General features: G+C 54.8%; 102 protein-coding genes and 4 tRNA genes (2 of these 106 only partly in view). 71 read left to right on the forward strand and 35 right to left on the reverse strand.

The annotated features are described in order from the left end of the window. Positions 1-852: the 5' portion of a pca operon transcription factor PcaQ gene (pcaQ, locus tag AUQ43_RS03160; RefSeq protein WP_062954370.1), read on the reverse strand. It extends 90 nt beyond the left edge of the window; only the first 852 of its 942 coding nucleotides appear in the window; it begins with the start codon at positions 850-852; the stop codon falls past the left edge of the window. Positions 853-996: 144 nt separating this feature from the next. Between pcaQ and pcaD the strand changes: the two genes are divergently transcribed. From pcaD to pcaB, 8 genes are all read left to right on the forward strand, one after another. Then, on the forward strand, positions 997-1,797 hold the full coding sequence (pcaD, locus tag AUQ43_RS03165) for a 3-oxoadipate enol-lactonase (RefSeq protein WP_084271973.1): 801 nt from the start codon (positions 997-999) through the stop codon (positions 1,795-1,797). Next, the gene (gene pcaC, locus AUQ43_RS03170) at positions 1,790-2,182 is read left to right on the forward strand and encodes a 4-carboxymuconolactone decarboxylase (RefSeq protein WP_198157139.1); all 393 of its coding nucleotides are present in this window, start codon (positions 1,790-1,792) and stop codon (positions 2,180-2,182) included. Before pcaD ends, pcaC begins: the two co-directional genes overlap by 8 nt. 5 nt (positions 2,183-2,187) lie before the next feature. After that, positions 2,188-2,889: a protocatechuate 3,4-dioxygenase subunit beta gene (gene pcaH, locus AUQ43_RS03175; protein ID WP_062954372.1), complete on the forward strand. Its 702-nt coding sequence runs from the start codon at positions 2,188-2,190 to the stop codon at positions 2,887-2,889. Positions 2,890-2,892: 3 nt separating this feature from the next. Continuing rightward, positions 2,893-3,480 carry a protocatechuate 3,4-dioxygenase subunit alpha gene (pcaG, locus tag AUQ43_RS03180; RefSeq protein ID WP_062954373.1) on the forward strand — a complete coding sequence of 196 codons (588 nt, stop codon included), beginning with the start codon at positions 2,893-2,895 and terminating at the stop codon, positions 3,478-3,480. Between the two features lie 131 nt (positions 3,481-3,611). After that, a complete protein-coding gene (locus AUQ43_RS03185; protein ID WP_062954374.1) occupies positions 3,612-4,466 on the forward strand; it encodes a CoA transferase subunit A in 855 nt (284 codons plus the stop codon). 14 nt (positions 4,467-4,480) lie between these two features. Further along, on the forward strand, positions 4,481-5,254 hold the full coding sequence (locus AUQ43_RS03190) for a CoA-transferase subunit beta (RefSeq protein ID WP_062954375.1): 774 nt from the start codon (positions 4,481-4,483) through the stop codon (positions 5,252-5,254). 23 nt (positions 5,255-5,277) lie between these two features. Beyond that, the gene (gene pcaF / locus AUQ43_RS03195; protein ID WP_062954376.1) at positions 5,278-6,483 is read left to right on the forward strand and encodes a 3-oxoadipyl-CoA thiolase; all 1,206 of its coding nucleotides are present in this window, start codon (positions 5,278-5,280) and stop codon (positions 6,481-6,483) included. 151 nt (positions 6,484-6,634) lie between these two features. Continuing rightward, on the forward strand, positions 6,635-7,972 hold the full coding sequence (gene pcaB / locus AUQ43_RS03200; protein ID WP_062954377.1) for a 3-carboxy-cis,cis-muconate cycloisomerase: 1,338 nt from the start codon (positions 6,635-6,637) through the stop codon (positions 7,970-7,972). A 53-nt stretch (positions 7,973-8,025) separates the two neighbouring features. Here pcaB and AUQ43_RS03205 read toward each other — a convergent pair whose 3' ends face one another. Both AUQ43_RS03205 and AUQ43_RS03210 read right to left on the reverse strand, forming a co-directional pair. After that, positions 8,026-8,508, reverse strand: a complete 483-nt coding sequence (locus tag AUQ43_RS03205) for a GNAT family N-acetyltransferase (protein WP_062954378.1) — start codon at positions 8,506-8,508, stop codon at positions 8,026-8,028. After that, a complete protein-coding gene (locus AUQ43_RS03210; RefSeq protein WP_062954379.1) occupies positions 8,505-9,227 on the reverse strand; it encodes a TenA family protein in 723 nt (240 codons plus the stop codon). Before AUQ43_RS03210 ends, AUQ43_RS03205 begins: the two co-directional genes overlap by 4 nt. 199 nt (positions 9,228-9,426) lie before the next feature. Here AUQ43_RS03210 and AUQ43_RS03215 point away from each other — a divergent pair, with 199 nt between their 5' ends. The 3 genes from AUQ43_RS03215 (at position 9,427) to AUQ43_RS03225 (ending at position 11,520) form a co-directional block, all read left to right on the forward strand. Beyond that, the gene (locus tag AUQ43_RS03215; RefSeq protein ID WP_062954380.1) at positions 9,427-9,651 is read left to right on the forward strand and encodes a DUF2892 domain-containing protein; all 225 of its coding nucleotides are present in this window, start codon (positions 9,427-9,429) and stop codon (positions 9,649-9,651) included. A gap of 170 nt (positions 9,652-9,821) precedes the next feature. Next, positions 9,822-10,235: a TIGR01244 family sulfur transferase gene (locus AUQ43_RS03220; protein WP_062954381.1), complete on the forward strand. Its 414-nt coding sequence runs from the start codon at positions 9,822-9,824 to the stop codon at positions 10,233-10,235. 145 nt (positions 10,236-10,380) lie between these two features. Further along, entirely contained in the window at positions 10,381-11,520 is a 1,140-nt protein-coding gene (locus AUQ43_RS03225; RefSeq protein ID WP_062955230.1) for a GNAT family N-acetyltransferase/peptidase C39 family protein, read from the forward strand. 41 nt (positions 11,521-11,561) lie between these two features. Here the strand turns inward: AUQ43_RS03225 and AUQ43_RS03230 are convergent, their stop codons facing one another. Beyond that, positions 11,562-13,532, reverse strand: coding sequence for a GNAT family N-acetyltransferase (locus tag AUQ43_RS03230; protein WP_062954382.1), 1,971 nt, complete (start codon positions 13,530-13,532; stop codon positions 11,562-11,564). 290 nt (positions 13,533-13,822) lie between these two features. Here AUQ43_RS03230 and AUQ43_RS03235 point away from each other — a divergent pair, with 290 nt between their 5' ends. Both AUQ43_RS03235 and AUQ43_RS03240 read left to right on the forward strand, forming a co-directional pair. After that, complete coding sequence (locus AUQ43_RS03235) at positions 13,823-15,832, forward strand: autotransporter assembly complex family protein (protein WP_232310570.1); 2,010 nt, start codon at positions 13,823-13,825, stop codon at positions 15,830-15,832. Positions 15,833-15,846: 14 nt separating this feature from the next. After that, positions 15,847-20,265 (forward strand): translocation/assembly module TamB domain-containing protein, encoded by a 4,419-nt coding sequence (locus AUQ43_RS03240; RefSeq protein WP_232310571.1) that lies wholly within the window; start codon positions 15,847-15,849, stop codon positions 20,263-20,265. A 13-nt stretch (positions 20,266-20,278) separates the two neighbouring features. Here AUQ43_RS03240 and AUQ43_RS03245 read toward each other — a convergent pair whose 3' ends face one another. After that, a complete protein-coding gene (locus AUQ43_RS03245) occupies positions 20,279-21,163 on the reverse strand; it encodes a MurR/RpiR family transcriptional regulator (protein ID WP_062954384.1) in 885 nt (294 codons plus the stop codon). A 481-nt stretch (positions 21,164-21,644) separates the two neighbouring features. Here AUQ43_RS03245 and AUQ43_RS03250 point away from each other — a divergent pair, with 481 nt between their 5' ends. From AUQ43_RS03250 to AUQ43_RS03280, 7 genes are all read left to right on the forward strand, one after another. Then, positions 21,645-22,166 (forward strand): TRAP transporter small permease, encoded by a 522-nt coding sequence (locus AUQ43_RS03250; protein ID WP_062954385.1) that lies wholly within the window; start codon positions 21,645-21,647, stop codon positions 22,164-22,166. Then, positions 22,163-23,443 (forward strand): TRAP transporter large permease, encoded by a 1,281-nt coding sequence (locus AUQ43_RS03255; RefSeq protein WP_062954386.1) that lies wholly within the window; start codon positions 22,163-22,165, stop codon positions 23,441-23,443. Before AUQ43_RS03250 ends, AUQ43_RS03255 begins: the two co-directional genes overlap by 4 nt. Before the next feature lie 100 nt (positions 23,444-23,543). Next, complete coding sequence (locus AUQ43_RS03260) at positions 23,544-24,599, forward strand: DctP family TRAP transporter solute-binding subunit (RefSeq protein ID WP_062954387.1); 1,056 nt, start codon at positions 23,544-23,546, stop codon at positions 24,597-24,599. A gap of 86 nt (positions 24,600-24,685) precedes the next feature. Further along, positions 24,686-26,155, forward strand: a complete 1,470-nt coding sequence (locus AUQ43_RS03265) for a M81 family metallopeptidase (RefSeq protein ID WP_062954388.1) — start codon at positions 24,686-24,688, stop codon at positions 26,153-26,155. Between the two features lie 287 nt (positions 26,156-26,442). Further along, the gene (locus AUQ43_RS03270) at positions 26,443-27,294 is read left to right on the forward strand and encodes an alpha/beta hydrolase (RefSeq protein ID WP_062954389.1); all 852 of its coding nucleotides are present in this window, start codon (positions 26,443-26,445) and stop codon (positions 27,292-27,294) included. Between the two features lie 127 nt (positions 27,295-27,421). Beyond that, positions 27,422-28,363 carry an ornithine cyclodeaminase family protein gene (locus AUQ43_RS03275; protein WP_062954401.1) on the forward strand — a complete coding sequence of 314 codons (942 nt, stop codon included), beginning with the start codon at positions 27,422-27,424 and terminating at the stop codon, positions 28,361-28,363. Further along, on the forward strand, positions 28,360-28,857 hold the full coding sequence (locus AUQ43_RS03280) for a thioesterase family protein (protein WP_062954419.1): 498 nt from the start codon (positions 28,360-28,362) through the stop codon (positions 28,855-28,857). Before AUQ43_RS03275 ends, AUQ43_RS03280 begins: the two co-directional genes overlap by 4 nt. A 38-nt stretch (positions 28,858-28,895) precedes the next feature. On the opposite strand, the gene AUQ43_RS03285 is transcribed toward AUQ43_RS03280, so the two are convergent. Further along, on the reverse strand, positions 28,896-29,411 hold the full coding sequence (locus AUQ43_RS03285; protein WP_062954424.1) for a GNAT family N-acetyltransferase: 516 nt from the start codon (positions 29,409-29,411) through the stop codon (positions 28,896-28,898). A gap of 102 nt (positions 29,412-29,513) precedes the next feature. Between AUQ43_RS03285 and AUQ43_RS03290 the strand changes: the two genes are divergently transcribed. Beyond that, the gene (locus AUQ43_RS03290; RefSeq protein WP_062954426.1) at positions 29,514-30,752 is read left to right on the forward strand and encodes a bifunctional alpha/beta hydrolase/OsmC family protein; all 1,239 of its coding nucleotides are present in this window, start codon (positions 29,514-29,516) and stop codon (positions 30,750-30,752) included. Positions 30,753-30,834: 82 nt separating this feature from the next. On the opposite strand, the gene AUQ43_RS03295 is transcribed toward AUQ43_RS03290, so the two are convergent. The 10 genes from AUQ43_RS03295 to AUQ43_RS03340 form a co-directional block, all read right to left on the reverse strand. Further along, positions 30,835-31,182: a RidA family protein gene (locus tag AUQ43_RS03295; RefSeq protein WP_062954429.1), complete on the reverse strand. Its 348-nt coding sequence runs from the start codon at positions 31,180-31,182 to the stop codon at positions 30,835-30,837. Between the two features lie 53 nt (positions 31,183-31,235). Beyond that, complete coding sequence (locus tag AUQ43_RS03300) at positions 31,236-32,540, reverse strand: ArgE/DapE family deacylase (RefSeq protein ID WP_062954438.1); 1,305 nt, start codon at positions 32,538-32,540, stop codon at positions 31,236-31,238. Between the two features lie 32 nt (positions 32,541-32,572). Further along, positions 32,573-33,718, reverse strand: a complete 1,146-nt coding sequence (locus AUQ43_RS03305; protein WP_062954440.1) for an FAD-binding oxidoreductase — start codon at positions 33,716-33,718, stop codon at positions 32,573-32,575. A gap of 11 nt (positions 33,719-33,729) precedes the next feature. Beyond that, positions 33,730-34,773: a histone deacetylase family protein gene (locus AUQ43_RS03310; RefSeq protein WP_114129925.1), complete on the reverse strand. Its 1,044-nt coding sequence runs from the start codon at positions 34,771-34,773 to the stop codon at positions 33,730-33,732. 68 nt (positions 34,774-34,841) lie between these two features. Next, a complete protein-coding gene (locus AUQ43_RS03315) occupies positions 34,842-35,771 on the reverse strand; it encodes a 3-keto-5-aminohexanoate cleavage protein (RefSeq protein WP_062954446.1) in 930 nt (309 codons plus the stop codon). Beyond that, positions 35,768-37,144 carry an aspartate aminotransferase family protein gene (locus AUQ43_RS03320; RefSeq protein WP_062954448.1) on the reverse strand — a complete coding sequence of 459 codons (1,377 nt, stop codon included), beginning with the start codon at positions 37,142-37,144 and terminating at the stop codon, positions 35,768-35,770. The genes AUQ43_RS03315 and AUQ43_RS03320 overlap by 4 nt, the downstream gene beginning before the upstream one ends. Before the next feature lie 36 nt (positions 37,145-37,180). Continuing rightward, positions 37,181-38,278 (reverse strand): ABC transporter ATP-binding protein, encoded by a 1,098-nt coding sequence (locus AUQ43_RS03325; RefSeq protein ID WP_062954451.1) that lies wholly within the window; start codon positions 38,276-38,278, stop codon positions 37,181-37,183. Between the two features lie 105 nt (positions 38,279-38,383). Beyond that, positions 38,384-39,538 (reverse strand): extracellular solute-binding protein, encoded by a 1,155-nt coding sequence (locus tag AUQ43_RS03330; protein WP_062954453.1) that lies wholly within the window; start codon positions 39,536-39,538, stop codon positions 38,384-38,386. A gap of 107 nt (positions 39,539-39,645) precedes the next feature. Then, positions 39,646-40,446: an ABC transporter permease gene (locus tag AUQ43_RS03335; RefSeq protein WP_084271974.1), complete on the reverse strand. Its 801-nt coding sequence runs from the start codon at positions 40,444-40,446 to the stop codon at positions 39,646-39,648. 11 nt (positions 40,447-40,457) lie between these two features. Next, entirely contained in the window at positions 40,458-41,330 is an 873-nt protein-coding gene (locus AUQ43_RS03340) for an ABC transporter permease (protein ID WP_062954456.1), read from the reverse strand. 172 nt (positions 41,331-41,502) lie between these two features. Here AUQ43_RS03340 and AUQ43_RS03345 point away from each other — a divergent pair, with 172 nt between their 5' ends. Beyond that, positions 41,503-42,447, forward strand: a complete 945-nt coding sequence (locus AUQ43_RS03345) for a LysR family transcriptional regulator (RefSeq protein WP_232310572.1) — start codon at positions 41,503-41,505, stop codon at positions 42,445-42,447. Positions 42,448-42,542: 95 nt separating this feature from the next. Then, positions 42,543-42,794 carry a molybdopterin converting factor subunit 1 gene (moaD, locus tag AUQ43_RS03350; RefSeq protein WP_062954458.1) on the forward strand — a complete coding sequence of 84 codons (252 nt, stop codon included), beginning with the start codon at positions 42,543-42,545 and terminating at the stop codon, positions 42,792-42,794. A gap of 23 nt (positions 42,795-42,817) precedes the next feature. Here the strand turns inward: moaD and AUQ43_RS03355 are convergent, their stop codons facing one another. The 4 genes from AUQ43_RS03355 to AUQ43_RS03370 form a co-directional block, all read right to left on the reverse strand. Beyond that, positions 42,818-43,660, reverse strand: a complete 843-nt coding sequence (locus tag AUQ43_RS03355; protein ID WP_062954461.1) for a hypothetical protein — start codon at positions 43,658-43,660, stop codon at positions 42,818-42,820. A 118-nt stretch (positions 43,661-43,778) separates the two neighbouring features. After that, positions 43,779-44,975 carry a choline ABC transporter ATP-binding protein gene (gene choV, locus AUQ43_RS03360; protein ID WP_062954464.1) on the reverse strand — a complete coding sequence of 399 codons (1,197 nt, stop codon included), beginning with the start codon at positions 44,973-44,975 and terminating at the stop codon, positions 43,779-43,781. A gap of 2 nt (positions 44,976-44,977) precedes the next feature. Beyond that, positions 44,978-45,826 (reverse strand): choline ABC transporter permease subunit, encoded by an 849-nt coding sequence (choW, locus tag AUQ43_RS03365; RefSeq protein ID WP_062954467.1) that lies wholly within the window; start codon positions 45,824-45,826, stop codon positions 44,978-44,980. Between the two features lie 101 nt (positions 45,827-45,927). Further along, positions 45,928-46,887: a choline ABC transporter substrate-binding protein gene (locus tag AUQ43_RS03370; RefSeq protein ID WP_062954469.1), complete on the reverse strand. Its 960-nt coding sequence runs from the start codon at positions 46,885-46,887 to the stop codon at positions 45,928-45,930. 377 nt (positions 46,888-47,264) lie between these two features. Between AUQ43_RS03370 and betI the strand changes: the two genes are divergently transcribed. The 4 genes from betI (at position 47,265) to AUQ43_RS03390 (ending at position 52,796) form a co-directional block, all read left to right on the forward strand. Continuing rightward, a complete protein-coding gene (betI, locus tag AUQ43_RS03375; RefSeq protein ID WP_062954472.1) occupies positions 47,265-47,855 on the forward strand; it encodes a transcriptional regulator BetI in 591 nt (196 codons plus the stop codon). Between the two features lie 65 nt (positions 47,856-47,920). Beyond that, a complete protein-coding gene (gene betB / locus AUQ43_RS03380) occupies positions 47,921-49,378 on the forward strand; it encodes a betaine-aldehyde dehydrogenase (protein ID WP_062954474.1) in 1,458 nt (485 codons plus the stop codon). A 73-nt stretch (positions 49,379-49,451) separates the two neighbouring features. Next, the gene (gene betA, locus AUQ43_RS03385) at positions 49,452-51,137 is read left to right on the forward strand and encodes a choline dehydrogenase (protein ID WP_062954476.1); all 1,686 of its coding nucleotides are present in this window, start codon (positions 49,452-49,454) and stop codon (positions 51,135-51,137) included. A gap of 342 nt (positions 51,138-51,479) precedes the next feature. Continuing rightward, the gene (locus AUQ43_RS03390; protein ID WP_062954478.1) at positions 51,480-52,796 is read left to right on the forward strand and encodes an FAD-binding oxidoreductase; all 1,317 of its coding nucleotides are present in this window, start codon (positions 51,480-51,482) and stop codon (positions 52,794-52,796) included. 45 nt (positions 52,797-52,841) lie between these two features. On the opposite strand, the gene AUQ43_RS03395 is transcribed toward AUQ43_RS03390, so the two are convergent. The 4 genes from AUQ43_RS03395 to AUQ43_RS03410 all read right to left on the reverse strand — a co-directional run bounded on the left by AUQ43_RS03395 (position 52,842) and on the right by AUQ43_RS03410 (position 57,375). Beyond that, positions 52,842-53,564 (reverse strand): cysteine hydrolase, encoded by a 723-nt coding sequence (locus AUQ43_RS03395; RefSeq protein WP_084271975.1) that lies wholly within the window; start codon positions 53,562-53,564, stop codon positions 52,842-52,844. Between the two features lie 337 nt (positions 53,565-53,901). Further along, the gene (locus tag AUQ43_RS03400) at positions 53,902-54,387 is read right to left on the reverse strand and encodes a group III truncated hemoglobin (protein WP_062954480.1); all 486 of its coding nucleotides are present in this window, start codon (positions 54,385-54,387) and stop codon (positions 53,902-53,904) included. 119 nt (positions 54,388-54,506) lie between these two features. Next, complete coding sequence (locus tag AUQ43_RS03405; RefSeq protein WP_062954482.1) at positions 54,507-55,856, reverse strand: FAD-binding oxidoreductase; 1,350 nt, start codon at positions 55,854-55,856, stop codon at positions 54,507-54,509. 148 nt (positions 55,857-56,004) lie between these two features. Further along, positions 56,005-57,375, reverse strand: coding sequence for an aspartate aminotransferase family protein (locus tag AUQ43_RS03410; RefSeq protein ID WP_062954484.1), 1,371 nt, complete (start codon positions 57,373-57,375; stop codon positions 56,005-56,007). Between the two features lie 304 nt (positions 57,376-57,679). On the opposite strand from AUQ43_RS03410, the gene AUQ43_RS03415 reads away from it, so the two are divergent. The 7 genes from AUQ43_RS03415 to pgi all read left to right on the forward strand — a co-directional run bounded on the left by AUQ43_RS03415 (position 57,680) and on the right by pgi (position 65,886). Then, positions 57,680-59,062: a glutamine synthetase family protein gene (locus AUQ43_RS03415; RefSeq protein WP_062954486.1), complete on the forward strand. Its 1,383-nt coding sequence runs from the start codon at positions 57,680-57,682 to the stop codon at positions 59,060-59,062. Between the two features lie 42 nt (positions 59,063-59,104). Then, positions 59,105-59,653, forward strand: a complete 549-nt coding sequence (locus tag AUQ43_RS03420) for a cupin domain-containing protein (RefSeq protein WP_062954488.1) — start codon at positions 59,105-59,107, stop codon at positions 59,651-59,653. Positions 59,654-59,737: 84 nt separating this feature from the next. Continuing rightward, positions 59,738-61,243, forward strand: a complete 1,506-nt coding sequence (locus AUQ43_RS03425) for an aldehyde dehydrogenase (RefSeq protein ID WP_062954490.1) — start codon at positions 59,738-59,740, stop codon at positions 61,241-61,243. 71 nt (positions 61,244-61,314) lie between these two features. After that, on the forward strand, positions 61,315-62,286 hold the full coding sequence (gene speB / locus AUQ43_RS03430; RefSeq protein ID WP_062954493.1) for an agmatinase: 972 nt from the start codon (positions 61,315-61,317) through the stop codon (positions 62,284-62,286). 123 nt (positions 62,287-62,409) lie between these two features. Further along, positions 62,410-63,009 carry a tyrosine phosphatase family protein gene (locus tag AUQ43_RS03435; RefSeq protein ID WP_062954496.1) on the forward strand — a complete coding sequence of 200 codons (600 nt, stop codon included), beginning with the start codon at positions 62,410-62,412 and terminating at the stop codon, positions 63,007-63,009. 132 nt (positions 63,010-63,141) lie between these two features. Further along, entirely contained in the window at positions 63,142-64,101 is a 960-nt protein-coding gene (locus AUQ43_RS03440; RefSeq protein WP_062954498.1) for a PfkB family carbohydrate kinase, read from the forward strand. Between the two features lie 138 nt (positions 64,102-64,239). Further along, positions 64,240-65,886, forward strand: coding sequence for a glucose-6-phosphate isomerase (gene pgi / locus AUQ43_RS03445; RefSeq protein ID WP_062955235.1), 1,647 nt, complete (start codon positions 64,240-64,242; stop codon positions 65,884-65,886). A 6-nt stretch (positions 65,887-65,892) separates the two neighbouring features. On the opposite strand, the gene AUQ43_RS03450 is transcribed toward pgi, so the two are convergent. From AUQ43_RS03450 to AUQ43_RS03455, 3 genes are read right to left on the reverse strand one after another with little or no spacing between them, the layout of a single operon-like run. Further along, positions 65,893-66,264 (reverse strand): DUF3253 domain-containing protein, encoded by a 372-nt coding sequence (locus tag AUQ43_RS03450; protein WP_232310593.1) that lies wholly within the window; start codon positions 66,262-66,264, stop codon positions 65,893-65,895. Further along, positions 66,174-66,368, reverse strand: a complete 195-nt coding sequence (locus AUQ43_RS20045; protein ID WP_084271978.1) for a DUF2256 domain-containing protein — start codon at positions 66,366-66,368, stop codon at positions 66,174-66,176. Before AUQ43_RS20045 ends, AUQ43_RS03450 begins: the two co-directional genes overlap by 91 nt. Positions 66,369-66,391: 23 nt before the next feature. Next, entirely contained in the window at positions 66,392-67,450 is a 1,059-nt protein-coding gene (locus AUQ43_RS03455; RefSeq protein ID WP_062954502.1) for an NAD(P)/FAD-dependent oxidoreductase, read from the reverse strand. Between the two features lie 226 nt (positions 67,451-67,676). On the opposite strand from AUQ43_RS03455, the gene AUQ43_RS03460 reads away from it, so the two are divergent. Then, positions 67,677-68,411, forward strand: coding sequence for a response regulator (locus tag AUQ43_RS03460; protein WP_062954505.1), 735 nt, complete (start codon positions 67,677-67,679; stop codon positions 68,409-68,411). Positions 68,412-68,426: 15 nt separating this feature from the next. Next, positions 68,427-69,926, forward strand: coding sequence for an ATP-binding protein (locus tag AUQ43_RS03465; RefSeq protein ID WP_062954507.1), 1,500 nt, complete (start codon positions 68,427-68,429; stop codon positions 69,924-69,926). 81 nt (positions 69,927-70,007) lie between these two features. Here AUQ43_RS03465 and AUQ43_RS03470 read toward each other — a convergent pair whose 3' ends face one another. The 4 genes from AUQ43_RS03470 to AUQ43_RS03485 form a co-directional block, all read right to left on the reverse strand. Next, complete coding sequence (locus tag AUQ43_RS03470) at positions 70,008-71,120, reverse strand: ABC transporter ATP-binding protein (protein ID WP_062954510.1); 1,113 nt, start codon at positions 71,118-71,120, stop codon at positions 70,008-70,010. Between the two features lie 4 nt (positions 71,121-71,124). Then, positions 71,125-72,012, reverse strand: coding sequence for a carbohydrate ABC transporter permease (locus AUQ43_RS03475; RefSeq protein ID WP_062954512.1), 888 nt, complete (start codon positions 72,010-72,012; stop codon positions 71,125-71,127). Further along, a complete protein-coding gene (locus AUQ43_RS03480) occupies positions 72,005-72,913 on the reverse strand; it encodes a carbohydrate ABC transporter permease (RefSeq protein ID WP_062954514.1) in 909 nt (302 codons plus the stop codon). The genes AUQ43_RS03475 and AUQ43_RS03480 overlap by 8 nt, the downstream gene beginning before the upstream one ends. 97 nt (positions 72,914-73,010) lie before the next feature. Further along, a complete protein-coding gene (locus AUQ43_RS03485) occupies positions 73,011-74,273 on the reverse strand; it encodes an ABC transporter substrate-binding protein (protein ID WP_062954516.1) in 1,263 nt (420 codons plus the stop codon). A 266-nt stretch (positions 74,274-74,539) separates the two neighbouring features. Here AUQ43_RS03485 and AUQ43_RS03490 point away from each other — a divergent pair, with 266 nt between their 5' ends. The 3 genes from AUQ43_RS03490 (at position 74,540) to AUQ43_RS03495 (ending at position 77,997) form a co-directional block, all read left to right on the forward strand. After that, on the forward strand, positions 74,540-75,742 hold the full coding sequence (locus AUQ43_RS03490) for an adenylate/guanylate cyclase domain-containing protein (RefSeq protein ID WP_062954518.1): 1,203 nt from the start codon (positions 74,540-74,542) through the stop codon (positions 75,740-75,742). Between the two features lie 306 nt (positions 75,743-76,048). Next, entirely contained in the window at positions 76,049-76,213 is a 165-nt protein-coding gene (locus tag AUQ43_RS20050; protein WP_008891829.1) for a DUF1127 domain-containing protein, read from the forward strand. 236 nt (positions 76,214-76,449) lie between these two features. Then, entirely contained in the window at positions 76,450-77,997 is a 1,548-nt protein-coding gene (locus AUQ43_RS03495; RefSeq protein ID WP_062954520.1) for a deoxyribodipyrimidine photo-lyase, read from the forward strand. A 3-nt stretch (positions 77,998-78,000) separates the two neighbouring features. Here the strand turns inward: AUQ43_RS03495 and AUQ43_RS03500 are convergent, their stop codons facing one another. Further along, the gene (locus AUQ43_RS03500) at positions 78,001-79,578 is read right to left on the reverse strand and encodes a cryptochrome/photolyase family protein (protein WP_062954522.1); all 1,578 of its coding nucleotides are present in this window, start codon (positions 79,576-79,578) and stop codon (positions 78,001-78,003) included. A 263-nt stretch (positions 79,579-79,841) separates the two neighbouring features. Between AUQ43_RS03500 and bfr (AUQ43_RS03505) the strand changes: the two genes are divergently transcribed. The 5 genes from bfr (AUQ43_RS03505) (at position 79,842) to AUQ43_RS03525 (ending at position 84,373) form a co-directional block, all read left to right on the forward strand. Then, positions 79,842-80,318 carry a bacterioferritin gene (bfr, locus tag AUQ43_RS03505; RefSeq protein WP_062954524.1) on the forward strand — a complete coding sequence of 159 codons (477 nt, stop codon included), beginning with the start codon at positions 79,842-79,844 and terminating at the stop codon, positions 80,316-80,318. A gap of 21 nt (positions 80,319-80,339) precedes the next feature. After that, positions 80,340-80,831, forward strand: a complete 492-nt coding sequence (gene bfr, locus AUQ43_RS03510) for a bacterioferritin (protein WP_062954526.1) — start codon at positions 80,340-80,342, stop codon at positions 80,829-80,831. Positions 80,832-81,006: 175 nt separating this feature from the next. Beyond that, the gene (locus tag AUQ43_RS03515; RefSeq protein WP_084271979.1) at positions 81,007-83,490 is read left to right on the forward strand and encodes a heavy metal translocating P-type ATPase; all 2,484 of its coding nucleotides are present in this window, start codon (positions 81,007-81,009) and stop codon (positions 83,488-83,490) included. Beyond that, positions 83,487-83,870 (forward strand): Cu(I)-responsive transcriptional regulator, encoded by a 384-nt coding sequence (gene cueR / locus AUQ43_RS03520; RefSeq protein WP_062954529.1) that lies wholly within the window; start codon positions 83,487-83,489, stop codon positions 83,868-83,870. Before AUQ43_RS03515 ends, cueR begins: the two co-directional genes overlap by 4 nt. A 26-nt stretch (positions 83,871-83,896) precedes the next feature. Continuing rightward, on the forward strand, positions 83,897-84,373 hold the full coding sequence (locus AUQ43_RS03525) for a cytochrome c (RefSeq protein WP_062954531.1): 477 nt from the start codon (positions 83,897-83,899) through the stop codon (positions 84,371-84,373). Positions 84,374-84,442: 69 nt separating this feature from the next. Here AUQ43_RS03525 and AUQ43_RS03530 read toward each other — a convergent pair whose 3' ends face one another. Together AUQ43_RS03530 and AUQ43_RS03535 are read right to left on the reverse strand one after the other, a co-directional pair. Continuing rightward, the gene (locus tag AUQ43_RS03530) at positions 84,443-85,555 is read right to left on the reverse strand and encodes a PAS domain-containing sensor histidine kinase (RefSeq protein WP_062955237.1); all 1,113 of its coding nucleotides are present in this window, start codon (positions 85,553-85,555) and stop codon (positions 84,443-84,445) included. Between the two features lie 34 nt (positions 85,556-85,589). Beyond that, the gene (locus AUQ43_RS03535) at positions 85,590-86,840 is read right to left on the reverse strand and encodes a D-amino acid dehydrogenase (RefSeq protein WP_062954533.1); all 1,251 of its coding nucleotides are present in this window, start codon (positions 86,838-86,840) and stop codon (positions 85,590-85,592) included. 195 nt (positions 86,841-87,035) lie between these two features. Between AUQ43_RS03535 and AUQ43_RS03540 the strand changes: the two genes are divergently transcribed. From AUQ43_RS03540 to AUQ43_RS03590, 11 genes are all read left to right on the forward strand, one after another. Continuing rightward, positions 87,036-88,499, forward strand: a complete 1,464-nt coding sequence (locus AUQ43_RS03540) for a bifunctional ADP-dependent NAD(P)H-hydrate dehydratase/NAD(P)H-hydrate epimerase (protein ID WP_062954535.1) — start codon at positions 87,036-87,038, stop codon at positions 88,497-88,499. 143 nt (positions 88,500-88,642) lie between these two features. Next, on the forward strand, positions 88,643-90,037 hold the full coding sequence (locus AUQ43_RS03545; protein WP_062954537.1) for a malonyl-CoA decarboxylase: 1,395 nt from the start codon (positions 88,643-88,645) through the stop codon (positions 90,035-90,037). Between the two features lie 168 nt (positions 90,038-90,205). Further along, positions 90,206-90,290: transfer RNA gene (locus AUQ43_RS03550), tRNA-Leu, on the forward strand. Positions 90,291-90,418: 128 nt separating this feature from the next. Beyond that, positions 90,419-91,891 (forward strand): trigger factor, encoded by a 1,473-nt coding sequence (gene tig, locus AUQ43_RS03555; RefSeq protein ID WP_062954539.1) that lies wholly within the window; start codon positions 90,419-90,421, stop codon positions 91,889-91,891. A 44-nt stretch (positions 91,892-91,935) separates the two neighbouring features. Continuing rightward, positions 91,936-92,565 (forward strand): ATP-dependent Clp endopeptidase proteolytic subunit ClpP, encoded by a 630-nt coding sequence (gene clpP / locus AUQ43_RS03560; RefSeq protein WP_044826796.1) that lies wholly within the window; start codon positions 91,936-91,938, stop codon positions 92,563-92,565. Between the two features lie 301 nt (positions 92,566-92,866). Then, positions 92,867-94,132, forward strand: a complete 1,266-nt coding sequence (gene clpX / locus AUQ43_RS03565) for an ATP-dependent Clp protease ATP-binding subunit ClpX (protein ID WP_062954542.1) — start codon at positions 92,867-92,869, stop codon at positions 94,130-94,132. Positions 94,133-94,272: 140 nt separating this feature from the next. After that, complete coding sequence (gene lon, locus AUQ43_RS03570) at positions 94,273-96,684, forward strand: endopeptidase La (RefSeq protein ID WP_062954544.1); 2,412 nt, start codon at positions 94,273-94,275, stop codon at positions 96,682-96,684. 263 nt (positions 96,685-96,947) lie between these two features. After that, entirely contained in the window at positions 96,948-97,220 is a 273-nt protein-coding gene (locus AUQ43_RS03575) for an HU family DNA-binding protein (protein ID WP_008891813.1), read from the forward strand. Positions 97,221-97,332: 112 nt separating this feature from the next. Further along, positions 97,333-97,409 (forward strand) — tRNA-Val (locus tag AUQ43_RS03580). A gap of 272 nt (positions 97,410-97,681) precedes the next feature. After that, positions 97,682-97,758 (forward strand) — tRNA-Val (locus tag AUQ43_RS03585). A 178-nt stretch (positions 97,759-97,936) separates the two neighbouring features. Continuing rightward, complete coding sequence (locus AUQ43_RS03590) at positions 97,937-98,614, forward strand: hypothetical protein (protein ID WP_157088429.1); 678 nt, start codon at positions 97,937-97,939, stop codon at positions 98,612-98,614. A 115-nt stretch (positions 98,615-98,729) separates the two neighbouring features. Here the strand turns inward: AUQ43_RS03590 and fliG are convergent, their stop codons facing one another. Further along, positions 98,730-99,749: a flagellar motor switch protein FliG gene (fliG, locus tag AUQ43_RS03595; RefSeq protein ID WP_062954550.1), complete on the reverse strand. Its 1,020-nt coding sequence runs from the start codon at positions 99,747-99,749 to the stop codon at positions 98,730-98,732. Positions 99,750-100,061: 312 nt separating this feature from the next. On the opposite strand from fliG, the gene AUQ43_RS03600 reads away from it, so the two are divergent. The 16 genes from AUQ43_RS03600 to AUQ43_RS03675 all read left to right on the forward strand — a co-directional run. Then, positions 100,062-100,138 (forward strand) — tRNA-Asp (locus AUQ43_RS03600). 285 nt (positions 100,139-100,423) lie between these two features. Next, complete coding sequence (locus AUQ43_RS03605) at positions 100,424-100,789, forward strand: NADH-quinone oxidoreductase subunit A (protein WP_008891231.1); 366 nt, start codon at positions 100,424-100,426, stop codon at positions 100,787-100,789. Further along, positions 100,780-101,322, forward strand: a complete 543-nt coding sequence (locus AUQ43_RS03610; protein ID WP_062954553.1) for an NADH-quinone oxidoreductase subunit B family protein — start codon at positions 100,780-100,782, stop codon at positions 101,320-101,322. The genes AUQ43_RS03605 and AUQ43_RS03610 overlap by 10 nt, the downstream gene beginning before the upstream one ends. A 19-nt stretch (positions 101,323-101,341) precedes the next feature. Next, on the forward strand, positions 101,342-101,971 hold the full coding sequence (locus AUQ43_RS03615; protein WP_062954557.1) for an NADH-quinone oxidoreductase subunit C: 630 nt from the start codon (positions 101,342-101,344) through the stop codon (positions 101,969-101,971). Next, the gene (locus AUQ43_RS03620) at positions 101,971-103,149 is read left to right on the forward strand and encodes an NADH-quinone oxidoreductase subunit D (protein ID WP_062954560.1); all 1,179 of its coding nucleotides are present in this window, start codon (positions 101,971-101,973) and stop codon (positions 103,147-103,149) included. The genes AUQ43_RS03615 and AUQ43_RS03620 overlap by 1 nt, the downstream gene beginning before the upstream one ends. Beyond that, positions 103,146-103,808 (forward strand): NADH-quinone oxidoreductase subunit NuoE, encoded by a 663-nt coding sequence (gene nuoE / locus AUQ43_RS03625; RefSeq protein WP_062954563.1) that lies wholly within the window; start codon positions 103,146-103,148, stop codon positions 103,806-103,808. The genes AUQ43_RS03620 and nuoE overlap by 4 nt, the downstream gene beginning before the upstream one ends. Before the next feature lies 1 nt (position 103,809). After that, entirely contained in the window at positions 103,810-105,090 is a 1,281-nt protein-coding gene (nuoF, locus tag AUQ43_RS03630) for an NADH-quinone oxidoreductase subunit NuoF (protein WP_062955238.1), read from the forward strand. Between the two features lie 27 nt (positions 105,091-105,117). Continuing rightward, the gene (gene nuoG, locus AUQ43_RS03635) at positions 105,118-107,178 is read left to right on the forward strand and encodes an NADH-quinone oxidoreductase subunit NuoG (RefSeq protein WP_062954566.1); all 2,061 of its coding nucleotides are present in this window, start codon (positions 105,118-105,120) and stop codon (positions 107,176-107,178) included. 87 nt (positions 107,179-107,265) lie between these two features. Beyond that, a complete protein-coding gene (gene nuoH / locus AUQ43_RS03640; RefSeq protein ID WP_062954568.1) occupies positions 107,266-108,279 on the forward strand; it encodes an NADH-quinone oxidoreductase subunit NuoH in 1,014 nt (337 codons plus the stop codon). Positions 108,280-108,310: 31 nt separating this feature from the next. Beyond that, complete coding sequence (gene nuoI / locus AUQ43_RS03645; RefSeq protein WP_044826786.1) at positions 108,311-108,799, forward strand: NADH-quinone oxidoreductase subunit NuoI; 489 nt, start codon at positions 108,311-108,313, stop codon at positions 108,797-108,799. An 83-nt stretch (positions 108,800-108,882) separates the two neighbouring features. Then, the gene (locus tag AUQ43_RS03650; RefSeq protein ID WP_062954571.1) at positions 108,883-109,491 is read left to right on the forward strand and encodes an NADH-quinone oxidoreductase subunit J; all 609 of its coding nucleotides are present in this window, start codon (positions 108,883-108,885) and stop codon (positions 109,489-109,491) included. Next, positions 109,491-109,799 (forward strand): NADH-quinone oxidoreductase subunit NuoK, encoded by a 309-nt coding sequence (gene nuoK, locus AUQ43_RS03655; RefSeq protein WP_007089416.1) that lies wholly within the window; start codon positions 109,491-109,493, stop codon positions 109,797-109,799. The genes AUQ43_RS03650 and nuoK overlap by 1 nt, the downstream gene beginning before the upstream one ends. 7 nt (positions 109,800-109,806) lie before the next feature. Then, positions 109,807-111,810 carry an NADH-quinone oxidoreductase subunit L gene (gene nuoL / locus AUQ43_RS03660; protein WP_062954575.1) on the forward strand — a complete coding sequence of 668 codons (2,004 nt, stop codon included), beginning with the start codon at positions 109,807-109,809 and terminating at the stop codon, positions 111,808-111,810. Positions 111,811-111,816: 6 nt separating this feature from the next. Beyond that, a complete protein-coding gene (locus AUQ43_RS03665) occupies positions 111,817-113,334 on the forward strand; it encodes an NADH-quinone oxidoreductase subunit M (RefSeq protein ID WP_062954577.1) in 1,518 nt (505 codons plus the stop codon). A gap of 23 nt (positions 113,335-113,357) precedes the next feature. Next, positions 113,358-114,785: an NADH-quinone oxidoreductase subunit NuoN gene (gene nuoN / locus AUQ43_RS03670; RefSeq protein WP_062954579.1), complete on the forward strand. Its 1,428-nt coding sequence runs from the start codon at positions 113,358-113,360 to the stop codon at positions 114,783-114,785. 2 nt (positions 114,786-114,787) lie between these two features. Then, positions 114,788-115,343: the 5' portion of a biotin--[acetyl-CoA-carboxylase] ligase gene (locus AUQ43_RS03675; protein WP_062954581.1), read on the forward strand. It continues 203 nt past the right edge of the window; only the first 556 of its 759 coding nucleotides appear in the window; it begins with the start codon at positions 114,788-114,790; the stop codon falls past the right edge of the window.

The following is a 115,343-nucleotide window of genomic DNA, read 5'->3' on the forward strand; positions in this document are numbered from 1 at the left end:
CGAGTCAATTCGGGTCGTCAGGCCAACGGGACCAAAGGTGTCGCTGGTGTCAATCGGCAGTTCGACAAGATGACCTTCGGCAATATCGGATGCAACAGCCCCGTTCGAGATGATCCAGATCGCATCTGTTTCACGAGTAAAGGCGCGTCCGAAAGATGTCGAAACGGTTTCGATACGGTCGGGCAGGGCACCAATACCATGTGCAATCAGCATCTTGTCGACAGTGGGGTGAATAATCGCCTGTTTGGGCGGCACCAGTACGGTGAATTCGCGGATGCGCGTAATGTCCGGGTTCTTGTCCGCCATCAGGGGATGGCCCGGCCGTGCGACCAGTGAAATATGTTCTGAATACAGATGTATAAACGACAGGCCCGACATCTGATCGGGTTCGGCCAGTCGTCCAACGACCAGATCAAGCTCACCCACACGCAACTGTCCCATCAACATCACGTTCGGTCCCGCCACAACCTTGACCGTGGTATCGGGGCTAAGTGTCTTGAAGTGGCGAATGGCGTTGGGCATGACACTTGCGGCAACCGTGGGCAGAACCCCCAGATTGATTGAAAGCCCGCCCTGCATGCGCACCTGACTGATGCTGTCCACACCCTGTCGCAGGGCCGTGACGCTGGCCCCGGCATAGCGCAAAAAGACCTTGCCGAAATCGGTCAGGGTAACGCCGCGTTTTGATCGATCAAACAATCGCGCGTCCAGATGTTCTTCAAGTTCACGGATTGTTTTGGAAACGGCGGGCTGCGTGATGGACAGCGTATCAGCCGCCTTCACGACACTGCGTTGGCGCGCGACCTCCAGAAAGCAGGTCAAATGGCGGAATTTAATACGTTGATCTAGCATGCGGCCCTACATATCAGCAGTTTAGAATGCGCTTATGGGTGACTTATGCATAATTATATAGTTATGCAAATTACGCAATTCCTCATTTTACATAACCAAAACCATCTGCGAATGTCGGGTTAAACAAGCAGGGTGGAAATGATAATGAGTCTGCAAGTCGCCCCGGTTAACGGGACACATATTCATTATAGCCAGTCGGGCCCGAAAAACGGCCCTGTGCTGGTCTTTGCAAATTCTCTGGGGACGGATCTTCGCATCTGGGATGATGTCGTTGATGCGCTTTCCTCCACGTTCAACATCGTGACCTACGACAAACGCGGGCATGGCCTGTCGGGGATTGGTGATGCGCCCTATGACGTCGCGCTGCATGCCAATGATCTGATCGGGTTGCTTGATTACCTTGGCATTGATCAGGTGATCATTTGCGGCCTGTCGGTCGGGGGACTGATTGCCCAGAAAGTCACCGAACTTGTGCCCGGCCGTGTGCGTGGCCTGATCCTGTGCGATACGGCGTCCAAGCTTGGCGATTATGACAGCTGGAACACCCGGATCGAGGCCATCAAGGCTGACGGGATTGCGTCCATGGGCGATGCGATCATGGAACGCTGGCTGTCGCCGACTTTCCGCACGGAACGTGCTCTGGAAACCGCGATGTATCGCGACATGCTGGTGCGCACCACGGTCGAAGGTTACGTCGGTACCTGCGTTGCACTGCGCGATGGTGACCTGCGAGAGGCAGCGGCGAAAATTGCTGTGCCGACCTTGTGTATCTGTGGATCGGAAGATCTGGCGACGCCGCCCGATGTCGTGCGCGCCATGGCAGCCGCGATCCCCGGTGCCGAATTTGAATTGATTGACGGGGTTGGGCATCTGCCATGCATCGAAACCCCGGAATTGCTGACCCGGTTGATCGACCGATTTACCAAGGAGAAGAATCTTGTCTGAGAGCCGGTATGACGTTGGCATGAAAACCCGCCGTTCCGTTCTGGGCGATGCACATGTGGATCGCGCCTCCAAGAATATCACGGAAATTGACGAGGGTTTTCAGCGCTATATCACCGAAAATGTCTGGAACGGTGTCTGGACAAGCGACGCCTTCACCAAGCGTGAACGTTCCATCGTGACCATCGCACTGCTTGCGGGGCTGGGCCACGAAGAAGAACTCGCCATGCATATCCGGGCGACCTTGAATACCGGGGCAACACGCGATGATATCCGTGAAACCCTGATGCATGTTGCGGTTTATGCCGGCGTTCCCGCCGCCAACACGGCCTTTCGCATTGCCAAGCAAACCTATGCCGAGATCGACGCGGCATCCAAGGGAGAGTAAGCCAAATGTCCACCTTCAAACCGCGTGACTGGGGATCGCATGCCCCCTATATCGCCCCCGGTTACAAATCGACCCTGTTGCGTGGTCCGACCCAGGCACCGCTTGCCATCAAGTCGGGGCTGACAGAGGGTACTGGTCCGCGCTTTGCGCCTGCCTCTGTGCGTGAGCTTGATTTCGATCTGACCAAAAACGGCGTTGTAAATGGCGAGCCGCTTGGCGAACGCATTGTCGTGCATGGTCGGGTGATGGATACCGATGGTCGCCCGCAGCCCAACACGCTTGTTGAAATCTGGCAGGCGAATGCCGCTGGTCGCTATGTGCACAAGGTTGATCAGCATGATGCGCCGCTGGACCCGAACTTCCGCGGGTCAGGTCGTTGCTTTACCGACGATCAGGGCAATTACAAATTCTATACCATCAAGCCGGGTGCCTATCCGTGGGGCAACCACTTCAATGCCTGGCGTCCGAACCATATCCACATTTCGCTGTTTGGGCCGGGCTTTGCCACCCGTCTTGTCACCCAGATGTATTTCCCGGGTGATCCGCTGCTTGATCTTGATCCGATTTTCCTTGGCACCGAGGACGCGCAAGCCCGTGAACGCCTGATTGCCAAATTCTCGATCGACAAGACCGAGGAGGGCTTCGCACTGGGTTACCAGTTCGACATTGTCCTGCGTGGACGCAACGGCACCCCGATGGAGAATTAAGTCATGGCTTATGGTGAAACCCCCTCACAGACGGTTGGCCCGTATTTCGCCTATGGCTTGACCGCAGGCCAGTACGCATACGACTTCACCGACATCGCCGATCCGACCATTGCCGGTCCGGATGCGGCCGGTGAGCATATCCGTATTATCGGTACCGTCTTTGATGGCGACGGCAACCCGGTTAACGATGCCATGATCGAAATCTGGCAGGCCGATGCCGATGGTAACTACAATGAAAACCCGATTGATGTGTCCGAGACCGGCTTCCGGGGGCTCGGCCGTTGCGGCACGGGCACGGATGCCAAGCTGCGCTTCTGGTTTGATACGGTAAAGCCCGGTGTTGTCAAAGATGCCGAGGCGCCGTTTGTCAACGTGACCGTCTTTATGCGCGGCATGCTGGTTCATGCCTTTACCCGTTTCTATTTCGACGATGAAGCTGAACGGAATGCAAAAGACCCTGTCTTGCAGTCAGTACCGGCGGACCGTCGCGACACCTTGATTGCCAAGCGTGTCGATACCCCGACGGGGATTGAATACCGGATCGATATTCACATGCAGGGGGACGCGGAAACCGTGTTCTTCGACGTGTAAGTCGATCTGGCCCGATGGCTGCGTCCGCTGCTTTGGGGAAAGCCGGCGGTCGCAGCCATCGACCTGAATTTCCTTTGGGGTGAATACCCCGCATCTGTAATGTTCTGGATTGATACCACAGGAGTTTTGCCGTGGTTGCACGTTTCATGTCGCTTAAAGAGGCGGTCGCATCCTGCGTCAAGGATGGCGACACCATTTCGATGGAAGGCTTCACCCATCTGATCCCGCATGCTGCCGGACACGAAATCATTCGTCAGGGCATCAAGGATCTGACCCTGATCCGTATGACCCCCGACATGATCTATGATCAGCTGATCGGTGCGGGTTGTGCCAAAAAACTGATCTTTTCATGGGGTGGTAACCCCGGTGTCGGCTCGTTGCACCGTCTGCGCGACGCCTATGAAAAGAGCTGGCCGACCAAGCTTGAGATCGAAGAACACAGCCACGCCGCCATGGCCAACGCCTATGACGCCGGTGCGGCTGGCCTGCCTTGTGCGGTGTTCAAGGGCTATCGCGGGGCGGAACTGCCGCGCGTGAACCCGAACATCAAGTTCATTGAATGCCCGTTCACCGGTGAAAGCCTGGCAGCCGTTCCGGCAATCCGCCCGGACGTCACAGTGGTGCATGCCCAGAAAGCCAACAAAAAGGGCGATATCCTGTTTGAAGGTATTGTCGGCGTTCAGAAAGAAGCCGTTCTGGCCGCAAAAAAATCCATCATCACGGTTGAAGAGATCGTTGATGATTTCGGCGATATCTCGCCCAATGCCGTCATGCTGCCGAACTGGGCGGTGACCGCGATTGTTGAAGTTCCGGGCGGGGCGCATCCGTCCTATGCCCAAGGGTACTACAAGCGCGACAACGCGTTCTACAAGGCTTGGGATCCGATTGCGCGTGATCGCGAAGCGTTCCAGGCCTGGCTTGAAGAGCATGTCATTAATGGCGGTCCCGAAGATTTCGCGGCCAAGCGTGAAGCAAACAAAGGCTAAGCGGAGGAAAAATCATGGTTGAATATACCCCGACTGAAATGATGACGGTGTCCGCTGCACGCGCGCTTAAAAACGACGATGTGTGCTTTGTTGGTATCGGGATGCCTTCGGCTGCGTGCAACCTTGCGCGCCTGACCCACGCGCCGGACATTACCCTTATTTATGAAAGCGGCACGATTGGCACCAAACCGGACGTCCTGCCGCTGTCGATCGGTGACGGCGAGCTGTGCGAAACCGCTGTGAACACGGTCGCCGTCCCGGAAATGTTCCGCTACTGGCTTCAGGGCGGCAAGATTTCGGTTGGCTTCCTTGGTGCGGCCCAGCTTGACAAGTATGGCAACATCAACACCACCGTGATCGGTGATTACGACAACCCCAAAGTCCGTCTGCCGGGCGGCGGTGGTGCACCGGAAATCGCGACCAGTTGTGGTGAAGTCTTTTTGGTGATGAAGCAAAGCAAACGTGGTTTTGTTGAAAAAATCGATTTCGTAACTTCCCTTGGTCATGGCAAGGGCGGTGATGATCGCGCATCTTATGGTGTTGATACCAAAGGCCCGTCGCGCCTGATCACGGATCTTTGCATCATGGAACCGCATCCGGTGGGCAAGCAATTCGTTGTGACGTCGATCCATCCGGGCGTAACCCGTGAAGAAATCATCGAAAATACCGGTTGGGATGTTGAGTTCGCAGACGAAGTCGCCGAAACTGCGATCCCGTCCGAGAAAGAATTGCAGGTTCTGCGTGAACTGCATGCTCGTACCGCCAAGGCCCATGGGGACCAGCAGTAAGAGCAATAAAAAGGATCTTAGAAATGGCTGACGCATATATTTGCGATTACATCCGTACCCCGATTGGCCGCTTTGGCGGCAGCCTGTCGCAGGTGCGTGCGGATGATCTGGGCGCTGTGCCGCTCAAGGCGCTGATGGATCGCAATCCTGATCTTGATTTCGCTGCTGTTGACGACATCGTCTTTGGCTGTGCCAACCAGGCTGGTGAAGACAACCGCAACGTTGCGCGCATGTCGTCGCTTCTGGCCGGTTTGCCGGAAACAGTGACCGGAACCACGGTCAACCGTCTGTGCGGTTCGGGCATGGATGCGATCATTATGGCCGCGCGCGCGATCAAATCGGGTGAAGCCGATCTGATGATTGCCGGCGGCGTTGAAAGCATGTCGCGTGCCCCGTTTGTCATGCCAAAGGCGACGTCGGCGTTTTCGCGCAATGCGGAAATCTATGACACCACCATTGGCTGGCGCTTCGTGAACCCGGTGATGAAGAAACAGTACGGTGTGGATTCCATGCCCGAAACCGGTGAAAACGTTGCCGAGGATTTCAACATCTCGCGCGAAGATCAGGATGCCTTTGCGGCCCGTTCGCAGGACAAGGCGGTTGCCGCACAGGAAAATGGCAATCTGGCCGCGGAAATCACACCTGTGACCATTCCGCAGCGTAAAGGCGATGCCATTATTGTGGACAAGGATGAACATCCGCGTCCGGGCACCACGGCCGAAAAGCTTGCCAAATTGCCGACCCCGTTCCGCGAAGGCGGTTCGGTTACGGCCGGTAACGCATCGGGTGTCAATGACGGGGCTGCAGCGCTCATCGTTGCATCGGAAGCCGCTGTTAAAAAATACGGCCTGACCCCGATTGCACGGGTTGTTGGTGGTGCGACCGCCGGTGTTGCACCGCGTATCATGGGCTTTGGCCCGGCCCCGGCGTCGAAAAAACTTCTCGCACGCCTTGGCTGGTCGACAGAGCAGCTTGACGTGATCGAACTGAACGAAGCCTTTGCATCCCAGGGGCTGGCGACGCTTCGTGACCTTGGTATCGCCGATGACGATGCACGCGTAAACCCGAATGGTGGCGCGATTGCCCTTGGCCATCCGCTTGGTATGTCGGGTGCACGCATTGCCGGCACTGCAGCCCTGCAGATGAAACGCACAGGTGGCAAGCGAGCGCTGGCGACCATGTGCATTGGTGTTGGTCAGGGCATCGCGATTGCGCTTGAAGCTGTTTAAGGCCGATAGCTGATTGATCTTGAAAAAGGTGCCCCTGTGCCGGTTGTCGGGCAGGGGCTTCTTTTTGCGTTATTGACCAATATAGTTGCTGGCGCGACACTAGTGTCTATCGACTTGATTTCACACCTGTTTGAATGGTGGATGATACCTGATGAGCGTTTCGCCCTTTGACTCTGCCTTGCTGGGGGATCTGTTTTCCGATCCGGAAATTGCCGCACTGTTTGACGACTGTGCGCAGATTGCATCCATGCTGCTATTTGAATCGGCCCTTGCCGCGGCCGAGGCGCGGGCAGGTCTGATCCCCCAACAAAGTGCGGTTCGCATTGCTGATGTGTGCCGCGACTTCGAACCAGATCCGGCAACGCTTGCGGGACCAACGGCGCGCGCCGGTGTGCCGGTCCCGGCATTGATCAAGGCGTTGAAGGCGGAAATTGGCGGCGAAGACGCACGATACGTTCATTTCGGTGCCACCAGCCAGGACGTGGTTGATACGGCACTTGTTTTGCAGCTGCGCGATGCGATTGCGATTATTCGCCGCCGTATTCGCAAACTGGCCAAGGCGCTTTCAGCGCATGCCGATACCCACCGCAAAACGGTGATGATTGGCCGAACACGATCCCAACAGGCTGTGCCCACCACGTTTGGCTTGAAGGCTGCCGGATGGTTGGCACCACTTGTGCGGATTGATCACCGGATTGAAAGCCTGTCATCGGACTTGTTGCGCATTTCGTTTGGCGGGGCTGCAGGCACGTTGGCCTCCATCGGGGTCAAGGCTGCAGACGTCGAAAGCAACCTTTCCGAAGAACTTGATCTTCCGCTTGCAGATATGCCCTGGCATGCCCAGCGTGACGTTCTTGTTGATTTCGCAAGTCAGTTAACGGCGTTAACCGGCGCGCTAGGCAAGATGGGGCAGGACTTGGTTCTGCTGGCACAGTCCGAAATTGCTGAAGTGCAGCCAGGCAAGGGCGGCGGGTCATCGACCATGCCGCATAAATCCAACCCCGTGCAGGCGGAAATGCTGGTGACATTTGCGCGGTTCAATGCCGGGCAGCTTGGCACTTTTGCCCAGTCGCAAATCCACGAACATGAACGAAGCGGGGCAAGCTGGCTTCTGGAATGGTTGACCTTGCCGCAGATCATTACCGCTACCGGGGCGGCCCTTGCACAGGCGGTGGATATGGTGCCTGACCTTAGAATCAATACGGATCGGATGGCGCAAAATCTTGAACTGTCGCGCGGTGCGATGCTGGCTGAGGCCGCAACATTTGCGCTTGCTGATCACCTTGGCCGCGATGCCGCAGATAAGTTGGTGAAAGATGCCATTGCCAAGTCAGCAGAAAATGCATCGAACCTGTTTGATGAATTGCCAAAACTGACCGACGCCCCGGTGGATTGGGCACATATCCGCAATCCGGTGAACTATGTCGGACAGGCGGATGTGTTTATCGATCGCGTTTTGGGGGGCACCAAGCGCGGCTTGCGCGAATAGGAAAAAGGCTGCCCCAACGGCAGCCTTTTTAATGTGCGGTGCTATGGTGTGGTTTAACGCGGTGCGCGCAGGCGCTTTTCAACCGCGTAATTGTGGATGGGCACACCAGAAACTTCAAAGTCGCGGCGCTCGACAACGCTAAAGTCCTGTTTGAGCAGGAAGGATTTTGCAAGTTCGCTCGCCTCTGAATACAGCTTGCCGATATCCTGTTCGCGTGCCTTCGATTCAAGGACGTCATACAGGGTCTTGGCGACACCTGTGCCGGCAACATCTGGCAGCGCATAGAGAAAGCCGATATGACCATCTGCCTCGACATCGCCGAAGGCAACGACGCGGTTATTGGCATCCACTGCCACAAGGGCAACACGCCCGTCATTCATGATTTCGGCAAAGCGTTCGGCACTGGGCAGAAGTTTTGCCCAGACGGCGACCTGTTCGGGGTTATAGGCCCGTGGCCCAATCTCTGTGACCGCACGTCTGTATATCTCGACCAGTGCGTCGGCGTCGCTGTCCGTGAAGGAACGGATGGTGGTCATTTCTGTGCGCCCCACGCAGTGTCAAAGAACTGATATTCAAGATCGGTCGCACGCGCGAAATAGGACAGACATTCCGAACGTTCCTGTTCGGATAGTGCCGGTCCTGCTTTATCAAGCTGCGTATTGAGATAGGCCACCACACTTTCGAAATAATCGCCGATATGCAGATCAATCCATTCTGCGTACCAGAAATCATCCGGCCGTCTGGCAATGGCCTTATTGACCCGATCTGCCCAGCCAAGATAGGTGCCTTCGGCAACCGCCAGTACGGCCAGCATATTGGCGTAACGATTGCTGTCGGTGGCATCTTTCATAAGCTGTTTGAAGGACGTCGTTGCCGGCCAGTCGGGTGTGTTTTCACGTGCATCATCAGATACACCAAGCTCGGCAAAGGATCGCTCGAAATAGGTGTTTTCTTCGCCCGTGACCAATGCAAGGAACTGACAGCCGGGGATGCGGTCCTTTAAGTTGGGCGCGCGTGAAACAGCCGCCGCCAACAAGGCGACAAACCGATCAATAAACCGGTGATCCTGAATAAGGTAGTTTTCAAGATTGGCCTTGGGCAGGGCACCGTTGCCCCAAGCATCGGTAAAGGGATGATGAGTTACCGCGTGCCATTGATCTGCACATGATGCCTTGAGCCAGTCGGAAAACGCACCATTCGGGTTGGATTGGCGCCATGACGGAAAATCCGGGATAGCCGTTGAGGGTTCACTCATGTCGGTACGTTTCCTGAGGGACTTGATAACGTTTGGATTTTGAACTTTTGGCACGGTCGCAAACGTTGGGCAAGGCTGGAAATACGGCATCAACCAAAGTACCGATCTTTGTTTGGATGTGATTGATAAGGGTCAAAGTTATCTATTGAATTATAATGTTATAAACCAACTCATCAGAGCTTTCCCCAAGGAGGAAATTATGGCGAATGTAGGTTTGGTTGATCGTATCTTGCGCGCATGCATTGGCGTCGTTTTGCTGGCTTTGCCGTTTGTCATGGCCAACCCCGAAGAGGGCAGCATCGCATTTGGGCCATATGCGTGGGTGATCCTGGCAGCAGGTGTTGTGATGCTTGTGACAGCGGCCTTGCGTTTTTGCCCGCTTTACAAGTTGTTTGGGTTGCGGACCTGCCCGCTTTCAAAATAACGCCATAGACGGCGTTTGGAACCCGGAATATTCCGTTCGATCTGTTGTTGCGTGAACGTTATGCTGGCATCCGCAAATCTCTGCGGTATGCTTAGGCCGTGAACCTAAGAACGTGCTGTAAAAGCCCGATCAACCAGGCGCGGCGACCAGCAACGACGAACGGAATTGAAATGAAACGCCTGAGTGATGAACTGACTGTATCCCCGCAAATGCCGCTTGAGGCGATTGACGAAATTGCCAAGGCCGGGTTCAAGACCATCATCTGCAACCGACCGGACGGTGAAGATCCGGGACAACCGTCATTCTCTGAAATTGCCGCCAAGGCCGAAGCCGCCGGTATCAAGGCGATCTTCCAGCCGGTTGCAAGTGGCAATGTGTCGGATGCGGATGCCGATGCCTTTGCTGCCAATCTGGCGTCGGCCCCGAAGCCGATCTTTGCCTACTGCCGAAGTGGCACACGTTGCACCATCCTTTGGTCGCTGGCCAACGCCGGGCAAATGCCGGCAGATGATATCATCAAGGCCGCGGCAGAGGCCGGGTACGACATGGCACCGCTTGCGCCGCGGATTGCAGCGCGCGGCTAATGCGCCCGGACTTGCAAGCTATGCGGTGCCTTGCTGTGCAAAAAACGCAGTCAGCACCGCATAAATTGCACTATTCCTTTTGTGCGTTTCGTGACGATATATCCGCGTATGCTGTTTTGGCATGCTCAAATCAAGTGATTGCGCGATGACGTCAAACGCCTCCCAACTTCATGACTTCCAATTGCGCCCCGCCCGGAACGGTGATCTGGATGCGCTGTGCGATATTGAAAACCGGTCTTTTGCGATTGACCGTCTGAACAGGCGTGCCTTCAAGCGTTTTGTTGGCAGTGAAACCGCACGGTTGATCGTGGCGGAAAATGCCAATGATGCGGGCATTTCTGGCTATGTGCTGGTGATTTTTCGTCGCAATGTGGCGCTTGCGCGCCTGTATTCCATGGCGGTGTCACCCGATCTGCGGGGGCAGGGAATTGGTCGTTCACTGATCGCGCAGGCCGAAGAGATCAGCCTTGATTTCGGCGCCCCGATCCTGCGCCTTGAGGTCAGCCAGAAAAATCCGGATGCGATCCGGTTGTTTACGGCAAATGGTTATCGCGAATTTGACCTTTATCCGGACTATTATCCCGATCACAGCAATGCGCTTCGTATGGAAAAGGTTTTGGTGCCAAACGCCATGCGCCTGCCGTCACCCATTCATTTCTATCACCAGACCCTGCCTTTTACCTGTGGTCCGGCGGCCCTGATGATGGCGATGAATGCGCTTGATCACGATGTCGAACTGGATCGCAATCTTGAAATCGCGTTGTGGCGTGAAGCCACGACGATATTCATGACATCCGGTCATGGCGGCTGTGGTCCGCTTGGGCTGGCGTTGGCGGCGCATAAGCGCGGCTTTGACGCCGAAGTGCTTAGCAGTCGCGATGGCCCGCTATTTGTTGATACCGTGCGCAAGCCGCAAAACCGCGAAGTTGTTGAACTGGTGCATTATGACTTTGCCCGTCAGGCACTTGATGCCGGTATCTCGGTCACAACCGGTCCGTTCGGCATTGCCGAGATCGAAGAGCGCACCAAACAGGGTAAAATGGCGCTGGTCCTGATCAGCCAATACCGCATTTATGGCGACAAAATCCCGCATTGGGTGGTGGTATCGGGCTTTGACGACCGGTTTGTCTATGTCAGTGATCCCGATATCGGCGAAGACCATGAACCGTTTACAGGAAGCGATTGCCTGTCCGTGCCGATCCTGCGCCATGAGTTTGATCTGATGGCACGCTATGGTCGGGACAAGCTGCAAGCCGCTGTCTTCATTGATAAAAAGGCCGGATAAAATCCGGCCTTTTGCTTTGTTTGTGATCTTCTGATGTTGCCTTACGGACGCGCGATCTTGCCAAGAAGATGCGCAATGATCCGGCGATAAAGATCCATGCCCAGAACCACGTCCTCAACCCCGGCATCAATATTGGGGTTGTCATTCACCTCGATCACCATCGGGCCATGCGGCGTTTCCTTGACGTCCACTCCATAAAGGCCATCGCCCATCAACCGCGCAGAGGCAAGGGCAGTCGCAACGATGTCGGCAGGGGCATCTTCAACGGGCAGGGTTTCAAAGCCGCCTTCCTCAAAGCTTTTGCCATCATCTTCATGTTTGACGATCTGCCAGTGACCCGGTGCCATGAAATAGCGGCTGGCAAAGATGGCTTCACCGCCCAGAACACCGATGCGCCAGTCAAAGGTGGTTTCGACATATTCCTGAATGACCAGAAGTTCCGAGTTCTTAAACATCTCGGTCGCGACCTCAGCCAAGTGTTCGGGTGATTTGACTTTACGCACCCCGCGCGAAAAACAGCCGTCCGGAACCTTCAGAACGGACGGGAAGCTGAATTGTCGGCCGATTTCGGCAATGCGGCGCTTATCAAAAATCGCACTTTTCGGGGCCGGGATACGGTGGGTGCGCAACAATTCGGCCAAATAGACCTTGTTGGTACACCGCAGCATCGAGTCCGGATCGTCAATCACCGGAATGCCTTCCTTTACCGCGCGTTTGGCAAAACGATAGGTATGGTGATCAAGGGCGGTGGTTTCGCGGATCAGAAGGGCGTCAAACTCCGAAAGATGATGGAAATCCTTTGCCGTAATCAGTTCGGCTTTTGCGCCAAGGTCGGATGCGGCCTGCACGAAGTTGGCAAGGGCTTCCTTGTCTGACGGTGGCAGAACTTCATCCGGGTCATGCAAGATGGCCACAAGGGCGGTCGGCGGTGTGGCGTTGTCTTGCTTGCGAACACGCCCGCGCAAGTAGGCGCGAAGAGCAGTTTCGAACTCGGCAAGGTTGCTGTCATCAAGCTGTCGGACCGACGGGGCTTCAATTTCACGCAAGATCTTGCGGTCCTGCGGATTTAAATGCAGGCGCAGGATCGGGCAGCGAAACTGATCAAACGCACGTTCGCCAATCTGACGGAATTTCTTGTTCGCCGTGCGTCCGAAATAGACATCGATATAATCCGGTGCCTGATCAGGTGTTTTTCCGGATTTTTCCAGGGCTTCTATAATTTGCGGGCTGAGTTCCGCGCGTGCGGTTTTTTGCAGGCGCTTCCAGTTCAGGTTCAAAAGAACATCGGCTTCGGGAATGACACGCTCTGCGCGGGCCGCTGCCAGAAGGCTGCAATAATAACCACGCGACAGATACTCATAAGACTGACACAGGTTGATCACACGCCGGTTACGTACGCCATGATCAAGTGCCAGATAATCGCGCACCCGCATCACGCGGGCACCCGACACGGCAAAGCGCTGATCCGAAAGCCGGTCAACAAGGATCAGGGGCGCACCGGTGGCAACAGCCGGGTTGACCATGCTTTCGCTGTCATAAAGCGCATGTTCAAGGCGGATGCCATCGCCGCCACCCTCGTAATAGCGCGGAAGATCGGCAACGCGCGTATAGCCATGGCGTTCATAAAGATTGCGGGCGGTTTCGTTGGTTGCGCGCACTTCAAGACGGATACGCGAACACCCCGCATCCATGGCAAGGTTTTCAAGCCCGGCCAGAAGTTGTGTGCCCAATCCCTTGCCGCGCCACTCTTGCGTAATCGCCAGCGAGTAAATCCGGGCGGTAACCGTATTGGCGCGCAGCAACAACAAGCCATACCCCACAACATCAGGATGATCCGCGTCGCCGGCATCCGCCACAAGAAGGCGTGCACTGGCCTGGCGCAGGAACCGCGAGAATGATGCACGCGAAATCATGTCACTTTCAAAATTGCCGACTTCAAGGGCACAAAGCCCATCAAGGTCGGCGCGAACGGCGTTGCGGATGATAACAGTCGCGGTTTGGGTCGAAGTCACTGCGGGGACCTCCTGCGGTGGGGTGGCAATCTGGTTGCTCTCAACTTCCGGTACGCTCAATGTGAAAGATGCGCAAGCGCATTTATTTTTCATAGCCATGCCATTTTTTCATGGATCATGGCACAGGATCACTCGACCTGCGGGCGGAATAAAAATATGGTATTTTCAATAGCCTGTTTTGAAACATTTAATTGTCCTGACCGTTTGTACCTATATGGAAAACAAGGTCCAACCGACACAGGTTTAATGACGACCCGCTTCGAAGGCGGGCCTATTAAGGACACGATGGTTTGAGTAAACGCATGCTTCGCACTTTCCCGGCTTTCGGGCGCCGTGCTGCTGTTGTTCCACTGCTCTTGGCAGGGACAATTCTTTCGGCATGCGCATCAGACGAAGGCGGCGAGGGGATCTTTGCCCTTGGCAATGGGGCGGAAGATGACGTTCTGCAGAACGACCTGCAAACCACCATCCCCTATGATGTCGAGATTAAGGGCATCGATTCCCAGGAAGAAAAACTGATCGAAGCGCTCAATTCCGTGAGCACTGCCCGACGTTTGCAGTCACGGCCAACAGCGTCGCGTGCCGGGTTGCAACGCCGTGCCGAGGACGATATCGAGCGGTTTCAGGCTGTTTTGCGTTCCAACGGATTTTACGACGGCCAAATCACCTTCAGTATCCGGGAAAAAGCGGTGGAAAGCCCATCGGATGCAGCTGCCGAGACGGACGCATCCGGGCAAGACACCGCTAATGACGCGGTTGCGGGACAGGCGGGTGATGATGCGCTTGCCACCGGGGGCGATAAACCCAGTCCACTGGTCCTGACCTATAATGTCGATACCGGCACACCTTACCTGATTGCGGCGGTCAATCTTGTCATCACGCGGCCGGATGGGGTTGTGGAACGTCACGCGACCGATGAGGAACTGGAAAAAACCAACCTTGAGATCGGTCAGCGTGCAATTGCTGAACCAATCATTCTGGGCGAACAATACGGCGTTGATATCTTGCGTGAACAGGGCTATCCGCTTGTCGAAGCGGGAAAGCGCACCATTTTGGCGGACACCGCACAAAAGACGATCACCATCAATTATGCCTTTAATACCGGGCCGCTCGCGCAGTTTGGCGATATTACCGTGAATGGCGCACAGGACGTCGATCCTGATTTCATTGCCGGTTATCACAGTTGGGATCACGGCGATCAATACCACCCTGATGAAGTCCGCACCACGCGTCGCGAACTGGCACAAACAAACCTGTTTGACAGCGTGATTGTCAAAGTCGCCGGTCCAGTAAAGGAAAATGGCGAAATCCCTGTCGAGATCGATGTTGTTGAACGCAAGATGCGCTCGATTGGTGGCGGGGTAAACTTTTCGACAGCAGATGGTCCGGGCGTCAATGCCTTTTGGGAGCACCGCAATTTCTTTGGTGCCGGGGAACGGTTGCGGCTGGGGTTTGATGTCTCAAGCCTTGAACAGGGGCTGTCGGCGGAGTTCAAGAAACCGCAGTTCCTTGAACGTCGTCAGTCCTTTGTGGCCGAAGCAAATGCCAAGAACAACGACACAGATGCCTATAAGGGCTCAACGCTTGACAGTTTTGCCGGTATTGAACGCCCACTTTGGGAAAACTGGACAGCAACATTTGGCGTCACGGCGGAATATTCCGACCTGACCGGATCGGACTCCCCGAACGAGGAATTCTATCTTGCCGGCCTGCGCGGGGTCTTGCGTCACGACAATACTGACAATCCGCTTGATCCGACCGTGGGCAATCGGTTTGAAATCAATGTGTCGCCATATATGGGCTTGTCCGATCAGGATACCAATTTCACCTCTGTCTCGTTGGCCGGGTCGCAGTATCTGGCCTTTGACGATGATGGCGACTACGTTTTTGCGGCACGCGCCCGCACAGGTACCATCATTGGCGAAGAGCGTGGCGGTCTGCCGTCAAACAAACGTTATTATTCCGGCGGTGGCGGATCAATCCGCGGGTATGAATATCAAAAGGTCGGGCCACTTGATGATGATCATGATCCGTTGGGCGGTCGTTCCGTACTGGAAGTCGGGGCAGAGTTTCGCGCACGCGTGACCGAAAGTTTTGGCATCGTGCCGTTCATCGAAGGTGGGAACGTTTATGCGCGCTCTGAACCCGAAGACATCAATCTTTTGTGGGCGGCCGGCCTTGGTTTCCGGTACTACACTGCGGTCGGGCCGCTGCGATTTGATGTTGCGGTGCCGCTCGATAAACGGCCCAACGTTGACGACGATTTTCAATTCTATATCAGTCTGGGGCAGGCATTTTGACCGGGTCTGACTCTTTGCCACCGAAAGATCAAAAAACATTCAGTGGGCCACGTTCAGCAAAGAAATGGCTGCGCTCTGGCGCCTATGTGCTCGGCGGAACTGTGTTTGGTCTTGTGGGGGCGATTGCTGTTGCCGGGACGGGTCCGGTTCTTCGGATGGCAACGCCCCTGATAAATGAAACTGTTTCGTCGGCAACCGACAGCAGCTTTGAATTAGGGCGCCTCGAAGGCAGTCTTTGGACCGGTCTGACTCTGGACAGCCTGATAATGGATCGTCCTTCGGACGGGTTGCATCTCGATATTCAGGATGTCGCGTTCGACTGGTCGCCGATTGCGCTGTTTGGTGGGCAGTTGCAGGTCAATCGTGTGGCCGTGGCTTCGGCAAATGTCATTTTGCCCGATGGCACAACGCCCGAAACAGTTCAAGAAGACGATGAAGCCAGTGGTGGCTTTGCTTTGCCACTGTCCGTCGCACTTGATGAATTGACCCTTGGCGAGATCGCCATTGTTGATCAGGTTACCGGCAAAAGTTTTTTGTATGCACTGAATGCTCGTGCAAAGGTTGGAACCAACCTGTCAGCAACGGCATTTCTTGATCTGCAGCCACGCGATGGCGGAGCAGATCACCTCAAACTTGATCTGGATTTTGATGGACCCGGCGAAAAATTGTCGGCCGAAATTGACGGGGCGCTGGGCCGTGATGGACTGGTTATGACTCTGGCCGGTGTCGATCCAAGTGTATCGACCGATATCAATATCGCACTGAGCGGAGATGGCCCGGCCAATGACTGGAAGGGTAAGCTTGATCTTTCGGCTGCAGGCTATGCATCGCTTCAAAGCGACGTTGGCGTGCAATTGTCATCGGATGTTCTGAGTTTTGCCCTGGATGGTGGACTTGCCCCGCAGGAACGCGTCACCGAACAACTGCCCGAACCGCTGCGCAACACTGTCGAACTGGGCATTGGCGGGACTTTTGATCAAGGGGACCAAACCCTTGCTTTTGATCGCATTTCGATTGTGATGGCTGATGCGCTGTCATTGTCCGGGGTAACCGAGATCAATCTGGATGAAAACCGGATTGCGGCCGATATCAATGCCGATATTAACCCCGAAATGTCTGCACTTTTCGATGGTGCAGTTTCTTGGGCAGAGCTTGGGTTTACTGTGCAGGCGGACGGCAATTTGGCAATGCCAGGCCTTGCTTTGCGCCTTGATGGGCGCGATGTCAAAACACCTGTTTCCCAAATTTCAAATGTCGCCCTGCGGGCTGATATGCCTACCACAGACGACGTTGATGATACCCTTTTGGCGACACTGGAACTTCTGACATCTGGTTCGGAGTGGAATGATCCGGGGCTTGGCGCATTTCTTGGCGCAGAACAGAGCTTGTCGCTTGATGCCGAAATGTCACCGGACTTCGCCAATATCTCGGTCCGTGAACTGGTATTGGGTATGCCCGATATAGCATTGCGTGGGCAGGCCGATATAGACGAAAACCTGAATGTGACGACATCCGGTCTTGTCGCCGATGTCACCGATCTTTCAATTTTTTCAGCAATTTCCGGCCTTGACTTGCGCGGGCGCGGGCAGGTGGCATTCCCCGACCTGACATGGTCGAGCACGCAGGGCCTGAATACCGGCCTTGAAGTTTCCGCCAGTCAGGCGACCTTTGGGGTTTCCGACCTTGATCGTATCGTCGGGCAAGAACCGCGTATCACCGGCAAGGTCACACTGACCCCCGATCTTGATCTGGGCGTTGATGTCGACGCCCTGCAAACGGCGATGATTAATGGCCCCCTGAAGCTGATCATCACCGATGCGTTTGATAAGCTGGCCCTTGAAAGCAAGCTCGATATCGCGCCGGGTGTTGTGCCACCCGACCTTGGCCTTGAAATTTCCCCGGCCACGCTGACGGCCAATCTGGAAGGTGCCTTGTCGGCGCCACCGGGAACAATTGAACTCAATTTGCCAAGCCTTGATGTTGCAGGTCAGAGCTTCTCGGATATTTTGCTGACAAGCCGCATGTCCTGGTCGGAACAATCTGTCTTGTCGTTTGGCAATGATGCCGACTTCATGCTGGGAAGCCGGGCTTTCAAACTTGCTGCCAATGTTTCGTTGCCTTCGGATGAATTACGGGTCGAGGCGATCTCGCTGAAAGGGCAGTATCTGGCTTTGAATGGTGACATCACCTTGCCTGATTACAGCGTTCCGATGCGTGGCGATATTGCGCTTTCAAACCTTGATGCCGAATTTCTTGATCAGTTTGGTGTCGGTTTTGGCAATGGGACAGTAATTGCCGATATTGCCCTTCGCCCGGAAAATGACCGCCAAACCATCACAGCATCGGCGTCGGCAAGGGGGCTTCGGATGGTGGGCAGTGATAACGCCAATCCGACACGCATCGAAGATGTCGAACTTAATGCGACAATAGGCAATGCGTTTGATGTGCCTGAGATATCAGCAAAACTTGACGGGCGTGACATCATCGCCGGGGCAATTGCCGTTAATGACGTTTCCCTTGATATCAAGGGTGGTCTGGATGCGCTTGCCATCACAATGGACAGTTCAGGCCACTATCAGGGCAATGTTCCAATCTCGACCGATTTGATTGCAGATGTGTCGCTCGGTGATGATGTCAGCGTCACGGCCAGCCGGTTTGACGCGAATATCGGGGATCAAGCCATTGCGCTGCGCAAACCGTTGCAATTCGTTCTGCGGGCAAATGGCAGACAACAGTTGGATGCGGATCTGACCGTTGGAACCGGACATCTGCGCGCACGTCTTGATCAGGAAGCCGGGCAAAAATCGATTGCGGGTGAACTCCATCTCAATGATGTCGATTTGGGGCCATGGGGGCGTATCTCCGGCTATGATGGGCTAAGCGGCACAGCAAATCTCGATGTCAGCTTCCGCGAAGCGCGGGGAAGTTCGCCGACAGCGCAGATCGATGGCCGGATCTCTGGCATTACAGCAAAGGCAGTTGCTGATCTAAAACCGTTTGAAATGCTGCTTGATATCAAGCTTGCGACAGGCACCCTTACCGGCCAGGCATCACTTGGCAACGGCGATATTGAGGCCCTGACTGCCGAAGGCACGGTGCCGCTTGCGGTCTCTGTGCTCGAACAGGATTTCAGCCCCGATCTTGGCGCGCCGGTTTCAGGTCGTGTGCGCCTGAATGGCGAGATCGCCGAATTCTGGCCTTATGTTCCGGCTCCTGATCATCAGGTGTCAGGCAAGATCAAGCTTTCGCTTGATGTCGCTGGAACGCTTGATGATGTGCGTTGGAACGGGGACGTTTCCCTTGCACAGGGGCGCTACGAAAATCTTGAATACGGCACCATTCTTAATCAGATGGCGCTTGACGGCACCTTTGATCAGGCAGGCCTTTCCATCCCGTCCTTTACGGCGACTGACGGGGGCAATGGCACGGTTAAGGCATCAGTTGATCTTGATCTCCTGGATGGCGGGGAGGTGCGATATGACGTGTCTGCCGATCTGCGTAATGTTGCCCTGTCGCGCAAGGATGAACTGCAATTCTGGGCCGATGTACAAACCAGTGTGACGGGCTCCCAGTCAGAGGCAGATATTCAAAGCAAGGTTTCGGTCCTGCGCGGCGAAGTGGATTTGACGTTGGCATTGCCGGAATCGGTGCCGACCATCGATGTTGAAAACCTGCCAGAAGCGTCGCAAACCCAGGCAGCCGAAGACGACAAGGATGCGGAGGACAGCTTTGTCGGCAATCTTGATGTCACGGTGGATATCCCGGGACGCTTGTTTGTGCGCGGCAAGGGACTTGATTCCGAATGGGGCGGAAATCTTGATATTTCCGGCACCACGGATGATCCGCGCATCAGCGGGCAGCTGTCGGCCCTGCGCGGGCAGCTGGACGTGATTGGCAAAACCTTTGTTATTCGGGATTCCCAAATCACCTTTGCCGGGGCGTCGCCGCCCGATCCGATGCTGGATATCGAGGGGGTCTACACAACCGAAGACCTTGTCGTGACGGCTGGCTTCCAGGGACCGTCGAGTGATCCGGAACTTGTTCTGTCTTCCAATCCGTCACTGCCTGAGGACGAAATCCTGTCACAGGTTCTGTTCGGTAAATCCCAGGGCAGCCTTTCGGCAGTCGAAGCCGTTCAGTTGGCAAGTGCGTTAAATGAACTGTCAGGTGGCGGTACAGGTCTTGATGTGGTTGGCAGCATTCGACGCTTTATCGGTGCGGACGTGCTGCAGGTTGGCGGTGGCGAAGACGGGCCAGAGGTCAAGGTGGGTAAATACCTGACCGAGGGTGTCTATGTCGGCACCAAGGCCGGTTCAACGCCGGGATCAAGTGGTGTTGAAGTCGAGATTGAAGTCACGCCCAACATCAGTGTGACCAGCGAAACCACCGAAATCGATAGCAAGGCCGGCGTGCAATATCGTCTGGATTACTAAGGTGGCGCGACCTTTAATCGCCGACTGGCTGACGACCGGTTGGGGGATTGACCGTTAGCAGGGACGAACGAATGCGTCTTAGTTTTTCCTTGGCCTGATCGGGCATGCGTCTTGCCACGGCTGTCGCGATGACATCAATTGTTGCCAGAAACGCATGGCGTGTGGCGGTTGGTTTATAGATGTCGGGGTTTTCCGGCATATTGATTGATATGACCAGATCGCTTTCAGCTGCAAGCGGGCTGTCCGGATTGGTCAGTGATATGACCTTGGCGCCATACTGGCGCGCAATGGCGGCGGAATGGACAAGTTCCGTTGGGCGACCGCTGGTCGAGATCGCGAAAATCACGTCCTCAGTACCAAAGGTCGAGGCCAGCATCCGCTGCAAATAACCATCACTTTGCGATTGTGCCGGGATTCCCAGCCGGAAAAAGCGGTTTGCGGCATCAAACGCCACGGTTGTCGATCCACCCCCAACCCCGAAAAACGCCACCTGACGTGCCTTGACCAGAATGTCGGCAGCCTGGTCAATTTGATCCGATGAAATCTGATCGCGCAGAAGACGCAGGTTGTCGATGATCACGCCCAGCACATGGCTTGAAAGAACATCTGCTGCGGTTGTGTCATCTGAAATGTCTTCGGATGTCAGATACTGAATGCTGACAGCAAGGTTTTGCGCCAGGCGGATTTTGAAATCACGAAACCCGTCGCATCCCAAAGTGCGACAAAACCGAATAACGGTGGGTTCGCTGACTCCGACTTTCTTGGCAAGATCGGACAGGGCGATGGTTGTGACGTCTTCCAGATGCGCGCTGACATAGTCCGCGACCAGTTGTTCGCGGTTTGGAAATTTGCTCGACTGGCTGCGCAGCAGGCTGATGATGTCGGCGGTTTGTTGCATGGAATCGACCTGACCCGTTTATTAGATTGGTGTGTCAAAACCGACACCCTGTTGTGAACTAACATTATTTCTGTTTGCAGACGATAGCCACAATTTCAATTTTGGCGTCATGGCATTGCTGCCAATGATTGTTTTCTGACTTCAAATATCGTTGTTCTGACCGACATTAACCCGGTCGAAATCGACCATGTAGTTATTCAATACCCGACAGTTCGAAGTCGGTATTTCCGGCTTGTCGGCAACATGACCTCGGGATTCTTCATCCTTGATTCAATTGGTTTATTTCCCGTTCAAAAACTTGCAGCAAGCAAGGTTCGTGTGAAAACAGTTTATGTAGTTAAGCTACTTATATCAGTTTTAGGATAGGCTTTGGAGTGAAAATTATGAAATTTTGGAGATAAATAATGTAGACAAACTACAAAAACATCATCATCATGTAGAAAAAGTACATAACATTTGATCAGTGGAGAGTTTGGCGGAGATGGCTTTACGCCGTATTGAAACCACAGCAGCAACCGCAAGCCGGTGCCTGAACTGGGTGGTGGAACGCATCATTGCAGTTCTGATGCTTGTCCTTGTGCTGGATGTCTGGCTGGGTGTTGTTGACCGGTATATTTTTCATTGGCAGTTGCCGTGGCCCGAAGAACTGGCGCGCTATCTGATGATATGGGCCGCACTTCTGGCGATCTCGGCGGGGATTGCGCGGCGCGAACATATCGGCATTGGCATGTTTGTCTTGAGCCTGCCGACGCCGATCCAGCGCACCATCCTGTTCCTCGTCGATCTGATTGCGCTTGCGGCCTTTCTTTATCTGGCGATTTACGGGTTTGATTTTGCCGAAAGCGGGATGCGCCGTCAGGCAATGATCTTTGGCATGTCACTGGGACTTCCTTATGCGGCCGTTCCGGTATCGGCATTGCTTGCTGCCATCCAACTCCTTCTCGTTGCCTTGCGTGATCAGGGCCGTTTCATCCCGGCTGATCTTGCGGAGGGCGCGGAATGATTGTCGCAATTATCTTTGTCGTTCTGATGGTTCTGGGCATGCCAATCGGCTTTGCTCTGGGTGTGGCAGGGGTTGTTGGCCTCTTTGACATGGGCGGGGGGATGTTCTTGTCCCAGGGCCCAAGCAAGGTCTTTAACGGATTGAACGTCTTCCCGTTCCTTGCCATGCCCTTCTTTATCCTGGCGGGCGAAATCATGAACCATATCGGCATTACCAGCCGTTTGGTGAAGTTCGCCCAGGCGCTTGTCGGGCATATGCGCGGCGGGTTGGCCCATACCAACATGCTGGCATCTGTTTTCTTTGCCGGTTTGACCGGGGCGGCAACGGCTGATGCAGCCGCCTTCGGCAAGACGCTCGTGCCAGCGATGGTGGAACGCGGGTATCGCCGTGATTATGCCTGTGCGGTTACGGCGGCTGGTTCGATCATCGGCCCGACCATCCCGCCATCCGGCTTGATGGTGGTTTATGGATCGCTGATGGGCGTTTCAATCGGGGGGCTGTTTGCCGCCGGTATCCTGCCCGGTCTGATGATCTGCCTGATCTGCATGACCGTGATTGCAGTGACAGCACGCACCAAGAACCTGCCAAAGAGCGAACGCCGCGCATCGCTTCTGGAAGTCTGGAAAATTTTCAAATCGTCGATCACCGCACTCATCATGCCCTTGATTATTCTGGGCGGAATTCTGGGCGGGATTGTCACCCCGACCGAGGCAGCATCGGTTGCCGTGGCCTATGCACTGTTCATCGGTGTGTTTGTTTATCGCGCGCTTAGCTTTGCTGATTTCTTTACGATGCTGGTGCGCACCGCACGCGTGACCGGGGTGATTTTTGTCATCATTGCCTTTGCCTCGATCCTTGGTTGGTGGCTGAGCTTCAACCGCATCCCGCAGGAAGTCGCGACCATGGTGCTGGGCGTTTCGGACAATCCCTATATCGTGATTTTCATGATTGTCGGGATGCTTCTGATGATTGGCATGGTGATGGATATCAACGCCATCCTGATCATTCTCGCCCCCGTTCTGGTGCCACTGACCATCCAGATTGGCATGGACCCGATCCACGCGGGGATCATCTTTATCCTGGCACTCAATATCTCGCTGATGACGCCGCCTGTCGGGGCCTGTCTGTTCGTTCTGTCATCGGTCACGGGTGAAAAGCTTGAAAAGATTGCCGCACAACTTTGGCCGTTCCTATTGGCCGAGCTGGGCGTGCTGTTCCTGTTTGCCTTTTGGTCGGATCTGGCACTTGCGATACCGCGATTGCTGGGGTTCCGCTAGGCCAGCGGGGTTAAGGAGACAGCCCCGGTCAGGTCCGGGCCGGGGCACACACCACAAAAATGCCGGACACATAAAGTCGTTAAATCAAGGAGAGGTAGAAATGAAAACCGTAAAGCGTTTGGGCGCAGCCGCCCTTGCAACCGCGATGCTGATGGGCAGCACATCGATGGCGTTTGCAGAGCCGAAGGTTCTTAAATTCGCGCACGACAACAAGACCGATGCTTTTGAAAATCCGGCGCATGCCTGCACCGCTGTTTTCGCCAACATTGTCGAAGCTGACACCAATGGCGAGATCGAAGTCGAAGTTTATCCGTCCAACCAGCTTGGCTCGGCTGCGGAGCATGTCCAGATGGTCCGTGACGGCCTGATCCAGGGCACACTGACCTCGACCGGTGCGCTGGCGTCTTATTATCCGCGCATTGATGTCCTGAACCTTGCGTTCGCGTTTGACAGCAACGCATCGACCTATGACGTGTTTGATGGCCCGTTTGGCGAGACCCTTGCAAGCGATATCGAGGATACGCTTGGTGATGTAAAGGTTCTTGGTTTCCCGGATACTGGCGGGTTCTTTGCTGTGACCAACTCGCAGCATTCGATTGCAACGCTTGAAGATTTCAAGGGTATCCGCATTCGTACCATGTCGCTGCCATCCCACCAGAAAATCATGCAGGCCCTTGGTGCCGAAGCATATCCGATGGCGTGGGGCGAAGTTTATGCCGGCCTTCAGACGGGTGTGATCGATGGTCAAATGAACCCGGTTCCGACCGTGACCTTTGCCAAGTTCAACGAAGTGCAGGGGTATCTGACCCTGACCAACCACCTGTTCTCGCCCTACACCATGATGCTGTCAAAGGCATTCTGGGATGATCTGACCGCCGATCAGCAGAAGATCATCCGTTACGCCGCACAGTCCTGCGTGGTTGCAAGCCGCGGTGTGTCACGCGTGATCGAGGCTTCTGATCGTGGTCTTGCGGGTCTGAAGGACAAGATGGAAATCACCGCACTGTCGGCTGAAGACCGTGAAAAGTTCAAAGAGGCAACCCAGCCGGTCGTGGTCAAACACGTTCAGGAAAGCCTTGGCGATGAAGGTGTCGAACTTCTGAACCTGTTCAAGGAAGAAGTCGAGAAGGCCAACGCCAACCGCTACATGGAATAATCCACTCCATCTGCGAAGGGGCGGGGTTCTCGCCCCTTCGTAATTCATTTTTTGATACCAAAAGACCAATAACAAAGGCACGGGCCATGCGGATTTTTTGCGCCTCGATTGCGACCGAGACCAATACATTTTCACCTTTGCGCACTGATTTTTCCGATTTTCAGGAAAGCTTTTATGCACCGCCCGGCCAGCACCCGGTGACGCCGACGCTCTGCAGTGCTGTCTTTACCGAAGGTCGCCTGCGTGCCGCAAAGGAAGGCTGGGAACTGATCGAAGGCACGGCCACCTGGGCCGAGCCGGGCGGGCTGGTAAACCGTGCAACATATGAACAGCTTCGTGATGAAGTTCTGGGGCAGTTGCGCGCTGCCATGCCGGTCGATGGTGTGATCCTTGGTCTGCACGGGGCGATGGTGGCCCAGGATTACCTTGATTGCGAAGGCGATCTTCTTGCGCGCATTCGCGATCTGGTCGGCCCGAATGTCGTGATCGGGACAAGCTTTGATCCGCACAGCCACCTGACCCAGAAACGCATTGATAGCGCCGACATCATCGTCGCGTTCAAGGAATTCCCCCATACCGATTTTGTTGAAACGGGGCGTTCGGTTGTTGACCTTGTGTTGCGCACATTGCGCGGCGAAATCAAACCGGCCAAGGCCGTGTTTGACTGCCATATGATCGAGGTGTTGCCGACATCGCGCGAACCGATGCGGTCGTTCATTGATCGGGCCAAGGATATGGAAGGCACGGGTGACATCCTGTCGGTATCTTTCATTCACGGATTTATGGCTGGTGACGTGCCGGATCTTGGGGCCAAGGTGATTGTCACCACCAACAATAACCCTGCGGAAGCCAAGCAGATTGCACGAAACCTGGGGGTTGAGTTGTTTGGTTTCCGCGGGGCCACCCGCCCCACATTCCTCAAACCTGAAATCGCCCTTGATCAGGCATTGGCATCCGATGCCAAGCCGATTGTTCTGACCGATGTCTGGGATAATCCGGGCGGTGGCGTTCCGGGCGACAGCACCATTTTGCTACGAACCGTGATCGAACGCGGGCTGAGCGATTATGCCTTTGGTACCTTGTGGGATCCGATGGCCGTGCGGACCTGCTTTTCTGCGGGCGAGGGGGCGGTTTTGCCCCTGCGTTTTGGCGGGAAAACCGGGGCGCATGCTGGCGCGCCAATCGATGCCGAGGTCCGGGTCAAAACATTGAAACGTGACGCCTGGCAATATTTCGGCGAAAGCATTGTTCCCCTTGGCGATTGCGTGGTGATCATCCTGCCTGACGGGGGGGAAGTCATCCTCAATACCAATCGTTCTCAAAGCTTTGATCCCAGCCTGTTTTCCAACATGGGGATCGATCCGGCATCCAAGAAATATCTCTTTATTAAATCGACGAACCATTTTTATGACTCGTTTGCCAAGATTGCGGGCGAAATCATTTATGTCGATGTGCATGGACCATACCCGTCCGATCCGAAAACAAACGGATACCGCCATTTGACCCGCGACCTGTGGCCGATTGTCGAAGATCCGTTCGAAAAGAAGGCCGGGTAGGCAGTTTAACTTGTGACAGTTGCAGGCGGTTCAAAAGCCACACATTCGAGCCGTTAAAAAGTCCCCGTGCCAGAGGCAGGCCAAGGTTTGGGCCATGATTGGGTGTGATGCCCCGTCATGGCTCTTTTTTGTTGGAGCAGTCGCGCAGTCTTGTTTTTTGCGGGTCGTGTGCGTTGGTGAGTTTAGTTAAAAACACCATGTATTTGGTGAAGTGATTGCAAACAATCCAAATTTAAAGAAAGATTGAACCGGACGAGATCGTTTTCACCGATAATAATGAGGTTCCGATGGCTTGGGGCGGTTTCACGGCAGCAGAGCTGGAATGGCAATATAATCCGCGCGAAACCGTGCCGGACTTCATGACCCATTTTGAACGGTTCGTGAAACTGTCGGATGAAACGCGCGGCCAGCTGGGCGGCAAGATTGACGTTCGCTTTGGCGATGGCCCCAAGGAAACCATGGATGTTTTCATGGCATCCGATCCGGGCGCACCGGTGCATGTGTTCTTCCATGGCGGCTATTGGCGCAGTCAGGACAAGAAGGACTATGCGTTTGTCGCGCGTGATCTGGTCGCCGCCGGGTTTACGGTCATCTGCCCGAATTACGATCTTTGTCCCGATGTCACAGTGGCCGACATCACCGAAGAAGCCGTACGCGCCATCGCCTATATTTACCAGCATATCGAAGACTTTAACGGTGACCGTGACCGGATTTCGATTTCTGGCCATTCCGCTGGTGGGCAGATCGTCGCCCGTCTGGCCACCCATGATTGGGCCGAAACGCTTGGCGATGCGATGCCATTTGAAGCCATCGTGCCGATCTCAGGTGTTTTTGATCTTGAACCGATCCGGCACACCACGATCAATGATGATGTCCGCCTTGACGAAGCATCGGCTGCCGACAATTCGCCGATGCTTGATGGCGTGCCACTTGATGCACGTTTGATGGTGGTCGTTGGTGGTAATGAAAGCCCGGAATTTGTCCGTCAAAGCGATGCCTATGGTGCCTATTGCGGCAGTGCCGGGCTCAAGGTTTCGGTCTATAAGGCATGGGGTGCAAACCACTTTACCGTACTTGAAGAAGTGTTCCTTGGCACCGGATCACTGTTTGGGACGCTCAAACGGTTTTTGCAGCCGTAAATCGCACTGAATTCCCCGCAAAACAGCATAAAAAACTACTGGTCTTCCTGTGACGTGCGTGTCGCAACGTGGTATAAAATATGCCTGCTACCGCACTGAAATGAAAAACAGTTCTACAGGAAGGCTCATGCGTTTCATTACTGCCGAAGATATCGAAAAATTTGTCTCGCCCCGTGATTTGGTCGAAGCCCTTCGCGACGGGTTCGAACAAGGCTGCGAAGCACCACTGCGCAGTCATTTCAATATGGAACGCAGCAATGAGGATGACGCAACCTTCCTCATCATGCCAGCCTGGCAAAAGGATGGCGCGGCCGGTGTGAAAATCGCCGCCGTCGTTCCGGGCAATTCGGCACGCAATCTTCCGGCTGTTTCCGGCACCTATGTTTTGCTAGATGCCGTCACAGGTCAGCCATCCGCGGTTATTGATGGCACAAAACTGACCACACGCCGCACAGCTGCGGCATCCGCATTGGCATGTGACTATCTGGCGCGCAAGGACACCAGCGACATGGTCATGGTCGGGTCGGGTGCGATGGCCCCACAATTGATCAAGGCACATGCATCGGTCCGCCCGATCAAGAATGTCACCATCTGGAACCGCAATCCCGAAAAGGCGGCAAAACTGGCGACCGAGATTTCCGAATTGGGCTTTAACGTCAAGGGCACGGATGACCTCGAAGGGGCGTGCAAATCCGCTGACCTGATTTCGTGCGCAACCCTGTCGACCGAACCATTGGTACATGGCGACTGGCTACGCGAAGGAACGCACGTTGATCTGGTCGGCGCGTTCAAGCCAACCATGCGCGAAACCGATGATGCCGTCATGCAGAAGTGCCGCATCTATGTCGACAGTTTCGAGGGGGCGAGTGCCGAAGGCGGCGATGTTGTTCAGGCCATCGACAGCGGTGCGATTGCCAAATCAGATATTGTCGGCGATCTGTTCGGCCTGACCCGCGGGCAGGTCAAGGGCCGTGAATCTGATACGGAATGCACGGTCTTCAAATCGGTTGGTCATTCGCTTGAAGATTTCGTCGCAGCGGTCGCGGTTGTAAAGGCCGTGGAAAAATGATCAGCACCGATCTGTTTGCGCCCGAACCGCTTGAAGCCTTTCGCGGGCATATCAAACCCGAATGGATTGATTTCAATGGCCATATGAATGTTGGCTATTACGTGGTCGCGTTTGATCTGGGATCTATGGCGTTTCTTGACGCGGTGGGGATGGGATACACCTATCCCGAACGGCGCGGTGGATCGACCTTTGGCCTTGAAATGCATGTGACCTATGATCGCGAGATCCACAAGGATGATCCATACGTGATCCATACCCGTGTTCTGGATTGCGATCAGAAACGCATTCATATGTATCATGAAATGCGCCATGGCTCCGAGGGCTGGCTGGCCGCGACCAATGAAATCATCACCATGCATATCAACATGAAGGAACGGCGTTCGGCCCCGTTCCCCGATGACATCATGGAAACGCTAAACAGGATCAAGGAAGCCCATGCGGGGCTGCCGACCCCATCCGGGGTCGGACGCAAGATCGGCATTCGTCGTAAGTAACGTTCAAACCCCGCAATCACATTGCGGGGTTTGCTATTTCAACGTATCGGTCGTTTTGCGCCATATAGCTTGCAGACGTCACCATTGTTATTGACATCCTGATCGCGAAGATAACGCAGCCCAAGCTTTTCAAGTAACCTGATGGATGCCGTATTGTCGGGCTGGCAGTAGCCATAGATTTTTTCGTAACCAAGGTTATTCCAGCCATGGTCAATCAGCGCGCGACAGACTTCATAGGCATATCCCTTGCCCTGATAGGGTGCGCTCACGGCATAACCGATATCAGGGGCATCAAGACTGTTACGTTGCACAAACCCGATCAGTCCGATCGGGGTGTGGGTCGATGTTTCTTCAGCGATACAAAGCCCAAACCCCAGTTTCGGATGAATTTCGCGCCAGCGCAGGTCAATAAAATCGCGCGCCGCCTCAACATCATGAATGCCGCGATCTCCGATAAACCGAAGCCAGCCGGGTTCGTTCACCAGTCGAAGAATGAATGATGCATCATCGTGACTGGCTTCTCGCAAAATTGTGCGTTCGGTTTGAACAATCATCACTGAACTGTCCGTGTTAATCTGCAACCCTGCGTGTGATCCTATCGGCAGTCATTTGAAATAGCAGTATGATTTTACCCCGCAAAGGTCAGGAGGATTAAGATGCCCGGAAAACCGATAAAGCTGACATTTGAAGGGGCCCATGGCGCCGAACTGGCAGCACGACTTGATCTGCCAACCGGTCCGGTCAAGGCCTATGCGCTGTTTGCGCATTGTTTTACCTGCACCAAGGATCTGATTGCAGCCCGCAAGATTGCCGAGGCCCTGACGATTGAGGGGATTGGTGTGCTGCGCTTTGATTTTACCGGTTTGGGCGGATCGGGCGGTGATTTTGCCTCGACCAACTTCACATCAAACCTTGATGATCTTGAACGGGCGGCAGACTTCCTGCGCGATGAATTCGAAGCGCCAAAACTTCTGATTGGGCATTCCCTGGGCGGGGCGGCGGTGCTGGCGGTCGCAGATCGCATCAAGGAGGCAACAGCAGTCGCAACGATTGGCGCACCGTCGGATGTCACACATGTCACGCATAACTTTGCTGATCATCTTGGCGATATCCGCGACAAGGGTGAGGCCGAGGTGTGCCTTGGCGGGCGTCCTTTTGTGATCCGCAAACAGTTTGTCGATGACCTTGGCGAGTATGACCTGCCATCTCAGGTCGGGCAGATGAAAAAGGCGCTTCTGGTGCTTCATGCACCCCTGGATCAGACGGTCGGTATTGAAAATGCCGGCAAGATTTTTGATGCGGCCAAACATCCCAAAAGCTTTGTATCACTTGATCAGGCGGATCATTTGCTGCGCGATCCTGATGATGCGAGCTACGCGGCATCTGTGATTGCCGCATGGGCGAAAAAGTACCTGCCTAAGGATGGCAAAACTGAACCCGAAATCAGCGAAGGCGTGATTGTGCGCGAAACCGGCCTTTGCAAATTCCAGTCCATGGTCTTGGCTGGTCGCCATCGCTTGCTGGCGGATGAGCCCGAAAAAGTCGGCGGGTTGGATACAGGTCCGTCACCCTATGATTATTTGTCCGCAGCCCTTGGCAGTTGCACGGTGATGACGATCCGGATGTATGCCGATCACAAGGGCATTACCCTTGATGGTATTCGGGCCGAAGTCCTGCATGAAAAAGTTCATGCTGATGATTGTGCTGATTGTGCAGAAAGCAAGGTGCAGAAGGGCGGCAAGGTGGACCGATTTGAACGCCGTATTGCGTTGAGCGGGAAACTTGATGAAGACACCCGCAATCGGCTGCTTGAAATTGCGGATAAATGCCCGGTCCACAAAACGTTGGAGGCATCCGCTGTGATCGTCACGCAGGAAGTGGATCAAGGTGACTAACGCAACTGGAATAACCTGGACATAAAAGCGCCCGGCTGCGTCTTGCAGGCAGGGCGCCTTGATTTTGTCTGTAGTGCCTGAATTAGGGCTTGGCTGCGATCACGATGAACTCAACCAGATAATCCGGGGTGGCAAGCTTTGCTTCGCCGCAGGCACGACCCGGGGTGTGACCCTGCGGGACCCATGCGTCCCAAACGGCATTCATTGCTGCAAAGTCTTTCATGTCGGCAAGCCAGATGGTGGTCGACAGGATGTGTTCCTTGCTGGAGCCGCATTCGGCCAGAAGGCTATCAACCTTTTCAAGGCATTCCTTGGTCTGGTTGGTGATGTCGCTGTCAGGGTTACCAACCTGACCGGCCAGATAAATGGTGTTGCCATGGACAACGGCCTGGCTCATACGCGGGCCGGTGTGAAGACGCTGGATGCTCATGAAACGCTCCTTGATACAAGCATTGGATATATTATTCGAAAGAGAATTTGGTGTTAGGTAGCACGCTTTTGCACGCCGCACCAGTCGGCGATGAACAGGGCAAGCACCTCGGTTACTTCCATCATCGATGCGATAGAAACCCGTTCATCAATACCATGAATGCGTTCGGCCTTCGGGCCGTAACAGGTTGCCGGGATGTTGCCATAAATCTGGAAGAAGCGCGCATCAGTGGTCGCGGTCGAGGCAAGGTTTTTGATCTCCTTGCCCGTCACTTCCTGATGAATATCGCCAATCATGGACATCATCGGGTGATTGATATCCATCTCGCAGCCTTCGGCCTGAAAACCGCGATAGGTGATCTCGATCTTGGCCCCCTTGCAGGCGGGGTGGTTATCAAGCGCGCTTTGCTTCACGGCCTCAATGGTCTCGCGGACCTTTTCAAGTTCCATACCCGGATAGAAACCAACCCGGATATCCGCCGTGCACACCGGCGGCACGGTGGATGCCCATTCGCCGCCTTCAATCTTGCCCAGATTGAAGTTTACCGGATGGACATGCGCACCAAACGCTGCGTGACGATGGGTCGGATGGTTCCAGATTTCCTCGACTTCCTTCAGGGTTTCAAAGAAACCAAAGGCAGATTCAATCGCGTTGCTGCCCGCCGAGGTATCGAGAACATGTGCCGGACTGCCTGAAACATGGATCTGGAACCACATGACACCAAGTTGGGCGGTCATCAGGGTCTGGTTAAACGGTTCGGGAATGATGGCACAATCGGCCTTGTATCCTGCATGCAGGCAGGCCAGCGCGCCGTTGCCGGTGCATTCTTCCTCGATCACCGATTGCAGTGCGACCGGTGCAGCCGGTTCAAGCCCGATATCGTGCAGCGCCTGAAGCGCCTGGCAATAGGCAATGATCCCGGCCTTCATGTCGCCAGCGCCGCGGCCGTAAATCCAGTCATCCTCGACATGCGGCGTGAAGGGGCCATGGCGCCATTGTTCGGCCGGGCCGGTCGGCACGACATCCATATGACCATTCAGGATAAGGCTTTTCCCGGTCGGGTTTTTCGGACGATGCAGGCCAACAACGTTTTCACGCCCGTCATAATCATCAATCACGGGCGGCGAAAAGCCCGGCTGATCGCGTAAGGCGCTGATATCAATCTTGACGCGTTCGACATCCAGCCCCATTGCCGCAAACTTGTCAGAAATCCAACCTTGCGCAGATGCTTCATTGCCAAGCAGGCTTTCATGACGCACCAGCGCACATAAATCATCAATCGCGCTTTGGGTGCGCTTTGAAACAGCATCGCGCAGGGCTGCACGATCAAATTGCGCTGCACGGTCAAACTGGCTCATTGGTCTTTCTCCTGATCGGTCAAGGCCGAAAATTACTTGCCGCTAACAAGGGTGGGACGGGTTGCCGACAGGGCATCTTTGGTAATGCCAAGTTTTTCCATCTGCGCCGGAACTCCGTTTCCGGTGATGATACTTGCGGCATATTCACCCATGGCCGGTGCGGTCTGGATGCCATAACCGCCTTGACCGGCCAGCCAATAGAAACTGTCATCTGCCGGATCAAAGCCTGATACCGGATCACCATCGGCAAAGAAGCTGCGCAATCCGGCCCAGCTTTCACCCGGGCGGCGGACCTCGATGCTGGTCGCCGTCATCAGGCGATCTATGGTGATCGCGATATCAAGTTCTTCGGGCTGCACGTCATGCGGCTCGGTCGGGGTGGTGTCGGCCGGCGACACCAGCAAACGGCCGGCATCTTCCTTGAAATATAGCGTCTCGTCGAGGCTTGCGACCAGCGGCCAGCCATGCGGTTTCACATCGTCCGGTACATCCACCATCACCGCCGTGCGGCGTTTTGGTACGATGCCAAGCGGTTTGATCCCGGCCTTGGTGGCGATCTCATCAGCCCAGGCGCCAGCCGCATTAACCACGATATCGCCGGTAAAAACATCACCCTTGGCGAGCGTGATCTGCCATTTGCCGTCTGCCTTGCCAATCGTGCTGACATCGGCCTTGGTGACAACCGAACCGCCAAGCGCCTTGAACTGGCGGATAAAGCCCCAGTGAAGCGCATGCACATCAATGTCCATGGCGTCCGTTTCATAGGCGGCCTTGGCGACATGCTCGGTATGGATAACCGGGATGATTTCCTTGAGTTCATCGGGCGTCAGTTCAACAAAGTTTGCGCCATTGGCGCGCCCTTCGGTCAGGATGGCATCCAGTTCGGCTTCTTCGCCCGGGGCTGCTGTCATGATGATGCCGCGCGGGGTCAGGATCGGGTTTTCGCTAAACCCGTCTGGTGGGGTCATGAAGAAAGACCGGCTGGCAGTTGACATCTTGCGGATGATTTTCGGGCCATAGGTCTCGCTATAAAGCGCGGCTGACCGGCCAGTGCTGTGATAGCCCGGCTGGTCTTCGCGTTCGAGTACCGTGACGGATTTACCCGCCTTTGCCAAAAAGAATGCTGCTGACATTCCGGCGATGCCGCCGCCGATGATCAGGATGTCCGAATGGGTCATGTGGGGCCTTCTTAAATCGTGTGGGTCTTGGTGGTCGCGCCAAAGCCGCTGATGAATTGATAAAGGTTTTCTGCAAGTGTTTCACTAACATAACCACCTTCCTGTACCAGAACGGTCGGGCAGGAGAGGGTGCCAGTCTTTTCGCCGATCCGGGCAAAACCATCTGGACTGACCGTCAGTCCGCCAAACGGATCATCGCGTGATGCATCAAGGCCAAGCGCAATGACAACCGCATCAGCACCGAAATCATCGATCTTAGCCAGTGACCGATCAAGGGCATCAAGGAATACATCATCACCGCTGCCAAGGGGCAGGGCCTGATTGTGGTTGAAACCAAGCCCGTCCTTCTCGCCGCATTCCTCGGCATGCCCCCAGTAAAACGGATAAAAATCCATCGGATCAGCATGGATCGACAGGGTCATGACATCAGACCGGTCATAGAAAATATGCTGGGTCCCGTTGCCGTGATGCAGATCGACGTCAAGAATTGCCACGCGGTCATATTTGCAGCGGAGCTCCTCGGCGGCAATCGCACTATTGTTCAGGTAGCAAAATCCACCGGCAATATTGCCACTGGCATGATGGCCGGGCGGGCGGCACAGGGCATAGGCGGTATTCGCACCCCGATCACGGACATGGCGTGCAGCCGCAATTGCGGTTTGCGCACTGGCATAGGCCGAATGCCATGTGGTGATTGAGACCGGGCAGGACGTATCGCCAAGATGAAAGCCCGCCTTGCCCGCAGGATGACGCGGGTAGGGGCCGTTGCGATCAAACGGGTGGATGTTTGGAATGACTTGTTCTGCACCCCCGACATCCTGCCACTCATCGTGAATGGTCTGCAGGAAGTTCAGATATTGCGCATCGTGAATGGCGGCAATCGGGGCCAGTCCGGCATCATTGGGGTCATGAAGATCAAGACCCAGACGCGCAACCGCACCGCGCAGGATTTCCGCGCGTTCGGGGACTTCGGGGATCGGTTTTTTCTCGCCTGCGACAATGAATGTCTTGCCGTGATGGCGTAACTGATCGTCTGAGAAATAGGCATGCATCATCGCTGCCGCCTTTCACGTCATGTGGTCAAACGGTGGTGGCGTCGTCGTTTGGGTGTTTGATCCTGATCCTAGAAGGCGACCTTGTCGCCACCTTTCAGGCCCAGAATTGCACGCGCTTCGTCCGGGGTTGCGATTTCAAGCGACAACCCGTCCAGCACCTCGCGGATTTTGCGCACTTGCGATGCGTTGTCCGGCGCAAGTTCGCCCTTCTTGATATACAGATTGTCCTCAAGCCCGACCCGCACATTGCCGCCCATTGCAGCCGACATGCTGCCAAGCGGCATCTGATGGCGTCCAGCACCCAGAACAGAAAACTGGTACTGATCGCCAAACAGCTTGTCTGCGGTGCGTTTCAGATGCGCCAGGTTGTCGGGATCCGCCCCGATTCCACCAAGAACACCCAACACGAACTGAATGAAAATCGGTCCCTTGATCAGGCCACGATCAACGAAATGCGCCAGGGTATATAGATGGCCGACGTCATAGCATTCAAACTCGAACCGCGTACCATTGGCATCACCGAGATCGGCCAGAATGGTTTCGATGTCCGAAAACGTATTCTTGAAAACAAAGTCACGGCTGCTTTCAAGGAATTCCGGTTCCCAGTCATGTTTCCATTCATTGCGGCTGGTAAGGGCCGGGAACAGGCCGAAATTCATCGTGCCCATGTTCAGTGATGCCATTTCCGGTGCCGCTTCGCGTGCCGCCCGGATGCGGTCACGAACATTCATGTTCATGCCGCCACCGGTTGAAATATTGATCACCGCATTGGTCGCCGCCTTGATCTTTGGCAGGAACTGCATGAATACGTCCGGGTCCGGGCTTGGATACCCCGTTTTGGGATCTCGCGCATGCAGATGCAGGATTGATGCCCCGGCATTGGCGGCATCAATTGCCTGCTGGGCGATCTCATCGGGCGTTACGGGCAAATGCGGGCTCATGGACGGGGTATGCACCGATCCGGTAATCGCACAGGTGATGATAACTTTGCGGCTCATGCGAAGGCTCCTGCGACTACGAGTTCGTCTTGCAGTTCGGTCAGCGCCTTGCGCAGCGGCACCAGAATGTCTGCAAACTGTTCCTTGGTGATGGTCATTGGCGGGCAGACCATGACATGATCGCCGCGATAACCGCCACGCGTGCGGCGCCAGTAAATGATCAGGCCCATCTCATAGGCGATATCGACCAGTCGCGCTGCAGCCATATGTTTGGGCTCAATCGGGTCCATGCTGTTGCGGTCCTTGACCAGCTCCATCGCCAGCAACAATCCCTTGCCGCGTACATCGCCAACCATCGGGAAGTCTTCGGCAAGTTTGGTCAACTCATCCTTGAGTGCCGCGCCATTGGTCGCCGCATTTTCAAGAAGATTGTCCTGTTCAATCACATCAAGGACGCCATTGCCCGCAGCACAGGCCAACGGGTTCCCGGCATAGGTATAGCCGTGAATGAACCCGCCATGGTCAAGAACCGGGCCAACAATGCGATCAGGTGCAATCATCGCACCAAGGGGGGCGTAACCGGCCGCCAGGCCCTTTGAAACAGCAAGGATATCGGGCGTGATGCCCCAATGTTCAGCGGCAAAGTATTTGCCGGTGCGACCGGCACCGGTCATGACCTCGTCATAGATCAAAAGAATGCCGTACTGATCGCAAATCTCGCGAATACGGCTATAGTAACTGTCCGGGGCGACAAGCGCGCCGGTGGCTGCCCCGCCAACAGGTTCCATAATGAAACCAAGAACGGTTTCCGGGCCCTGTTTGATGACTTCGGCTTCAAGCATGTTGGCATATTTGATGCCGCGCTCATGATCGCTCAGGTCATCACGATCAAGATAGCATGTCGGTGCGGGAATTTTCGGCTGATCGACCATCATTGGCGCAAAGGGCGCATGCATCGGCGTATAGCCGGTGATGGCAAGCGCACCCAGTGTTGCACCATGATAGCTCGGAAAACGTGAGATGATCTTTGTGCGCTGTGCCTGGCCTTTGGCCAGTGCATATTGCCGGGCAAGCTTGATGCAGCTTTCAACCGCCTCGGACCCGCCAGAAACAAAGAATACGCGTTCAAGATCGCCCGGTGCACGGTCGGCAAGGCGGATGGCAAGGTCTTCGGCCGCGTCATTTTCGAAATGCAGGCGATATGCGAAGCTGGCCTTTTCAAGCTGCTTGGTCATGGCGGCGATTACGCGCGGGTCGCTATGGCCGACATTGCTGACCATGGCACCACTCGACGCATCGATATAACGTTTGCCATCGACATCCCACATGTAAACGCCTTCTGATCGTTCGATCAGCGGGCGGCGGGACCGGCTTTGATAAAACAGACGGGACTCCCGGTTGTGACCGACGGAGCTTTTGGGATCATGCGTCATTCTGGTGGCTCTCCTGAACCGGCAGCATCTTCGAACTCAGTCGTGATGGCCGGGCAACAACACACAATTACGGGCGGCGATATGCATGAATATATCCGCCCCCTCTTTATGGGGGTGGGCATCAATCGGGTTGATGACCTGCCAGTCGCGGCCATTGGCCTCGACAAAGTAACGGGCCTGCTGGCCCAGATAGTCAACAGTTTTGACCTTGCCGGGGATGGCAATGACACCATCTGATGCCTTGTTTTGTTCCGATAGATCAATTTTTTCTGCCCGGACAACGGCCCGAACATCTTTTGAATTCTTGGCTTTCACCGTCTGTTCGTCAGTCGTAAGCAACGTCTCACCGCTTTCGAGCTTCACATTGGTGAATGCCGCATCCGGGCTGCCAAGGTTGCCCGCAATGATATTGGAATGTCCAAGGAAGTCTGCAACAAACGCCGAAGCGGGATTGTTATAAACCTCTTCAGGGGCACCTTCCTGTTCAACAAAGCCATTATTCATGACAACCAGCTTATCGGACATGGCAAGGGCTTCGGACTGGTCATGGGTGACAAATACCGTGGCCACGCCAAGCTCGCGCTGGATGCGTTTCAGTTCCACACGCATTTCTTCGCGCAGATTGGCATCAAGGGCCGAAAGCGGTTCATCAAGCAGAAGCACATCCGGCTCAATCACAATCGCACGCGCGAGCGCAATGCGCTGCTGCTGACCACCGGAAAGCTGATTGGGATAACGGTCTGCGACATGGGGCAGTTGCACAAGATCAAGCGCCTTGTTGACCTTGGCGGCAATGTCGGCTTTGGACACCTTGCGGTATTTCAGGCCAAAGGCGATGTTGTCAAAGATCGTCTTGTGCGGGAACAGGGCATAGTTCTGAAACACAAGGCCAAGGTTGCGTTTGTGGATCGGCAGGCTGTTGACCCGTTTTCCCCGGATCATCAAGTCACCCTCGGTGATATCGGTCAGACCTGCAATCATGCGCAGCGTTGTCGTTTTGCCGCAACCTGACGGACCCAGGAAAGTTACAAAGCTGTTGTCCGGGACGGTCAAGTCAATGCGTTTTACGGCAGTGAATTCACCAAACCGTTTGACGACATTTTGCAGTTCAACAGCGTTATCTCTGTCTGCCATTGTTAAATACCCTGTCTGAATTGCGCCGCACCCGACGAAAGGCGGCAAGGGTGTCCTGGCCAGTTGCGCACGGCCAGGACACAGTTTCAGGCGAACAGGCGTGGCTTAGTAGCCGCGCTGTACACGAGAAAAGGTTTTCGACCAGTCAGCTTCGTTTTCATTCCAGTAAGCCGGATCGAAGAAGCTAAGCGACGAAAGTGTTCCGGTCGGATCAAATGCCGGCAGGGTCGGGATGACCTCGCCCAGTTCGATCTTCTGCGGATCAAGGGCCGGCGGATAGCTCTGACCTTCGGCAACGGCAATCGCCACTTCCGGCTCCAGCATGAAGTTCAGAAGTTCTTCACAGGCCGCCATCGGGCTGCCACGCAGCACAAACAGGCATTCCTGCCAGCCAAGACCACCGGCCGGGTCATGATATCCGATGTCATGGCCCTGATCCTGCAGCGCCTTGATGCGGCCCGACCAGCCTTCGGTCACATAGATTTCTTCTTCGGCCAGAAGGCTCATCAGTTCCGCGCCCGAAGACCAGTATTTCAGCGCAAGGTCACGGTGCGCACGAACCATGTCCCAAACGGCTTCAATGTCCTGAATGTTGTTCGGGTCCTGATCAGACTGCAGCGCGCCGTACCAGATGCGGGTTTTCCATTCACCCCAGCCGCCGATCTTGCCTTTATAGGCTTCATCGACCATCAGCTTGGCACCCTTGGCCTTGGCTTCGTCATCGCTGATATATTTGCGGTTATAGGCAATGCCGGTGGTGCCGTAATCATATGGAACAGCCGAAAGTGTACCGCCGGTGATCTTGCGCAGTGGCTCAATCAGGGTTGGGATAACGTTTTTAAGGTTCGGAATGTTGTCTTCATTGAGTTCCGACGTCAGTTCCAGACCATGATAGCGCGCATAGTCAAACACACCTGACAGGTGGGCAAGGTTGAATTCGCCCGGCTGGCTGGCCTTGACGCGGGCAATATATTCATCCGCTCCGCCAAAGGTGCCCGATACAACCTCGATGCCGGTCTTCTTGGTGTAAGGCGCGAAGGCATATTTCTCGAATGCCTCGGAAACAACACCGCCCCAGCCATCAAAGCGGACCTGTTCCGGCGTTGCGGCCATCGCCTTGCGCGCCAGCATGCCCATCGGACCACCGGTGATACCGGCGGTTACACCGGCTGCACCCAGTGCAGTCAGAAAAGTACGGCGGCTGATGTCACCGTCGCGGAAACGATTGAGTAGGCGTTCATAACGTTTGGTATCGTCCATTTAAGGCCTCCTGATAAAACGATATATCCGTTGATCGGTCTTGTTGTTGGTCGTTGTTTCTGTGTTGTTATTCTTGGTTTTGGCGGTTGTCCGCGTTTTACAAAAAGTTACTTTGATGTCCCGGCCTTGCGCATCGCCATGACCCGCGCGATTGATGCCGCCACAAGCGGCAGGGCAATGGTGAAGATCACCATCACAGCACCAAGCGCATTGATTTCCGGGCTGATCGAGTTGCGCAGCATGGCAAAGATCTGGGTCGGGACGGTTTCAACACCGCCCGGCTTCCAGAACAGGGTTCCGGTGATGTCATCAAATGAAATGGTAAAGGCAAACAGCATCCCGGCCATGACGGCAGGCAGCATCAAGGGCAGGGTCACTTCAAAGAAGGTCTGCACAGGTGTCGCGCCAAGGCTCATGGCGGCTTCTTCGACGTCGCGGCGGATGGACACCAGCCGCGCCTGAACCACCAGCACCACAAACGGCAGGGTAAAGACCACATGGCCCATCAAAAGAAGTCCAAAGCTTTTGGGCATCGACAGGTACTGCAAAAACAGCAGGAGCGCCACAGCCAGAACGACTTCCGGGATCAGGATTGGGGCAACCAAAAGGGTTGAAATAGTCCGTTTCCCGGGGAAGTCATATCTGACCATGGCAAGTGCAGCGAGGGTTCCGAGCGTCGTGGAAATTGCGGCTGTAAGCAGGCCGAGTAACAGCGACGTCTTGAAAGCCCGCACAATGGCATCATTGTTCCAAAGCGCCTCAAACCAGCGGAGTGAAAAGCCCTCGATCGGGAAGCTGCCGAACTGGTTGGCGTTAAACGCCAGCAGAATGACAACCGCAACCGGCGCAAACAGGAACAGATAGACAAGGATCGTGGCAATTCGGATTACGGACCAACCGGACATCATTTGCTGCTCCCTTACTTGAAACTCTTGGCGATCTGATCGATGCCGAGATAGCGGGTGTAGATGACGACCAGTGCGCCCAGAAGCGCCAGCAGGACGAGCGAAAGTGCCGAACCAAGCGGCCAGTTGAGCTGGGTGACGATGGCTTCAAACACAAGGTTGGCAAACATCGCATCGCGCGGACCACCAAGAACAATCGGGGTGATATAGGTGCCAGCGGCCAACACAAAGCACAGCAACGACCCCGCTGCCAGACCGGGAAGCGATAGCGGCAAGGTCACTTCGCGAAAGGCCTGGAAACCTGTGCAGCCAAGGCTTTTGGCGGCTTCGGTCAGGTTTTTGTCAATGCCATCAAGGCTGACATAGACATTGAGGATCATGAAGGGCAGCAGATAGTGCACAAGGCCCAGAACAACCGTTTGCTGGTTGTAAAGCATCTGGATCGGGTCATCGATAATGCCAATCGACATCAGCAGCGTATTAAGCGCGCCAGATGTGCCCAGAATATTGATCCACGACATGGTGCGGATGATGTAACTGATCCAGAAAGGCAGCATCAGCAACAGCAACAGAAACGCCTTGGAGTTCATGCGGGTATTGGCGACGAAATAGGCCGGGATATAGCCGACCAGTGCACAGATCACAGTGGTGTAAAAGGCAATCAGAAGCGTCTGGAACAGGATGTCACGGTAAAACCGGTCGCCCAGAACTTCGATCCAGTTATCCAGGTAAAAACCAACCTGATCTGCGCCGGTCGCCGTGCGCAGCCAAAAAGAATAAACGACAATGAATAGCATTGGCACAATCAGCAGAAGACTGATCGTCGCCAGTGACGGTGATAGCAGTAACCACGGAGTCTTGCGGGCTCCGGCGATATCTGCGGCCATTTTTGCCTCCCGTTATTATCTGCGGTCATTGCCGCACCCGGTTATTTGGCCGTGAAGAAATTTGTTGGAGCTATTCCAACCCAGACTTGCATATAGCGCAAATAGATAAGTAGAATAGATCTCATAGCCAATAACTATGTGCGTCGTCGACAAGGACGGAAAGGCGAGTGGAATGAACGAGTTAATGCGTCGGCAGTTCGACTGGAATCTGCTCCATACCTTTACCGTTATTGTCGAGGAACGCTCCATAACGGGGGCTGCAAACCGGCTTTTGCTGCGCCAGCCCAGCGTCAGCAATGCCCTGAAACGGCTCGAAGATCAGATTGGTGCACGTCTGATTGACCGCGAACGTGGCCGGTTTGAAGTGACCGAGCAGGGGTTGGCGCTTTATCATGAATGTCGTGAGATTTGCGGCGCCATACGGCGGTTATCGGATGTGATGTCCGATAGCGGCAATCAGTTGACCGGGCATTTGCATATGTGGCTTGCCAGTCACGTCGTCTTCCCGCCCCTTGATGATGCCCTGTTCGAATTCAATCGCGCCCACCCGGAAGTGACCTATGAAATCGACGTTGCGACCTCGGTCAATGTTGTTGATCAGGTGCTTTCGCAGCAGGCCAGTTTCGGTATCTGTCTGGTCAAGGAACGTCACCCCAGACTGGAATATCGCCGATTGTATCGTGAACATTTCGGTTTCTTCTGCGGTCCGACCCATCATCTGTTTGGCAAGGAGGGGTTGAAACTGGCCGACTTGCGCAGTGAAGCATTCGTATCATTCGCAACCGACCAGCTAAGCGATGCACTTGCACCCGTGGCGGTTTTGCGTGCGCAGGAAGGCATGAAGGGCAAAGTCGTTGCTGTCAGTCCGCATCTTGAAGAAGTCCGGCGTTTGATTAATGCCGGACTGGGTATCGGCCCGCTGCCGATCCATGTTGTGCAAAGCGCGACTGAACGCGGGCAGCTTTGGCGATTGCCGCCCTATGTTGATCCGCCAGCGATTGATATTTACCTTGTGACCAATCCGCGCATGTCGCTCAGTCGTGCCGAACGGTTCTTTATCGAAAACCTGACTGCGCGGCTTGATAATGCGCCCGAAGGTTATTTTATCTACCCCTAGGGTCCAAAAGCCCAGGTCGCATCATTCGGGCTTGCGTGTTGCACTGCTCCTGGGCGAGCATGCGGAGAAATTGCAGTTTACAGTCAGGATCGAAGATGAAGCTTGTCTATTTTTCGTGGGTCAAGGACCGCATTGGAATGGCCGAAGAGCCAATTGATCTTCCCGACAACGTAAAAACGGTTGCTGATCTGTTGGCATGGCTGCCCGGTCGTGGCGAGAATTTCGCCAATGCGTTGGCGGACCCGGCAATCATTCGTGTCGCTGTCGATCAGGAATACGCGACACCCGAAACCGACGTCACCAAGGCTACCGAAATCGCCCTGTTTCCGCCGGTAACGGGTGGATAACCATCTCTTTTGCTAATGTCAGGTCACGTAACCTGATCCTCGCCAGTTGACGCACCAGTCGTGGCAGTTGTATCCGCACCGCTTGCGGGTGAGATGCTGTCATTCCCGCCTGTCGGCGACACGGTCAGCGGTGAGGGATCCGCCGGCGATGGTTGCGGACCGGAATGTGGGGGTGTTGGCGGATCGCCTGCCGGGGGTTCTGCGACGGCTGGCCAGCCTTCTGCATGCTGCAAATAGGTCAGATGCCCGTCATGCAGTTGTGTGACAAAGATTTCCGTCAGGATCGGGTGATCGCCCCAGACCTCGTCTGATCGGGTGTTGACCGGGTTAACGCCGGCATCGCGCTGGGTATACTGCCATTCCGGGTTTTCCGGGGCGGCGATATCGTTGCGCAAGCCCAGCGACCAGTGCTCCCAACTATACCAGTGATCAGAGGCCATCACGATCTTGTAGTTGGTCGGTGCCACAGCAGGGGTCAGGCCATTGACAATCATGCACAGCTTCGCAAAGGCCAGACGACAGGCGCGCTCGGCATTTTCATCCAACTCTATGATCGCACGGTTGAAGTTCTCTGCGATGACAGCGGCCTGATTGTTGGCCGCTGCATTGGCGTTAAAAGCCACATGGACCCAGTCGGTGAAACCATCGCGAAGGCCGGTCATGATGCCCGCCGCGTTGCGTGCGATGGCGCGATCAAAAATCTCGGCGGGTTCGGCGTTGCCGTGCACACTAGGTCCGCCACACAATGCCCATCCCCAGCATGCGGCATCGGGGTAGGGGTCAACAAAACCCGGATCAAGTTCAACACCCGCCCCAAGTTCGGCAGATGCCAGCCCCCTTAATTGCAAGTCGCTCAGCTGCGCCATGGTTACCTCTCATCAAAACGCGGTTACCAGATCGACGCAAAACAGACGGTCTTGTGAGACAAAAAAGGCGGCCTCAACGAAGGCCGCCCTTTTAATCAAGATTTGTGACCGTCGATAATCAGTCCGCGACAGATGCAGTCTGGGTCAGGCTGTCAAAGAACTCCTTGCGGCCCAGGGTGCCGGAAACCTTCCCATCGCGGGTCAGGATGACCGGGTTCTGGGTGATAGAGCGCATATCAATCAGATCCTTAAGCAGCACATCATCCTGTGCGACAAACACAATCGAATTGTCGGTTGCATCCAGTTCACTTGGCAGCGTGCCGTCATAATTGATCAGCTTAAGCTCGCCCCGTTCGCCATTATTGGCAGAGCGCACAACGCCATCCTGAAGCGTGACGCGGATATTGGCATCTTCCAGCATAAGCTCGCCAGCACCGGCTTTCTGGTCGCGACTGATGCGATGCATGATCGCACGCCCGCGCAGGATATTGACCGGGTTCATATGTGCGACAAAGTCAGCGACATAGTCGTTTGCCGGACGCAACGCGATATCTTCGGGCGTGCCATGCTGCACAACATAACCACCTTCCATGATGGCAATCGAATTGCCCAGTTTCATGGCTTCATCAAGATCATGGCTGACAAACAGGATGGTCTTGTTGAGCTTTTCCTGAAGATCAAGCAACTCGTCCTGCAGCCGGTTGCGGATCAGCGGATCAAGGGCCGAGAACGGTTCGTCCATCAGAAGGATCGGCGCATCGGTGGCAAAGGCGCGCGCCAGTCCAACGCGTTGCTGCATGCCGCCGGAAAGTTCATGGGCATATTTGGTCGCCCATTGATCCAGACCAACAAGGGCAAGCTTTTCACGCACGATATCACGGCGCTCGGTCGGGCCCATGCCACCCAGTTCAAGGCCAAAGCCGACATTGTCTTCAACCGTGCGCCATGGAAACAGCGCGAATTGCTGGAAGACCATGGCGACATTTTTACGACGCAGGTTTCGAAGTGTTGCGGAATCACAGCTCGTGACATCCACCATGTCATCACCCGCACGCACACGAAGCGATCCGCGCGATACGGCATTAAGCCCGTTTACACAACGCAGAAGCGATGATTTGCCAGACCCCGAAAGCCCCATCAGGACACAAATTTCGCCTTCCGGAACGTTGAAGCTGACATCGGCAACACCAAGAACATTATTGGTGGCGGCCGCAATCTCTTCGCGGGTTTTGCCCTCGTCCAGCAGTTTAAGGGATTCTGCCTGACGGTTACCAAAGATCACGTCGATATTATCGAATTCAACAGCATTGCTCATGATCACTGCCCCGAAGTTTCGTTGTTGTCGCGACGGCAGATGCGATCAAGCACGATGGCCAAAATCACAATCGCAAGACCCGCTTCAAAGCCCTGTGCGATATTCACTGTGTTAAGTGCGCGCACAACCGGCTTGCCCAGACCATCTGCACCGACAAGGGCGGCAATCACCACCATCGACAGCGACAGCATGATGCATTGCGTAAGCCCCGCCATGATAGACGGCATCGCGGACGGCAATTCGACCTTGAACAGCAACTGGCGCGGCGTACAGCCAAAGCTTTCACCGGCTTCCAGAAGTGCCTTGGGGGTATTGGAAATGCCAAGATGGGTCAGGCGGATCGGGGCGGCAATCGCAAAGATCACGGTCGAAATAAGACCGGGAACCACACCCAGACCAAACAGGATCAAGGTCGGGATCAGATACACGAAGGTCGGGATCGTCTGCATCAGGTCAAGAACCGGACGCATTGCCTGATGAAGCCAGGGACGGTGGGCGGACGCCACGCCAAGCGGCACACCGATCAACATGCAAAACAGCGTCGCATAAATGACAAGGGCCAGCGTTTCCATCGTTTCTTCCCAGTAGCCAAGATTGACCACCAGCAACAGCGACAGAACCGTAAAGGCCGTCAGTTTCCATGACTTGTGCACAACAGCCGCCAGGACGCCAAAGGCGGCAATGATCAGAAGCGCGGGCAACCAGACCAGGAAATCAATGGTGTTTTCGATGATGAACTCGAGAACATCCGAAATGGTATAGAACACGAAGTCGGCATGTTCGTTCAGCGCATCCATCAGGGACGATATCCACTGTCCCAGCGGAATCTTCGTTTCCGTGAGCCATTCCATGCGAAAATATCCGTTCAATGAGAATTAAGAAAAATGCATCCGATGCGCCCGGATCGACCTTGGGTCGGGGGCGGGCGCATCGGTAAAATCAATCGCGGTGCTTAAAGACCAAGACCGGATTTCAGGGCTGCTTTGGCGTCGCCACCGTCAAAGGTGGTCACACCGTCAAGCCATGCCATTGCTGCGTCCGGGTTGGCTTTGAGCCATGCGGTTGCGGCTTCAGCCGGATCGGTGCCTTCGTTCAGGATCGCGTCCATGATTTCGTTTTCCATGGCGAGGCTGAATTTCAGGTTGGTAACGAATTTGCCAGCATTCGGGCATTCGACAGTGTAACCGGCACGCAGGTTGGTGTGAACAGTCGCACCGCCAAAGTTCGGGCCAAAGACGTCATCGCCGCCATCAAGATAGGCCATGTCGTATTTCGCGTTCATCGGGTGCGGTTCCCAACCGAGGAAAACGATGAACTGATCGCGCGAGGATTTGCGCTTTACCTCGGCCAGCATGCCCTGTTCGGAGGATTCAACGAGTTCAAACTCGCCAAGACCAAACTGGTCGCTATCGATCATGTCCTGGATCAGGCGGTTGCCGTCATTGCCCGGTTCAATGCCATAGATCTCGCCATCCAGTTCGTCATGGAACTTGGCGATATCAGCAAAGTCTTTCAGACCGGCGTCAAAGGCATTCTGGGTGACAGCCAGCGTGTATTTCGCACCTTCAAGGTTGGCACCGGTTGATACGACCGTGCCTTTGTCGAGATAGGGCTGAATGTCAGCAGCCATGGTCGGCATCCAGTTGCCCAGGAAGACGTCAACGTCGCCATTGGCAAGGCTGGTATAGGTGACCGGAACCGACAGAAGTTCGGTTTCAGCAGTATAGCCGAGTGATTCAAGAATCACCGATGCGGTTGCCGTGGTGGCCGTGATGTCGGTCCAGCCAACATCAGAGAAAGTCACGGTTTGGCAGGCTTCGCTATCGGCGGCTTTTGCACCGGCGGCACCCAGAAGGGTGGTCGCAATGATGGTGCTGCCAAGCAGGCGGCCGAACGTGGAAAGATTGGTCATGCTTCTGGTTCTCCCTTGTATAAACCTAATGTTACTGATGACCGGATAGGGCCGGTCATCAGAAGACTCTCGGTTCCGGAGGCCAGACGAACATCAACGCAACATAGATGTCGCCAACACTCGCCCAGAGCCGTCAACACGTTCCCCCGAACGTGATTAACGGGCCGGAATAATCACAAAAAACAGCCACATTGCCGCGCAGCAAAGGCTAAAAGCCCTGAGAAACGCGCCGCAAATGCCGACGTGTTTTTATTGATTGATTGTTCAATTAAATTACAGCATATTCTGGTTACGTCAATTGCGAAGGACTAAAAACTGCATTTTATGCTGTTGCAGCGACGGTAAACCCTTCGCAACGCAGAGGATTGGATGAATTAATGCCCAAGGTTGGTATGCAGCCTGTTCGCCGCAGGCAGTTGATCGACGCGACGATTGAAACCATTCATAGCCACGGATTCGCCGATACGACGATTGCCCGTATCGCGAAGGCTGCGGGGATGTCGTCTGGGATTATTTCGCACTATTTTGGTGGCAAGAACGCGTTGCTTGAAGCAACCATGCGCTCCCTGATGCAGGATTTGCGCAACGATTATCTGGTGCGTCTGGCGACGGCCAAGACGCCGATTGATCGCCTGGAAGCGATCATTAACACCAACTTCAACGAAGAACAGTTCACACCACAGGTGACTGTGGCTTGGCTGTCATTCTGGGCACAGGTGCCATTTTCCGATGCGTTGAGTCGGCTGAACAATATCTATTTTCAGCGGCTGGCCTCAAACCTGCGCCATGAACTGCGTCAATTGACGACCGAACAATGTGCTGATGACATTTCAGCCGTAATCGCCGCCATGGTGGACGGGATCTGGGTGCGCACCGGCCTGTCTCACGGCAAATCCGATATCGCAGGGGCGCGCAAAATGGTGCTGGGCACCTTGCGCATGTATCTGGCGAATTCGCCAGCCCGATAGATGCAACCGACCCATAGAAACGTTCAAGGCTGCCGATCAAACGTGCAGCCAGCAGGAGTTTTAAGATGAGCCTTTATCAAATTCAGAATTTCATCAACGGCAAGAAGACCCAGGGGTCGGGCGCGGAAATGGTAACGCTGAATCCCGCGACCAACACCGTTCTTGCAAAGGGCCGCGAAAGTACCGCTGCTGATGTTGACGCCGCAGTCAAGGCTGCCCGCGCCGGGTTCGAGATTTGGAAAAACACCCCGGCTGCCGAACGGGCGCGTGTGCTGTTCAAGGCCGCCCAGATCTTGCGTGACCGCAATGATGAACTGGCACTGGTTGAAACCCGCGATACGGGCCGTGCCATTCAGGAAACCGAAATTGTCGATGTGATTTCCGGTGTTGAATGCCTTGAATATTTCGCCGGTGTCGCCGGAAGCCTTGCCGGTGAGCATATCGATCTTGCGGGCAACTTTGCCTATACCCGCCGCGAAGCAGTTGGCGTTTGTGGCGCCATCGGTGCCTGGAACTATCCGATCCAGATTGCTTGCTGGAAGGCGGCCCCGGCACTGGCATGCGGTAACGCGGTTGTCTACAAACCGTCTGAGACCACGCCGCTTTCTGCCATCGCTGTGGCCGAAGCCCTTCAGGAAGCCGGTCTTCCCGATGGCGTTTACAACGTTGTGCAAGGTGCTCGTGAAAGCGGTGCCGCGCTGGTTGAACATCCCGGCGTTGACAAGATTTCCCTGACCGGTTCGGCCGCAACCGGTGCCAAGGTCGCATCCGTTGCTGCTGGCGGCATGAAGGCCGTCACCATGGAACTTGGTGGCAAATCGCCGATGATCGTGTTCGAGGATGCCGATCTGGACAACGCCGTTTCCGGCGCGCAGATGGCGAACTTCTATTCATCGGGTCAGATTTGCTCGAACGGGACGCGTGTGTTCGTGCATGAAAGTGTGGCCGATGCCTTCATCGAAAAGCTGATCGCACGGTCCAGGGATCTTGTTCTTGGCGATCCGGAAAAGCCTGAAACCCAGGTCGGTCCGATCGTCACCAAGGCCCAGTATGAACAGGTCATGTCCTATATCGAAAAGGGCAAGGCAGAGGGGGCAAAATGCGTCCTTGGCGGCCATGCCGTGTCTGAAGGCATGCCAGAAGGCGGGCTTTTCGTTGCACCGACCGTCTTTACCGGTTGCACCGATGACATGACCATCGTGCGCGAGGAAATTTTTGGTCCGGTGATGTCCGTACTGACCTTTAGCGACGAAGACGAAGCGATCAAGCGCGCCAACGACACCGAATATGGTCTGGCAGCGGGTGTGTTCACCAAGGATCTGTCACGCGGCCATCGCGTGGTTGCCCGCCTTGAGGCCGGTACCTGCTGGATCAATACCTATAACATCACCCCGATCGAGATGCCGTTTGGCGGTGTGAAGAAGTCGGGCGTTGGCCGCGAAAATGGCCGCGCGGCAATTGAATATTACACCCGCATCAAATCCGTTTATGTCGAAACCGGCGATGTCGAGGCCCCTTACTAAGGGCCTTTGATAAACGAACGTCGCCAAATTCTCACCGGCTGCCCACACAGCAAGACCAAACAAGGGATCAGAAATGACGACCCCAACGACCACTGAAAACTACGATTACGTGATTGTCGGATCCGGTTCGGCAGGGGCTGTGCTTGCCAACCGACTGACTGAAGATCCGGAAGTAAAGGTACTGGTTGTCGAAGCCGGGCCGAAGGATCACTGGTGGGACTGGCGCATTCATATGCCGACCGCGCTGTCTTATCCGATGCAGTCGGAAACCTATAACTGGGCCTATTGGACAACCCCGCAGTCCAATCTGAACAACCGCCGCATGGAAACCCCGCGCGGGCGTGTTTATGGCGGCTCCAGCTCGATCAACGGTATGGCTTATGTGCGTGGTCATGCCCTTGATTACAATCGCTGGGCCGAAGAGGACGCGGCCCTTAAGGAATGGGATTATGCCCGTTGCCTGCCGTATTTCCGCCGTGCGAATACCCGTAACGAGGACACAGAAGGCGACGAATATCACGGTGGGGATGGCCCGCTGCATGTGACGACCGGTGCATGCCAGAACGACTTGCACAAGGCATGGATAAAGGCCGGGCAGCAGGCCGGGTATGAATTTACCCCGGATCAGAATGGCTATCGTCAGGAAGGTCTCGGGACCATGGATATGACGGTCTATAAGGGCCGTCGCTGGTCAACGGCGCGGGCTTATTTGCATCCGGCGATGAAACGTCCGAACCTGACCGTCTATCACAAGGCATTGGCGCAAAGTATTGTTTTCGAAGGGAAACGTGCCATTGGTCTTGATTTCACCCATCAGGGCGAACTCAAGCGCGCGGTTGTCGATCGCGAAGTGATTGTCTCTGCCGGATCCATCAACTCGCCAAAACTTCTGATGCTTTCGGGCATCGGGCCAGCGGACCATCTGCGCGAACACGGCATTGATGTTGTCCATGATTTGCCCGGTGTTGGTGAAAACCTGCAGGACCATCTGGAACTGTATGTTCAGATGGAATGCACCAAGCCGATCAGCCTCAATAGCAAGCTTGATTGGTGGAACAAGCTCAAGATCGGTGTTGAATGGTATCTGTTCAAAACAGGCCTTGGTGCGACAAACCATTTTGAGGCCGGTGGATTTATCCGCTCAAAGGCGGGCGTGAAACATCCGGACCTGCAATATCACTTCATGCCGGCTGCGATTAACTATAACGGCTCCAAGGCCGCGGAAAAGGATGGCTTCCAGGCCCATATCGGCCCGATGCGCTCCAAATCGCGCGGAACGGTACGTCTGGCATCCGGCAATCCGAAGGACCGACCAATCATTGATCCGAACTATATGAGCCACCCGGATGACTGGGAAGAAATGCGTGCATCGGTTCGCCTGACCCGTGAAATCTTTGCGCAGGATGCCTTTGCCGATCTGCGCGGTGGTGAAATTGCCCCGGGCAAGGATATCGAAACCGACGCGCAGATTGACGCATGGGTCGCCGACCACGCGGAAAGTGCCTATCACCCGTCTTGCTCGTGCAAGATGGGCAGTGACGAAATGTCGGTGGTCGACGAGAAAACCCGTGTGCATGGCATCGAAGGACTGCGTGTGGTCGATAGTTCGATCATGCCGTCCATCGTGACCGGCAACCTTAATGCTCCGACCATTATGGTTGGTGAAAAGGCTGCTGACATCATTCGCGGGAAAACACCGTTGGCGCCGTCCAATGCGCCGTATTTCGTGCATCCCGAATGGGAAACCAAGCAGCGTTAATACTGGCCATTTCAAATGGTCTGATGATTTCCCCGGTCCGTCATGTGATGGATCGGGGATTTTTGTTTTAGTCCACTGGTGCGTCTGATGCGTCAGGTGCATTGTGAAGTGCCATAAGACTCTGATTCTCAATGCACGATCACCTGAAATCCGCAAGATCCATCACCGCAGGTATCACGCTTTGTTGGCTGCTTTACGCAATCGTTATGCTTTGACTTGGCCGGTTTTTGCATAATCGGTGAAAAGCGGGTTTAAGGCCGGAAAATGGGCAGTTTTTCCTTGATAGGTAGGACGGATTGGGCAGGATAAGCCCACATCCACTTACAAATATGAGGGTTCCTCATGTTCACCCCGAACTTGCTGACCGCTAACGACCGGGCAGGCCGCTACCCTGATTCCTATTACGCCGCAACGGCGAATGCGATTGCACCCTTTGCCAAGCTTGAGGGGGATCAGACCTGCGACATTGTCGTCATTGGTGGCGGCTTTACCGGGCTGTCATCCGCACTGCATTTGGCAGAACGTGGCTATGACGTGGTCCTGCTCGAAGCCCACCGTGTCGGTTGGGGCGCATCGGGACGCAATGGCGGGCAAGTCGGTTCGGGCCAGCGCCGCGAGCAGGACGAACTTGAACAAATGGTCGGGCGCGATGATGCGCGCAAACTCTGGGACATCGCCGAAGAGTCCAAGGACGTTGTCAAATCCCTGATCGCAAAGCATGACATCAAGTGTGACTGGAAACCGGGCATCTTGCATGCCGACCATCGTGCGCGCTTTGTCGAGCATACCCACGCCTATGCCGATAAGCTTCAGGCCGAATATGGCTATGAAGATATCCGTTCGGTTGACCGCGCAGAAATGCGCGAGATGCTGGGCACCGAATTTTATCATGGCGGCTCGCTTGATATGGGGGCGGGGCATTTGCATCCGCTGAACTTCGCGCTTGGTCTGGCCGACGCTGCGCGTGCGGCCGGGGCGCGGATATGCGAAGGAACGGTTGTCACCGGTTATGAAAATCAGTCGGGCAAGGTCACGGTTAAAACCGAAAACGGCGCCGTTGTGACAGCGAACAAGATGATCCTTGGTTGCAATGGTTACCTTGATGCGCTGGAAGATCGCGTGGCGAAGCGTGTTATGCCGATCAATAATTTTGTCATCGCCACCGAGCCACTTGGTGATGATCTGGCGCGCGAACTGATCCGTGATGACGTGGCAGTCGCCGACTCAAAATTCGTGATCAACTATTACCGGCTGAGTGCCGATAAGCGCATGCTTTTTGGCGGTGGGGAAACCTATGGCTATAACTTCCCGCGTGACATCAAGGCGTTTGTTTCACCGCATATGCTTGAAGTCTATCCGCAGCTTAAAGATGTGAAGATTGATTATGGCTGGGGCGGGACATTGGCGATCACGATGAACCGCATGCCGTTCTTTGAAAAGCTTGACGATAACGTTTTCACCGCGACGGGCTATTCCGGCCACGGGGTCGCCATGGCGACACTGGCAGGCCAGATCATGGCAGATGCGGTGGCCGGTACTGTTGAGCGGTTTGACGTAATGGCCAACATCAAAACCCCGGTCTTCCCGGGGGGCAAGATGTTGCGTTTCCCGATGCTGGTGGCCGCCATGCTGTGGTATTCGATCCGCGACAAGCTTTAAAAGTCCCGGCTTCGATCCCAACGGGAAATAAGCAGGCGCGGGCGGCTATGCTGTTTCGCGGCTGCGACTTTCAGTTTCACCGTCGCCGGTTTCATCGTTGTCAGCTGTTGGTGTCAGGGGGCGCAACCCTTCAGACGCGCCGCGTGCGGTAAGTCTGGATTTGGTTTTCTTCCAGTTGTCGGGGTTGAGTGCCAGCGTCGTTGCGTCACTGAATGATACTTCATACCCACGGTTCAGGGCGGCCTGCATGGTTGCATTCACGCAGTAATCACCATCAAGCCCGACGATGATCAGTTTGCCGACCTTTTGTTGATCAAGAACGCGGTCCAGTTCGGGCTCACTAAACCCGTCCGCACGTGCCTTGACGATATCATGGTCGATGTCGCCATTGATCCGTGCATCCAGATCAAGACCTTCGGATTTGGGGCTGCCCCGGCCTTCGTTCAACAACTTCATAAGCAGGTTCATATACCATCCGCGGAATGTCTGGCGGATGGAAATGACGGGGTATCCGTTGGCATTTGCGGTTTCGACCAGATCATTGATCGCTGCAATCCGTTTTTCGACCAGGTCAGGGTCATAGGCATTCTTGCCGGTCGCATTGGTGAAGTCCTCTTGCAGGTCAACAATCAACAGCGCGCTATTGGGGCGCTTAGACAGATTGATCTTTTTGCCTGTGCTCGGGGCCAAGTGATGACGGTGGCCATAAATCGCGTAAGCGATGGCACCAACCAGCAAAACGACAATAAGAGTGATCAATGACCACATTTTCCGGCTCCCCGTTCAGGCGTCGCAAGTCTCGTTCAATGTGTTGGAAAATCTGACTGCAAACCGCACCGGGAAAGACGCGCATCACAGGTTGATGTGCCCCGGTCATAAGTTGCCGGGGCTGGTCAGCTATCTCCAACTGTGTGAATGCCGGGGACATTTGGCACGCGTTTTCAAAAGCCTCTTGATCAGGGGCCTAACCGTGAGATGTTCCGGCATTCGCCATAACCATATGAAATATTGATCATTTCCTTTTGTCAACTTGGCCGACAAAAGACACAGCGCTTCTTTGAGTTGAAGTGCCGGGTTACAGCTTAGATAACAAAACGTTCCGGAATTAGTTTGGTTCCCAGTTTGATACCGGGTCGTAGCGTTCGCCCTTGGACAGGATGACGCCGTTATGGGCTGCGATGCCGACTTCGAAGCTTGAGGCAATGCGAAGGGCGCGTTCCATGAAGTGTTTGGCTGCGGGTTCTTGGCAATATTCCGACAAGGTCTCGGCAAAGAGTTGCAGCCAGCGATCAAAATGATGGCGGGTGATCTTGAGCGGTAAATGCTTTTGCATCGGGCGACCATCATAGTTGCCCGTCGCAAGCGCGACCGATGACCAGAACATCACCATGCGATCCAGATGATGATCCCAGTTTTCGATCTTTTCATCAAAAACAGGGCCAAGCATATCGTCTTCGCGCACCTTGGCATAAAAGCCATGCACGATGTTCTTGATCATGTCCTGATCAATGCCGGTATCTTCCTTGATGCGGCGCGTGGCAATTTCGCGACGTTCCTTGATTTCGGCAAGAGTTGGTTGTTTGTCGGACATGATAGGGGCCTGTTCAGTACGCGGTCTGGAATTGCTTTAATTCATAAGGCAATTGTTGGACATGACATATGTCACTTCACGGTCGAACGCAAACAGATCGCCGTGCCCGGCAGATGTGATCAGGCAAACCGGTCATGGAGGCCGTAATAGCGATAGCCAACTGATCGTGCCACGCGGCGCAATGACGGCATGGGAAATTTCCCCATGGGAGTTGTCAAGACGCTGCCCAGATCCTCGTCGTCGCTGATGCCCAGCATGCGTTCCGCCAAAAGCTTGCCACCCAGACTTGCCATTGCAACCCCGTTGCCGTGCCACGCCAGGGCCGTCCAGACGTCATGATGGCCGGGAACCCGTCCGATATAGGGGCGCCAACTCTGCGAAAGACAGGCAAGACCATTCCAGTGATGGGTAAAGGCGACATCCTGCCATGCCGGGAACATGCGCTTGAAATTATCCAGAAGATCTCGTTTCCCCGCCGCAAAGGCCTTGGGGGTTGCGGTAATGCCGCCGCGTCCGCCAAACAGAAAACGGTTGTCGGGAAGCTTGCGGAAATAATGCAGCAGGATGCGGCTGTCAAAAGCCATCAGGTCGCTGGTCCAGCCTTGATTTTCCATCTCTTCCAGGCGGAGGGGACGTGTGATCAGAATGCCGGAAAAGACAGGCATTAAGCGCCCGCCAATCCAGTCCGGCAGGTTTTCTGCACTATAACCGTTGGTGGCGATGATGATCTTCGCGGCACTGATTTCTGTTTTGCCTGCATAAAGGCGATATGTATCGCCATCTTCATCAAATCGTTCAATTGTGGCCTGTTCGAATATCCGGACACCTGCGCGCAAGCATTGTTCATGCAGGCCTGCAAGATACTTCATCGGATTAAGGCCAAAACCGGCTTTGACATGCAATCCACCATAGGTTTCCGCCGCATGGAGGCCGCGTTCCTTCAGCGCATCACGATCAAGAAGCTCCGTCTTGATGCTGGTGAAATGGGCGATTTCCTCTGCCTCGTGTTTAAGCTCGGCAACCCGGTTGGGTTTGTGCGCAAGAACCACTTCACCGTTCGAATGGCGGTCAGCATCGATGTTCCAGCTATTCAGGCGATGGTCCACCAAATTGATGGCATCGCGTTGATGTCGGGCAAACTGTTTTACCGCGTCATCACCAAAGGTCTTTGCCAGTTGCCCAAGCCCCTTGCCACTGCCGCCCATGCAGCAAAAACCGCCATTGCGCCCGGATGCGCCCCATCCACTGCGTCCGGCATCAAAAACCGCAACATTGGCCCCATTCTGTGCCAGTTCCAACGCCGCCGACAGACCACAATAACCACCACCAATGATGGCGATATCGGTTTTAAGCTGGCCTTCTTCGGGCAGCTTTTCGCAGGCCGGAAGCGGGGATGCGCTTTCGACCCAATAGCTGTCAGGCAGGGTGTCAGTGCGATAGGCGGCGGGCTGATAGATGCGGTGTAGCATGGTGGGCTCTTTTGGGTGTTTGGGTGTCTGGGGCTTGGGGCCTGTGGGGCAGGAGTCATATGGAGTAGTTTGGGGATCTATAACTGAAATACCCGGCGATGATAGCTCATGCCGGGTATTTGTGTAAGTTCCTGTAATCGAAACCGGATTACATTTTGCCGAGCTTCTTCGCGGTCTCGTCAAAGGCCGCGCGCGCCCGTTTGACCAGCTCGTCGATTTCTTCCTTGGTGATGCAAAGCGGCGGGGACAGGACCATGCGATCGCCACATGCGCGCATGATCACGCCATTGGCAACACAGGCATCACGGCAAATGGTGCCAACCGTTCCCGGCTTGTCAAAGCCCTTGCGGGTTTTCTTGTCATCAACCAGCGGCATACCGGCAATCAGGCCAACGGTTTCAACCGCGCCGACCAGCGGATGGTCTTCAAGGGTTTTCAGCGCATTGGCAAAATATGGGCCGATATCGTCCTTGACGCGTTCGACCATTTTTTCTTCGCGCAGGATGCGAATGTTTTCAAGCGCCACAGCCGCACATGCCGGATGACCGGAATAGGTAAAGCCGTGGGTGAATTCGCCACATTCATTGATCAGAACATCGGCAACGCGATCACCAACCATGACAGCCGAGATCGGCAAGTAACCTGATGACATGCCCTTGGCCATCGGCATCAGGTCCGGCTTGATGTCAAAGGTGTCGCAGCCAAACCATTCGCCGGTACGGCCAAAGCCACAAATGACTTCATCCGCGATCAGAAGGATGTCGTACTTTTTGCAGATACGCTGAATTTCCGGCCAGTAGGTTGACGGCGGAATGATCACGCCGCCAGCACCCTGGATCGGTTCGCCGATAAATGCGCCCACGCGATCCGCGCCAAGTTCCTCGATCTTTTCTTCAAGCTTGCGCGCAGCAATCAGGCCGAATTCCTCGGGGGTGTGATCGCCGCCTTCGCCGTACCAGTATGGCTGATCGATATGAACAATATCGCGCACCAGCGCGCCGCCCTGCGAATGCATGCCCGACATGCCGCCAAGCGACGCGCCAGCAACGGTCGAGCCGTGATAGGCGTTCTTGCGGCTGATGATATGGGTACGTTCAGGTTTGCCTTTAAGGTTCCAGTACTGGTGTACCATACGGACAACCGTGTCGTTCGCTTCCGAGCCGGAATTGGCATAGAAAACGTGGTTCAGGCCTTCTGGCGTGATTTCGGCAAGAACTTTGGAAAGCTCGATTGCCGGTGAGTTCGCGCACTGGAAGAAGTTGTTGTAATAGGGCAGTTCCAGCATCTGCTTATAGGCAGCTTCAGCCAGTTCCTTGCGTCCGTAGCCGATATTCACGCACCACAGGCCAGCCATGCCATCAAGATAGCGATTGCCGTTGGAGTCCTCGATAAAGACGCCTTCGGCACGGGTAATGACACGGGTGCCGCGATTGTTCAGGTCCGCCGTATCGGTGAACGGATGAATGTGGTGAGCCTGATCAATGTCCTGCCAATAGGCGGTTTTGTCGAAATTATTCATAACGTCTCCTGGCAGCGGGGCTGCTCTGCTTTCGTGCGATATGTTGAACATCTGACACTAGTGTTCGTTTTTTCGAACACCTTTGCAAGAGGATTTTTCGACAATCTTTTTGAGTGGATCGAGGTTGGTTTTTGTTATCCACCGGTTGATGTAGAGCATTCGGGTGTGACGGTTTGCTCCAAGCCTGAGAAATTGTGCGCTGCGTGATTTGCACGATATATCGAACGAAGGGCTTGACCATGGCAGTCCGGCACGGCACGATGCCTGCTGATTAAGAACAGGCTATTTCTGGGAGTATAAGACGATGAACAAGTCGTTCGTCGAAGACAGTAGGGCAGAAGCCCAACGATTCTTTGAAGAAAATCCGGATGTCGAACTTGTTGAGTTGCTCATTCCCGACATTAACGGTGTGTTTCGCGGCAAGCGAATCAGCAAACAGAAATTCCTTAAAAGCTTTAGCGAGGGTGTAACCCTGCCAGGCTCGATGTGCCTTGTCGACATTACCGGTGACAACCCCGAAGGTACGGGCCTTCTTTGGTCGAGCGGTGACCAGGATAATCTGGCAAAACCGATCCCGGGAACCCTTTGCCGCGTGCCTTATGGTGAATTGCCGCTCGCACAGGTGATGATGAACCTGCATAACCTTGATGGCACCCGGTTCTTTGCCGATCCGCGCAATGTTTTGCAGGGCGTTGTTGATCGCATGGCCGCAGACGGTTTTTATCCGACTGTCGCCCTTGAACTTGAATTCTATCTGGCCGATCAGAACCAGGAAACCGCCGCACCGCTGCCGCCGCAGCCACTTGGTGGCGGGATTGCATCGGATGGTGTGCAGGTTTATGGCCTGCAACAGATCGAGGATTTCGAAAAAGTCCTGCATGATGCAGTTGCCGAACTGAACCGTCAGGGCATTCCGGCCGATACCATCGTTGCCGAAGCAGGCCCCGGGCAGTTTGAAATCAACCTTGGTCACGTGACCGATCCGATGTTGGCCGCCGATCACGCCATGCAGCTCAAACGCGTGGTTAAGGGCATTGCCTGGGATCACGGCGTGACCGCGACCTTTATGGCAAAACCTTATTCCGATCAGGCGGGCAACGGCCTGCATATCCATGTTTCACTGCGTGACGAGAACGACAACAACGTTCTGTCCCCGGTGGGTGACGAGGAAGTGTCGGACAATCTGCGCTTTGCAATTGGCGGCCTTCAGGAAAGCATGTTCGAAAGCATGGCGATCTTTGCGCCAAATCCGAACTCTTTCCGCCGTTTCCAGAACAAGGCCTATGCGCCGATGTCTCCGAACTGGGGTTTGAACAACCGTACCGTGGCACTTCGTATTCCGGCAGGCAGCCCAAAGGCCGCACGAGTCGAACATCGTGTATCCGGGGCCGATGCCAACCCGTATCTGGTTCTGGCCTGCGTTCTGGCTGGCATGCATCACGGCATGAAGAACAAGCTTGATCCGGGCGAGCCGACCGTTGGCAACGGCTATGAGCAGCATGGCGGCAAGATTGTCCCGCGCAGCATGATTTCGGCCCTCGACCGGTTTGTCGAAGGCGATATCGTCAAAGACTATCTTGGCGAACGTTTTGTCGAGGTGTTCGATATCTGCCGTCGCGCCGAATATGACGAATTCTTCGCCGAGGTCACCCAGCTTGAATATCGCTGGTATCTCGACGCGGTATGACCAGACAAAACAACAATAAAGTTCGATAGGGAAAAGACGGGAATGTCACAAAAGGTAGGGGATCGTCTGAAGGCGGTGCGCAGCATGTACGGGCTGTCGCAGCGTGAACTGGCACGCCGTGCCGGTGTGACCAACAGCACGATCTCGACGATTGAACAGAACCGGGTCAGCCCGTCTGTTGATAGTCTGGCCAAGGTTCTGGCTGGCATTCCCATGAGCCTGATTGATTTCTTCACCATTGATCTCGATACCGGTGAAGAAATCTTTTTCAAGAAAGAAGACCTTGTCGAACTTTCTGACGGGACGATGTCGATGCGTCTTGTCGGGGCATCGCGCAAGGATCGTAACTTGCGCGTGCTCCATGAAACTTACCCTGCGGGCGGGGATACTGGTGACAACCTGATTGTCCAGAAGGGCGAGGAAGCCGGTGTTGTTGTCCGCGGCAAACTTGAAGTGACGGTGGGCGAACGGGTCAAGGTGCTTGGTCCCGGCGATGCCTATTACTTCAATGCAGAAATTCCACATCGTTTCCGAAATGTGGGTGACGGGGAATGTGAAGTCGTCAGTGCTGCGACGCCTCCGTCATATTGATGACAGATCATTGGGCCATAGTGCCCATATGCAACGATCAAACTTGAAAAATATCCAAACGCGCCATCCGTCAGGAGACTTTCGATGACCAATCCGATGAATTTTGAACAGTTGACCGCACAGGCCAAAGCCCTTGATTTCCGCAACAAGGCCTTCATCAACGGCGCCTATGTTGATGCGGCCTCGGGCAAGACATTTGATTGCATCAGCCCGCGCGACGGTTCAGTCCTGACCAAGGTTGCCGAATGTGACGTCGAAGACGTCGATCGTGCGGTGGCGTCTGCGCGTGCCGTATTTGAAAAGGGCAGCTGGTCGGAAGCCGCGCCTGCAAAACGCAAGGCGATTATGCTCCATTTCGCCGATTTGCTTGAAAAGAACGCTGCCGAATTGGCACTTCTGGAAAGCCTTGACATGGGCAAGCCGATCACGCTGGCTGCGCGCGATGACATTCCGCTGTCCTACAAATGCATTCGCTGGTACGCCGAGGCGATTGACAAGATCTATGACGAAATTTCCCCGGCTGGTGCCAATGAAATCGGCATGATCACCCGTGAACCGCTGGGTGTGGTTGCGGCTGTTGTGCCATGGAACTTCCCGCTGATGATGGCGGTCTGGAAACTTGGCCCGGCCTTGGCAATGGGGAACTCGATCATCCTCAAGCCAGCTGAACAATCGCCGTTGACCGCGCTTCGTGTTGCGGAAATCGCGGTTGAAGCTGGCCTGCCGGAAGGTGTCCTGAACGTGGTTCCGGGCTTTGGCCCGACCGCGGGCAAGGCGCTTGGCCTGCATGAAGATGTTGATTGCGTGACCTTTACCGGGTCTGGTGAAGTCGGCAAGCTGTTCCTGCAGTATTCCGGTCAGTCGAACATGAAACGCGTCTGGCTTGAATGCGGCGGCAAAAGCCCGAACATCGTTCTGGCCGATTGCCCGGATATGGATGCGGCTGCTGCTGCGGCGGCGGGCGGTATCTTCTATAATCAGGGCGAGGTCTGCACGGCTGGTTCGCGTCTGATTGTCGAAGAAAGCATCAAGGACGAGTTCATCGAAAAAGTGGTCGCTGCGGGCGCGAAAATGCAGCCGGGTGACCCGCTTGATCCGCAAAGCCAGATGGGTGCTATTGTCGATGAAAGCCAGATGAACCGTGTTCTGGGCTATATCGAAAAAGGCTCCAGCGAGGGTGGCGTCCTGCGTACTGGTGGTAAGCGGGTTCGCACCGAATCCGGTGGCTACTATGTTGAGCCGACCGTGTTTGATGGCATCAAGAACGACATGACAATCGCCAAGGAAGAAATCTTTGGCCCGGTCCTGTCGGTTATTTCGGTCAAGGACTGGAAAGAAGCTGTTCAGACCGCAAATGATACGCCATATGGTCTGGCCGCAGCTGTCTGGACGCGTGACATCAACAAGGCGCACCTGACGGCCAAGAAACTGCGTTCGGGTCTTGTCTGGGTCAATTGCTGGGACGGTGGTTCGATCACCATGCCGTTTGGTGGTTACAAGCAGTCCGGTACCGGACGTGACCGTTCCTTGCATGCGCTCGACAAATATTGTGAAGTCAAATCAACCTGGATTGCCCTTGGCAACGGTTAAGGGGCCGGTTCCTGTTGACGGCTGATGGGCAGCGTCCGGGGACGGGACAAGGAATTGGGAAGGATTGAGAAATGAGCAGCACCGGGGTCATTGACACCAAGGGTGGTGATAACGCCTTCACGGCAAAATCCGTGCATCAAAACACCAGCGAACCGATGTATTCCGGCGCGCTGTCTTTCATGCGCCGTCGCTATTCACGCGATCTCAACGGGATTGATGTCGCTGTTACCGGTATTCCCTATGATCTGGCGACGTCCAGCCGTCCGGGCACGCGTCTTGGCCCACAGGGTGTGCGTCGGGCATCGACCAACCTTGCGTGGGCACCGCATTTCCCGTCCGGGCGCGACATCTTTGCCGAGATGGCTGTGATTGATTATGGCGACATGGTCATTGACCCGGGTCACCCGGAAAAACTGCCGGAAATGATCGAGGATCACGCGCGTGACATCGTGCAGTCAGGTGCCAAGATGCTCACCATTGGCGGTGATCACTTTGTGACTTACCCGATCCTGAAGGCACATGCCGAAAAGTATGGCGATGGCATTTCGCTGATCCAGTTCGATGCCCATTCCGACACCTGGGAAGATGACGGCGATCGGATTGATCACGGCACCATGTTCTGGCATGCCGCCCAAAAGGGCATCGTTAATCCGTCGAAATCCATCCAGGTCGGTATTCGGACCCACAATGAATCGACCCACGGGTTCAATATCCTGTATGGCCCGGATGTTCAGTCGATGTCGATTGACGCCATCGTTGAAAAGATCAAGGCGACGGTTGGCGATAACCCGGCCTACATCACCTTTGACATTGATGGCCTGGATCCATGCTATGCGCCGGGGACGGGTACGCCGGTTCTTGGCGGTTTGACCAGCCATCAGGCTGTATCGATCCTGCGCGGTCTTGCGGGGCATGTGAACCTGATCGGCAGTGACGTGGTGGAAGTTTCCCCGCCATATGATGTTTCGGACATCACATCGCTTGCCGGTGCCACCATGGCGTGGGAAATGCTGAACATTCATGCGGTTAACCGCGCAAAGTAATCTGACGCTCCAGATATATCTTTTTCAAGGGCCGGTATCATTTCACGATACCGGCCCTTGTTTTTTCATTTTCCTGTGCTCTGATAGCGGGCAGAAAAAGAAACGAAGACAGGAGACAAGGAAATGAAACCAATCGCAATTTCGCGCCTGACCATCTGTGGCATCGACGAGCTGCCCACCCATCGCAGTCATGGTGTCACCCATGTCCTGTCCGTGCTTGATCCCGAACGTGAAGACCCGACCATTTTTGGCAATTTTGATCCGCACGAACGCACCATCCTGCGTTTTCATGACGTGATCGAGGACAAGGAAGGCCGTCCGGCCCCGACCAGGGCCGATGTCGAAGCAATCCTTGGTTATGGTGAAACCCTGATCGAAAGCCGCGCGGATCGTCAGGATGGGCATTTGCTGGTGCACTGTCATATGGGGGTGTCGCGTTCCACGGCGGCGATGATTACGCTGATGGCGCAGTGCGAGCCGGATCGTGACGAGGACAGTATCTTTACCACCATTCGCGAAATGCGCCCGATTGCCTGGCCGAATTCGGTGATGATTGGCTTTGCCGATGAACTCTTGGGGCGCGAGGGGCGACTGACCGCGGCCCTGCAGCGCCACTATGCACTGCAATTGGAACGCGACGCGATGTTTGAACGCTGGATGACGGAACTGGAACGCGCGCGCGAGATCGAGTTTGGCCGCGCCCTTGGTAAACAAAGCGCATGATGATTGATGCGCAGGCAGATTGATCGGGTTTTGGTTTGCGTGCGCAATTGAATCGATTTAAAAGGCGGTGGGTCCCACAGACCATACAATATCGGTCCGCCAGTTTGCGGACTTTCCGAACGGAGAAACGTCATGACAGCCAAAGCTGTTTGTCTTGGGGAACTGCTGATTGATTTTGTTCCGACGGTGACCGGAACCGGTCTTGCCGATGCCCCGGCCTTTGCCAAGGCCGCCGGTGGTGCGCCGGGAAATGCGGCTGTGGGCCTTCAGCGTCTTGGAATTGAAACCGGCTTTATCGGTAAACTCGGCGACGATGCCTTTGGCCATTTTCTGGTTGATACCCTCAGGGCCGACAATGTCGATACGTCGGGCATTGTCCTGACCAAGGAAGCGCTGACCGGGCTTGCGTTCGTGTCCCTGCGTGCTGATGGGGAACGTGAATTTTCATTCTATCGCAGCCCGTCAGCCGACATGTTGCTCAGCATTTCTGATCTTGATCAGGACATGTTGAAATCGACCGATCTGTTCCATTACGGAACCCTTTGCATGATCGATGATGATCCGCGTGCTGCCACGCTTGAAGCGATTAAAATCGCGCGTGAAAACGGCGCGATCATTTCGTGCGATCCGAACCTGCGCCTGCCGCTTTGGCCGAGTGCGGAAAAGGCCCGCGAAATCCTGCGTCTGGCGATCAGTCAGGCCGATGTCGTCAAGATGTCGGACGAGGAAATCACCTTTGTTTCCGGCAAGGATGACCTTGAAGAAGGCATCAAGGATCTGTGGTGTGATCAGTGGCGTGCAATGATTGTGACTTACGGGCCCAAGGGATCGCGTTACATCACGCCGGCTTTCGATGGCTTTGTGCCGTCCTTTGAAATCACTGCCGTTGATGCGACCGGGGCAGGGGATGGCTGCACGGCAGGGTTCCTGTCACGCCTGCTGAAGGACCCGGAACTTCTGGGTTCCGAAGACAAACTTGCCAACGCGTGCCGCTTTGCCAATGCGGTCGGTGCGATCACGGCAACCAAGCGCGGTGCCATCAACGCATTGCCGACGGAAAAAGAAGTCGAAGACTTTCTTGCCGCACGTTGAGAATTGTAATGTCGCGGCATCGGGACCTTGATGTCGCGACATTCTGCAAACTGTCCCACACATAGTTTGAAACGCGTGCTAGGCTTTTGGCCAAAGCACTGCATTATTATGAATGAATTGGAATGGGCCGAGGGTGGTATGTCTGCTGATAAAATGACCGCAAGCTGGGATAAACTCGATCAACTGGGCGCGGAAGTTTCCGAAAAGCTCAACCTGCGTCAGGCATTTGCCAACGATCCTGCGCGCTTTGAACGATACAGTGCGGCCCTCAATGACCTGTTTGTTGATTATTCCAAAAACCTGATCACCGACAATGTGATGGCGGCCCTGGTTGAGCTTGCCAAGGCGGCCAATGTTGAAGGCTGGCGCGACCGGATGTTTGCTGGTGATCGGATCAATGTCACCGAAAACCGCGCGGTCCTGCATACAGCACTCCGCAATCTTGATGGTGGCCCGGTCGAGGTTGACGGCGAAGACGTCATGCCTGCGGTCAAGGAAGTGCTAGCACGTCTTAAGGACTTCGCGGCACGCGTCCATTCCGGCGAATGGAAAGGCCATACCGGCAAGAAAATCACCGATGTGGTCAATATCGGTATTGGGGGCTCCGACCTTGGCCCGGTCATGGTCAACGAGGCGCTCCGTCCATATCACATCGATGGCATTCGCTGCCATTTCGTGTCCAACGTTGATGGCGCGCATATTGTCGATACGCTGAAATTCCTTGATGCGGAAACCACGCTTTTCATTATCGCATCCAAGACCTTCACCACTGATGAGACGCTAACCAACGCCTATTCGGCGCGTGATTGGCTTGTCGGGATGCTCAAAGACGAAGCTGCCGTCGCCAAGCATTTCGTTGCGGTTTCAACCGCACTCGACAAGGTCGCAGCTTTTGGCATTGATACCGACAATGCATTCGGTTTCTGGGACTGGGTTGGTGGACGTTACAGCCTGTGGTCGGCGATCGGTCTGCCGATCATTCTGGCCGTCGGGTATGACAAGTTCGAAGAATTGCTGCGCGGCGCGCAGTCAATGGACAACCATTTCAAAACAGCCCCGATTGAAACCAACATTCCAATGATCCTTGGCCTGATCGGGGTGTGGTATCGCAATGTGCTGGGGGCATCCAGTCAGGCGATCCTGCCCTATGATCAGCACCTTTCGCGTCTGCCGGCCTATCTGCAGCAGGCCGATATGGAAAGTAACGGCAAATCAGTCACCCGCGATGGCAAACCGATTGCCTATGAAACCGGCCCGATCATCTGGGGCGAGCCGGGCACCAATGGCCAGCATGCGTTTTATCAACTGATCCATCAGGGCACCGAACTGATCCCGGTTGATTTCATTGTTGCGGCCAATGCGCTGCATCCGTTGGCCAACCATCATGACAAGCTGGTGTCGAACTGCCTTGCACAGGCCGAGGCATTGATGCGCGGCAAGACCGAGGACGAAGTTCGTGAAGAGCTTTCTGGCAGTGACCTGTCACCGGCCGAGATTGATGTGCTGGCACCGCAAAAGGTGTTTGATGGCAACAAGCCCAGCACCATGATCCTCTATAAGCAGCTTGATCCCTTCACCCTTGGCCGGTTGGTCGCGATGTATGAACACAAAATCTTTGTTCAGGGCATCATCTGGAACGTCAATTCCTATGACCAGTGGGGGGTTGAGCTTGGCAAGCAGCTTGCCAAGGAATTGCTTCCGATGGTTGAGGGCAAGGAAGATGCCGGTACACGTGATGCATCGACCGCAGGCCTGATCAAACGCCTGCATGACTTGCGTGGCTAACGCTGCTTAGTCCTCATCTTCGGGGACGACACGCAATCGATAATGACCTGACGGGCGGTGTCGGCCATAGCTAACGCCGCTCTTTTCAAAAGTCAGCTTTCCTTCGGCGCAAAGTTGGTCTGCAACTTGATGGACGCGTGGCATAAGGCCCCGCCAATAGGACCCGAATGACTTTGCGACCTCGGATGGGCAGATCGTCTTTTCCACACCGCGTTGTGTTGCCATATCAATCATCCGCTGTCGCAGGATGGCATAGGTCGGCTGGTCTTCGTCTTTCTGATCAAACATCATGACACCTGGCTTTGCTGATCCACTTGCGGAGCCTGCTTTCGGTGCCGCCGGCATCGTTCGGAGCAATATTGAACCGCGTGCCAGCAGTCCTTCCATTTGCGCCGCCAGTTAAACGGGCGGGCACATGTCACGCAGGTTTTCTGTGGCAGGTTTGACTTGCCATGGGTGTGTCCGTTGGCATTTTTCGGCATTCCGAAGAGCTCAGCTTTCGCGATTATCCCAGCAGCGTTTCGATCATCGAATGGGCAGCGGATCGACCACTGCGCCAGGCGGCCTCAACCCGTGCACCAAGGCACCAGTCGCCTGCGGCAATCACCCGGCCGTTCATGCCGTTAAGGTGGCTCATGCCAAGGGGGACTTCTGTGCGGGCATAACGCCAGCGGTGTGCTTGTACCGAATGTAGTTCGGGCAATTTGACGCCGCTTGCAGTGCGCAAGGCTTCGAGCAGCTTTTCAATCACGCGCTCCTTGTCGTCTTCAAGATGTGCGTGCGACCATTCCGGGCTGGCATGCAGGACCCATGCGTCGGGGGTGCGACGATGCAGCGCATCGTCACCTTGGCTGCTGCGTGCCGCCCAGCTGATTTCTGCACTTGGATACAGCATCGCATCAAATCCGGTCGGAAGCGGCTTTTCGAACGCTGCCATCACCGCCCAGCAGGGCGCCAAGACGACCTCGTCAATCGGGCCAAAGCGCGGTGCAAGCGGACGCAACAGATCAGCGGTTTGCGGGGCAGGTGCTGTGACAATCACACCATCGAACGGTCCAAAAGACCCATCAAGGTCGTCATGAAGCATGAAGCTGCGCTGATTGACAGGTTCAATACCGACAATGCGATGTTGTTTTTGAATCGGAAAGGTATCAACAAGCGGGCGGATCAGTTTGTTCATTTGCGGTGCGCCCTGATACCATTGCTCTTCTACAAGGTTGCCGACATGGCGGGCGATTGGCGACAGGGTATCGTTGGTTCCCGTCGTCGCACTTCCTGTGGCAACACTGCCCCGATGCAGATTGGGGGACCAGTTCTGTGCAACTTTGAATTCGGTTGCTTCCTGAAGAAACGCATTAAAGCCCGGATCGCGCGCTGTGACGTATTGCGCACCGTGGTTGAAATGGCCGAACTCTGTACGGCGCGATGCCAAACGACCACCAAGTCCACGGCTTTTCTCGAAAACGGTGACGTTGACGCCAATTCGATGCAGGGTGTTGGCGGCCTTGAGGCCGGCCATTCCGGCACCAATAATGGCAATATTGACGTTCGACATCCGAGGCATGTTTGGCTCCTGTCTGATCCGGACCGCTTTTGACTTTGTTTATGTTATTTGCATACGGATCCCGCGTTGGTTTGGAGCACAGTGAAGGGCGATAAAATGGAAAACCGCGCCCATCTGTTTGCAATTGATCGTCAATTGGTAAAATAGTTCAAACCGCTGGCGATATCGACTAAACTCCGGCCACGGTCAGGGACATGGCCGATGAAAATCAGGGGAGTTCGGGACACTGACGACGCGACGTGAACCACATATCCTGGTCGTTGACGACGATCAGGAAATCCAGAAGCTTTTGAAAAAGTTCCTGCTACAGCACGGTTTTCGCATTACCACCGTCTCGGACGGTAATGAGATGCACCGCGCGCTGCGTGACTGGAAAATTGATCTGGTCATTCTCGATATCATGCTGCCGGGCGAGGACGGCTTTGCGCTGTGCCGTGATGTCCGGCGCACCTCCAAGGTGCCGATTGTCATGCTGACTGCGGTTGGCGAGGATACTGACCGTATTCTGGGCCTTGAACTTGGCGCAGATGATTATCTGACCAAGCCGTTCAATCCGCGTGAATTGCTGGCGCGCATTCGGGCTGTTTTCCGTCGCTTTGAAACCGGTACGGTCGCGCCGTCCGATAACGAGGTTACCCCGGCCCACAAGATCATTTTTGGCGAATGGACGCTTGATATCGGGTCGCGCGAGCTTCGCGATGCCGACAATGTTGCAGTACACCTTTCGACCGGCGAGTTTTCGTTGCTTCTGGCGTTGGTCAAGAACAACAAGCGCGCGCTATCGCGTGAACAGCTTGTTGATATTGTCCGCGGCCAAAGCTCGCTTCCGTTTGATCGCAGCATCGATATTCAAATCAGTCGCCTGCGCCGCAAGATCGAAAAAGATGCCAAGAACCCGAAACTGATCAAGACAGTGCGCGGCATCGGTTATCAATTCTGCGCCGACACCCAGACGCTTTAGGGCCTGATCCAACCCATGGCCGATACGTTCGCAAAATTCAGCAACTATTTGCGCCGCTATAAGCCGCGCACGCTGGGCGGGCGTATCTTTCTTCTGATGATGCTGGGCGGGCTGATCATTGCCGTGCTCAGCGCGATGGCGTCCTATTACGTCATCGAGCGTGATGAACGTATTGGCCGGGCCTATACGCTGGGCTTTACCATTCGTGAGTTGGTGCGGATCGCTGAAAACCCGGAATTTGAAGAGAACATCGTCGATATCGCGGCACGCGATGGCATGACGTTGCGCATTCTTCCGCCCGATGATGTCGGGACACTGTTGCTGTTTTCGAGGCCCGCACAGCACATCGCCATGCCTGCGCGTCTGGCGAACACAGGGTGGCCGACCTCGGTCAAGGTGCATTTCGAACGCGGGCGGCTGAGCTCCGAACAGCGCGCCACCATTGAGGCCACTGAAAACCCCAGCCTGTTCTTTGCCGAACTGTCGCGTGAAATTGCCCGACTGGGGCTTGAGGCACAGGTCGAAATCCTGATGCCATCTGGCAAACGCATCCTTGTTCGACATGATGAACTTTGGGCGAACTATGCATCGCCGTCGCTTGTCTTCCTGATGTTCCTGATGGGCGTGGCCGCAGTCCTCGTGGTGTTTGCCGGCCTTGCAGACCTTCTGGCCGGGCCGTTCAAGCGCCTGACACGCGCGATTATCGATCATGGGGATGAGGTCAGCGGCCCACCCGTTGAGGAACGCGGCCCGACAGAGGCCCGGTCAATGGCCGCAGCCTATAACGATCTGCGCGAACGCATTTCAAGGATGCTGGGGGACCGGACCCGGATGCTGGCCGCGATTTCGCACGATCTGCGCACACCAAGCACGCGTCTGCGCCTGCGTGCCGAGTTTATTGAAAATGATGAACTGCGCGAAACTGTGCTGCGCGATCTTGATGAAATGGACAGTCTTCTCAATGATGCGCTCGATTTCCTCGGTGACTGGATCGCCAAGGAGGAAGAGCGTACGGTGGATTTCGTCTCTGTGCTTGAAGCCATCTGTGATGACTATGCCGATCTTGGCCGCCCGGTGAGCTTTGCCGGGCCACAGCCCTTGCAGTTCAGCTCTGTCCATACTGTGTTTGGCGGTGGCGATGATGCCCATAGCTTTGATGGTAAACGCAGCATCCGGTTGTCGTGTCGTCCGGGTACGTTGAAGCGCGCTTTTACCAACCTGATTGAAAACGCCCTGAAATATGGCCATCGCGCCAATGTCAGCCTTGAAGCCACGGCAGACACTGTTCTGGTTACCATCCGAGATGAAGGGCCCGGGATCCCTGTCGAACATCAGGACAAAGTGTTCCTGCCATTCTATCGTGTTGAAGGATCAAGGGCGCGGAGCACCGGGGGCAGCGGTCTTGGGCTGTCGATCGTGAAAACGGTCATTGATGCCCATGACGGGCGCATCGAGCTGCGCAATATGCCGGGTAAAGGGCTTGAAGTTATCGTGTCCCTGCCGCGCAGGGTTTAGCGCCATTCGGCACAGTATCGGCTAGGGCAGGGCCCAAAAAGAAGAATGGCGGGTGGCCCCCAGAACCACCCGCCAATCAGATCAGATCCGCAACTCGGTATCCGGGTCAAACAGACTGATCTGAGACATGTCGGCCGAGAACGTCATGCTCTCGCCCGGTGTTGGTGCGCGGTCCGGACGGACACGTGCGACGATTTCCTTACCAGCGATTTCGATCACGGTCATGGTGTCGGCACCGGTTGGTTCGATCACTTCAACCTTGCTGTCGAAATTGACATACTGGCTGCCCGGTTCATCCGAACCGGTACGCTTGTGTGTCAGGGCTTCGGGGCGGATGCCAAAGACAACATCCTTGCCGACATAGCCATGATAGCTTTCCGGTGCCTCAAACAGCGGCAGGACAATCGGATCGCCGCCGCGCGGAATTGTCACGGCCAGCTTGCCGTTATCTTCGCTCAGCGTCGCATTGATGAAGTTCATCGATGGCGAGCCAATGAAGCCGGCAACAAACATGTTGTTCGGACGCTCATAGATGTTCTGTGGCGTATCAAACTGCTGCAGGATACCGTCCTTCATGACCGCGATGCGTGATGCCAAAGTCATGGCTTCAATCTGATCGTGGGTGACATACACAATGGTCGAGCCAAGACGCTGATGCAGCTTCTTGATCTCGGTGCGCATGTCGACACGCAGTTTCGCATCCAGGTTGGAGAGCGGTTCGTCAAACAGGAAGATATCCGGATCACGGACAAGCGCGCGGCCCATGGCGACACGCTGACGCTGACCACCCGAAAGCTGGGACGGTTTGCGATCCAGAAGCGGCTCAATCTGGAGCAGTTTGGCAACATCGGCCACGGCCTTGTCGCGTTCCTCATTGGAAACGCCACGGATTTCGAGGCCAAAGGTGATGTTCTTGCGTACCGTCATGTTCGGGTAAAGTGCATAGGACTGGAACACCATGGCGATGTTACGGTCTTTAGGATGCACGTCGTTGATAACGCGATCCCCGATGCGGATTTCCCCGTCGGTGGATGTTTCCAGACCTGCAATCAGGTTCAGAAGGGTCGATTTGCCGCAACCGGACGGACCGACGAGGACGAGAAACTCGCCATCGTCGATCGCCAGATTGATTTCCTTGAGAACTTCGACAGGGCCAAAAGCCTTGCGAACTTTATCGAGGGTGAGTGATGCCATTTGCTTATCCCTTCACCGAGCCGGCGGTCAGGCCGCGGACGAAGTATTTGCCAGCGAGAACATAAACCAGCAACGTCGGAAGACCGGTCAGCAGGGCTGCTGCCATATCAACGTTGTACTGTTTCACGCCGGTCGTGGTGTTGACGATATTGTTGAGTGCGACGGTCATCGGTGCGTTTGCGCCAGAAGCAAACGAGGCACCGAACAGGAAGTCGTTCCAGATCTGGGTGAACTGCCAGATGACCGAAACCACGATGATCGGGGTCGAGATCGGCAGAATAATGCGCCAGAAAATGGTGAAGAACCCGGCACCGTCAATGGTGGCTGCCTTGACCAGTTCGTCCGGGATTGAAACGTAGTAGTTCCGGAAAAACAGGGTGGTAAAGCACAGGCCGTAAACCACGTGGACCAGAACAAGGCCCGGGGTGGAGCTGGCAAGACCAAGTTTGCCAAGAACCTGTGACATCGGCAGCAGAACGACCTGGAACGGAATAAAGCAACCAAACAGCAGCAGGGCAAAGACGATGTTCGCACCCTTGAACCGCCACTTGGTCAGCGCATACCCGTTGATCGCACCAAGGAAGGTCGAAATCAGAACAGCGGGGATCGCCATTTTGACCGAGTTCCAGAAATAGATTTTGATCCCGGTACATTCGACACCAACGCAGGCTTCGTTCCATGCATAGTTCCATGCATCAAACGTCACCACGCGCGGCAGCGAAATCAGCGACCCTTCACGAATTTCGTCAAGCGATTTCAACGAGGTCGAAATCATGACGATCAGCGGGAAAAGGTAATAGGCCGCAAACAGGATCAGGACGAGATAAAGCAACCCGCGCAGAACCGTGTGTTTCCAGCCTGCGTCGTGGCTGTAGGTCTGAATATCAGCCATTTTTCTTGCCTCCGCGCAGTTCGGAATACAGATACGGCACAATGATCGCCATAACGGTCGCCAGCATCATCATGGCACTGGCCGCACCGACACCAAGCTGGTTGCGCTGGAAGGCCATCGTGTACATGAAGGTTGCCGGAAGATCGGATGAATAGCCCGGGCCACCGCCGGTAAGCGCAATGACAAGGTCAAAGCTTTTGACAGCAAGGTGGGCCAGAACGACGATCGCACTCAGGAAAACCGGGCGGATCGACGGGATGATGATACCGAAATAGATCCGGGGCAGGCTGGCACCGTCCATATAGGCTGCGCGAATGATGTCCTGATCGACGCCGCGCAATGCCGCAAGGAACATTGCCATCACAAAGCCGGATGCTTGCCAGACTGCGGCGATCACAACCGTATAGATCGCCATGTCCGAATTGACCAGCCAGTCGAACTTGAAGCTCGTCCAGCCGAGGTCATGCATCATGCTTTCAAGGCCAAGGCCCGGATTAAGAAGCCATTTCCAGACAGTACCTGTCACGATGAAGGACAGGGCCATCGGATAAAGGAAGATCGTGCGAAGCGCACCTTCGGCGCGAATACGCTGATCAAGAAGAACTGCCAGAAGGCACCCGATGAACAGGCAGGTCACAATAAACAGACCACCAAAGATCAACAGGTTTTCAATGGCAACATGCCAGCGTTCCATCTGCCACAGGCGTTCATACTGTCGCAGCCCGGCCCAATCCCAGACGGGAAGCATGCGCGACTTCGAAAACGCCATATAGCCGGTCCACAGGATGAACCCGTAGACAAAAAACAGGGACGCAGCAAAGGACGGCGCAACAACGATCTTTGAGAGATGTCTCTGAATGCTGGCCATCAGGTTGCTTTCGGTGCTTTGAGAAGCCCCCATAACCTTTGCCTCAAACGTTAAATTACTGGGAAACAGGCCCCGGAAAATCCGGGGCCTGCAAGGTGCTCATATTTCAGATTGTTCTGATCAGATGAGATTAGTCTTTGGCCAGTTCAACAGCTTCGACCAGACGCGAGACAGCTTCGTCAGACGACATGTCGGAGTTGAAGTGGGCCGTCACGACGTCAACGATCGCACCCGAAAGGTGGCCGCGAAGCGCCATGCCATGTGCCATGGACGGCAGGAACCCGCCAGCTTCCTGTGCTGCCTCAAGGTCAGCTTCGGATTTCTTGGCGCAATCGTCGAACTTCTCAAGCGATACGCCCGAACGTGCCGGGATCGAACCTTTGAGCAGGTTGAAGGTTTCCTGGAACTTCTCGCCAACAATCAGTTCGGCAAGCAGTTTCTGGCCTTCGACCTTGTCATCACCCGAAACGTTGAACATTGCAAAGCTGTCAACGTTGAACAGGTAGCCGTTCTCTGACGGGGTTGCTGCACAGATGAAGTCTTTGCCCGGTACTTTGCCAGCAGCAAGGAATTCGCCTTTTGCCCAGTCACCCATGATCTGCATGGCGGCTTCGCCATTCATGACCATTGCCGTTGCAAGGTTCCAGTCACGACCCGGGAAGTCGGCATCGACATAACCGCGGATTTTGCGCATCTGGTCAAACACCGCTTTCATGGTGTCGGAGTTCAGCGCGTCTTCGTCGAGGTCGATCAGGGCGCTCTGGAAGAATTCCGGGCCGCCAAGACCAAGAACGACGGTTTCAAAGACGGTTGCGTCCTGCCACGGCTGACCACCATGTGCGACCGGCGTAATGCCAGCAGCCTGCAGTTTGTCGGCAACAGCGTTGAATTCGTCCCAGGTGGTCGGTGCGGATTCGACACCAACTTTTGCCAGAAGGGTCGGGTTTGCCCAGATCCAGTCAACGCGGTGTACGTTTACCGGAACAGCAACATAGTCACCTTCGTATTTCATAACGTCCTGGATCGCAGCCGGGATCACATCGTCCCAACCTTCAGCAGCGGCAACGTCATTCAGTTCAGCAAGGGCACCCTGTTCGGCCCATTCCTGAATGGCCGGGCCTTTAAGCTGAACAGCAGCCGGTGCATCGCCCGACAGAACGCGCGAACGCAGAACGGTCATGGCTGCATCGCCAGCACCACCAGCGACCGGGCTATCAACCCAGGTGCCGCCATTGGCTTCAAAATCTTCTTTAAGGGATGCGACAGCTTTTGCTTCGCCGCCCGAAGTCCACCAGTGCAGAACTTCAGCGGTCGGCTCGGCATGAGCAAAGCTTGCAGTCGCGAGTGCAGAAAACGCCACACCAGTGGCGAGGATGGTTTTGCGCAGATACATCTAGGTTTCCTCCCTGGCTTTTAACCATTTGCAGCGACAACATGCTGCGAGAGGGGGCACAATGCATCCACAAAACTGTAACAGGGCGTTTCCAGATTGCGAACTGAAACAAACTGTTACAAAATTAGCAATATACAACCAAATTATATTGCAGGGCAGCAAAAACAATTAGGGCGTTTGTGTGCATTAAAGCTGTGACGTTGTGGAATGAATACGTCAAATTCCGTCGCGATTGCTACGCGCTCAAAAGGGAATTAGACCCGGATATGTGGAATAATGCGCCTGTTATCGACTGGATAGCCAAAGAAGGCCGGTTTCTTGAGGATCCGAATGCCTTCTTTGACGGATTGATGAAACAGGTCAATACCAATGGCTTTCACATTGCCCGCATGCGCTGCTCGATGCAGGCCCTTCATCCGCAAGTTGCCGTCTGGTCCTTTACTTGGGATCGTGAACATGGCGCGCATCTGTGGGAGGCTTCCCACGGTATTCATGAAAGCGGATCCTATATCGGAAGTCCGGTTGAGGATGTGAACCTGCATGGTGGTCCGGTCCGCATTCATCTGGCAAAGGTTAATCCGGCTGATTATCACCCGCTGGTCGGGGAACTGATCGAGATGGGGCTCACAGACTATTACTGTACCCGGGTTCGGTTCAGTGGCGGGCGCTGGTGTGTGCTGACCATCGCAACCGATCAGCCTGACGGTTTTGATGATGGCGAAATCAACTGCTTCGACGGATTGCTTGACCATATCGGTGTGGTGCTTGAACTCCATGTCACCAAACGTATCGAACATTCACTGCTGGATACCTATTTGGGGGAGCGCACCGGGGCCCGGGTCATGCATGGTCATATTCGCCGTGGCGACGGTGAAACCATTCTCGCCGCCCTGTGGTTCAGTGACGTGCGCGATTTTACCGTTCTGACCGAAACCCTTTCGGTCGAACAACTCCTTGATAGCCTCAATGTCTATTTCGAAACGGTCGAACGCGCCGTGCGCCCCCATGGCGGGGAGATTTTGCGGTTTGTTGGTGATGCCATGCTGATTGTCTTTGCTCAGGAGCACGATCAATCGGCCGAAACTGTTTGTGAAAATGCCCTGCGTGCGGCGGAGGCTACCCTAAACGATCTTGGCAAAGTCAATGAAGACCGGTCAAAGGCCGGTTTGCCATCGCTGCGTTTTGGTGTCGGGCTGCATTACGGTGAAGTGGTTTATGGAAATGTCGGTGGCACGCACAGACTGGACTTCACCGTGATGGGGGTGGCGGTTAACCGTACCGCCCGGCTTGAAAGCCTTACCAAACAGATCGGGACCCCGTTATTGATGTCCGATGTGCTGTCAAGCCATATCACGGCCCCAACGGTCTGTTGCGGGGACTTTGCAGTCAAGGGCGTTGCTGCGCCGCTGACCGTACATGCTCTTGAATCGGCTTTGCCGTTTTCGACGGCCTCTGAAGACAAGATTTAAGGTGGCATCCGGGAGGGTGTTTTCCTCCGTGGCGAATTCAAAATGATGCATTGCACCATTCAATTTGAGCGCAATTCAATTCAAAATATCGGATTTAATCGGGTTATCAGCCACGGCTTGTTGGTGATGATTGGTTGAGCGGCGTCTACCTGTGAATAATTGGCACAGATGATATGCATTTTTTGGTGGTTGAGGATCAAACCCGATTTCGACATATTGCAACGCGAAGCAAGCCAGTGAATGCGCCAGACAGTTGGGGATCACCTCCAAGGCGGCATTCGAATTTGTAACCCAAGGAGGTTCAACATGTTCCTGTCCAGTATTCTTGTTGCTGTTCGCCGTTGGGCCTATGCACGCTCGGTTGCCAACGAACTTTATGGTCTTGATAAGCGCGATCTTGATGATGTCGGGATTTCCCAGTGGCAGATCAAAGACGTTGCCCGTAAAGCGGCTCGTGACGCGATTGCATAACGCTCGCACCATATAGGCACCCGTTAATCGGGATTGCCAATGCTAAAGCCGGACACAAGTCCGGCTTTTTGTGTTTCTGGGGTAGCTTCTAGGCCAAACCAATCCGGACAAAGTCACGCAGCGTATGGAAGCAATGTTCTTGTGATTGCGAGTTCCGTTTGCATGCCGCTGTTTTGTTTCCGCATTTTAAGTCTGTCCACCACACCTGATGCAAACGTTATCGTTGGGTGGTGCTGATGGGCACACCAATCACAGTTGTCTGGTTAAAGCGCGATCTGCGCTTGCATGACCATGCGGCGCTGAATGCGGCAATCGCTGACGGATATCCTGTTGTGTTGCTTTATGTCGTCGAGCCCGACTATTGGTGCTTGCCAGACACATTGGCACGGCATTGGCAATTTATCCGGGAGTCTCTGCATGAATTGGCGTCTGATGCACGCGCGCTTGGTCAATCGCTTACCGTGCGGGTTGGCGATGTTGTGGATGTCTTGGCCGGGCTTGCGGAAAAGTTCGAGATCCGTGCCATTCATGCACATGCAGAAACCGGCAACCTATGGACGTTCAAACGTGATCAAGCGGTTGCGGAATGGGCGCACCATCAGGGCATTGCATTCCATGAACATCGTCAGTTTGCCGTAATCCGTGGCAGGCTTGATCGCGATCACTGGCATAGGGCATGGCAGGCGTTTTTTGCCGGCCCACCGACCGGGCAGGTGCTGTTTCAAACACCTGCTGTTGATGTTGACCCCGGCACAATTCCCGAAAATCCGGCGGTACATTTGTCAGCATCTTGCAATGATCCGCAAGTTGGTGGACGCCGTGCGGGAATGCGGTTGCTTGACAGTTTCCTTGGCTGTCGCGGGCAGCGATATCACCGCGAAATGTCATCGCCCCGAACCGCATTTGAAAGCTGTTCACGGCTAAGTCCGCATATTGCCTATGGCACAGTATCCTTGCGCGAAATCATTCATGCCGTGCGTGAAAGGCGGCACGATATCCATGCCATGCCTGCAACAGATCGCCCTAAAGGATTCCTTTCGGCGCTAAAGGCATATGAAAGCCGGCTGCACTGGCATTGTCATTTCGTCCAAAAGCTTGAAACCACACCGGGGATCGAGATTGAAAATCTGCACCCGGCCTATGACGGGTTGCGTCCAGATAACTCCGATGATCCACGACTTCTGGCGTGGAAAGCGGGCAAAACCGGATTTCCGTTTATTGATGCCTGCATGCGCGCTCTTGATCACACCGGCTGGATCAATTTCAGAATGCGCGCGATGCTGACAGCCTTTGTCAGCTATCAGCTTTGGCAACACTGGCGCGAACCCGCGTTGCATCTTGCACGGCAATTTGTCGATTACGAACCGGGCATTCATTACACGCAAATTCAAATGCAATCGGGTACCACCGGGATCAACACGCCACGCATCTATAACCCGGTCAAACAATCCAATGATCAGGACCCCGATGGCGCGTTTATTCGGCGTTGGGTTCCGGAGCTGCGCGACGTTCCGGACGCCTTCATTCACGAACCCTGGCGTCTCGCCCCGATTGAACAGATTGATCTGGGCGTTGAGATCGGAAAGCATTACCCGGCGCCGATTGTCGATCATATGGCTGCCGCCCGACATGCGCGCACCAACATCTGGGCCATTCGCAAAAATGATGATTTCCGCGATCAGGCACAGCAAATCGTCAAACAGCATGGCAGCCGAACCTTTAAACAGAAACGACCACCGGCCGGGCGCGATAAATCCGATCAACAAATCACGTTTGATTTCTAAGCTTCAGAAAAGGCTGCCTTGTTCTGATCCGGTATCAAGCTTGCGATCATCAAGTTTGCGTAAAAACGCATCGGCCTGTGCGATCAGATCGCGCTTTTTGTCGTCCTTCATGCGCGCCCAGTTGCGGTATGGCATGCCAAGGCGCGGATTATTGCCAAGCTTGTCGACATTGCGATCCATGAAATGCCAGTACAGCGCATTAAACGGGCAGGCATCCTTGCCGGTATTGTTGCGCGGGTTGTACTGGCAGTCCTTGCAGTAATCCGACATGCGGTCGATGTATTTGCCACTTGCGGCATAGGGTTTTGACGCCATCTTGCCGCCATCGGCATAAAGCGCCATGCCAAAGGTGTTTGGAAGTTCAACCCATTCAAACGCGTCGATATAGACCGCCAGATACCAGTCGCAGACCTCTTTGGGGTCAAGTCCGGCGAGCAGGGAAAAATTGCCAATCACCATCAAACGCTGAATGTGATGGGCATAGGCATTTTCAAGCGTTTCACCAATCGCCTGCTTCAGGCAATTCATCGACACATCGCCATCCCAGAAAAATCCGGGCAGGGGGCGTTTGGCATCAAAATGATTGCCGCTGCCGTAATCCGGGCCAAGATACCAGTAAAGCCCCCGGACATATTCCCGCCAGCCAAGGATCTGGCGGATAAACCCCTCAACCGCATTCAGCGGTGCCTTGCCCTCATGATAGGCCTTCTCGGCCGCCCGGCTGACTTCATCAGGCAACAACAGCCCGATGTTAAGGCACGGGCTGATCAGGGAATGATACAGGGTCGCACTTTTGACCGTCATCGCATCCTGGTAATCGCCAAAATACGCCAAGCGATGCTTGATGAAATGATCCAGTGCCGCAAGCGCATCCTTGCGCGTTACCGGCCAGCCGAATGACCCAACATCCCCAAGCGCATCGGGAAAATCATCGCAAACGTGATCAAGCAATTCCTGCGTGATCTTGTCGGGCGCAAAGGTCTTTGGCGTTGGGGGCGTCACATCATCGGGCAGGCTTTTACGGTTGTCGTGATCAAAGTTCCACTGTCCGCCAACCGGTTTGCCATCAGGTTCCATCAGAATGCCGGTATCGCGCCGCAAACCGCGATAGAAATACTCCATCCGAAGTTCCTTGCGGTCCTTGGCAAATCCGTCGAATGCCGAAAGTGGGGCAAAGAAGCGGTCATCGGCACGCATTTCAACCGATATATCAAGGTCTTCGGACCATTTATCAATTTCTTGTTTGACCCGCCATTCACCGGGCTCGGTGATAATGACTTCATTGATGTCGTGTTCGGACATCGCCGCCTTCAGCGCCTCGGTGAAAGAAGTTGTTGGCCGGTCCTGATAATCGAAGTAATCAACATAGAAGCCCTGATCGCGCAGCTCGGCCGCGAAATGGCGCATCGCCGACAGGATCATAACGATTTTCTGGCGATGATGAGGAACATAGGTTGCCTCGTCACGCGGCTCGGCCATGACGATCAAGTCTCGGTCCGGTTTGGCATCACTCAGGCTCGATAATCCGGGGGTGAGCTGATCACCAAGAATGAAACGAATGCTTTGAAAACGGGGCTTCATGGTTTGCTTCAATTGTTTGGACGGCGGATACGAGTCGTACGGAAACAGACAGGCATAGGATCGCAAAAAAGCGCAACTCTATCGAAGCGATTTTCATTCTCAGGAAAATCCGTGCGAATGATTTTTAGTCATTCAGACCAGCTGGGAAAATTCGGAAAAATCGGCTAAATTATTGATAATGGTAATCAAAGGCGTGTTTTTTCCTTGAACCGGGGCCAGCGGGTTCCCACTATCTGCTTAGCCCAACCATCAGGAGAGCCAAAATGAAGGGTGATCCCAAGATCATCACGTATCTTAATCGCATTCTGACCAATCAGTTGACTGCGATTAACCAGTATTTCCTGCATGCCAGAATGCTGCGGGACTGGGGCGTGGAAGAAATGGGCGAGTATGAGTACAAGCTCTCGATCAAGGAAATGAAACGCGCCGACGACACAATCGAGCGCATTCTGTTTCTTGAAGGTCTTCCCAACCTCCAGAACCTTAACAAGCTGATGATCGGCGAAAATGTCGAAGAGATCATCAGCTGTGACATGAAGTTTGAGTTGGCGTCTCTACCGCTTCTGCGCGAAGCCATCACCGCCTGCGAAAAGGCCGAGGACTTTGTGACGCGCGATCTGCTTGTGAAATTCCTGGAAGAACAGGAAGAGCACGTAGATTGGCTTGAGACCGAAGAATGGCAGCTCGAAAATGTCGGGATTGCAAACTTTATCCAGAGCCGTTCAGGCGACGGCGACTAATCAGATCAGGAGTATTACGCCATGAAGGGTAGTAAAAAGGTCCTCGCCGCGCTGAACAAACAGCTCACTGCCGAACTGTCGGCGGCCGACCAGTATAACACACATGCCGAAATGTACGCCGATTGGGGCCTGCATTCGCTGTATGAACGCATGCATCACGAAAAGGATGAGGAACTCGAACACGCCAAGCGTCTGATCGAGCGTATCCTGTTCCTTGAAGGCGTGCCGGACACCGCATCACGCGAACCGATCAAGATCGGCAAAACCGTGCCCGAGATGATGAAAAACGATCTCGAACACGAATATCATGTGATCAACCTTCTGAAAAAGGCGATCAAGATCGCCGAGGCAGAGGATGATTTCCAGACACGTCAGATGCTGGTTGAGCTGCTTGATGACAGCGAAGAAGATCATGCTTATTGGCTGGAACAGCAGATTCGCCTGATCGACATGATGGGCCTGCCGAACTACATCCAGTTCCGTGCAGCCGGGGAACCCAGCCCGGAAGGCTGATCATCGGCCAGCAAATAATTTTCAGAAGGCCCCGGCAATGTCCGGGGCTTTCTTTTTATTATCAGAGTGTTAGCCCTGCATTTTTATATGCCGCTTATTTTGTCTTGACCTTCCAGTTGCTGGAAAGTCTATCGTGCCCCATATCTTGTAGTAATCCCTTTTTGAGGTGCGTGATATGGATCGCCGAACAGACGAGTATGATACCGCAGCAGGCGGTGGGGCATCCGTGCAGCCGACTGCCAATACCAGCGAAGTGAACCTTGAGATCGAAGGCATGACCTGTGCAAACTGTGCAGGCCGCGTTGAAAAGGCCATCGCTGGTCTTGATGGTGTTTCTGATGTCACCGTAAACTTTGCGCTCAACAGTGCAAATGTGCATTTTGACGACAGCAAGCTTGATACATCCAAAATCGCCGAGGCGGTCGCGGATTCAGGCTATAGCGTCGCGACCCATCAGCTTTCCTTTGATGTCGATGGCATGACATGCGCGAACTGTGCTTTGCGGGTCGAAAAGGCACTGTCCGCGGTGCCGGGTGTCACCGACGCCAGTGTCAATTTCGCGCTGGAACGTGCTGATATCTCGGCTCTGTCGGGCAAGGTCAACGATGCCATCGCGATCAAGGCGATCGAGGATGCCGGGTATCACGCAACGTCACGCAATAAATCCGGATCCGAAGATCGTGATGCAGACGAAGCCGCACGCAACGAGAAGAAGCAGGACAAATCCCTGATCCTTCTCGCGGTATCTGCGTTGCTGACCGCACCACTGGTTTTGCAAATGGTCTGGATGAACCTTGGTGTGTCCTACCACCTGCCGGCATGGGTTGAACTTGCGCTTGCAACCCCGGTTCAGTTCTATGTTGGTGCACGTTTCTATAAGGGCGCGTTTGCCGCTCTTCGTCATCGCAGTGCCAATATGGATGTGCTGGTCGCGCTTGGGACATCGGCGGCCTATTTCCTCAGTCTTTATAACATGCTGACCGCCAATGCCGGGCAGACCCATCTGTATTTTGAGGCTTCGGCCGCGATCATCACCCTGATCCTTGCCGGCAAAATCATGGAAGAGCGTGCCAAACGCGGTGCATCGGCTGCCATCCGTGAATTGATGGCGCTCCGCCCGCGCCGGGCACGCAAGGTGGTCGACGGCGAAGGTGAACAGGATGTTGCCGTCGAAAGCCTGTCGGTTGGTGATATCGTCCGCGTGTTGCCTGGTGAACGCGTGCCGGTCGATGGCAAGGTTCATGCCGGTGAAAGTGAACTTGATGAAAGCCTGATCACAGGCGAAACCCGGCCCGTGGCGCGTGTCAGTGGTGATACTGTTGTTGGTGGCGCGGTGAATGGTACCGGACGTCTTGATATCGAAGTCAGTGCGGTTGGCGATGATACGACGCTGTCGCGCATCATTCGCCTGGTTGAAAAGGCCCAGACCGGCAAGGCCCCGGTTCAGAAGCTAGTCGACCGGGTATCGGCCGTGTTCGTGCCGATTGTGGTTGTCATTGCATTGCTGACTTTGGCCGCGTGGTTATTTACCGGTTTTGGCGCAGAGGCATCCATCGTTGCCGCCGTATCAGTGCTGGTGATTGCATGTCCTTGTGCGCTTGGTCTGGCGACGCCGACTGCGTTGGTGGCCGGGACGGGCAGTGCAGCGCGCAATGGTATCCTGATCCGCAATTTCGAGGCGCTGGAGCAGGCCCACAACGTTGATACCGTCATCTTTGACAAAACGGGTACCCTGACCGAAGGCACGCCGACGGTGCGTGATGTTGAAGCGGCATCCGGCGTGGATCGCAATGAGTTGCTTCGACTTGTCGCAGCCGTCCAGGCGGCCAGTGAACATCCTCTGGCGCGTGCGGTTGTCTCGCTTGCAAAGGACGAAGGCGTATCAGTGCCTGATATCCATAACTTCAAGGGCAAAACCGGTGCCGGGGTCATGGCCGATGTCGAAAAACACAAGATCGCCATTGGCAGCGAAGCCTTGCTGTCTGATCTTGATATCGCAGGTCCGTCGCAGGATATGGAAAAGGACATCAAGAAACACGAAGGCGAAGGCAGAACCGTTATTCTGGTTGCGATCGACGGCACTTTTGCCGGTTACCTGACCCTTGAGGATCGCATCCGCGAAGGTGCCAAACAGGCGATTGCTGATCTGAAGGCACGCGGTATTTCATCGATCATGTTGTCGGGTGACAGTCAGGATGTCGCAAGCCACGTGGCGCGCGAACTTGGCCTGGAACGCGGCGAAGGTCGTATTCGCCCGCAGGACAAGGCGCGTGAAGTTGAAAAGCTCCGCAAGGAAGGTCGTCATGTTGCCATGGTTGGTGACGGGATCAATGATGCGCCTGCACTGGCGGCTGCCGATGTCGGTATTGCCATGGGTGGTGGTACTGATGTGGCCATGGAAACGGCAGGCATTACCCTGATGCGTTCTGACCCGGCATTGGTATCGGCTGCGATTGATATTTCCATCGCAACGCGGCGCAAGATCGCACAGAACCTGTTTTGGGCCTTTGCCTATAACGTGGTCGGGGTGCCGCTGGCGGCCCTTGGTGTGCTTAGCCCGGCAATTGCCGGTGCTGCGATGGCATTAAGCTCCGTCTCGGTGGTGGGCAACTCGCTTACCCTGCGCCGCTGGAATGTAAAGGGTGGGAGTAAGTCATGAATATTTCCGATGCCGCCGCTGACAGCGGCCTTCCGGCCAAAACCATCCGCTATTACGAGGATATCGGGTTGGTTTCGCCGGGCAGGCTTGCCAACGGGTACCGCGACTATGACGAGCATGATTTGCACAAGTTGCGCTTTTTGCAGCGTGCCCGTGGGCTTGGTTTCTCCGTCGAGGATTGCCGCGTGTTGCTGTCGTTGTACGAGGATCGCAACCGCGCATCCGCCGACGTAAAGAAGATCGCCAAGACCCATTTGATCGAGATCGAACGCAAAATTGCCGAGCTCCAGAGCCTGCGAGACACGCTGTCCGATCTTGTTCAGTCCTGTCATGGCGATGACCGTCCGAACTGCCCGATTATCAACGATCTGGCGCGCTAAGCTGCGCGAACAAGAGAGAGCAAAAAATGAAAAACAAAGGCGTTATAGCCCTTGGCGCGGTGATAGGTGCGGCGGTTATTTATGGCGTTGTGACCTTCTTTGGCTTAGGGGCCAACACCGACACGAATGTTGAACTGCGCCCTGATGACCTCAAGGTGGTTGCCTTGGGCAAGAAGGTTTATGACGCCAACTGTGCGTCTTGCCACGGGGTGAAGCTTGAAGGTGAAGAAAACTGGCGTGAACGCGGCGCAGATGGCTTGTTGCCAGCACCACCACATGACGAAACCGGTCATACCTGGCATCATCCCGATGCGTTGCTTTTTGCCCTGACGAAATACGGCCCTGCCGCGATGGCAGGGGATGGTTACAAGTCAGCCATGCCAGCTTATGAGGATGTGCTAAGTGATGCGGAAATCATTGCCAGCCTGTCTTACATAAAAAGTCGCTGGCCCAAAGAAGTCGTAGAACGTCACGACCAGATTAATCAGTCTGCGGCACAGTGATGCCCCAAAAAGCAAAAAAGACCCGGCCATAAAAGGCGGCGGGTCTTTTTTGCTGACACAATTCTCGTGCTATTGACGCGGCAGGGTAATTCGAACCGTTGTGCCTTTGCCAAGGTCGCTTTCGATGCTCAACCGTCCTCCGTGAAGTTCGACCAGGAGCTTGGCAAGTGGCAGGCCAAGGCCGGTACCCACACTTTCCTTCACCCCGGATGGATGGAGCTGGGAAAAACGCGCAAGTGCACGTGGGATGTCATTCGGGCTCATGCCTACACCGTTGTCTTCGACGGCAAAGGTTACGTCTTCATCGGTTGTGGTCAGGCCAAGGCGAATTTTGCCATGCTCGGGCGTGAATTTTGCCGCGTTGCTCAGGATATTGATCAGGATCTGTTTGAGCTTGAGCTTGTCACAAAGCATCGACACCGGTTCATCGGGCAGATCAAACTGCAATTCATGTCCACGCCGCGAAAGGTCATCACCCACAAGGCGTGCGGCATCGCGCATGACCGAGCAAAGATCGGATTCTTCAAGCTGCAATGTCATCGAACCGGCCGACAATTTGGAAACGTCGAGCACGTTATTGACCAGTTCAAGCAGGTGTTTGCCAGCCTCATAGACGTCGCGCCCGCAATCGCGGTAGCCATCGGACAGGTCGCCAAGCACGCCATGGGCGATGAGTTCCGAGTTGCCGATGATCGCATTAAGCGGTGTGCGCAATTCATGGCCCATATTGGCGATAAAGTCCGATTTTGACGCGTTGGCATCGGCCTGATTGCGGTTTTGTTCCATCAATGTGCGTTCGGCCTGTTTCTGACGGTCATTTTCAAGAAGCGTCATCAAAACGGCAGTGCGCGTTTCATTGTTTTGGAAATATTCAAGCGGGGCGATGGACAGGTCACAGACGTGGCTTTCCTTTGATGCCCCGACCAAAATGATATCGCCGCGCCATGTCCGGCCCGAAGAAAACACATCTTCGATGTCGTTCATCAGACCTTTGGAAATAAAACCGGCCTTGCGTCCGATCATGCGGTCACGCGAAACACCGATCATACGCGCGATGGCCTCGTTGCATTGCATGACAATGCCGTTGCGATCACAAATGACGGCAGCATAGGGCAGGGCGTTCAGGACAACCTGATCTGCCAAAGGCACATCGGTTGTGCCGATTGGAGTATTGCTGGTCATGTCAGCCCGTGATCCCATGATATTCTGGCCGCCGCTAGAAGCGTGCGATACCAAGCCCCGTCAGAGAGATGTCAGGATTTTTGTTGCTGATAAGATCGGCGACTGTTTTTGCCGACCCGCAACTCATTGTCCAACCCAACGTCCCGTGCCCCGTATTAAGGTATAGATTATCATACTTTGTGCCCCCAATAATAGGGGCAGAATCGGGCGTAACAGGCCTTAAACCCGCCCAGAAACTGATGTTGGAGCGATCGCCCGAATTCGGGAATAATTCCAGCGCTTTATCGACAATCAGTTGTTTGCGCCGTTCCGACATACGCAGGTTATAGCCATCCAGTTCCGCCGTTCCTGCAACTCTGAGGTGTTCTCCTAGTCGTGAATACACCATTTTTACGCTGTCATCGATCAGCGCTGTTTCGGGGGCACCTGAATAGCCTGTTGTATCAATACTGATCGAATAGCCTTTGCACGGGTAGATCGGCAATTTGATACCAAGCGGGTTGAGCAACAGTGGGCTGTAACTGCCAAGGCATACCAGAAAGGCATCGGCCGGGATTTCGCCCTTGTCTGTTTGAACGGCGGTGATACGGTCCTGATCATGGATCAGGCCGGTGATCTTGGTCTTGAACTGAAATGACGCGCCCTTGGCGATACAGTGCCTTGTAAGTGCCTCTGTAAACATCTGCGCATCGCCGCTTTCATCATCGGGGGTAAAGCTGCCGCCGATGATCGGGGCCTTGGCATCGCGCAATGCCGGTTCAATGGCAAGGCATTCCTCGGGCGAGACCAGCTTGCGGTTCAGCCCGTATGCCTGCATCTGAACCGTGGCCTTTTCGACGGCATGCATATCCTGTTCATTGCGGCAGATATGCAGAATGCCACGCGTGCTGTGCTTATAGTCGATATCAAGATCATCGCGCAGGGCGCGCAGGCAATCGCGGCTATAGATCGCGACACGAAGCGCCTTTTCCAGATTGATCCGCGCACGTGCATCGGTGCAATTGCGCAAGAACCGCAATCCCCAGGAAAACAATTGCAGATCAAAACGCATTCTGACCAGAAGCGGTGCTTCTTCGCGGCCAAGCCAGCGTGCTATCTGCTTGGGGGTAGAGGCATTCGCCCACGGCGTCGCGTGACAGGCTGAAATCTGACCGCCATTGGCAAAACTCGTTTCCTGCGCACTGGCATGCTGACGATCAACCACTGTGACCTGATGGCCATTTTGCAAAAGATACCAGGCCGCCGTTGTCCCGATGACACCAGCGCCCATAACGACAACATGCATACGGGCAAAGCCTTGCTAAGAGAATTCCTGTGCTGCGTGTCCGTTTGTCAGCCTTTCTGCCAACTATCAGACTTGCGAATTTGGCTGCAATATAGTGGGGTGAATTTTAAATGGCTACAGTCGACTGGACCTGTTTTAAATGGTCCTGGACGCAAAGCGCCCAGGACGGGATCACGACAGGCATGACGGGGTGAAATGTTTGAAATCCTGACAACCGATCAGATGTATGAGGCAGACCGCCGCACGATAGAAGGCGGTGTTCCCGGTGATGTCCTGATGCAAAATGCCGGGCGTACCGTGTTTGAGGAAATCATTCGTCACTGGTCGCTCCGATCCGTTTCGGTTTTGTGTGGACCGGGCAATAACGGCGGGGACGGCTTTGTGATTGCCAGGCTGCTGCGTGACGAGGGCTGGTCCGTGCGTTTGGGGCTTATGGGGGACATTTCGGATCTCAAGGGCGACGCGGCCCTGCATGCCGCAAGGTGGGAGGGCGCAACAGAACGCTTGTCGCCCGCACTTGTTGTCGGTGCCGATCTTGTCGTCGACTGTATCTTTGGTGCTGGCCTTGCGCGCGCCATCACGGGCGATCTGGCGGAACTTGTCACAACCATCAATTCAAGCCAATGCAGCGTTGTGTCGGTTGATGTGCCATCGGGAGTTGATGGCAATACCGGTGCTGTTCTGGGTGTTGGTGTCAAGGCCGACCTGACCGTGACCTTTTGCCGGGCAAAGCCGGGGCATTACCTTTTGCCTGGTCGTCTGATGTGTGGCGAACTTGCTATCCGTGATATCGGGATTACCGATCAGACGGTCCTTGATATCGCGCCCGCCTGTTGGCGCAATGACCCGGTTTTGTGGCGTGCCGGAATCCATTGGCCGGGGCTTGAGGGGCACAAATACCATCGCGGTCATCTTCTGGCCTTTGGCGGCAGTACCATGACCGGCGCCACCCGGCTTGTTTCCCGTGCGGCGCGCCGGTCTGGCGTTGGTCTTTTGACCGTCGTGGCAGAGGCAGGGGTACTTCCGGTTTACGCGTCCGATGCGCCGGGCAATATGACAGCACCGATGTCTGCGGTGGATAATTTGGTCAATGATTGTCGCCATAACGCCTTTGTCATCGGGCCGGGTTTTGGTGTGGGCGATGATACCCGTGCGCTGGTGCTCAAGCTTTTGCATTTGTGTCGTGCGACAGTGCTCGATGCCGATGCGCTGACAAGTTTTTCCGAAGATCCATCCACGCTGTGCTTCGCCGTGCAAGGACCGACTGTCCTGACACCGCATGAAGGCGAATTTGCCCGACTGTTTCCTGATATCACCGGGGATAAGCTTTGTCGGGCGCGTGCAGCTGCCAAGCGCTGCGGTGCGACGGTTCTGATCAAGGGGGCCGATACGGTGATTGCAGCACCTGACGGCCGTGCCGCAATCAGTGCGGCGGATGTGCCGTGGCTGGCAACAGCCGGATCGGGCGATGTCTTGTCTGGAATTATCGGCGGGTTGATGGCGCAGGGCATGGATAGCTTCGATGCCGCTTGTATGGGTGTTTGGCTGCATGCCAGAAGCGGTGCGGATATCGGTCCCGGCCTGATTGCAGAGGATATCCCCGAACATCTTCCGGATGTTTTGCGCGAACTTTGGCTGGCGTCACGCAAGAAGGGCTAGGGTCGGTTGGACAAGAAGTCACCCGCGACGCTAGAACTTGATTCAAAATGACCCGATATAAAAACGGTATGGCGTGATGTCTTGGGCACCACGCGCTGAGGAAACGGTTTGATTTTCTTCTGATATCGGAGTGGGGGACAATCATGTCTCAGACATTTCTTGACAGAACGCTGGATAATCTGCGCGGCGCGTGGCGTGATCTGCGTGAGAGCCCCGTGGTGCGCGGCCTTGGTTTTGATAACAGCCAGACCCGCCATGATCTCTGGCGCGAACAGATTGCTGATTGCCTGGCTAGGCGCGGTGGGGCGGTATCCGCACGGGCACGCGCGGCCGCCCTTGGTCATGATTTCCTGCGCCTTGATGACAAGGGAAAACGTGAATTCCTGCATCTTCTGGTGAATGAATTTGGCGTCGACCGGGATCGCGTCGCAGCTGTGATGTCCGACTGGACCGCGGCTGATGATCTGGCAGAACAAGCGCTGCTTGAAACCGAACTGCGCGCGGCACTGGTGCCGCCATTTCGCTCAATCCTCAAGGAATTCAATTCCTTGCCGCAGGGCGTGAAGTTTCTGGTTGATCTGCGGGCTGATCTTCTGCGCTGGCGCAAGGAAGCGCCGGGTCTTGCCATTCTTGAACGTGATCTGAAAACACTTCTGGCAAGCTGGTTTGATATCGGCTTTCTGGAACTGAGCCGCATCACATGGAATTCACCAGCAGCCCTTTTGGAAAAGCTGATCGCCTATGAAGCGGTTCACGCCATTCAAAGCTGGGAAGATCTGAAACGGCGTCTGGCATCCGATCGGCGGTGTTTTGCCTTCTTTCATCCCGGCATGCCCGACGAGCCGCTTATTTTTGTCGAAGTCGCGCTTGTGAACGGCATTGCTGGCAATGTGGATGCTCTGATCGAAAGCAGCGAAGATGATCTGGGCGTTGATGAAAAGGCGCCCAAGGCCGACACCGCAATTTTCTATTCGATTTCGAATGCACAGGCCGGACTTGCCGGCATCAGTTTTGGTGATTTCCTGATCAAGCGGGTGGTCGCAGAATTGCAACGTGATTTGCCGCAACTCAAACAATTCTCCACCCTGTCTCCCATTCCAGCGCTGCGCAGCTGGATGGATCGCCAGCTTGATACAATGGCCAAGGGCCAAGAAACCGGATTGCCCAAGGTAATTGAAGCCGCACTCAACGATTGTGACGATCTGATGGGGCCCAAACCCTCGGCAACCAGCCCTGATGGCGTTTCAGAGCGCACACGGGCCAATATCGAGTTCCTGACGGCGTGGTACTTGCTGAACGCAAAGCGTCCCGGGATGGATACAGCCTTTGACCCGGTCGCGCATTTCCATCTTAGCAACGGAGCGCGGGTCGAACGGCTGAACTGGAACGGCAATGGCAAGGAAAACGGCTGGAACCAGTCATTCGGGATGATGGTGAACTATCTCTATGACCTTTCGACCATCGAAAAAAATCACGAAAGTTATGTCGGGCAGGGCAAGATTGCGTTGTCCAGTGCGGTCAAACGGCTTCTGCGTTGAAGAAATCCATATCCAAAATCGCTTGATTACCCTCGTTTGAGGGCCTGTTTGACGGTTATTTTCGACAAGATTGCAATTGTCGAAAAGGCGATGCTTGCATGAGCGGATCGAAGTTTGTATTAAGGCGCACTCATTCCGGTCTGGCCGGAGTGATTTCTATGCTTGTGTGCGGGTGTGGCGGAACTGGTAGACGCGCTGGATTTAGGTTCCAGTGGAGCAATCCGTGGGGGTTCGAGTCCCTTCACCCGTACCATAAGCATGGTGGCCAAAAGCAGGCCGAGAATTTGATCGGGTTATATATTCGTTTAGTCATATTGACTTTCTGACGTCCGGACTGCGTCGCGTAACGGACATTATTCGAACCAAGCAAAAGAGTTATCTATGCAGGTTACTGAAACCAAAAACGAAGGCCTGGCGCGCGAGTTCAAAGTCGTCGTGCCCGCCGCACATATCGAAGAAAAAGTCGTCGCCAAGCTTGACGAGATCAAGGATCAGGTTCGCCTGCCGGGCTTCCGTCCGGGCAAAATCCCGGCAAAACTGCTGCGCCAGCGTTACGGCCAGGCAGTCATGGGTGAAGTCCTTGAAGCTGCGGTGAACGAAAACACCGGCAAGGTTCTGAACGACAATGACCTGCGCCCGGCTGTTCAGCCGAAGATCGAAGTCACCAAATTCGACGAAGGTGGTGATCTGGAATTCGACATCGCTGTCGAAATCATTCCGGCCATCGAAGCGATGGACTTCAAAAAGCTGAACCTGACCCGTGAAGTTGTTGAACTTGACGACAGCAAGGTAACCGAAACCCTCGAGCGCATTGCATCCGCACAGGGCAGCACCGAGCCGCTCAAGCGCAAGCGCAAGTCCAAGGCCGGTGACGTTGTTGTCATCGACTTCCTGGGTAAAATCGACGGTGAAGCATTCGAAGGCGGTAAAGCCGAAGATTACGAACTCGAACTCGGTTCAGGTTCCTTCATCGAAGGTTTCGAAGATCAGCTGACCGGTGTGAACGCTGGTGACGAACTCGTCGTCAAAGTGAAATTCCCGGACGAATACGGTGCAGCAGAACTCGCAGGCAAAGACGCCGAGTTCGACGTAACCGTCAAGGAAATCAAGGAAAAGAAACCGGCTGAGCTGGATGATGAACTGGCCAAGAAACTCGGTCAGGACAGCCTTGATTCGCTCAAAGAAGCGATCCGCAAGGACTTTGGCCGTGAATACGAATCGGTCTCTCGTCAGAAAATGAAGCGTCAGCTTCTTGATGCACTGGCTGAAAACCACAGCTTCGAACTGCCGGTCTCACTGGTAGACAACGAACTGGAAGGCATCATCGGCCAGATCAAGCAGGCCCGTGAAGCTGGTCAGGAAGACGAAGAAACCAAAGGCAAGTCCGAAGAAGAGCTGACCACCGAGTTCCGCGAAATCGCAGAACGCCGTGTTCTTCTGGGTCTTCTCCTTGCTGAAGTTGGCCGTGAGAACGACATTCAGGTCACGCAGGAAGACGTCAACAAGGTGCTCGTTGCCGAAGCCCAGAAATATCCGGGTCAGGAACAGCAGGTTATTGAATTCTATAAAAATAACCCGCAGGCCTTGCAGGCGCTTCAGGGCCCTGTATATGAAGACAAGGTCGTTGATTACATCATCGAGCTCGCGAAGGTTGAAGACAAGACCGTGACGGTCGAAGAACTTCTGAAACCGGAAGAGGAAGAAGAAGCTCCGAAGAAGAAATCGGCTGCCAAAAAGGCACCGGCGAAAAAAGCAGCAGAGAAAAAGGCTCCGGCTAAAAAAGCCCCGGCCAAGAAAACTGCAGCCAAAAAGCCGGCCGCTAAAAAAGCTGCTGACAAATCCGAAGAGAAGTAATCCGACCGGACACGGTTTAGGATCATGCAGGGAGATTGCAGTTGATGATTGAAGAACAGATGAATTCGCTCGTGCCGATGGTCGTTGAACAGACCAGCCGTGGCGAGCGGGCCTATGACATCTTTTCGCGCTTGCTCAAGGAGCGCATCGTTTTCATCAACGGCCAGGTCCATGACGGCATGTCGTCGCTGATCTGTGCGCAGTTGCTGCATCTCGAATCGGAAAATCCGGACAAGGACATTTCGCTTTACATCAACTCACCGGGCGGTGTTGTGACCTCGGGTCTTGCCATCTATGACACCATGCAGTACATCCGTTGCGATGTTTCCACGGTGTGCATGGGGCAGGCGGCATCCATGGGTTCGCTGCTTTTGATGGCCGGCGCAAAAGGCAAGCGTTACTGCCTGCCGAACGCACGTGTCATGATCCATCAACCGTCTGGCGGCTTCCAGGGGCAGGCATCGGACATCGAAATTCATGCCCGTGAAATTCTGGCTCTGCGTCAGCGTCTTAACGAGATCTATGTCGAGCATACCGGCCGCGATCTCAAGACCATCGAAGACGCAATGGAGCGCGATAACTTCCTGACACCTGATCAGGCCAAGGAATTTGGCTTGATCGACGAGGTCGTCACATCGCGTCCGAAGTCGGAAAGTGATGAAAAGAAAGACTGATCACTTAGCTGTGATTGGTGAAAACGCCCCGGTGATCTGCCGGGGCGTTTTTTTATGTCTTGCTTCATGGCACTTTTAAGTCATAGACAAGTATATGTGCAGGCTTCGGCGTGTTTGTTTGGAACTTGTGGCTGATCCGAACGTTTAGGTGATTAGTACAAGGGGTTTCGCAACCAAGGTGGCGAACCCATATCAAACTAGACGCCATAATGCCGAAAAGCACAGATTAAACGTTGAGATCGGTATCGTTTACCGGCTAACATGGCGATAAAAGATAACGTCAAACGTAATTGGGGTTTGTATGAGCAAATCGAATAGCGGGGACTCCAAGAACACTCTGTATTGTTCTTTCTGCGGAAAGAGCCAGCACGAGGTTCGCAAGCTCATCGCCGGTCCAACCGTGTTCATCTGTGATGAATGCGTAGAGCTTTGCATGGACATCATCCGCGAAGAGCACAAAACACATCTCGTCAAATCGGCAGACGGGGTGCCTTCTCCGCAAGAGATTTGCAAGGTCCTTGATGACTATGTCATCGGTCAGGGCCATGCGAAGAAAGTTCTCTCGGTCGCGGTTCACAACCATTACAAGCGCCTGCACCATTCCAGCAAGAATGAAGACATCGAGCTGGCGAAATCAAACATCATGCTGGTTGGTCCGACCGGTTGCGGTAAAACGCTTCTGGCGCAGACCCTGGCACGCATTCTTGATGTCCCGTTCACCATGGCAGATGCCACCACCCTGACCGAAGCCGGTTATGTGGGTGAGGATGTCGAAAACATCATTCTCAAGCTGCTGCAGGCTGCTGACTACAATGTCGAGCGCGCCCAGCGCGGCATCGTCTATATCGACGAAGTCGACAAGATTTCGCGTAAATCCGACAACCCGTCGATCACCCGCGATGTTTCAGGCGAGGGCGTGCAGCAGGCATTGCTCAAGATCATGGAAGGCACAGTTGCATCCGTTCCGCCGCAGGGTGGCCGGAAACATCCGCAACAGGAATTCCTGCAGGTCGACACCACCAACATCCTGTTTATTGTTGGCGGCGCGTTTGCCGGTCTGGACAAGGTGATCTCCCAACGTGGCAGGGGCAGCGCGATCGGCTTTGGTGCCGATGTTCGCAGCCCCGAGGACCGTCGCACTGGCGACGTCCTGCGTGAGGTAGAGCCGGAAGATCTTCTGAAATTCGGTCTGATCCCGGAATTCATTGGTCGTCTGCCGGTTCTTGCAACGCTTGAAGACCTCGACAATGACGCTCTGGTTCAGATTCTGACGGAGCCGAAAAACGCACTGATCAAGCAGTATCAGCGCCTGTTCGACATGGAAGATGTCAAACTCACCTTCCAGCCGGATGCGCTTAAGGCAATTGCTGACAAGGCAATTGAACGCAAGACCGGTGCACGTGGTTTGCGCTCGATCATGGAGGGCATCCTGCTTGAAACCATGTTCGATCTGCCGACCATGGAAAGTGTCGAGGAAATCGTTATCAATGCTGACGTCGTACAAGGAAAGGCAAAACCGTTGCTGATCCATGCCGAACGTCGCGAAGGTGTTGAAAATACCGCCTGAACTTAATTCCCGCACCGGCATCTATTGCGGTGCGGGAAATTCAGATTATCTAACGATTATCTAAAACATGTTCGCGTTGCTGGCGGGGCCTATGACAGGACCGCAGGAACGTTACGGCTCAAATTAGGGAATAGAACATAATGGTCGAATTGGCGCGTGGCGAAATATACCCGGTGCTGCCGTTGCGTGACATTGTCGTGTTCCCGCACATGATTGTTCCGCTGTTTGTCGGACGTGAAAAATCGGTGCGTGCGCTCGAGGATGTGATGCGCGAAGACAAGCAGATCCTGCTTGTTACCCAGAAAGATGCCGGTCTTGATGACCCGGCTGTCGAAGATCTCTATGAAATTGGTACTGTCGCAACTGTCTTGCAGCTTCTCAAGCTGCCGGACGGAACCGTAAAGGTATTGGTTGAAGGCGGGAAACGGGCCGAAATTACCGGCTATGTTGATAATCCTGAATTCTTCCAGGCCTATGGTTCGGTGCGTGAGGACAGTGACGAGGATGACAGCGAACTTGAGGCGCTGGCGCGTTCTGTCGTTACGCAATTCGAACAGTACATCAAGCTGAACAAGAAAATTCCGCCTGAAGTTCTGGTCTCGGTCAATCAGATCGAAGAACCGGCAAAGCTGGCCGATACGGTGGCTTCCCACCTGTCGCTCAAGATTTCCGAAAAGCAGGAGCTTTTGGAAACCAAACTTGTCGGTGACCGTCTGGAACGCATTTTCGGCTTCATGGAGTCCGAAATCGGCGTGTTGCAGGTTGAAAAGAAAATCCGCAACCGCGTTAAACGCCAGATGGAGAAAACCCAGCGCGAGTACTATCTGAATGAGCAGCTTAAAGCCATTCAGAAGGAACTGGGCGAGGGCGAAGACGGCAAGGATGAGGCTTCTGAGCTCGAAGAGAAGCTCAACAAGGCCAAAATGCCCAAGGAAGCCAAGGAAAAGGCACAGGCAGAACTCAAGAAGCTGCGCAATATGAGCCCGATGTCGGCCGAAGCCACCGTGGTGCGCAACTATCTTGACTGGATGGTGTCCATTCCGTGGAACAAGCGTTCACGTGTTTCTCATGACCTGAAAAAGGCCAAGAAGGTTCTTGATAAAGAGCATTACGGTCTGGAAAAGGTCAAGGAACGCATCCTTGAATATCTTGCGGTGCAGGCGCGTACCAAAAAGGTCAAAGGCCCGATCCTTTGTCTTGTTGGTCCTCCCGGTGTTGGTAAGACCTCGCTTGGCAAGTCCATGGCCAATGCGACCGGGCGCAGCTTTGTACGTATGTCGCTTGGTGGCGTGCGTGATGAATCTGAAATCCGCGGTCACCGCCGGACCTATATCGGGTCCATGCCGGGCAAGATTGTCCAGGGTATGAAAAAGGCGAAATATTCCAACCCGCTCTTCCTTCTCGACGAGATCGAAAAGATGGGTTCGGACTTCCGCGGTGATCCGGCCTCGGCCCTGCTTGAGGTATTGGATCCAGAACAGAACTCGACCTTTAACGATCACTATCTCGAAGTCGATTATGATCTTTCGGATGTGATGTTCGTGACCACGGCCAACTCGCTTCGCATGCAGCAGCCGCTGCTTGACCGTATGGAAGTCATCCGGATTTCCGGTTACACCGAAGACGAAAAAGTCGAGATCGCCAAACGTCACCTCATTCCCAAGCAGGTCAAGGATAATGGCCTGAAGAAAGGGGAATGGAGTATTTCGGACGACGCGCTTCGTGATCTGATCCGCTATTACACCCGCGAAGCCGGTGTGCGTAGCCTCGAACGTGAATTGGCCAAACTGGCCCGTAAGGCGACCAAGCGCATTATGCTTGAAAGCCTGAAAACGGTTCGTGTCACCCCGCGTACCCTTGGCAAATATGCCGGGGTCCGGAAGTTCCGCTTCGGCGAGACAGAGGGTGAAGATCAGGTGGGTGTTGTTACCGGTCTTGCTTATACCGAGTTTGGTGGCGATCTGCTTCAGATCGAAGCTGTCACCGTGCCGGGTAAGGGCAACATGAAAACCACCGGTAAACTCGGTGAAGTCATGACGGAATCCATTCAGGCGGCGACCTCGTTTGTCCGTTCGCGTGCGGTTGATTTCGGGATCAAGCCAACCTTGTTCCAGAAACGTGACATCCACGTTCACGTACCAGAAGGTGCCACCCCAAAAGACGGCCCGTCGGCCGGTGTGGGCATGGTGACCTCGGTCGTGTCGGTTCTGACCGGTAATCCGGTGCGCAAGGATGTTGCAATGACGGGTGAAGTCACCCTGCGTGGCCGTGTACTTGCGATTGGCGGTTTGAAAGAAAAGCTTCTGGCTGCACTGCGCGGCGGGGTGAAAACCGTTCTGATCCCGCAGGAAAACGAAAAGGATCTCGAAGAGATTCCGGACAACGTTAAACGTGGCATGGAAATCATTCCGGTGTCCCACGTTGACGAGGTTCTCAGCCACGCATTGGCCAATCCGCTTGTCCCGATTGAATGGGAAGAAGAGGTTGATGATGTCGCTGTCAAATCCAAGGACGGCGAAGAATCGGATATCGGCGGTGTGACGACTCACTAAGGTCCGTCATAACTGGCAGAAAACAAGGGGAGCGACCATGTCGCTCCCCTTTTTCTGTGGATAACTTTGCCCAAGAATCGGTGCAAGAACATGTCGGGAATGCTGTAAAGCGCAAAAAATCGAAAAAAACGTCAAAAACCGCAGAAAACTGCGTCTCTCGCATTGACGAGATGTTTGCGACCTGCTTACACTGCCCGTGCAACAGGTTTGGGGCAAACCAAATTTCCTCATAACTCCGAACGTCCAAACAAGGGGGCCAGGAAGTGAATAAAAACGATCTCGTTGGAAGTGTAGCTGCTAAAGCTGATCTGTCCAAAGCTGACGCTGCAAAAGCGGTTGACGCTGTTTTCGATTCCATCACCGATTCTCTTAAATCCGGCGACGAAGTTCGTCTGGTTGGTTTCGGTACCTTCGCTGTCGCTGCTCGCGCTGCTTCAAAAGGTCGCAACCCGCGCACCGGTGAAGAAATCGACATTCCGGCATCGAAACAGCCGAAGTTCAAGGCTGGTAAAGGCCTGAAGGACGCCGTCAACTAAGTTTGACGAAGTTCTTTGAAATAAATGCCGGTGACCTGTGTCACCGGCATTGCTTTTTGGAAAAACCATGCTATGTTCCGCTCCGCTTCGGAGCAATGGCTCCAAAGGCAAAGGGTGATTAGCTCAGCTGGTTAGAGCATCTCGTTTACACCGAGAGGGTCGGGAGTTCGAATCTCTCATCACCCACCACGATAAAGGCAGCCCTAAAGGCTGCCTTTTTTGTTTCTTGGGTGTGTGCGAATCATCGTTTCACTGCCGAACACCAGGAAAGTCTGTTGCGTTGCTGGTTTAGCTCAAGATCGGCTTGAAAACAGGGGCGAAATGAAGGCTTGTGGTTGACCATTTGCCAAAGATAATCCGCCTTGAAATAGAAGTTACATTTTTCTGCAAAGTGGGCATTGCTTTTTGGGAAAACCATGGTAAGTTCCGCCCGCTTCCGCAGAACAGCGCGGTTTGCAACAGGGTGATTAGCTCAGCTGGTTAGAGCATCTCGTTTACACCGAGAGGGTCGGGAGTTCGAATCTCTCATCACCCACCATGATAAAGGCAGCCCTAAAGGCTGCCTTTTTTCGTTTTCGGGGTCTCCCCATTCTCCTCACACCACACGGTCGCTTGTTCCGTCAAATCCGCGGGCTGACAGGCGCTGGTTAAAGTTGACGCTTGGTCGGCGGGCAGGCACTGTTGACATCCTGGTGAAGAGAATCGGAAACCGTGAGATGCATACAAGCTCGGCCTGCAGTCCATCCAGTCGCGAACAGATCAGCCAGTCTATCCCACAACGGTTCTCGCAATGGGGTTGGTCGGTCTGTCCGCGGCTTGTGATCGTGTTGTGTCTGCCGCTGATGCTTGTCAGTTGCTATCTGCCCGAAGCCTTCACCATTGATCTCTCGATGGAGCGGAATGGCGATTACCGCTTCAGCTATCGTGGATTGCTGGTGCAGCCCAACATTACTGAAGGGCTTCAGAACAACAGCCTTGATGCGGAAGCCGAGAAGGAAAAGGTCGCCAAGGTGATGGCCGATCTCAAACGGGATTCGTCTGTACGTCAATTGACCTATACCGGTCGCGGGGTGTTTGACATCGTCTATGAGAAGCGCGGCAACATCATGCGTGAAAAGAGTTTCGTCTTTGTCCGCCGGCAATCGCGCATACTGGAAATGTTCTTCCATTCAGGGCGAAACACCGTTGAAATTCGGGGCGGCTTTGTCCCGGATCAGTATCAGGAACGACTGACTGCGATGGGCTATCAAATGACTGGCAAGATCGAGCTGCGCACGACTGCGGGTATTCGCAGCCATAACGCCGCAGAGTTCCGCGAAATCAAAGGCCAGAACCGCTTGCGCTGGGAAATCAACTCAATCACGGACCCTGTGCCAAATGTGATTATCGGCTAGGGCAGGGCGCAAGGTCTGCACTTTTATGTGGCCTGTTTGGCCGCGCCGCGAGAACGAAAAAAAGGGACAGCATTGGCTGTCCCTTTGGTGTTTGTGCGGTTGTGTTCTTTTAAGGTTAGAAGACCATTTCGTCTTCGGCACCGCCTTCGGAAATGACGATCTGGCCCTGTGCCGCCAATTCCTTAGCCAGCTGGACGATCATCATCTGCGACTCTTCGACGTCTGAAAGACGGACCGGGCCAAGCGCATCCATATCCTCTTTCATCATCTTGCCGGCACGTTCGGACATGTTCTTGAAGAACAGGTCGCGCATCTGATCGGTCGAGCCTTTCAGCGCCAGTGCAAGCTTGTCCTTTTCAACCTGACGCAGCAGCGTCTGAACGCCATTGTTGTCAAGCCGTGCAAGGTCTTCGAAGGTGAACATAAGGGCCTTGATCTTCTCGGCCGAGTCACGGTTACGTTCTTCAAGCGCAGTAAGGAACCGGTCCTGACTTTGGCGGTCCAGGCTGTTGAAGATATCCGCCATCAGTTCATGGTTGTCACCACGCGAACCGCGCGCAAGGTTCGACATGAACTCGGTGCGCAGCGTCTTTTCGATGTTATCAAGCACTTCTTTTTGAACCGCTTCCATGCGCAACATACGCATGATGACTTCCATCGAGAAGTTTTCCGGCAAAAGTGACAGAACTGACGCAGAATGTCCGGGTTTGAGTTTTGAAAGAACAACACCCACAGTCTGCGGATACTCGTTCTTCAGGTAGTTCGCCAGAACCGCTTCGTTCACGTTGTTGAGCTTGTCCCACATGGTACGACCCGCAGGACCGCGGATCTCTTCCATGATGCCGTTCACACGGTCTTCGGGCAGAACCTTGGAAAGCAAGCGTTCTGTGGTATCGAACGAACCGACAAGGGATCCGGTTGAAGACAGCTGATCTGCGAATTCAACAAACAGTCGCTCGACAATGTTGGCGCTGATGGTGCCAAGGCCAGACATGCATTGGGAAATCTCCTTGATTTCCTCGTCATCCATCATGCTGAACATCTTGGTCGCGTGCTCTTCCCCAAGAGCAAGCATGAGAATCGCTGCCTTTTCAGGTCCGGCAAGTGATCTGTATTCTTCTTTAACGCGCCCCACGGGTGGTCTTCTCCGTCGTAATGACTCTGTTCGGTAGTGGAACCTGACTGCCGAACCTGCCTCTATCGCACCGTAAGATAGGGGTTATTTGTCAACAATTCTATAAAAGCCGACGCCCCTTTGCAAAGCCCCATAGGTATAAAGCACTCTAAATGTACAAAATTGATTAATGCGGTACAAATCCCGGGCCAAATTGACCCGCATTGGGCGATGTTTGCAGGTGCAATTGTCGAATGGGTTGAAAACGTTGCTAGCTGCTTGACTTGGTTTGGGGTGTGGTCTAACAAAGGCGCGCCGATTGATGGTCATTTAGCGGGCGTAGCTCAGTTGGTTAGAGCGCCGGCCTGTCACGCCGGAGGCCGCGAGTTCAAGTCTCGTCGCTCGCGCCATGATCCATCATCTGTTGTCTTTTTATGGGGCGCATTGTCTTTTCCGCGGTCGCCATTTCATGTGTTGCTTATGCTGCTTCGCACGATTGGGTCTTGATCATGTCGACGTCCAGCCCGATATCGGACGATAGTGAATGGCAAAAAGATTAGAAAGTTTCCGGCCTTAGGGTGCGTCGAACGCGCTTGAGGGCTGGAACTTGTGCGGTGCATACGTTATGGTGCGCCGTAATTGGCCAGGTGGGGACCTGGTCGGGTCAAAAGGCCTGTTCTTGAGAGGTCAGAGAGATGCAAGAGCTTCTTTCGGAATATCTTCCGATCCTGGTGTTCATCGGGATCGCCGTCGGTCTTTCGGCGGTAATCGTCATCGCGTCGCTGGTTCTTGCCAAGCAGGCACCGGATGTCGAGAAACTGTCTGCATACGAATGTGGTTTTGCGCCGTTTGAGGACGCGCGCATCAAGTTCGACGTCCGTTTCTATCTGGTCGCAATCTTGTTCATTATTTTCGACCTCGAAGTCGCCTTCCTGTTCCCGTGGGCTGTGACCCTTGGTGATATCGGGACGTTCGGCTTTGTGTCGATGGTGATCTTCCTGGCTGTTTTGACGGTCGGCTTTATCTACGAATGGAAGAAGGGAGCTTTGGAATGGGAGTGAGCACCAACTCAGGCGCACCCCTGGCACCCGGTTCGGATCAGGATGCACTGCTTAAGGGCGTGTTTGACGAGATGAACGACAAGGGCTTTGTCCTTGCCAATCTCGATAAACTCGCAAGCTGGGCAAGCACCGGTTCCCTGTGGCCGATGACTTTCGGTCTGGCCTGCTGTGCTGTTGAAATGATGCATTCGGCTGCGTCGCGTTATGACCTTGACCGTTACGGCCTGGTTTTCCGCCCAAGCCCGCGTCAGTCGGACGTGATGATCGTTGCTGGTACGCTGACCAACAAAATGGCCCCGGCACTGCGTAAGGTCTATGACCAGATGGCAGAGCCGCGCTGGGTCATTTCGATGGGCTCGTGCGCCAATGGCGGCGGTTACTATCACTATTCTTATTCGGTGGTTCGCGGTTGTGATCGCGTTGTGCCGGTGGACGTATACGTTCCCGGGTGCCCGCCGACAGCCGAAGCGCTGATTTACGGCGTGATGCAGCTGCAAAAGAAAATCCGCCGTACCGGTGTCCTGACACGCTGATCCGTAATAGGGGGCTTGCATGAGCGAACTGCTCAGCGATAACAGCGCTGCTTTGAACGATCTGAAAGATCTGGTGGCGTCCCAGCTGGCCGACGAACTCCTCGAAAGCGAGATTCGTTACGGCGAGTTGACCATCGTCGCCAAGCGCGATGATATCCTTAAAGTTCTGACCTTCCTTCGGGATGATACCGGCTGCTTGTTCAAGCAGCTTATTGATGTTTGTGGTGCGGACTACCCGGAACGTTCCGAGCGTTTCGACGTCGTCTATCACCTGTTGTCTCTGAAGCATAACCTGCGCATTCGTGTGAAGGTCCGTACCGACGAAGACACCCCGGTACCAAGCTGTGTCTCGCTTTTCAGCGCCGCCGACTGGTTCGAGCGCGAAGCGTGGGACATGTACGGTATCTTCTTCGCCGATCATCCGGATCCCCGCCGTATCCTGACCGACTATGGTTTCGAAGGTCATCCGCTGCGCAAGGACTTCCCGCTGACCGGGTATGTCGAAGTGCGTTATGACGACGAACAGAAGCGTGTTGTCTATGAGCCGGTCAAACTGGTTCAGGATTTCCGTAATTTCGATTTCGAAAGCCCGTGGGAAGGCATCCAGCATGTTCTTCCGGGTGATGAAAAGGCGGAGGGCAACGCCTGATGTCCGAACAAAAAATCAAAAATATGACCATGAACTTCGGCCCGCAGCACCCTGCGGCGCACGGCGTTCTGCGTTTGGTTCTGGAAATGGACGGCGAAGTCGTCGAACGTTCCGACCCGCATATTGGTCTTCTGCATCGTGGTACGGAAAAGCTGATCGAATATAAGACCTATATTCAGGCGACCCCGTATTTCGACCGTCTCGACTATGTCGCACCGATGAACCAGGAACATGCATATTGCCTGGCCATCGAAAAGCTGATGGGCGTCGAAGTGCCCAAGCGTGCGCAGTATATCCGTGTTCTGTATGCGGAGATCGGTCGTATTCTGAACCATCTTCTGAACCTGACGACCTTTGCACTGGACGTCGGGGCGATGACGCCGCTGCTTTGGGCGTTTGAAGAACGTGAAAAGCTCATGGAATTCTATGAGCGCGCCTGTGGCGCCCGTCTTCACGCCAACTATTTCCGTCCGGGCGGTGTTGCCGCCGACCTGCCGGCTGGTCTTCTTGATGATATTTCGGACTGGGCTAAACAGTTCGAAACCTTCATGAAAGACTTTGACCGTGTCCTGGTCGGCAACCGTATCTTCAAACAGCGTACGGTTGATATCGGTGTCGTGAGTGCTGAAGAGGCCCTTGATTGGGGCTTTACCGGTCCGAACATTCGTGCATCGGGTCTGGCATGGGATCTGCGCAAATCTCAGCCTTATGACTCGTACGAAGATTTCGACTTCGACATTCCTGTCGGCAAGAACGGCGATTGCTATGATCGCTTCCTTGTTCGTTTCGAGGAAATGTGGCAGTCGCTCAGCATCATCAAGCAGGCCATCAAGAATATGCCGGATGGTCCTGTTATTGTTGAAAACAACAAAGTGGCACCGCCGTCGCGCGCGCAGATGAAGCGTTCGATGGAAGCCCTTATTCACCACTTCAAACTCTTCACCGAAGGTTTCCACGTTCCGGCTGGCGAATGCTATGCCCCGGTCGAGGCACCGAAAGGCGAGTTTGGTGTGTATCTTGTTTCGGATGGCTCGAACCGTCCGTATCGCTGCAAAATCCGCGCCCCGGGGTTCCCGCACCTCCAAGGCCTCGACTTCATGTCCAAAGGTCACATGTTGGCCGACGTCGTTGCCAATATCGGGTCGCTAGATATCGTGTTCGGTGAGATTGACCGATGAGCCATTTGAGAAGACCAGCTCCGAAAGAGCTTCAACCGACCAGCTTTGCATTCACGCCTGAAAATCAGGAAAAGGCAAAGAAGATCATCGCCAAGTATCCGGAAGGCCGCCAGCAAAGTGCGGTCATGCCGTTGCTTGATCTGGCACAGCGTCAGACCGAGGGTAACTGGGTTCCGACCGTCGCAATGGATTACATTGCCGACATGCTCGAAATGCCGGCCATTCGCGTCTACGAGGTCGCAACCTTCTATACGATGTATAACCTTGCCCCGGTGGGTAAGAACTTCATCCAGGTTTGCACCACCACGCCGTGCTGGCTTCGCGGTTCTGCCGACGTTGTCGATACCTGCAAAAAGGAACTCGGCATAGGCGTTGGCGAAACCACCGAAGACGGTCAGTTCACCATGATCGAAGTTGAGTGCCTTGGTGCGTGTGTTAACGCCCCGATGATGCAGATTAATGACGATTATTACGAAGACCTGACTGCGGAAAGCACCAAGGCCATTCTTGATGCCCTCAAAAAGGGCGAGAAGCCGAAAGCCGGCCCGCAGAGCGGCCGCAAAGGGTGTGAGCCGATCGATGGTCCGAAGGTTCTGAAGGCTTTCTGTGGCTGCGGTGCAGCCCCGCAGGACGCGAATGCAAGCGAAGGGGACGCCTGATATGCTGCAGGATAAGGATCGTATCTTTACCAACCTGTATGGTTTCCAGGATTTCGGCCTCAAGGGCGCGCAATCCCGTGGTAACTGGGATGGTACCAAGGCATTGATCGAAAAGGGCCGCGACTGGATCATCGACGAGATGAAAGCATCCGGTATGCGTGGTCGTGGGGGCGCTGGCTTCCCGACCGGCCTGAAATGGTCCTTCATGCCAAAAGAATCTGATGGTCGTCCGAGCTATCTCGTGGTTAACGCCGACGAAGGCGAGCCGGGCACCTGTAAAGACCGCGAGATCATGCGTAATGATCCGCACACCCTGATTGAAGGTTGCCTTCTGGCCAGCTTCGCGATGAACGCCCACGCTGCTTATATCTATATCCGCGGCGAGTTCTATCACGAGGCATCCAACCTGCAGATTGCCATCGACCAGGCTTATGAAGCCGGTCTGGTGGGTAAAAATGCCTGCGGTTCGGGTTGGGATTTTGACATTTACCTGCACCTTGGTGCTGGCGCTTACATCTGTGGCGAAGAAACAGCCCTGATCGAAAGCTTAGAGGGTAAAAAAGGTCAGCCGCGCCTGAAGCCGCCATTCCCGGCAAACGCTGGTCTGTATGGTTGTCCGACCACTGTGAACAACGTTGAGTCGATCGCAGCCGTTCCGACCATTTTGCGTCGCGGCGGATCATGGTTCTCAAGCTTCGGTCGTGAAAACAACCACGGTACCAAGCTGTTTGCCATTTCCGGTCACGTTGAAAAACCGTGCACTGTCGAAGAAGCCATGAGCATTCCGCTCAAGGAACTGATCGAAAAGCATTGCGGCGGCGTTCGCGGCGGCTGGGACAACCTTCTTGCGGTTATTCCGGGCGGTTCATCTGTTCCGCTAATGCCAAAAGACGTCTGTGACGACGTTCTGATGGACTTTGACGGCCTGCGTGAAGTTGGCTCCGGTCTTGGTACGGCCGCTGTCATCGTCATGGACAAGTCGACTGACATTGTCTACGCGATCGCGCGTCTGTCGGAATTCTACAAGCATGAAAGCTGTGGCCAGTGCACGCCGTGCCGTGAAGGTACCGGCTGGATGATGCGCATGATGACGCGCATGGTCCGCGGCGAGGCCACGCTTGATGAGATTGATCTGTTGTGGGATGTGACCAAACAGGTCGAAGGCCACACCATTTGTGCGCTTGGCGATGCGGCTGCATGGCCGATTCAGGGCCTTATCCGTCATTTCCGTCCCGAAATGGAACGTCGGATCAAGGAATATCGCGCACGGATCGCGGCCTGAGAGAGGCCTGTTGAGAGGGATTGAGACATGCCGAAACTAACAGTTGACGGTATTGAAGTTGAAGTAGAAGCCGGGGCGACAGTTCTTCAGGCCTGTGAAGAGGCCGGTAAGGAAATCCCGCGTTTCTGCTATCACGAACGCCTGTCAATCGCCGGTAACTGCCGTATGTGCCTGGTGGAAATGGAACGTGCGCCGAAACCGGTCGCATCCTGTGCCATGCCGGCGGCAGATGGAATGGTGATCAAAACCGATTCCGATCTGGTCAAGAAAGCACGCAATGGCGTGATGGAATTCCTGCTGATCAACCATCCGCTGGATTGCCCGATTTGTGACCAGGGTGGTGAATGTGATCTGCAGGACCAGGCAATGGCCTATGGTTTTGACTCCTCACGTTACGCCGAGAAAAAACGTGCCGTGAAGGACAAGGAACTGGGCCCGATCGTCAAAACGATCATGACCCGTTGCATCCACTGCACCCGTTGCGTTCGCTTCTCCGAAGAAGTCGCCGGTGTCGGTACCATGGGTGCTGTCTACCGTGGCGAGGACACCGAAGTCGGACCGTATATCGAAGCGTCGATCAACTCCGAACTGTCGGGCAACCTGGTTGACCTTTGCCCGGTCGGGGCACTGACTTCCAAGCCGTATGCGTTTACTGCGCGTCCGTGGGAGCTCAAGAAAACCGATAGCGTCGATGTCATGGATGCGGTTGGATCCAATATTCGTATTGATGCCCGTACCGGCGAAGTGATGCGCGTTCTGCCGCGCACCCACGAAGACATCAACGAAGAATGGATTTCCGACAAAACCCGTTACGCCATTGACGGCCTGAAGCGTCAGCGTCTTGATCGTCCTTACGTGCGCAAGGATGGCAAACTCCAGCCGGCAAGCTGGGACGAGGCATTTGCTGCGATCAAGGCGAAGGTTTCCGGTCTGGCCGGCAACAAGATTGCCGCACTTGCAGGTGATACGGTCGATTGTGAATCGATGACCGCGCTGAAAGATCTGATGGGCAAGCTGGGATCTGCGAACCTTGATTGCCGTCAGGATGGCTCGAAGATTGGTGGCCCCCGTGCTTCCTATATCTTCAACAGCACCATTGCCGGCATTGACGAGGCAGATGCCTGCCTGATCGTCGGTGCCAATGTCCGTGCAGAAGCGCCGATCATCAATTCCCGCCTGCGCAAGCGCTGGCGTTCGACGGCTGGCGATTTCAAAGTCGGCATCATCGGTGAGAAGTGGGACCCGACCTACAAGAACGATTACCTCGGTGCTGGTCCGGACACCCTCCAGGAAATTCTGGATGGCAAGAACGACTTTGCCAAGGTTCTTGAAGCTGCTGAAAAGCCGATGATCATTGTCGGTATGGGCGCGCTCAGCCGTGAAGACGGTGATGCAGTCCTCGCTGCAACCCGCGCTATTGCCGAGAAATATGGCATGGTTGCTGGTGAATGGAACGGCTTTAACGTTCTGCACACCGCGGCATCGCGTGTTGGTGGCCTTGATCTTGGCTTCGTGCCGGGTGAGGGCGGTCTTGCGACCAACGACATTCTTGATGGCGTTGCCAAAGGCGATATCGAAGTTGTCTATCTTCTGGGTGCCGACGAAGTCGACATGAGCAAACTGGAAAAGGCATTTGTCATTTACCAGGGTGCGATGGGCGATGCCGGTGCACAGGCAGCCGACGTGATCCTGCCGGGTGCTGCCTACACCGAGAAGAACGGCACGTATGTCAACACCGAAGGCCGCGCCCAGCAGGGCTGGCGTGCGATCTTCCCGGTTGGTGACGCGCGCGAGGACTGGGCGATTGTTCGTGCACTTTCCGGTGCGCTCGATCTGACCCTGCCATACAACAACATCGATGCCGTTCGCGAGCGCATGGTGGAACTCAGCCCGACCTTTGCGTCGCTGAACGTTCCGACCAGAGCAGAATGGACCGATTTCGGCAAGGCAGGTGACATGAAGTCTGATGGCTTCGTATCGCCGGTTCGCAATTTCTATATGACCGACCCGATCAGCCGTGCATCGGTGACGATGGCCAAATGTACTGAGGCCTTTGTCAAGGATGCGGCTGCCGAGAAGGTTGCCTGAGTAAGGGGAGCGGCGATCTGATCGTCGCTCATCCCGCAAGGGGGTGTCCCAATTTTGGGACGAAACGCAAAAGATACGGTTTGACCGATGGAACTTCTTTGGGACGGATATATTGAACCGCTCGTCTGGATCGTCGCCAAAATTCTGGCGATTGTCCTGCCGCTGCTGGGTGCTGTCGCCTATCTGACCTACGCCGAGCGTAAGGTTATCGGTGCTATTCAGCTCCGTAAGGGCCCGAACGTTGTGGGGCCGTTTGGTCTCCTGCAGCCGCTTGCCGATGGTTTGAAGCTGTTTCTGAAAGAAACAATCATTCCGAGCAGCGCGAACAAGGGCGTGTTCATCATTGCCCCGATGCTGACCTTTATTCTGGCGATCATTGCCTGGGCGGTTATCCCGTTCGACGAAGGCATGGTTCTGGCTGACCTGAATGTCGGTATTCTTTACATCTTCGCGATTTCTTCGCTGGGTGTGTACGGTATCGTGATGGCCGGTTGGGCATCGAACTCCAAATACGCCTTCCTTGGTGCGCTGCGTTCCGGCGCCCAGATGGTCTCGTATGAGATTTCGATTGGCCTGATCATCATCTCGGTTCTGCTGACAACCGGCTCGCTGAATCTCAGCGACATTGTCCGGGGGCAGGTCGGCGGTATCTGGGAGTGGAACTTCGTTTATCACTTCCCGATGTTCATCGTCTTCATCGTATCCATTCTGGCTGAAACCAACCGCGCACCGTTTGACCTTCCCGAAGCGGAAGCCGAACTGGTATCGGGTTATAACGTCGACTATTCGGCAATGACCTTTGCGCTGTTCTTCCTGGGTGAATACGCAAACATGATCCTGATGAGTGGCCTGTGCGCCATTCTGTTCCTGGGTGGCTGGAGCGCGCCGTTGCCGTTCCTCGAATTCATCCCGGGCGCAATCTGGTTCATCTTCAAGATCTGCTTTGTTCTGTTCATCTTCCTGTGGGTCCGTGCAACCTTCCCGCGTTACCGCTATGACCAACTGATGCGTCTGGGCTGGAAAATCTTCCTGCCGCTGTCGTTTGCTTGGGTCATGCTGGTTGCAACGTTCCTCGTTGTTTTTGACAAGGTCCCGGCCTGATCGCCGCGCATCGGAAAGAGAGAGGTAAACGATGTCATTTATTGATCGGACGGCCCGGAGCTTCCTGCTCGCGGAACTCGTTTCGGGAATGGCGCTCACCTTGAAATACATGTTCAAGCCCAAGGTGACGATCAACTACCCGTACGAAAAAGGTCCGCTGAGCCCGCGTTTCCGTGGCGAACATGCGCTGCGCCGTTATCCGAACGGCGAAGAGCGTTGCATCGCCTGTAAACTTTGCGAAGCCATTTGCCCGGCACAGGCCATCACCATTGAGGTCGAGCCGCGCGATGATGGTTCGCGTCGTACCACGCGTTACGACATTGATATGACGAAATGCATTTACTGTGGCTTCTGCGAGGAAGCCTGCCCGGTGGATGCCATTGTCGAAGGTCCGAACTTCGAGTTCGCAACCGAAAACCGCGAGGAGCTGTTCTATGACAAGGACAAGCTGCTGGCAAACGGCGAGCGTTGGGAAGCCGAGCTTGCTGCACGATTGGAGGCAGACGCACCTTATCGGTAAGTGTCGCGTCTGATCGTTAGAAAGAGAGTTCATGGGCCGTTGTTAGCCATTGGGGCAGCAACGGTTCGCCAAGGGGGTACCTTATGGTCGTACAGGCTTTGGCTTTTTACCTGTTTGCTACCGTCGCGGTCTTGTCCGCGACTGCGGTTGTGACCGTTCGCAACCCGGTGCATTCGGTACTGTTGCTGATCTTGACATTCTTTAACGCAGCCGGACTTTTCGTCCTGCTGGGTGCCGAGTTTCTCGCCATGCTGCTCGTCGTCGTCTATGTCGGCGCGGTTGCAGTCCTGTTCCTGTTCGTCGTCATGATGCTCGACATTAACTTTGTCGAGATGCGTCAGGGCTTTTTGAACTATCTGCCGATCGGGGTTCTGATCGCGGTTGTTCTGTTTGTCGAACTGGCACTGGTTGGCGCTGGCTGGACCCTGACGGATGAGGCGGTCGCGGTTCTCGCGCAGCCGACACCGGCTGGTCTGACCAACGTCGAGGCACTTGGTCAACTGATCTACACCGATTACGCATACATCTTCCAGGCGGCTGGTCTGGTTCTGCTTGTTGCGATGATTGGCGCAATTGTCCTGACGCTGCGTCACCGTGATGGTGTCCGTCGTCAGAAAATCTCCGAGCAGGTCAAGCGTAACCGCGCTGATACGCTTGAAGTCAAAAAAGTTCCGGTCGGAAGGGGGATCTGATGGAAATCGGTCTTGCACATTATCTGACCGTCGCGGCGATCCTTTTCACACTCGGGATCTTCGGCATCTTCATGAACCGCAAGAACGTCATCATCATCATGATGTCGATCGAGCTGATGCTGCTGGCGGTCAACATCAATCTGGTCGCGTTCTCGTCGTTCCTCGGCGACCTCGTCGGACAGGTCTTTACCATCTTCGTTCTGACGGTTGCTGCGGCTGAAGCGGCAATTGGTCTGGCGATCCTGGTCGTTTACTTCCGTAACCGCGGCACCATCGCGGTCGAAGACATCAACATGATGAAGGGGTAAGGCAGATATGTATCCGTTGATTGTATTCCTGCCCCTGATCGCGGCAGTTCTTGCCGGGACCATTACGCTGGTCGGCGCCATGTCGACCGCGAAGCAGGCCCCGCATGATAGCCATGGTCATCACCATCATGGTGCGTCCTCGGCTGATCGCGTGGCCCAGCTGGTCACCGTTGCCGGTGTCGTGATTGCGTTTGTGATCTCGATCTTTGCCTTTGTCGATGTTGCGCTGGGTGGCAACCCGGTTGTGATCGAACTGTTTACCTGGATTTCCTCGGGCAGCTTTGATGCGTCCTGGTCGCTGCGTATTGATACGCTGACCTGTGTGATGCTGATCGTTGTGACCGGCGTGTCCTCGATGGTTCACATCTATTCCATCGGCTATATGTCGCATGATCCGGACAAGCCGCGCTTTATGGCGTATCTGAGCCTGTTCACCTTTGCGATGCTGATGCTGATTACCGCCGACAACCTGATCCAGCTGTTCTTCGGCTGGGAGGGCGTTGGTCTGGCATCGTATCTTCTGATCGGTTTCTGGTATTCCAAGCCGTCTGCATCGGCTGCTGCGATGAAAGCCTTCATCGTCAACCGTGTCGGTGACTTCGGCTTTGCCCTTGGTATCTTTGCGGTCTATGTCCTGTTCGACAGTGTCCAGTTCGACGTCATCTTTGGCAATGCCGAAGAAGTCGCTGGCGCAACGCTGATGTTCCTGGGCCATGAGTTCTCCGCACTTGAGATTACCTGCTTCCTGCTGTTCATCGGCGCGATGGGTAAATCAGCACAGCTTGGTCTTCACACCTGGCTTCCCGACGCAATGGAAGGCCCGACCCCGGTTTCCGCACTTATTCACGCGGCAACCATGGTGACGGCTGGTGTGTTCATGGTCGCGCGTCTGTCGCCGATCTTTGAATATGCTGAAACCACCCTGATGATCGTGACCATCGTTGGTGCCTCGACGGCGTTCTTCGCTGCGACCATCGCCTGTGTTCAGAACGACATCAAACGCGTCATTGCCTATTCGACCTGCTCGCAGCTGGGCTATATGTTCTTTGCTTGCGGCGTGTCGGCTTATTCGGCAGGTGTCTTCCACCTGATGACGCACGGTTTCTTCAAGGCGCTTCTGTTCCTTGGTGCCGGTTCGGTCATCCACGCCATGTCTGATGAACAGGATATGCGCAAGATGGGCGGTATTGCCAAAATGGTTCCGCTGACCTTCGCTGTCATGGTGATTGGTACGCTGGCGATTACCGGTGTTCCGGGCTTCGCGGGCTACTATTCCAAGGACCTGATCCTTGAAAGCGCCTATGCCGCACATACCGGTGTTGGTTTGTACGCCTTCTGGGCAGGTATTCTGGCTGCTCTGATGACCTCGTTCTATAGCTGGCGTCTGATCTTCCTGACCTTCTTCGGCGCACCGCGTGCGGATGAACGCACCATGGCACACGTGCATGAAAGCCCTGCAGTCATGACGGGTCCGCTCCTGTTCCTGACCGTTGGTGCGATCTTTGCCGGTTGGTTTGCATCGGATTGGTTCGGTGTCGGTGATTATGAGGAAATGCTGTCCTTCTGGAATGGCGCAATCTTCATGGCAGAAGGCCACAACGCACTTGAGAACGCACACCACGTCCCGGGTTGGGTCGTTTGGGCGCCGTTCGTTGCGATGCTGACCGGTCTGTCGCTTGCGATTGTCATGTACAAGTTGGTACCGACGCTTCCGCGCACGCTGGCCAACACCTTCAACGGTGTTTACCGCTTCGCGCTGAACAAATGGTACTTCGACGAACTCTATGACAAGATTTTCGTCAAGCCGGCCTTTGCTTTGGGCTATGGCTTCTGGAAATCAGGGGATGGTGCCGTCATTGATGGTTGCGGTCCGGATGGTGTTGCAGCCGTTTGCCGTAACATCGCACGTCGCGTCAGCGCCATTCAGAGTGGTTTCGTCTATCACTATGCATTTGCGATGCTGATCGGCATTGCGGCGCTGGTCTCCTACACAATTTGGAAGATGGGTTAACGGGCGATGAGTGATTGGCCAATTCTTTCGATCGTCACTTTCCTGCCGCTGGTCGGTGCAGCCCTGCTGCTGCTGATCAACGGTGAAGAGGCGACTGTTGCCCGCAATTCCCGTTGGGTTGCGCTTTGGACCTCGGGGTTCACGTTCCTCGTATCCTTGATGCTGTGGGTGAACTTCGATGCAACGACCGCAGATTTCCAGTTTGTCGAGCAGGCGGACTGGATGCCGGGTCTGAACATTTCCTATCACATGGGCGTTGACGGTATTTCCGTTCTCTTCGTCCTGCTTGCGACCTTCCTCACACCGATTTGTATTCTGTCGGCTTGGGAAGCGATCCAGAAGCGCGTGAAGGAATACATGATCGCCTTCCTCGTTCTTGAAACGATGATGGTCGGCATGTTCAGCGCCCTTGACGGTCTGCTGTTCTATCTGTTCTTCGAAGGCGTCCTGATCCCGATGTTCATCATCATCGGCGTCTGGGGTGGTCAGCGTCGCGTCTATGCGGCATTCAAGCTGTTCCTCTACACCCTTCTTGGTTCGGTCCTGATGCTGGTGGCACTGCTTGCGATGTATTTCGAAGCCGGCACCACCGATATCCCGACCCTGATGGAATACGGCTTCGACTATAATATGCAGCTCTGGCTCTGGCTGGCCTTCTTTGCATCGTTCGCCGTCAAGGTGCCGATGTGGCCGGTCCATACCTGGCTGCCCGATGCCCACGTTGAGGCACCGACGGCCGGTTCTGTGATCCTGGCTGGTGTGCTCTTGAAAATGGGTGGTTACGGTTTCCTGCGTTTCTCGCTGCCGATGATGCCGCTGGCATCTGAAACCTTCGCACCGCTCGTCTTCACGCTGTCGATTGTTGCAATCATCTATACGTCGCTGGTCGCCCTTGCGCAGCAGGACATGAAGAAGCTGATTGCATACTCGTCGGTCGCCCATATGGGGATCGTGACCATCGGTGCGTTTACCTTTAACCAGCATGGTATCGAAGGTTCGATCTTCCAGATGCTCAGCCACGGTGTGGTTTCCGGTGCACTCTTCCTGTGTGTCGGTGTGGTCTATGACCGTATCCATACCCGCGAAATCGACGCCTATGGCGGTCTGGTGCATCGCATGCCGAGCTACGCACTGATCTTCATGTTCTTCACCATGGCATCGGTTGGTCTGCCGGGTACGGGCGGGTTCGTTGGTGAAATTCTCGCACTTCTGGGTGCATTCGAAGCCAACACCTGGGTCGCCTTCTTTGCGGCGACCGGTCTGATCCTTGGTGCGGCCTATGCGCTGTATCTCTATCGCCGGATTATTTTCGGGGCTCTGACCAAAGAGAACTTGAAAACCATCCTTGATCTGAGCCCGCGTGAATGGATTATCTTTGCACCGCTGGTGATCATCGTTCTGTGGATGGGGGTCTATCCGGTCTCCTTCCTCGACATCATGCATGTCTCGGTTGAGAACCTCGTCAACCAGGTCGAAACGGCCCAGGCTGCAGCGGCACACGCCGCCCAGCTGGCTGCGAATTGAGGGGAATGAACATGGGAGTTTCTATGCTCAACCTCGGGGCCGCGCTGCCCGAAATGTTTATGGCAGTTTCTGCCTTGGCGCTGTTGATGCTTGGGGTTTTCGCCGGCAAGGACAAATCCTTCCGCACCGTATCCTGGCTGGCAGTCGCCGCCCAGGTCGTTGCCATCGCTCTGGTCGTGATGGGTGATGGTGGTTCGGCATTCTATGGTCAGTTCAGCGCTGATCCGTTTGCCAAGTTCTGCAAGGTCCTGATCCTGATCGGTTCTGCAACCGGCATCATCATGACCATGAACTTTGCCGAGCGTGAGAACATGGCACGCTTCGAGTTCCCGATCCTGATCTCTCTTGCCACGCTTGGCATGATGGCGATGGTGTCGGCAACCGATATGCTGTCGCTGTATCTTGGTCTCGAACTGCAGTCGCTTGCGCTTTATGTTGTCGCTGCTATCCGCCGTGACACTGTGCGTTCGACAGAATCGGGCCTGAAATACTTCATCCTCGGATCGATCGCCTCTGGCATCCTGCTGTATGGCATGTCGATGGTTTATGGCTTCACCGGCACCACGAACTTCACCGTTCTTGGCGATACCCTTGTGGGTGGTGAACTGCCGCTTGGTGCGCTGGTTGGTCTGGCCTTCATCTTTGCCGGCCTGTGCTTCAAGGTTTCCGCCGTTCCGTTCCACATGTGGACCCCGGACGTCTATGAAGGTGCGCCGACCCCGGTCACGTCCTTCTTTGCAGTCGCGCCGAAGATTGCCGGTCTGGCACTCTTCATCCGCGTTGCCGTTGGTCCGTTTGGTGGTGCCGTCGAAGACTGGCAGCAGATCATTGTCCTGATCGCTATCCTGTCGATGGTTGTCGGTTCCTTTGCCGCACTTCGTCAGGAAAACATCAAACGTCTGATGGCCTATTCGTCCATTGGTCACGTTGGTTTCGCGCTTGTCGGTCTGGCTGCCGGTACCGAGGCCGGTGTCACGGGTGTTCTGGTTTATCTGGGTATCTACCTTGTCATGAACCTTGGCACCTTTGCCGTGATCCTGTGCATGCGTCGTAACGACCGCATGAACGAGGAAATCACAGATCTCGCCGGTCTGGCCAAAACCAAGCCGCTGATGGCTGCGATCACTGCGATCTTCATGTTCTCGATGGCAGGTATCCCGCCGCTGGCAGGCTTCTTTGGCAAGTTCTATGTCTTCAAGGCAGCCGTTGATGCCGGTCTTGTAACGCTTGCAGTTATCGGTTTGGTGACCTCGGTCGTCAGCGCCTATTACTACCTGCGTATCATCAAGGTCATGTACTTTGACGAGCCGGTCGAAGGCTTTGATCGCAATGGCACCGAGATGAATGTCATTATGGCGGTTGCCACGATCATCATCCTGGCCTTCGTCTTCTTCCCGAACCCGCTGATGGACAGCGCAGCTGTTGCCGCGGCATCGCTGTTTGGGATGTAAGAATGGCTTTGCGTACGATCCGTCTTCCCGAAGGTTTCACCCTTCACGAACGGGATACGATCGACAGCACAAACGAAGAGGCCAAGCGCCTCGCAGACAAGGGCGCCCAAAGTGGCGCCCTTGTTTTAGCCAGAAGCCAGACATCCGGTCGTGGTCGCCGTGGCCGGGTCTGGTCGTCGCCTGTAGGAAATCTTTATTCATCGCTCTTGCTGCGTCCGACCTGCTCATTGGCCGAAGCGGCCCGATTGACCTTTCTGATTGCTGTTGCCATGGCTGAGGCGGTCGAAACCGTTACCGGTGGTCATGTCCGTCCGGATTGCAAATGGCCCAATGATCTGATGGTTAACGGCCGCAAGATCTGCGGTATCCTGCTTGAAAGCGCATCCAACCAGCGTTCAGCGACCGATTACCTTGTGATCGGGGCAGGGGTTAATGTTGCTTTCTTCCCCGATGATTCAGAACGCCCGGCAACGTCATTGGCAGCCCTCGGTGCCCCAGTTTCGGTGGATGATCTGGTATCCACCTATGTCGCGCGTGTTGCGCACTGGTTGCCGATTT

The sequence above is a fragment of the Thalassospira sp. MCCC 1A01148 genome, from assembly GCF_001613795.1.
GTDB lineage: Bacteria > Pseudomonadota > Alphaproteobacteria > Rhodospirillales > Thalassospiraceae > Thalassospira.

Bases quoted from the DNA above. Each gene is read 5' to 3' on its own strand.
- pcaD (WP_084271973.1), top strand. From the start codon at position 997: ATGAGTCTGCAAGTCGCCCCGGTTAACGGGACACATATTCATTATAGC.
- pcaH (WP_062954372.1), top strand. From the start codon at position 2,188: ATGTCCACCTTCAAACCGCGTGACTGGGGATCGCATGCCCCCTATATC.
- pcaG (WP_062954373.1), top strand. From the start codon at position 2,893: ATGGCTTATGGTGAAACCCCCTCACAGACGGTTGGCCCGTATTTCGCC.
- AUQ43_RS03190 (WP_062954375.1), top strand. From the start codon at position 4,481: ATGGTTGAATATACCCCGACTGAAATGATGACGGTGTCCGCTGCACGC.
- pcaF (WP_062954376.1), top strand. From the start codon at position 5,278: ATGGCTGACGCATATATTTGCGATTACATCCGTACCCCGATTGGCCGC.
- pcaB (WP_062954377.1), top strand. From the start codon at position 6,635: ATGAGCGTTTCGCCCTTTGACTCTGCCTTGCTGGGGGATCTGTTTTCC.
- AUQ43_RS03205 (WP_062954378.1), bottom strand. From the start codon at position 8,508: ATGACCACCATCCGTTCCTTCACGGACAGCGACGCCGACGCACTGGTC.
- AUQ43_RS03210 (WP_062954379.1), bottom strand. From the start codon at position 9,227: ATGAGTGAACCCTCAACGGCTATCCCGGATTTTCCGTCATGGCGCCAA.
- AUQ43_RS03215 (WP_062954380.1), top strand. From the start codon at position 9,427: ATGGCGAATGTAGGTTTGGTTGATCGTATCTTGCGCGCATGCATTGGC.
- AUQ43_RS03220 (WP_062954381.1), top strand. From the start codon at position 9,822: ATGAAACGCCTGAGTGATGAACTGACTGTATCCCCGCAAATGCCGCTT.
- AUQ43_RS03225 (WP_062955230.1), top strand. From the start codon at position 10,381: ATGACGTCAAACGCCTCCCAACTTCATGACTTCCAATTGCGCCCCGCC.
- AUQ43_RS03245 (WP_062954384.1), bottom strand. From the start codon at position 21,163: ATGCAACAAACCGCCGACATCATCAGCCTGCTGCGCAGCCAGTCGAGC.
- AUQ43_RS03250 (WP_062954385.1), top strand. From the start codon at position 21,645: ATGGCTTTACGCCGTATTGAAACCACAGCAGCAACCGCAAGCCGGTGC.
- AUQ43_RS03255 (WP_062954386.1), top strand. From the start codon at position 22,163: ATGATTGTCGCAATTATCTTTGTCGTTCTGATGGTTCTGGGCATGCCA.
- AUQ43_RS03260 (WP_062954387.1), top strand. From the start codon at position 23,544: ATGAAAACCGTAAAGCGTTTGGGCGCAGCCGCCCTTGCAACCGCGATG.
- AUQ43_RS03265 (WP_062954388.1), top strand. From the start codon at position 24,686: ATGCGGATTTTTTGCGCCTCGATTGCGACCGAGACCAATACATTTTCA.
- AUQ43_RS03270 (WP_062954389.1), top strand. From the start codon at position 26,443: ATGGCTTGGGGCGGTTTCACGGCAGCAGAGCTGGAATGGCAATATAAT.
- AUQ43_RS03275 (WP_062954401.1), top strand. From the start codon at position 27,422: ATGCGTTTCATTACTGCCGAAGATATCGAAAAATTTGTCTCGCCCCGT.
- AUQ43_RS03280 (WP_062954419.1), top strand. From the start codon at position 28,360: ATGATCAGCACCGATCTGTTTGCGCCCGAACCGCTTGAAGCCTTTCGC.
- AUQ43_RS03285 (WP_062954424.1), bottom strand. From the start codon at position 29,411: ATGATTGTTCAAACCGAACGCACAATTTTGCGAGAAGCCAGTCACGAT.
- AUQ43_RS03290 (WP_062954426.1), top strand. From the start codon at position 29,514: ATGCCCGGAAAACCGATAAAGCTGACATTTGAAGGGGCCCATGGCGCC.
- AUQ43_RS03295 (WP_062954429.1), bottom strand. From the start codon at position 31,182: ATGAGCATCCAGCGTCTTCACACCGGCCCGCGTATGAGCCAGGCCGTT.
- AUQ43_RS03300 (WP_062954438.1), bottom strand. From the start codon at position 32,540: ATGAGCCAGTTTGACCGTGCAGCGCAATTTGATCGTGCAGCCCTGCGC.
- AUQ43_RS03305 (WP_062954440.1), bottom strand. From the start codon at position 33,718: ATGACCCATTCGGACATCCTGATCATCGGCGGCGGCATCGCCGGAATG.
- AUQ43_RS03310 (WP_114129925.1), bottom strand. From the start codon at position 34,773: ATGATGCATGCCTATTTCTCAGACGATCAGTTACGCCATCACGGCAAG.
- AUQ43_RS03315 (WP_062954446.1), bottom strand. From the start codon at position 35,771: ATGAGCCGCAAAGTTATCATCACCTGTGCGATTACCGGATCGGTGCAT.
- AUQ43_RS03320 (WP_062954448.1), bottom strand. From the start codon at position 37,144: ATGACGCATGATCCCAAAAGCTCCGTCGGTCACAACCGGGAGTCCCGT.
- AUQ43_RS03325 (WP_062954451.1), bottom strand. From the start codon at position 38,278: ATGGCAGACAGAGATAACGCTGTTGAACTGCAAAATGTCGTCAAACGG.
- AUQ43_RS03330 (WP_062954453.1), bottom strand. From the start codon at position 39,538: ATGGACGATACCAAACGTTATGAACGCCTACTCAATCGTTTCCGCGAC.
- AUQ43_RS03335 (WP_084271974.1), bottom strand. From the start codon at position 40,446: ATGATGTCCGGTTGGTCCGTAATCCGAATTGCCACGATCCTTGTCTAT.
- AUQ43_RS03340 (WP_062954456.1), bottom strand. From the start codon at position 41,330: ATGGCCGCAGATATCGCCGGAGCCCGCAAGACTCCGTGGTTACTGCTA.
- AUQ43_RS03345 (WP_232310572.1), top strand. From the start codon at position 41,503: ATGAACGAGTTAATGCGTCGGCAGTTCGACTGGAATCTGCTCCATACC.
- moaD (WP_062954458.1), top strand. From the start codon at position 42,543: ATGAAGCTTGTCTATTTTTCGTGGGTCAAGGACCGCATTGGAATGGCC.
- AUQ43_RS03355 (WP_062954461.1), bottom strand. From the start codon at position 43,660: ATGGCGCAGCTGAGCGACTTGCAATTAAGGGGGCTGGCATCTGCCGAA.
- choV (WP_062954464.1), bottom strand. From the start codon at position 44,975: ATGAGCAATGCTGTTGAATTCGATAATATCGACGTGATCTTTGGTAAC.
- choW (WP_062954467.1), bottom strand. From the start codon at position 45,826: ATGGAATGGCTCACGGAAACGAAGATTCCGCTGGGACAGTGGATATCG.
- AUQ43_RS03370 (WP_062954469.1), bottom strand. From the start codon at position 46,887: ATGACCAATCTTTCCACGTTCGGCCGCCTGCTTGGCAGCACCATCATT.
- betI (WP_062954472.1), top strand. From the start codon at position 47,265: ATGCCCAAGGTTGGTATGCAGCCTGTTCGCCGCAGGCAGTTGATCGAC.
- betB (WP_062954474.1), top strand. From the start codon at position 47,921: ATGAGCCTTTATCAAATTCAGAATTTCATCAACGGCAAGAAGACCCAG.
- betA (WP_062954476.1), top strand. From the start codon at position 49,452: ATGACGACCCCAACGACCACTGAAAACTACGATTACGTGATTGTCGGA.
- AUQ43_RS03390 (WP_062954478.1), top strand. From the start codon at position 51,480: ATGTTCACCCCGAACTTGCTGACCGCTAACGACCGGGCAGGCCGCTAC.
- AUQ43_RS03395 (WP_084271975.1), bottom strand. From the start codon at position 53,564: ATGTGGTCATTGATCACTCTTATTGTCGTTTTGCTGGTTGGTGCCATC.
- AUQ43_RS03400 (WP_062954480.1), bottom strand. From the start codon at position 54,387: ATGTCCGACAAACAACCAACTCTTGCCGAAATCAAGGAACGTCGCGAA.
- AUQ43_RS03405 (WP_062954482.1), bottom strand. From the start codon at position 55,856: ATGCTACACCGCATCTATCAGCCCGCCGCCTATCGCACTGACACCCTG.
- AUQ43_RS03410 (WP_062954484.1), bottom strand. From the start codon at position 57,375: ATGAATAATTTCGACAAAACCGCCTATTGGCAGGACATTGATCAGGCT.
- AUQ43_RS03415 (WP_062954486.1), top strand. From the start codon at position 57,680: ATGAACAAGTCGTTCGTCGAAGACAGTAGGGCAGAAGCCCAACGATTC.
- AUQ43_RS03420 (WP_062954488.1), top strand. From the start codon at position 59,105: ATGTCACAAAAGGTAGGGGATCGTCTGAAGGCGGTGCGCAGCATGTAC.
- AUQ43_RS03425 (WP_062954490.1), top strand. From the start codon at position 59,738: ATGACCAATCCGATGAATTTTGAACAGTTGACCGCACAGGCCAAAGCC.
- speB (WP_062954493.1), top strand. From the start codon at position 61,315: ATGAGCAGCACCGGGGTCATTGACACCAAGGGTGGTGATAACGCCTTC.
- AUQ43_RS03435 (WP_062954496.1), top strand. From the start codon at position 62,410: ATGAAACCAATCGCAATTTCGCGCCTGACCATCTGTGGCATCGACGAG.
- AUQ43_RS03440 (WP_062954498.1), top strand. From the start codon at position 63,142: ATGACAGCCAAAGCTGTTTGTCTTGGGGAACTGCTGATTGATTTTGTT.
- pgi (WP_062955235.1), top strand. From the start codon at position 64,240: ATGTCTGCTGATAAAATGACCGCAAGCTGGGATAAACTCGATCAACTG.
- AUQ43_RS20045 (WP_084271978.1), bottom strand. From the start codon at position 66,368: ATGCCGAAAAATGCCAACGGACACACCCATGGCAAGTCAAACCTGCCA.
- AUQ43_RS03455 (WP_062954502.1), bottom strand. From the start codon at position 67,450: ATGCCTCGGATGTCGAACGTCAATATTGCCATTATTGGTGCCGGAATG.
- AUQ43_RS03465 (WP_062954507.1), top strand. From the start codon at position 68,427: ATGGCCGATACGTTCGCAAAATTCAGCAACTATTTGCGCCGCTATAAG.
- AUQ43_RS03470 (WP_062954510.1), bottom strand. From the start codon at position 71,120: ATGGCATCACTCACCCTCGATAAAGTTCGCAAGGCTTTTGGCCCTGTC.
- AUQ43_RS03475 (WP_062954512.1), bottom strand. From the start codon at position 72,012: ATGGCTGATATTCAGACCTACAGCCACGACGCAGGCTGGAAACACACG.
- AUQ43_RS03480 (WP_062954514.1), bottom strand. From the start codon at position 72,913: ATGGGGGCTTCTCAAAGCACCGAAAGCAACCTGATGGCCAGCATTCAG.
- AUQ43_RS03485 (WP_062954516.1), bottom strand. From the start codon at position 74,273: ATGTATCTGCGCAAAACCATCCTCGCCACTGGTGTGGCGTTTTCTGCA.
- AUQ43_RS03490 (WP_062954518.1), top strand. From the start codon at position 74,540: ATGTGGAATAATGCGCCTGTTATCGACTGGATAGCCAAAGAAGGCCGG.
- AUQ43_RS20050 (WP_008891829.1), top strand. From the start codon at position 76,049: ATGTTCCTGTCCAGTATTCTTGTTGCTGTTCGCCGTTGGGCCTATGCA.
- AUQ43_RS03495 (WP_062954520.1), top strand. From the start codon at position 76,450: ATGGGCACACCAATCACAGTTGTCTGGTTAAAGCGCGATCTGCGCTTG.
- AUQ43_RS03500 (WP_062954522.1), bottom strand. From the start codon at position 79,578: ATGAAGCCCCGTTTTCAAAGCATTCGTTTCATTCTTGGTGATCAGCTC.
- bfr (WP_062954524.1), top strand. From the start codon at position 79,842: ATGAAGGGTGATCCCAAGATCATCACGTATCTTAATCGCATTCTGACC.
- bfr (WP_062954526.1), top strand. From the start codon at position 80,340: ATGAAGGGTAGTAAAAAGGTCCTCGCCGCGCTGAACAAACAGCTCACT.
- AUQ43_RS03515 (WP_084271979.1), top strand. From the start codon at position 81,007: ATGGATCGCCGAACAGACGAGTATGATACCGCAGCAGGCGGTGGGGCA.
- cueR (WP_062954529.1), top strand. From the start codon at position 83,487: ATGAATATTTCCGATGCCGCCGCTGACAGCGGCCTTCCGGCCAAAACC.
- AUQ43_RS03525 (WP_062954531.1), top strand. From the start codon at position 83,897: ATGAAAAACAAAGGCGTTATAGCCCTTGGCGCGGTGATAGGTGCGGCG.
- AUQ43_RS03530 (WP_062955237.1), bottom strand. From the start codon at position 85,555: ATGACCAGCAATACTCCAATCGGCACAACCGATGTGCCTTTGGCAGAT.
- AUQ43_RS03535 (WP_062954533.1), bottom strand. From the start codon at position 86,840: ATGCATGTTGTCGTTATGGGCGCTGGTGTCATCGGGACAACGGCGGCC.
- AUQ43_RS03540 (WP_062954535.1), top strand. From the start codon at position 87,036: ATGTTTGAAATCCTGACAACCGATCAGATGTATGAGGCAGACCGCCGC.
- AUQ43_RS03545 (WP_062954537.1), top strand. From the start codon at position 88,643: ATGTCTCAGACATTTCTTGACAGAACGCTGGATAATCTGCGCGGCGCG.
- tig (WP_062954539.1), top strand. From the start codon at position 90,419: ATGCAGGTTACTGAAACCAAAAACGAAGGCCTGGCGCGCGAGTTCAAA.
- clpP (WP_044826796.1), top strand. From the start codon at position 91,936: ATGATTGAAGAACAGATGAATTCGCTCGTGCCGATGGTCGTTGAACAG.
- clpX (WP_062954542.1), top strand. From the start codon at position 92,867: ATGAGCAAATCGAATAGCGGGGACTCCAAGAACACTCTGTATTGTTCT.
- lon (WP_062954544.1), top strand. From the start codon at position 94,273: ATGGTCGAATTGGCGCGTGGCGAAATATACCCGGTGCTGCCGTTGCGT.
- AUQ43_RS03590 (WP_157088429.1), top strand. From the start codon at position 97,937: ATGCATACAAGCTCGGCCTGCAGTCCATCCAGTCGCGAACAGATCAGC.
- AUQ43_RS03605 (WP_008891231.1), top strand. From the start codon at position 100,424: ATGCAAGAGCTTCTTTCGGAATATCTTCCGATCCTGGTGTTCATCGGG.
- AUQ43_RS03610 (WP_062954553.1), top strand. From the start codon at position 100,780: ATGGGAGTGAGCACCAACTCAGGCGCACCCCTGGCACCCGGTTCGGAT.
- AUQ43_RS03615 (WP_062954557.1), top strand. From the start codon at position 101,342: ATGAGCGAACTGCTCAGCGATAACAGCGCTGCTTTGAACGATCTGAAA.
- AUQ43_RS03620 (WP_062954560.1), top strand. From the start codon at position 101,971: ATGTCCGAACAAAAAATCAAAAATATGACCATGAACTTCGGCCCGCAG.
- nuoE (WP_062954563.1), top strand. From the start codon at position 103,146: ATGAGCCATTTGAGAAGACCAGCTCCGAAAGAGCTTCAACCGACCAGC.
- nuoF (WP_062955238.1), top strand. From the start codon at position 103,810: ATGCTGCAGGATAAGGATCGTATCTTTACCAACCTGTATGGTTTCCAG.
- nuoG (WP_062954566.1), top strand. From the start codon at position 105,118: ATGCCGAAACTAACAGTTGACGGTATTGAAGTTGAAGTAGAAGCCGGG.
- nuoH (WP_062954568.1), top strand. From the start codon at position 107,266: ATGGAACTTCTTTGGGACGGATATATTGAACCGCTCGTCTGGATCGTC.
- nuoI (WP_044826786.1), top strand. From the start codon at position 108,311: ATGTCATTTATTGATCGGACGGCCCGGAGCTTCCTGCTCGCGGAACTC.
- AUQ43_RS03650 (WP_062954571.1), top strand. From the start codon at position 108,883: ATGGTCGTACAGGCTTTGGCTTTTTACCTGTTTGCTACCGTCGCGGTC.
- nuoK (WP_007089416.1), top strand. From the start codon at position 109,491: ATGGAAATCGGTCTTGCACATTATCTGACCGTCGCGGCGATCCTTTTC.
- nuoL (WP_062954575.1), top strand. From the start codon at position 109,807: ATGTATCCGTTGATTGTATTCCTGCCCCTGATCGCGGCAGTTCTTGCC.
- AUQ43_RS03665 (WP_062954577.1), top strand. From the start codon at position 111,817: ATGAGTGATTGGCCAATTCTTTCGATCGTCACTTTCCTGCCGCTGGTC.
- nuoN (WP_062954579.1), top strand. From the start codon at position 113,358: ATGCTCAACCTCGGGGCCGCGCTGCCCGAAATGTTTATGGCAGTTTCT.